The sequence below is a fragment of the Nostoc sp. genome (assembly GCF_036917395.1).
Classification (GTDB): domain Bacteria; phylum Cyanobacteriota; class Cyanobacteriia; order Cyanobacteriales; family Nostocaceae; genus Nostoc.
This window is the reverse complement of record NZ_JBALDI010000067.1, coordinates 57,672-150,950: the sequence shown is the minus strand read 5'-3', so window position 1 is coordinate 150,950 and position 93,279 is coordinate 57,672. Positions and strand designations below refer to the sequence as shown.

Sequence of the window (93,279 nt, the reverse complement as noted above, 5' to 3'; positions counted from 1 at the left end):
CCACACTGAACCCTTCCCGAACTCAGAGGTGAAACGCTGCTGCGGCCACGATAGTTTAGGGGTAGCCCTACGCAAAAATAGCTCGATGCCAGGTTCTATAATTTAAATAAAACCCCTAAGCTCATATCACAGCTTGGGGGTTTTTGTTTATGCTGAATTTAGTATTGGATAAATCAGTATCACTTATGACTCAAGAACTTTGGGATTTAAGAAAGTCTATTCTTGATGGACGTTATGACGACGCTTTGGTAATTGTTGATGAGCTAGAGTTGATGAGTCGAAAGAGTTATATCCGAAATATTAGGAGTTTCCTCATCAGACTCATGATTCATTTAATTAAAAATCAGGTTGAACAGAGATTAAATAATTCATGGGCAGCTTCTATTGAAGGTTCGATTTTAGAAATTCAAGATTTAAATTTACAGGATAATAAGACTTCTCATTATGTGAAGCAAGATGACTGGGAAGATTTGCTGGATACTGCTTTTTATGCAGCAATAAAGCCAGCATCTGCTGAAGTTTTTGATGGTTTGTATACACCTAAGCAACTGGAAGCAATGGTAGAAAAATCACTGATTGTCTCCATAGCAAAAAAATTTTTAAATTTGACTTATACAAATTCACAAAAGTCTTTACCTGGTGCTATTGATGAGATGCTGAGTAATTTACCTGGTGGGCAAGAGTGGGAAGAAGGTAAGTAAAAATAATTATGTGAGGGATTTGTAGTAAATTTATTAGATTACTCATTATCACCCAAGACAGAATATGCTTTGCTTCAGCAGCTAGGTTTAGGCTGCTACTATTTTAACTTAACTCTGCGCCCATCTGTCTCAACTGATAAAGATATGTGATTGCTTTTTCTAAAGATTTATGTAATTCCTTAACATATTCAGTTTCTTGTTCATACTTCGCTTTGGTACTTGGTGGAAGTTCAGGCTCTGAGTCTACACCAGATAGCTCCCACAATCTCTCAAACAGGTCGTTTCTTATTGCTAAAAGTAATGGTTCTATCACAAAATATTTATTTGATGAGTCAGATGAATAGGATAAATCTGCTAACTTATTGCAAATTTCTTTGAGATATACAGAGTATGAAGAATTTCTGTGTTTAAAGGATAATTGATAAATTTTCTCCTCTAGTGATTTATAGATAGGACGGCTGTCATATTTTGTAAGTATTTTATCGGTTTCTTGACTCTGTTCTTTGTCAGACATTGTTAGACATCCCCTTACTGGTTTTACTTAAAAATCTATCTGAGGGATAAGCAGTAGAATTAAATGCTTCAATATTCTCTTCCAATATGAATGAAAAGCATTACTCCACAAGATAAGGTAGTCCTACATCGCGACCTTGGAGGGGATAATCCTGAATCGAGTAATCATTACCAAGCTTACCAACAGTGATCAACCCTTCACTGTATCTATGTAATTTTCCATTTGAATTCAAGAAGTTCAAGACATCATCAGCAACATTGCTAGGCAGCTTTATGGACAATGTTGATTTATCTATAAAGCTTAATTTAGTTGGAGAAACAGCAAAGTCCACTAAGATTATCCCACTGTGTCTCTTCGCCCAAAAGCCTCTTTTGAGAATTGCCGAGTTATCCTCCACATATTGATGCAACATAACCTCTGTAGAAGTTACTTCTGGTACTTCATGCTCAGGATTTGTTCCATATCCCCACTTACGTTGCTCTCTATTTTCAAGGGAGTTAAAGATATCCATATTTTCAATTTAGATTGAGAAAATCATAGTCTATTTGAGATTATACTCAGTGAGTATTCTTGTCAACAATGCTAAAAACACTTATATCGAGATTACGGCAAGATTGAGGATATTCAAAAGTGATATCTTCACACACCTTTGCAATCGCCTACTCTTCCACTACTTCAATCAAATCTTCAATTGATACACCAAAAGCACGGGCTATTTTTTGAACAGCAGTCAGATCAACCATATTTATCCCCGGATGGTCGGGCGTAACTTTTCACTGTGTTGTAGTTTACTTTGGCACGTTCAGCCAACTCTTTGATTGTCCAACTTCTTTCTGCTACAAGTTATCTAATCTTTAGTCTAACTAGCCTTATTTTTATCTTGACAAAGGCGAGATTCAACTTTTTAAATAATTAATGAGGTGGAATTCCACCTATAGTATGAATAACATCAAAAGCGATCGCTCGTCCAGGCTGGGAAACTATTTTGGGAGGCTCCGCCTCGTCTTATCTTGACCAGAGGCAGAGCCTCTTGGAACTCGTTCCCAGTCTTCAGGCTGGGAACAAGGTTACACAAGCCTTTCGGCTTTTCTTAGTGCCATTCGGTTATAGCGTTTGTCCCAGATTGCGAACCGACAGGTCGGCGCTTCGCTATCGCAAGCGTTGCGAATTAATCTTCAGTATTGGTTGACCATTTGCTACCATCCAAAACTTGATTTTTCTCAAACCCTTATGACTACGTTATTTACCAATTTCTCTAACTTCAAAAAAAATGGGCGAACCGGGAGTGAGCAAATGTGATTGATCACTTCACTCAACCTTCTCAATTTAGCCAAGTTCAGTAGAAAGCGATTCAAAAATGACTCTTCATATACATCTGTGATCGCTACCTTCGGTTTTGAAGCCAACTATGGGAGATGACTCCCATACTTAGGTTAAAGGGTTATCACTTTCTCCCTGTTGTCCCGTGCCGCCCTCCCCTCGTGGTGCAGACATGATTTTCTTTTGCTGTTCTTGTAGCCAGGTTTCAAAGAGTTCATTCAGTAGTCGTACCTTCATAAATTCATCCAGTTGTGCGGGGATAAATTTTTCCAGCCGCAAAATCACGAACCAGTCGGCAATGCGGGTAGGGGGCAATATTTGACCTGGTTGACTGCTAGAGAGCATTTGCACCATTACAGGATGTAGTGCATTCAGTTCAATCGGGCCTACTAAGCCTCCTGTTTGGGCTTCTGGCCCGAGTGAATATTCACGCGCCAAGTCAGCAAAAGAGTTTTCTTTTGCCTGAATGCGGAAGTAAAGTTCTTGGGCTATTCCCACATCCTGGGTTCGCAGTAGAGAATAAATTACTTTGTCTAGTTTTGCCTTGGACTGAAAAAAGTAAGATTCCAGTTTATTACCCCAAGTGGCTTGCTTGAATTTTTCAATTTTAAGCTTACGAGTGATAATAACTTCTAGTTGTTCGGGAGTCACACCTTGATGTGCCATCCAAGCCTGGATGTCTTCTTCATTTTTGAATTGTTTTTCGGCGTAAAACTGCTGTTTAGCTTGGGCTACTTCCTCAGGTGTACATATTGCTACGTTCGCGGAGCGTGAGCTTTGATCTATCGCTTCATCAAGGATCAATTCCCGCTGCAACTGTGGCAGCATTTGGTAACTTGCCAGTAAGGAAATCAGTTCACTAGCTGTGATTGTACGATTACCGATTTGGATCGCTTCAGTCATTAGCTTTCAGGCATCTCAAGAATATCTGGTTTGTCAAACAAGCTGTAACATAGCCCATTCACTGGGACTTTTTGTCTTAGTCCCACCGAGTCAGGTATGTTAACCTTACTTTTGCAATAATTAAATAGTGATTTGCTAACACACTTTAAAATATACAGTTTATATAAGTTTTTATCAAAGATTCTACGTATATAGGACCAGATGTGAAGACGTTCAACTTGTATGACAACGCCTGAATGACGGTTTTGTAGATACTCTAAAGAATGCTCAAAGACGATGTCTGGTGACAAGCCACGCTTGTCTTGCATATCTAAAAATTCTCGTCGTCTGTTAACAGTTATCAGAGATAGAAAAAGGCAGCATTGGGTGTGCTGCCTTTTTCCATGAGAAATTTATGTATCCTGTAACCAAAAATTCTAACCTCTACAACAACTTTAAATAGTTCAAAAGATCCGCCATTTCTTGTGCACTAGGCTGGAATTTGGGCATTGGCGGTGTTTCACCACTGATTACTTGGTGAATCAGTCCATATTGAGACTTGTGCTTTGAAACAGCTTGCAAACTGGGGCCTACTCGCCCGTCTGCTTCCAAGCCATGACAACCAGCACAGTTAATTTGAAAAATAGCGTGTCCTTGAACTGGGTTTCCTGTTAGGGACAGAACACTCTTGACGTATGGATCGGAGGCTTGAACCAACTGAACACCAAAAAAGCCCAAAGGGACTGCTAGCAGTATGGCCAGCGTCAATAAAACGATGCGCTGAATCAAAATTTCAGGTTTGGTAATCTGGTTATCCAAAAGGTTTGCGGTGAAAGTTTAGGTGTGCTAAAAAGTTTTCATTTCCTACACATAGCTTAAAAGTTCTTGATTGTGTCTGCAACCACAGAAGATAATTTTCTTGTGGGCAGTCATCCTCCAAAAAGGCTGTAGAGCGCAGGATTCATACCAAATTTGGTAAAATCAAAAATAGGAAACGAATATTTAATAATTACGAAGAGGAGATTTACGGTGGTTGAACCCCTGCTATCAGGTATTGTCCTTGGTCTAGTTTTCGTCAGTCTCGCCGGACTGTTTTACGCTGCCTATAAGCAATACAAGCGACCCAACCGGTTGGGGGGGTGAGAAGTGTTGAGTTATGAGTGTTGAGTTATGAGTGGGGGAGATAAAGGGGACAAGGAGGACAAGATACAATTTTCTCCCCCTGCTTCCCCACTCACCCTCTTCTCTCATTCTAAAATTCTGTAGAAAGTAAGTGATGTGTTGCCATAAACTTTGTTGCGGCAAATTTCCCAAGCGGAAATCTCTGGCGGTGTCCAACCTTGTGAGCCGTGTTCAAGTGCGATTTCGCCGCTAGGATCTAAAAGCTGATAGTGAGCGATCGCTTCTAAAACTGGCTGGTACAATCCACTGGCATAAGGTGGATCAAAGTAGATTCTATCAAATTGCTTGCCTGATAAGGTCTTTAACTGCTGGATAATATCTCCCCACAATACCCGAAATTCTTGCTCGGCATTAGCAACCTGCTGCCAATTTTGTTGAATAGTAGCACAGGCTCGGCTCGATTGTTCAATTCCCACTACTAAGCTGGCTCCTCTACACAAAGCCTCTGCACCCATTGAACCAGTACCGGCGCACAAATCCAGCCAGCGACAACCTACTATTTCTCCCTGCCAAATATTAAAAACTGCTTCTCTGACTCGCGCACTGGTGGGTCTAGTTTCTTTTCCTGGTAAAGTTTTTAACTGGCGATTGCCGTAAATTCTCAAACTCATAATCGATTAGTCGTTAGTCATTGGTCATTAGCCATTTTCATTTATTAACAAATGAAAAAGGACAAATAACAAAAGACAAATGACGAAAATAGTATTAGGCAGGAATTTTTTCGCGGACTTGAGCAACAAAATTAGACAGGATTTGCAATCCAATATTAGAGGATTTTTCGGGGTGAAATTGGACTGCAATCAGGTTTTCGTGGGCGATCGCAGCTGTGACGGTTTGAGTCCCGTGGGTGACAGTTGCTGCACGGATTTGCTCTTCTATGGGGTCAACATAGTAAGAATGGACAAAATATACCCAAGGATCGGATGGTAAATGCTCCCACAAAATACTTTTTGGCTGAGTCACTTCCAGTTGATTCCAACCCATGTGAGGAATAGTGATGTCAGGTTCTGGACGAAACCGCCGCACTTTTCCTTTAATAATTCCTAGTCCTGGTTGGGTACCTTCTGCACTTGATTCAAAGAGAATTTGCAATCCTAAACAAATTCCCAAAAAAGGTTTACCAGATGCGATCGCTTCTTTAATAGGTTGTTCCAAACCACGCGATCGCAAGTGTTGCACTGCTGGATCAAATGCTCCCACTCCCGGTAGGACTATTGCATCTGCCTGCTCTAATTCCTTTGGAGAATAAGTAACATTAGGAGTTCCCCCAGCTTTTTCCAAGCCTTTGCAGACTGAGTGCAAATTTCCCATCTCATAGTCTACGACTGCAATAACTGGCATTTACCTGCTCCTTGTAAATTTATTATGGAGGGTTTTTCTATTCTAAATAATATTTCTATTCTAAATAATATTTGTTATGAATAAAATAATTCTATTAACTTCCTTTGACACTTGCTAAACGATCAACTGTCAAATTCTTCTGATGAATTTATTACTAGAAGTTACAAAAGTTGAGTTGTGATACCTGATGACTTAACTTTTTTGCGCCAGTTACCGGTAGATGTGCAACTTGCCAGTCATCAGGTAATTGAAAAAATCAATGCAATCCAACCTGATTAGATCATCTGTTGTGGCATGGCTGCAAGCCGTACATAATTAAGTGTGCAAGCCGGTGCTAGCTGTAAAGAAATTATTTTGCAGACAGAAGTCGATTTAGAGAAATTAGTGATGGGAGCATTGGCAATTCAGATTAGCTATGATTGCGGTAAATTTGTTTGTAAACACGAGTGCGGATGCACTAGAAGGTGTTTACTATTCAGTATTGGACTACTTAAGTCAATCAATTTTGGATAATGGAATTGACGATAGCGTAGCGTAAAGCCTGCGGCATGGCTTCTCTACAAGAGGCTGCACCAACGCTTAGAGCGAGTCCGCGAGCGTATAATTGGATTTGTTTTGCCCACGGTTGGACGGGGCATGAACCAAAAAATATCTATTATCTAAAATTGGCACGGTCAAAGCCAACTCACGGCGCGTTGTATCTTTGTTCACGTTCCGGTTCTCAATCAAGAAAATTTGATGGAAATTCTTGCAGATTTTTTATTAATTATTAACAAATTGGCACTTTTATAAACTTATTAGTGTCTGTGATACTGAAAAAATATTGAAGTGTATGTTACCATTGCTACTGATTTTGCTAATTGCTCAATCAATTCCTGCTACACCACCACTTGAAGAAGTCCTGCAACCACAAGAAGTGCGTCCTTTACCAGGCAAGTTGGATACAGTGCCAACGTTTAACAGCAATAGTCCAGAATTGGTCTTGAAAGAAGGAATTTTACTCTCCACTTTTCCACCAGATGGCAAAAAAGTGCCAACAGCGCATCTGAATTTTCCCTTTCAGGGACGATTTGATATTTTTGCCCATCATGTTGCTAAGGCTGAACCATCAGAGAATTTGCGTTCGCTGTATCTAGGAATAATTTTGCATAACCCTGGTTCTGAACTAGTGAAGATAAATATTTTGCAGGCGGCGAGTTATTTGAGTCAACCAGATGCACCATTTATTCAGTTACCATCCTTTACCCAAAATCTTTTAGGTACAATTTTTGCCGGACCAGGCGATCGCGTCATGTCTGATGTTTTAAGGGGACGGCGACAAGAGATTTTTCCTGCCCAAATTGAGATTCCACCAGGGCAAAGTCGAATGTTACTCAATCTGCCAATTCCTGTGCAAGGACTGACACCACCCGTGAATGGTCGGTCTACATTGATCCGATTGCAAAGTAATGGCACTGTCTATGCAGCTAGCCTAGCCATGTTTGCACGGGTGAATCCCGATGGCAGTGAGCGATTACCTACTTTAGAAGAGTGGCAGAATTTACTAGATAATGGTGATTTGGCTGGGCCACGGGATAAAACTGCTACTCCCTTAGAGGAAACTGACAAACCAAGAATTTATGGGCGTGTTGCTGGAGTGGCTGGTGGTTCACGATGGAGAGCCTTATTAGTAGATAATCCTAAAGCTAGGTATCTGACTATTCCCCAGCCTAGTCAAGTGTTTTCCTACGCTCTGAGTACCCTGCATGGCGGTACGTTAGGAACTGGTCAAATTCAAAGTGCACCCATGCTGGTGCGTTATCCTGACACCGCATATCGCGCTCATGGCAACTATGGAATTCAATATAATCTAAAGTTGCCGTTATATAATAATACTCAAAGTTCTCAAACTGTTAGTGTGTCGATGCAAACGCCACTAAAAGAGGAACAGTTAGGAAAACCAGGGTTACGCTTTTTGAGTACACCAGCCCGTGAAGTATTCTTCCGAGGCACAGTTCGGGTACGTTACAAAAATGACCTTGGTCAGCTGCAAACGGAGTTTGTACATTTGGTACAAAAGAGAGGTCAACCAGGAGAACCGTTAGTTTTATTAAATATGAAAGCTGGCGATCGCTCCTTAGTAGAAGTAGATTTTCTCTATCCACCGGATGCCACACCACCGCAAGTCTTAACAGTGTCAACTCAAGCTGCACCTCAGTAATGATTCATAAGTAATGGGTAAGAGCTTTTCTTCAATTACCTATTACCAAAAAATATTAGTCAGATCATTCACAAAGTCTTACTGTTTACCAACTTGGCGCGGCTCGAAGGCACAACAAGGCGGTCAATGTTGCTCCATGAATTAACTTCTTCATATTGATAAGGCTTTTCATCCCAAGTTTGTGTATTTAGGGTGAATACTTATTCTGCTCCATGCGTTGCAATATAAATAGCAGACTATAGCAGGCAATAAAAGGACGGCATGGGAACCGATCAAAAAATCAATCAAGAAACTGAGTTAAATTCGCTCCAGCTCCTTATTGGAACCCTGATTTTACTGGTAGAGGATGAGCCAGATATTGCAGATTTGCTCATCTTCATTTTAGAAGCAGCTGGTGCAGAGGTGATGGCTTTAACCGATGCAGAAGAAGCCCTTGCCTTGGTAGAATCGCTTCATCCTGATATTCTGGTGTGCAATGTGAAGTTGCCTGATCATGATGGAAATTGGTTAATTGAGCAAATTCGAGTGCATTCTTGCCTATCCCTAAGACAATTACCTGCGATCGCTATCACTTCTTATACACGGGAAGTCTCAAGTTATAAGGCTTTGAATGCTGGTTTTAATCGATTTCTAGTCAAGCTTGAGAGTCCAGAGTCAATCGTAGGTGAAATTGTTCACCTGCTATCTACCGATCTTTAGATATAAATACTCGGTCTTGATCCATTCCTGAGAGGTTAAGACAAGATTACTTTTGTCAATTAGTAACTCTAAGTAGGTGGGCGTTAAAAAATACAACTAGATTAAGAAATGTAAATTGCTTAAAAGCTTATATTAAAAGCGTTATTGGTGCTTTATATAATTTTACGTAGTTTGGTTTAATTGTGCCTATCTACTTATTTAAAATGTGTTGATAAATGGGATATTAAATTAACGTGAGCTCGACGGGTTGAAGAAGGTACAAAAAGATTTATCAAAATTTAAGTTAGGTTTGTCAACCGAATATTTTCTTCATATAGGCTATCCCATTAAGCATATTTCTTATCAAAATTGGCAGTCACAGCTTAGTAACCAAGCTCGTTCGCAATCAAATCCTTTATATCCTCTTTTGCCTTTTTTTCTCAAAAATTCTCTAGAGCATCAACAAGCTAGAGAACCAAAAATTAGCTGTCAAGCAACGCAGACCGCACTGGCAAAAAGTTCGATTATCTGTCCTCCAGTAGATACTAAATTGCTGAATACCTATTTTGACTACTTTATTAGTAGTGGTTTTTTGGATGTGAAATGATGAACATTACTAAAACACTTCTTTGTGCCTTTGGAATTTATCCTGTTGTGTTTAATGACAACGGCGATAATTGTTGAGTCTTGGCGTTGGACAAAGTGCAGAGTAGCAGAAGGAATTAAGCATTTTGGCGTTCCACTCTTCTAATCTCATCCAAAAACTTTAGCTGCTGGTATATACAGCTAATCTGCGGTAAATCCACACCCCTAGAATGCGCTTTCCGTAATGGGTTCCCAAAAATTGCTTCTACTTCCAAAGACCGTCTTTCGTCGTAGTCAATTTTCATGCTGGTACGATAAGGCTTCATCTTCACGGTGTAATCTAGCATTGTTTGAATGAAGCTATCAGGAATGATGCGTCCGCAACTAAAGGAACCTGCTGCAACTTCATACATCAACTGTTCAACTAATTTGCGGGTGTGGACATAGGACATTAATTCATCTGTTCTAGCGTTGAGAATTACAGACAGTCCATTATAGGGAATATTCCACACCAATTTTTTCCATCGCCCTAGTAATAAGTCTTCAGTTAATTCCATTGAGATACCAGCACTCTTGAAGTCATCGGCAATTTGCCGCATCTTATCTGTAATCCCAGTAGGATCATAGCCAGAAGCATATCCTCCTAGTGTAATTTGTCCATAGTCGAGGTGGCGGATATGTCCTGCTTCGACTTTATTGGAACAGAGAAAACACAACCCACCAATAATGCTGACATTGCCAACTATTTTGGCAACTTCTTCTTCCACCGCCAGTCCATTTTGCAATACCAACACTACCCCATCATCCCTGACGAGTGGCGGTAACATCTGCGGCAATAAATGGTTTTGTGTCGTCTTTAGTGCTACCACCACCACATCGCATTGTGGCATTTTTTCTACATCATTGTAGGCATTGACTTGAGTCAAGGTGAAATCACCATCTTTTGACTCAATAACCAAACCAGATTTACTAACATATTCATAATCACTCTTCAGCAGAAAGTGGACATCTAAACCAGCTTTTTGCAGTTTGGCACCATAAAAGCCACCTAATGCACCAGTTCCTAGAATGGCGTAACTACGCTCGGACATTTTGCTAACAATGAGATTTTTCTATGATGATCATAAGGCGAATACGTCGCACACATACAGCCGAGGGTAATCTGGTCAAAAATTATTTGAAGAATTATATGAACCAGGGTTGCAGTTAGTTACCAAATCAAAAAAGAACATGTTGACTAATAGTTGATGTTCTTAATCTGTCAAGAATGGTCTTAATCTGGTTTTTGATACTGATATTTACCAAATAGGCGCTAGGAGCGCATAGCTAGCTGTACCCTCCTACAAACGACTCTGCTTTGGAAACCATACAACCCTAAGTGATTAGGGTGAGATGTTGGATATATTTGTTAACTTTATTGAAAACCCTTTGTTGGCTTTTTTTGCCCCTTACCCTTGGGCTTAGATTTATTAACTTCTCCTAAAGCTTCTTGAAATAAGTTGTGTAGATGTATAGGAACGCTAGCTATTTCTGGTAACTCTGGCTCAATAGGTTTGTTGAATTCTTGTAAAAGTGCGTCTAAGTCACTTTCAAGGCTAAATGGACGTTGCAGATATTTCTGTAATACCCTTTCTAGCTGAGTTGGATACTGTTGCGCTAACCGATGCCAGATAAAAGCGTTAATACTTTTATCTTCGAGGTAATACCGAATTAATTTTTCAGCCCCTTCAATACTTTCCCAGTCCTCTGCTGATAAAATTGCTTGTACTTTACTATATGTTGGTAAAAATATTTGTCCCCAACGAGGATCAGAAAGAGCCGTTACCTGTTCTGCTTTTTTGAGTTCCGCAGGTAAATCAACCTTGGGCATAACCATTTTGCTATTGCCACTTTTGCTGTTAAACATCTGAGAAACTACGTTTGAGTCAGCACCAAATTCTTGTGCTGCTGCTTTGATTTCCTCATCTGTAATGCCAGCTGCTTCTGCCACTTCAGCCAAGGACTTGGAAGTATCAATTCCTGCTGCTGCAAAGCTTTTTTCAGTGATTAATTCTTGGAATTGGGCTATTTTTTTATTAAGCTGGTATCCCGGCAGTGTGATTTCATCAGTGCCAAAAAAGTCCACAAACTGCTGATGATATTGTGCTACTGACTCCCAAGCCTCTTCTAGCAAGTCTGGAGCATCGCTGTAAAGATTACTTTTATAGTTTTCTTTGAAATTACCAATTGCTACAGCAAGTTTTGGTTTACCCAATTTACCCATCATTGTGTAGGGGCCAGAAAACATCCAGTAGCTGTCCGTAACGGGAGAAATGCGAGTTAGTAAGATTTCTCCTACTTTCAACCGAGATATTGCCTGTAGTGTTTGGGTATTGTTTGGCTTAACGATGTAGCGTTTATCTGTCAACCAGTTCGTTAACTCAAAGCCATCAGGTAGGATATTACTAATGGCAAATAAGCCAATAAAACTATGATGCCAGCTTTTGATCAGGTTGCGATCGCTCCCTTCTAAATCTGGATGGCTTTCGATAAACAACTCTAATGGTGACTTCTCACCGACTTTCCCTACTGTCAAAAAGCTATCAATGATTAAGTCCTGCTGCGTACTATCCCCACTTCCACGACGCAACTGTGCTGCTGCATAGGTTTCGAGTGCTTGTGCCAGTTCGCCTTCTGCATCAAGAACAAAATCAACTAAGGCTTGTTTTAATTGGTGCGATCGTTCTAATATAACATCCACAAGTTCATCTCTCGGTGCAACAGATGTAAATTATAGCTTTTGAGAGAATTGCTTGTTTGATAATTTAGCAACTTCCCTATGGAAACTGCCATATCTCCTCTAAAAGTTTTCAATAAGCACATTTTATTCCAAATTAGATGATCTGACGCTGCTGGCTCCTACCCTGCAAAGTTCCCTTGGGAGATGTTTACTGTGTCAAGTTTAAATTGATCAGTAGACAAGACTTTAGTCCTGAGAAAATAAGGACTAATATCATTTCACTTTGAATAATGATACAAATACGTTGGTAAGGGCATGGCAATGCCATGCCCCTACAAGAAATCTATCTGTATCAGGGTATTTCGTAAATTGGTATAAAGTCCTGACTACAAACCATCAATCAAAACTAGTTTGACAAATCACTACTAGGTAGAAAGCCAAAAACCAGAATCTTGAGGATTTAAAAATGTGTTTTTAGAAAGCAAAATAAAAAGGCAAAAGAAAATCTTCTTTTGCCTTTTTACTTTTTACCTTTTAATAGAGACGCAAAATTTCAAGTCTCTATTCCTCGTCGAAATCATCTTCCTCGTCTTCCTCTTCTTCCTCGAAATCGTCCTCATCTGCTACTTCATCGGCGATTAATTCATCGTCGTCATCTAAAATTGACCTTTCTGCACGTCTGCTACCAAAACCAGATTCCCCAAGAGTAGGAGAATCTAAATTATAGGTGCGAGCAGTACGGTCATCTAAGACCATATCCAGGGGATCATCAACTTCATCCAAGACACCATTGCTAATCTCAGCAGCATAATCATCGATCGCACCGGGTTCATCATAGGTATTGTACCCAGTACCAGCCGGAATCAATCGCCCGATAATCACGTTTTCCTTTAATCCACGTAGCCAGTCAGATTTACCTTCGATGGCTGCTTCGGTGAGTACCCGTGTTGTCTCTTGGAAGGATGCGGCGGAAATAAAGCTGTCGGTGTTCAACGATGCTTTGGTGATACCCAATAAGACTGGGGTATACTGTGCCCTAGCACCGCCTGTAATTGCCATAGCTTCGTTCACCTGCTCAACTTGGCGCAGTTCCACCAATTCGCCAGGAAGCATTGTGGTGTCACCACCATCATCAATCCGGACTTTGTTGGTCATCTGGCGAACAATAACTTCAATATGCTTATCAGAAATATCAATTCCCTGAGATTGATACACCATTTGCACTTCATTCACCAAGAATGTCTGTACCTTCTGCAAAGCATAGCTAGCACAAGCATAAACTCCGTCTTCGGAACCCAGGCTAAAGAAGATTTCCAAAATTTCGTGGGGGTTGGATGGACCATCTGTCAACGGTTGTCCCGCTAACACAGTTGCTCCATCTGGCACAATCAAATTTTGTCCTGGTCCTAGAGGATAATCAGTGACCACGCCATTTGATTCTACGACCTTGATGGCGATCGCTTCATCACCATCGCCGTAAACTACCTTAACTTCACCCGCCCGCCGACATAAAATGCACGCTTCTTTGGGTTTACGAGCTTCAAGCAGTTCCTCAATTCGGGGCAAACCTTGAATGATATCTCCGGTTTTGGCGCGTTCAAACACCAACAACACCAAGTTATCACCCCGTTGTACCAAATCGCCGTCTTCTATCTGCAACACAGCACCAGGGCTGACTCGATAAGGGCGACCGATGCGGGTAGTAATAACGTAGTTTTTAGTACTCAGAGCTGATTCCCCACCAGATGCAGCAGCGGCACTTTTAATATCCACTACTTGCCCTGATTCTGGGGCAAAAGCTCCCGCAGCAACTTCTGTACCTTCTACTAGCAAGTCACCCACTTTTACTTTGGGCTGAGTACTAGTATTGGTTGTAAGCATATCGGTGTGGCGCAACACCAAACAGCGACGCACGTTTTCGGTTCCTTTTTGCACACCCCGCACTATCCCCCCTTCTTTACACAAGATTTGGGTCCGTGCTACCACAGATCCAGGGGCGATGGTAAGCCCATCTTCTACTTCAAGTGTTGTCTCAGTGCTACCTTGGGTGGCATCAGCGGTAATATCTCGACGAATTACCAAGGACTCCAAAATCACCAGTTGTAAGCGCTGAACTTCTGGGTCTTCAGTATCCTGTACCAATTCAATATCTGCTGCTAGGGGCGAAGCATTGTGGTCTTGTTCCCCTTCTTGCTCAATTTCCAGAACTAACTGGGTTCGCAGCAGTTCCACACCTTCAACAGACTTGACGCGTTCCGAATCTTTGTAAGGTAGTCGCTGCACAGCCCGCAACTGAATCGAACGCCCAGTTTTTTGACTTACTGATGTAGTTGATGGCACGTCTGGATTATCCGGTACGGCAAACTCAACTACCGGACGACTTAACAGGGCAGGGCCTTCTGGTGTCTCCACATACTGGATATAGCGTAATTCTGTGGCGACACTGCCTTGAAATTCCTCGCCAGGTTGGATGAAGGTATTATCTCGCCCGATGACTGCTTCTGGATCATCCACCATTAGCAGTTCTCCTGGCTTAACCACCACTTCCCGCAGGATGTCGTTTTTCTGGGTGACTTCTACCACACCGCTGTTTTGGCAGAAAATATCTTTTACTACCTCGGTGCCAGCTTCCACAAATTGACCGTCTTCCACCAACAGCAAGGAGATGTCTTTATTAACTTCGTGACTTTCTTCGGGAATCCACAAAAGGGTACCGCCCTGCACAACTTCATAACCCAGCTTGGCTTTGCCTTTTTTCTGGACTTCTACACCCGCGAATTTCAGGAATCCACCAGTAGTTGTGCGATAGCGGTCATCAATTAACTCAGCTACCACTTGACCATTTTGCACTTTTGTGCCTGGTGTCGCCCGGAGGTTAAATACCTGGTTGTTGCCAGTGGAGACTAAGTAATTATTGCGACCTTGAGAACTTTGGACTGTCACCGTTGCCTGGTCTAAGACTACAGAAGCGGTAATAATTTCAATTTCCCTAGTACTTTTTCCTGGGGTAGCTTCCGGCAAGCGCACCACACCGCCGTGCAAAGTGGTTAACTTGGTTTCTGCTAAAACTCCATTAGAGGCGATCGCATCACCATTTTTCACCACCAATTCTGCACCAGGCGGCAAGTTGTAAACTTCCCCAGACAAAATCCAAATCAAACCACCCCGTGCAGCTGTGGTTGTAGTATTACCTTGACGGTCGGTTTTTTGTTCTGGAACAACTTCGGCAAATTGCACTTCCCCTGCTAAGTCAGAAGCAACATCTTTAACGGCTTTTTCTGTATTAGTCCGAGTTGTGCGTCCACCAAGAGCAACCTCTGCCAACAACTGTCCTTGTTTTACCTTATTTCCATCAAATACATATAGTGTTGAACCTTGGGTAAGATGAACCTCTTGATTCTCTGGGGTAACATCACCTACTTTTGTTGGCTCCAAAAGCAGGATGCCATTAGCCTCAACATACAGGGCATCTTCCCCGTGGCGGGTACGATATGTTCTGGTTTTCAGTTTGCGGGGAAGCTTGACAGTCCCATCGATTTTAGAACGAACTTGTTGCGCCACTTCCCCAGTAAACACACCACCTGTGTGGAATGTCCGCATGGTTAACTGGGTACCAGGTTCGCCGATACTTTGGGCGGCAATAATCCCCACTGCTTCGCCCAAATCCACCATTTTGGCGTGGGCTAAACTCCAACCGTAGCAGTGTTGACACACTGAACGTGCAGCTTCACAAGTTAGGGGACTCCGCACCACAACATCTGCCACCCCAGATTTTTCAATTTTCTTCGCCAAGTCCTCAGAAATTGGGGAATTGCGTGGTGCAATTACTTCTTTTGTCACTGGATGCACCACATCTTCGCCAATTACCCGTCCCATCAAGCGGGTTGCTAGAGGAATTAAGGTTTTGGCACCTTCTGTCATTGGTCCAATGGTAAGACCTCTGGTGGTGCCGCAGTCAAATTCCCGAATAATTACATCCTGGGATACATCCACTAATCGGCGGGTGAGATAACCAGAGTCAGCCGTCCGCAAAGCAGTATCCACCAATCCTTTTCTGGCACCGTAAGACGAAATAATGTATTCCGTCACAGTTAGTCCTTCACGGAAATTGGTTTTGATCGGCAAATCGATAATTTCCCCTTGAGGATCTGCCATCAGTCCCCGCATCCCCACCAATTGCCGGACTTGTGATATATTACCCCGTGCCCCGGAGAATGCCATCATGTATACGGAGTTCAGGGGATTAGTCTTCTTGAAGTGGACGACGACTTCATCTTTCAAGGCTTCACTGGTACCATTCCAGGTATCGATTACCTTTTGGAAGCGTTCTACTTCAGTGATTTCTCCCCGTTGGTAACGGGTTTCAGTGGCGCGAATTTCTTCTTCAGCTGCTTCTAAGAGCAATCGTTTAGTTGGTGGCACCATTAAGTCATCGACACTGATGGAAACCCCTGCTTTGGTAGCGTAGCGAAATCCTAAATCTTTGAGTTTGTCCGCCATCACTGCGGTTCGCGCCGTACCATAATGCGTAAAGGCCCAAGAAATTAATTTTTGCAGTTGACTTTTGTTAACTACGCGATTGCGAAAAATCATTTTTTCAGTCATTGATCATTAGTCCTGAGTCATCAATAATCAATAATTCATAATTCGTAATACTCGCCAGAGGCGAGAAGCAAGCTACGTAATTCGTAATTGAAGAATTAATTACGAATTACGAATTAGAAATTACGAATTAACTTGCTAGTGCTTCCTGAATGGCATTATTGTAAATAACGCGACCAGGAGTTGTGTATATATACTGCGAAAGTACATTGCCTTTAGCGTCTTGCCTGACTCGGCGGAACTTATAGAGTAATGTCCGGCTACCATCATCGTTTTCCGTCACTTTCACGGGTTCTGTATCCGGTTGGTCTGATTCTATTTCACCGTCAAACCGCACATAGATATAGGCGTGCAAGTCAATTTGCTCTTGCTGGAAAGCCATAATCACATCCTCTAGCGAAGAAAAGTACTTTCCTGCACCTTTTATCGCACCGGGATTTTCTGCTGTTAAGTAATACGCTCCCAACACCATATCTTGGCTAGGCGTGATGATGGGTTTACCCGTGGCTGGTGACAAAATATTGTTAGAAGCCAACATCAACAATCGCGCTTCAGCCTGACTTTCTAATGACAGCGGGACGTGTACAGCCATTTGGTCGCCGTCAAAGTCGGCGTTAAATGCTGGACACACCAGAGGATGCAGTTGAATTGCTCTACCTTCTACCAAAATCGGTTCAAAAGACTGAATACCCAAGCGGTGCAATGTTGGTGCCCGATTTAGCATCACCGGGTGGCCTTCAATCACCTCTTCCAGCACATCCCAAACACTGGGGTCATTGCGGGATATCAGTTTTTTCGCAGCTTTGATGTTATTCACCATACCGCTACGAATAAGGCGGTTAATCACAAATGGTTGAAATAGCTCAATTGCCATTTCTCTAGGCAAACCGCACTGGTGAATTTTCAGCTTTGGCCCGACCACAATTACAGAACGTCCAGAGTAGTCAACCCGTTTACCTAACAAGTTTTGTCGGAAACGTCCTTGCTTACCCTCAATAATGTCGGACAAAGATTTTAGAGGTCGGTTATTTGCCCCTACCACAGTGCGTCCCCGACGACCATTGTCAATCAAAGCATCCACTGCTTCTTGCAGCATCCGCTTTTCGTTCCGCACAATAATTTCTGGTGCCAAAATTTCTTGCAAGCGTGCCAAACGATTGTTGCGGTTAATTACCCGCCGATACAAATCATTTAAATCGCTGGTAGCAAACCGTCCACCATCTAGTTGCACCATTGGGCGCAAGTCGGGGGGAATCACGGGAATAACTGCCATTACCATCCATTCTGGTTTGGAACCAGTGGCGATGAAGTTGTCAATCACCCGCAATCGCTTAATTAGCTTGGCCCGCTTTTGTCCCTTAGCGTTGCCAATTTCCTCACGTAGGCTTTCCGCTTCTTGCTCTAAATTAATATCGGCAAGCAAGCGCAACAATGCTTCAGCACCAATACCTACCTCTACGCCTTGCAGCACAGAATCTTCGCTATAAATTTGGTCTTCTATTTCCAACCACTGGTCTTCACTCAGTAGCTGTTTGTAAGTTAAAGTTTCGGCATTACCTGGACTCAGGACAACATAAGAGTTGAAGTAGACAATCTGCTCGACATCCCGCAAGGGCATATCCAACAGGATGGAAATATAGCTAGGAATGCCTTTGAGATACCAGACGTGAGCTACTGGTGCAGCGAGTTTAATATAGCCCATGCGGTGGCGACGCACCCGTGACTCGGTGACTTCTACCCCACAGCGCTCACAGACAATACCTCTGTGACGGACTCTTTTATACTTGCCACAATGGCATTCCCAATCTTTCGCGGGGCCAAAGATGCGCTCACAAAATAAGCCATCCATCTCTGGCTTGAGAGTTCGGTAGTTAATCGTCTCCGGCTTGGTAACTTCACCGACTACCTGACCATTGGGCAATGTTCTTTCGCCCCACTGCCGAATGCGTTCAGGGGAAGCCAAGCCGATTTTTACGTAGTCAAACTGATTAGTTTGGGCAGGTCTCATACTTAAATACTGAGTTCCGAGTTATGAGTTTTGAGTATATTTAGTTTTAAGTTAGAAGTTAGGAATTGTTAACTCCTAACTTTTCACTCCTCACTCTCTATTCGTCATCTTCCAGCGATTCGCGGGAAAGAGATTCATAGGTGGGTCGAGGAGGTGTGCGCCGGGCTGATTGGTCTGCCATCAAATCGACTTCCACATCTAGGGAACTGCCGTCTGCTTGGGTTTCTACTTTGTGTACGGCAATGTCTAACCCCAATGATTGCAACTCGCGCATTAGCACCTTAAAGGATTCTGGGGTTCCAGGTCGAGGAATTGCCTTACCTTTAACGATCGCATTTAACGCTTCATTCCGTCCTTGCATATCGTCAGATTTAACTGTGAGCAATTCCTGTAAGGTGTAAGCTGCACCAAAGGCTTCCAATGCCCACACTTCCATTTCTCCAAACCGCTGACCACCTTGTTGTGCTTTTCCACCCAAGGGTTGCTGAGTTACCAGTGAGTATGGACCTGTGGAACGGGCGTGAATCTTATCGTCTACCAAATGCACTAGCTTCAGCATGTAAGCTACACCGATAGTGATTGGTCGGTCAAAGGGTTCGCCTGTACGACCATCAAACACCATGATTTTGCCTGGATCATCTGGGTTATATACCCAGTCTTTGCCTGTTTCGTCTCGTGCTTCTTGCAATTTGCCATGCACGATTCGGCGAGATGACTCTTCACCGTACATTTCGTCAAAGGGAGTAATCTTAAATCGTACTCCCAAGGTCTGACCAGCCCAACCCAAGAGGCACTCAAATACTTGTCCAACGTTCATCCGACTGGGTACACCCAAGGGGTTAAGTACAATGTCTACTGGTGAACCATCGGGCAAATAAGGCATATCTTCCGCTGGCAATATCCGAGAAATAATCCCTTTATTACCGTGGCGTCCTGCCATTTTGTCACCAACTTGGATTTTCCGCTTTTGGGCGACATATACCCGGACTACCATATTGGCTCCTGGTGGCAGTTCATCGCCCTGTTCACGAGTAAACAAGCGCACATCAACTACGCGACCTTTTTCACCATTTGGTACTCGCAAGGAATTGTCGCGCACATCGCGCGCTTTTTCACCAAAGATGGCCCGCAACAGTTTTTCTTCTGGCGGTTGGTCAGATTCTCCTTTGGGGGTGACTTTTCCTACCAAGATATCTCCAGCTTCTACCCATGCCCCAATGCGAATGATTCCCTGTTCATCCAACTGACGCAAGGCATCTTCCCCGACATTGGGAATTTCTCTGGTGATTTCTTCTGGCCCCAGTTTCGTCTGTCTAGCTTCAATTTCATATTTTTCAATGTGAATTGAGGTGTAGACATCATCCTGCACCAGTCTTTCAGAAATTAAAATTGCGTCTTCGTAGTTGTAGCCTTCCCAAGGCATATAGGCAACTACAATATTTTGTCCTAGCGCCAATTCACCGCCTTCGGTGGAGGAGCCATCAGCCAGCACCTGACCAGCAACAACACGTTCACCAATGCGGACGAGAGGTTTCTGATTTAAACAGGTGTCTTGGTTGGAACGTTGGTACTTGGAAAGGGTGTATTTAATTTCGGGGGTTGCGGCTTTCGGACGCACACGAATTTCTGTAGCATCTACATAGGTGACATCGCCATCGGTGCGCGATACAACCACCATCCCGGAGTCTCTTGCTCCTTGCGCTTCCAAACCTGTACCCACCAGAGGACGCTCTGGCTTGAGCAGAGGTACTGCTTGCCGTTGCATGTTCGACCCCATCAGCGCTCGGTTAGCGTCATCATGCTCCAAGAAAGGAATCATGCTGGTCGCTACCGATACAATCTGTACTGGAGATACTGCTACGTAGTCCACCTGTTCTGGTGTTGTGGTGGAAAATTCTTGACGATAGCGGACTGGCACTTGCGGCCCAATAATATGCCCGGTTTCATCTACAGGAATATCTCCTGGAGCAACCCGCAGATCATCTTCTTCATCGGCTGTCATGTAGGCTGGAGGCTGGTCAAATCTGACTCGCCCATTTTCCACAGGTCTAAATGGCGTTTCTAAGAAGCCGTACAGGTTCACCCGTGCATGGGTTGCCAAGGAGCCAATCAATCCGGCGTTGGGGCCTTCTGGTGTCTCAATCGGGCAAATGCGTCCATAGTGACTAGGATGAATATCCCGTACAGCAAACCCAGCGCGTTCGCGGGTTAAACCACCAGGACCAAGGGCACTCAGACGGCGTTTGTGGGTCAGTTCTGCCAGAGGATTGGTTTGATCCATGAACTGACTTAACTGGCTGGAACCAAAGAATTCTTTAATTGCTGCTACCAATGGTTTGGGGTTCACCAAGGAAGCGGGGGTTAGTACTTCTGCATCGGATACAGTCATCCGTTCCCGAATAATTCTCTCTAGGCGGTTTAAGCCTACCCGCACTTGGTTTTGCAGTAATTCCCCGACGCTTCTCACCCGGCGATTACCTAAATGGTCAATGTCATCGATATTACCAATGTCATATTCTAGGTTGATCAAGTAATCCACGGCTGCCAAGATATCCCCAGCAGTCAACACCCGCATTGTGTCTGGGACAGAAAGGCGCAATTTCTTGTTGAGTTTGTACCGTCCGACGCGACCAAGGTCATAACGTTTCGGGTCAAAGAAACGAGAGTCTAAGAGCTGTTGTCCACCTAAGACTGTGGGTGGTTCACCAGGACGCAGTTTTCGATATAACTCCATCAGGGCTTCTTCTTCAGAGAATTGCCCTTCTTTTTCGATGGTTTTTTGGAAATATTCTGGATGACGTAAGGCGTCAAAGATTTCGTTATCTGATAACCCTAAAGCTTTTAAGAGTACCTGGGCTGAGAGTTTGCGGGTTTTGTCGATGCGTACCCACACCAAATCGTTACGGTCTGTTTCAAATTTCAGCCATGCTCCCCGGTTGGGAATTAAGCTAGCTGAATAAGTCCGTCGCCCGTTTTTATCTATTTCTGATTTGTAATAAACCCCTGGCGATCGCACTATTTGGTTGACAATTACCCGCTCGGCTCCGTTAATAATAAACGTGCCGCGATCAGTCATCAAAGGCAAATCTCCAATAAATACCTCTTGCTCTTTGATTTCCCCTGTTTCTTTGTTAATCAGGCGTGTAGGGACATACATTTGAACGGCATAGGTACTGTCCCGCCGTTTGGCTTCTTCGACGCTGTACTTTGGCTCCTTGAGTTTGTAGTTATGACCCAAAAAGTGCAGTTCTAGTTTGCCCGTATAATCTGTAATAGGACTAAAGGAGTTAAGTTCTTCTATCAGCCCTTCTTCCAAAAACCAGCGAAAGCTTGACCGCTGGATTTCAATCAAGTCGGGCAACAGAAAGGCGGGTTCCATATATGTTTCTTTAGTCATGCCTCTTCCTTTGTCAACCTGGTAAAATTTTCCCTTGGACACTGCTGTTTGACGCTTCCCATTGCTAGCCAGTGTCCTTAGCTAGTTTGGGAACTTCTTACACACTTGCTATTTACAGGTGTGGGCAAACGCAGCGATTAAAGCTGGAATGAGCAATTTGGACAAGGGGCTACCCTAATCGGGTACTCAGACGCAAAAAACTCACTATAGTCTTGATTTAAGAAGAATATACAGTTGAGATATTCCTGAGTTTTATCTACTTTCTTCATTTCCCCTCCAAAAAGCGCGTTAATTTGCTGACGCAGCTCTAGACGGTATGTCTTAAATCACCCCGCTATTTATACTCTCAGTGATATCCTAGATATCCTAAGACTGAGGGAATGATCCGTACCTTGTCGGCTTTGAATCAGAATCACTTCATTTTGCTCAATTGTACTCACAAGGCAATTTTGTTTAACGATTTTGAATATGTTCAATACACACCAAGCTGATGTTGTGCAAAAGTTTAGCTCAACCTGGGTTGGCACGGTTAGTCATGTGTGGAGAGCATCCGCTTGTAGAGATTTGGAGCATGGCCAAGCCGATAACAGCACGGAAAATCCGGAGCAGAAATTTTAGCTTCCTTCCTTTATCATTATGGCGCAAGCAAAATGTTTTTGAGGCAATAATATTATCATATTTTTGTCCCCCTAGAGTTTTATTTTTTTTAGCACAAATCAATAAAAGAGATTAAAGCCCACTTTATATTGACAGACCGAATAATTCACAGGCATTCTGGGTGGTTTGATGGGCGATCGCCTCTACTGTTTCCTGACGCAGTTTAGCTACTTGCTCGGCTACATAAAGCACGTAGGCAGGCTCGTTGCGCCTCTCGCCCCGTTTGGGAACTGGGGCCAGAAATGGGCAGTCTGTTTCAATCAGTAGGCGATCGCTACTCACCATCGCAGCTGAGGATTGGATCGCTTTGGCGTTTTTGAACGTTACCGTTCCGCTAAAGCTGATGTATAAGCCTAAATCTAGAAACCATTGAGTTTCTTCTGGCGTTCCTCCCCAGCAATGCATGACGCCCCGCACTTTTTCTTTCTTAAGTTTCTGCCACTTTTGTAGCACTTCTCTGGTTTGGACCGCAGCGTCACGGCAGTGGATAATCACTGGTAAGTTGAGTTCAGATGCGATCGCTAACTGCGACTCAAATACCATGAGCTGATGCTCATAGTTATCAGCTTTGTAAAAATCCAGTCCCATTTCCCCAATTGCTACCACATTCGAGTCTGAACTCGCTAAAGTTTTGATTTTCTCGCCTGTCTCGCTATTCCATTTATCAGCATCTAAAGGATGTAATCCCACGGCAAAACTGATTTCAGGAAACTCTTGGGCTATGGATTGAATACTGGAAAACTCCTCCGGCTGAACACAGGAATGTACTAAACGCACTACACCTGCTTCTTGCCACCGCGATCGCACTGTTGCTAAATCTGGCTGGAAACTATCAAAGTTAAGATGAACGTGCGTGTCTATCAGTTGCATTCTTTGTCCTTTGTTGTTTGTCCTTGGTCATTTGTAAGAGAAGTTCTGTACCCTTCGGGATGCCAAAGCCATATGCTCGCGGATTCATTGGCGCCGCCTCTGGTAGAGAACAGGCGGCGCTATCCTTGTCAGCCGACGCTCAGACTTGTCTCTTTGTTTTCTGACCAATGACTAAGGACAAATGACCAATGACTACTCAACTATTTGTGTGAGGGGTTTTAGTCTGTGAGCCAATCTTGACTTTTTCCTTGCTCCATTGTTAGGGTGAAGGACACCCCGTTTGATCGCTTTATCGATTTTACCGTAAGCCTCTGATAACCGATCCTGTGCTTCTTGTTTTAATTCTGGGGTAGGATTAGCTGTATAGGCAGCTACAGCATTCAAGTATTTCTTCATCAGTGTCTTTACTGCTGATTTGTAAGCTTTATTACGCAGTCGGTTACGTTCTGCGATTTCGGCACGCTTGAGAGCAGACTTTGTATTCGCCACAGTCAATTCCAAAAATACTATTATTTCTGTACACATACTACTAGACTTACTAATATAGCATCCAAATTGCCAATGTTATAATTTCCTAAAAAAATTATGCTATTGGGCATGGGGCATGGATAAATAATCAATAGTTCTTCCCCTGCTTCCTTATCTCTCCAATCCCCAATTCAGTGTGTCGTCAATTTAGGAAATGCGTTAAAATAAGGTACATAAAATTAAATAGTCACCCTAACTCACCACAACCTAGTTAAGCAATGTGATTGCCAATAAATATAATAATCTGTCCATAAAGCGGATGTATTGTTAGAGGCAAAGAAGTCTAAAAAGCTAAATTCCAGGGATTTCCAAGTATAGAACCGACATATGGTGTCTGTACACATGTTAACTACTAAAAAGTTAGGAAAATAAGTAAAAATTATACTCAGACCCTACCCCCTGTAAATCCGGGGGCTTGGATGTGCAAACACACCACCTGCACCCCGCAAGGAGTGAGGGGAAGGGCATAAAGGTAACGGGAAATGGCACACCTGCTTCCTGCCGCAAGCCTGCCAAGGTTTGTCGGACTGAGCAATTGAATTGCCTTCTCAAGCAAACCAAGTGCTGGCAGCCTTGAGAGTATCAAAAAAATCCAGGTTAAGCTAGAGAAGAGAATTAGAGTCAGCTTGCACACCCCAGTGGGTCAAGAGCAATACTAAATCTCAGGTGGCAATATTATAATTTTGGCATTGTGCTTACTCCATGCTGCGAATTATTACTCAGCAGGCAGACGTCAGAGCAGAACTACAACGGATCTGCGATCGCACCCATGACGAACAGGTGCTTCACAAAGAAGCAACGGTGCGGGAAGTTTTGCAAGCAGTGAAGCGCCAAGGCGACAAAGCTGTATTGCATTACACAGCCGAATTCGACAAACAAACCCTGAAAGCAGAAGAACTCCGAGTTACAGGCTCAGAACTAGATGCAGCCTATCAGCAGGTGTCAAAGGAGTTGCTTGATGCAATTCGGCTAGCTTACCGCCAAATTGAAGCGTTTCATCGTCAGCGAGTACCCAAAAGCTGGGTACACTTCGGCGAGGATGAAATAGTGCTGGGCAAACGCTACACCCCCGTAGACCGAGCCGGGTTGTATGTGCCTGGTGGTCGCGCCGCCTATCCCAGTACAGTACTGATGAATGCAATTCCGGCTCATGTTGCTGCTGTACCCCACGTGGTGATGGTAACACCACCAGGTTTAGGGGGTGCTATTAACCCAGCAGTCTTGGTAGCTGCCCAAGAAGCAGGAGTACAAGAAATTTATCGTATTGGAGGCGCACAAGCGATCGCTGCTTTAGCCTATGGCACAGAAACGATTCCAAAAGTGAATGTAATTACTGGGCCTGGTAACATTTATGTCACCTTAGCGAAAAAACTTGTCTACGGCATTGTCGGCATTGATTCTTTGGCAGGTCCTAGCGAAGTGCTGGTAATTGCCGATGAAACGGCAAATCCGGTGCATGTAGCTGCTGACTTGCTAGCCCAAGCCGAACACGATCCAATGGCGGCAGCAATTTTGCTAACCACAGATGCTGCTTTGGCAAAAAACGTGCAATTAGCCTTGGAAAGACAGCTAGTGGATCACCCACGGCGAATAGACACAGAAAAGGCGATCGCTCATTATGGGTTGATTATTCTTGTGGAATCGCTCCAAGCAGCAGCAGAACTCTCAAATGAATTTGCCCCCGAACATCTAGAATTAGAAGTTAAAGACCCTTGGGCACTATTACCACAGATTCGCCACGCTGGGGCAATCTTTTTAGGTTACTCCACACCAGAAGCTGTAGGAGACTATTTGGCAGGCCCTAACCACACCTTGCCAACTTCTGGCGCTGCCCGCTATGCCTCAGCATTAGGGGTTGAAACTTTCCTGAAACACTCCAGTATTATTCAATACTCCCAAGCTGCGCTGCAAAATGTGGCTAGTGCCATTGATGTGCTAGCAACAGCAGAGGGCTTACCTTCCCATGCTGATTCAGTCCGACGCCGAATTCAGCAAGAAGAGTGATTAGGAATGGTTAATTTTTTCCTAATCCTGTTGGCAAAAGTCACTCGATAGGTTCCAAATAAAAGTTTGGACAGCAATGTCTGACGACAAGCCCTCCGGGTGACGCTCGTTCCTCGCTAACGCTAACGCTACCGCTGCGCTGGCTCACCGCTTGGCGTCTACGCACGCCACTTGCTACCTTGCTTTAAGCCTTTTGGCGGGCGTCTACAAGTTAGGCATTGCCCACCTAATCCAGTGGCTTATTAAGGAAGGAGTTACCTGCATAGTAAGCCAGTGAACAGTTCAGAGGAGAGTTACCATCCCCTTGTTGCTACAATGCACTAACATCAAAGTGGGTTAAACCGACCTATGACGCAGCCTCGAATATATAAACGAAGTAGGCAGATGAGAAATTAATTTAGTGTAGCTGGCAACAAGTTTTGCTAGATACTTATGTAAGGGGTCTACTTTTTAGGAGACGAGAGCGGTGCTAAAGAATATTTTGGTAGCTCTGGACGGTTCGGAAATTGCAGAACGAGTAATTCAGACTTTAGATAATTTGGCGTTGTCAAAAGATGCCAAGGTTATTCTGTGTCATGTGTTTCCCACGCCAGACTCAGAGATGGAACTACCCGCTGATCGTCCTCAGCCAGAGTCCCCAACATTTTCTTATTTTCATATTGAAAAACAATTGCAATCATATCAGGAAAAGTTATCAGTCATTTGTGAGTTAGAACTGGTAACTGGTGATCCTGCCGAAGAGATTATTCGCCTTGCCAATATTCACAAAACTGACTTGATTATAATTGGCAGTCGTGGGTTGATTGGGATGAAGCGAATTGTCCAAGGTTCTGTTAGCAGTCAAGTTGTGGAAGAGGCTAATTGTTCGGTGTTGGTGGTAAAGCCAAGGTAAAAATTGGCTAAAGTTGGATTGGACTTCTAAACAAATGGTTATCGGTGTTCGTTCCCCCGTGCTGGCAGATGGGATACATCGAGAATTCCAGATGTCGTTGTGATTCAATTGCCTTAGTGGCGGGAGTTAAGAAACCGAGAAGCAGTTATTGAACTCAACGAATCACCTCCTTTGTTGCTGGTAGAAGTCGTCAGCGAATCAACAAAAACCGTAGACTATCGAGCCAAGCGAGTTAAGTATAAGATTAAAAATAATTTAAGGGTTGAGAAAATATAAATGGTCACCGGGTTGCGATCGCAAATCTTCCACAGTCCCCTGAATTTGTAACTTGCCTTGATTTAGTACCACGATCCAATCAGCACGGTTGATTACTCTAGGACGGTGGCTAATCAAGATCGTGGTTTTACCTTGGCGCTGCAACAACAAAAGATTTGGTGTTTTAACTAAAATGCACTAATTATTATTTAGACTTAACTGTATACAAACCTTGTATTTACATACTAACTATATCCAAGTAAGGCACTTATCAGTAATAAAAGTAAAAGCCGTTGCTTTCTGCCTCCAGCGGAAAAACGCCAAAATTATGGGAATTTTGCCAAAAAGATGATTGAAACGGAAGAGAGCTTTTATTTTTTGGATATACCTAAATTTTGGTCGTCACGCTAAGGCTAGGTAGATTTTTTTGCTAGATTATTTACACAAGCAAAATGTTTTTTAGCATCTATGTTTATTGACCCCCAACCAGACTTTATCCGCCTAGTCGAAAACGACGAATATCTTCCGCCAATCAGCATATGGACAAGGTTGGGAGGGATATTTTTAATTGGAAGTATTGGCGCTGCCTTCAGCCTTGCTAGTGTCTTTAAATACAACATAATAGTGAAAGCTGACGCTACCGTCCGCCCAACCGGAGAAATACGGGTAGTGCAAGCATCAGCTGAGGGAACAATCAGAAGCATCAAGGTGAAGGAAAATCAGGTTGTAAAAAAGGGAGATGCGATCGCAGTGATCGACAACTCCGAATTAGAAAGTAGAAAAGAGGAAATACTCGGAAATATTCAGCAAAATCAGTTACAGCGATCGCAGATCAATGGACAACTAAAAGCCTTAGAAACTCAAGTCACTGCTGAGTCCAATGCAATGCAACAGGCGGTCACATCTGCAAAAGCAGACTTGAGTCGTAACCAACGGGACTATCGAGACAGGGGAATTACAAGTCAGACAGAAGTGGACGAAGCACAAGCCTTTGTGGCGTCAGCTAAGGATAAACTGGACCGATATAAGGGGCTAGCTAAGACTGAAGCAGTCACTGCTGCCGAAATTTCGGAAAAAGAACAAGATTTTAAAGCTGCACTTGCTAGATTAGAACGTAGCAAAATTGGACTCAATCCCAGTGATGCGACTGTGGCGATCGCCCAAGAACGCATTGCCCAGGAATTGACAAAGGGTAAATCTACATTGGCGGCATTGAACAAAGACAGACAAGAAATCATCAGGCGTCAAATAGAAATCCAAAACCAAACTAGCAACGCTCAACAAGAACTTAAACGAGTCTTCACGGAACTGCAAAAAACTGTAATTCGAACTTCAGAGGGAGGTACTATTCTGAGACTGGAATTAAGAAATACTGGGCAAGTTGTGAAGGCTGGGGATGTGATCGCTCAAATTGCCCCTAATAATGCTCCTCTAGTGATCAAAGCCCGTGTTGCCGCTTCTGATATTACTAAGGTAAAAGTATGTAAAGTTATACAAGTCACAAAATGTACTCAAGGGAAAGTCCAAATGCGGCTTTCTGCCTATCCGTACCCCGATTATGGCATACTCAATGGTGCTGTTAGAGGTATTACTGCCGATGTGATTATACCTCAATCTAACAGTAATATACCTGCTGCACCTTACTACGAGATTACAATCCAGCCGGACAGATTTTATCTGATTAAGGGCAATCAATCTTATGCCATTCAACCTGGTATGGAAGTTACAGCCGACATTATTTCTAAAGAAGAGACTGTTCTAACATTTATTTTGAGAAAAGCAAGGCTGCTGACAGATTTGTAGGCTGATTGAGAATAGGCATGGAGACATAGACAAAGAAGAATCCTCTTTGTCTACACGTTCAATCGATTCAACGTCTTTGAGTTGCCAAAAACTGACACAAGCTTAACAAACTCAGGGTTTGAGCCAAATTCAAGGGCAAAATTGAAATTACTTTTAAGCGGGATTGTACCCAATGAGAAAACTGGGGATTGGGGGCACAAGGACGCAAAGAACAAGCAATGCCCAATACCTCATGCCCAATCCCTTCACGTCCAGTCAATTCAACGCCCTTGAGTTGCCAAAAACTGACGCAAGCTTAACAAACTCAGGGTTTGACCCAAATTCAAGGGCAAAATTGAAATTCCTTCCAAGCGGGATTGTACCCAACCTTCTCCCCAGTACCATTCATGAAACCCGTCAATGCCTCCACTTAGTAGCAAACGGAGACAGTTGGATTTTACAACGTCTACTTGATGATGAATCGAGACTGGCCCAGTCCAGGTAGTAAACTGGAATCCGGGAAGCAGTTGTTCTGGCATTCCTGGCGCAAAGCGTTGCCCTAAGAGCCATTTTTCTAGTTGCACCGGATGCAGCAGACTGTCACGAATTGCATCTGTTGGTGCTTCTATTTCGATCCGCAGTTGGCTTTGTTGAAAATTACCCAGCATTTTTATAGGATTACCTAAAGGTGAGACATCGCTATTTCTAATATTGCAAATACAATCACTAGTTATTATGGTGTCACTTTTCTACCAGCAGAGAACTTAGAATAGAAAAAGTGAACTGTTAAGAAATGTAAGGTTTTTCATGGCGGATCAGTTAATTCGTGCAACAGCAGCCGAAGGTGGGATTCGTGCTGTAGGTGTGGTAACCACACGTTTAACAGAAGAAGCACGGGGGCGGCATAAGCTTTCCTATGTGGCAACGGCAGCACTGGGTCGGACTATGGCGGCTGGCTTGTTGATGGCTTCTAGCATGAAGCGAACTGGGTCGAGGGTCAATGTTCGGGTGAAGGGCGATGGCCCTTTGGGTGGCATATTGGTAGATGCACGTTTAGATGGAACAGTACGCGGGTATGTGGGAAATCCATCTGTGGAATTACCTCCTAATGCCAAAGGTAAGCTAGATGTTGGTGGTGCGGTGGGTGGCGGCTACCTCTACGTTGTGCGGGATATCGGTTATGGTTACCCTTATTCTAGTACTGTAGAACTAGTTTCTGGCGAAATTGGCGATGATGTGGCTCATTATCTGGTGAATTCCGAACAAACACCTTCAGCTTTAGTTTTAGGTGTCTTCGTGGGAGCAAGTGGAGTAACGGCTGCTGGAGGATTACTCCTACAAGTGTTACCCAAAGCCGCCAGAGACGAAGCCTTAGTAAAAACCTTGGAATCACGGGTAGCTAGTCTAGCAGGATTTACACCATTGTTGCAAGCTGGGAAGACTTTGACTGAAATCTTCAACGACTTGCTAGGAGACATGGGGCTGGCAATCTTTCCTGAAAGACAAATGCTGCGCTTCCACTGTGGTTGTTCTTTTGATCGTGTTTTGGGGGCACTGAAAATTTTGGGAGAAGCTGAACTGCAAGATATGATTATTAAAGATAATGGTGCTGAAGCAACTTGCGACTTTTGCGGCAACGTTTACCAGGCAAATAGTGATCAGTTAGCTCAACTAATTGCCGATTTGCAAGCTGAATCTACTGTTTCAGGATAAAGTATAAAACAGCACTAATTTTTCAGGTTGTTAATGGTATTCTGTGGAGAGAGATAATCAAAAAGTAGCTTTTTAATCACGAGAAAGTTACTATGGCAACAATGGAATTATCGACCTAAAACAGAGCGCTATTCAATTATTTTGGTGTGAGAGATGACAGAGCGGGATATTCCAGACAGTTGGTCAACAGGCAAAGCAAGAGAGCCAGATCAAAACACAAGATTATCCCGAACAGAACAATTCGGTGAAACTCAACCATTTGATGTCCCAGCTACTGATTCTAGCTCCAAGTCAGTGAAGCGGGGAAAAACTACCCAAGTCAGTAGAAGTCCTGGGAAATGGCCACGCTGGATGAAAAGCTGGGTGTGGTGGTCAGTACTGCTAATGTTAATTACTGGCGGTGTAGGATTCTTGGCAATGGCAATGCTGCTGAAGTTGCCAGCTGCCCCTAATTGCCCATCGATTTTCTGGCCCCTAGCTAGTGCTTCTGTGCGGATACACTGCGCTCAGTTGGCGGCTTCTAAACAGACAGTGAATGACCTACTGCAAGCGATCGCTCTGGTGAAGCAACTACCACAAAATCACCCGTTGCATGGAGAAATTGATCGTTTCATCCAAGAATGGTCGCGGGATATTTTGAAGCTAGCTGATCAAAGTTTCCAAACAGGGAATTTAGAGGAAGCGATCACTACTGCTGAGAAAATACCCGAAGACGTAGCAGCTTATAAATTAGTCGATGAGCAAATTGGCAAATGGCAATCAATTTGGTCAAAAGCAGAAGCCACATACAACGGTGCGATCGCCGAAGTCCGAGAACGACGCTGGCAATCGGCATTCATGCTGTCCGCCAAAATGCTGCGCGTAGATAATCAATATTGGGCAACTACTAAATACGACCAATTGAATCGCCTAATTGCCACAGCGCGGGAAGATGGCGATAAGTTAGGAAAAGCTGAAAACTTAGCTTCTAGTAAAGTAGTCGATAATTTACTAGAAGCTATCAAGATAGCTGAGTCGATTGGGCAGGAAAGTTACCTTCACCAAAAAGCCCAGGAAGCGATTCCGGCATTTGGACGTAAAATGCTGGAGTTGGCACAGGCAAAACTAGACAAGCGGGACGCGGATGAAGCACTGAATATTGCTAGACAAATTCCAGAGAGTGCGAAACTACAGGGCGAAACAGATGACTTTATTGCCTTGGCTGACGCGAAAAGGAGTGCTTGGATCGGTAATGTTTCTGGTTTAGAGGCTGCGATCGCCCAAGCACAACAAATTGATCCTTCCAGACCAGTGTATAACGAAGCACAGCAACTGATTGCTCGTTGGCAGTTGGAAATTGAAGATGTAGCCCATCTAGACAAAGCGAGAATATTAGCTAGCCAGGGAACAGTCCCTAATTTAACAGCAGCGATCGCCCAAGTGCAGCTGATCCCTGGTAGTAACCCCCGCGCCACAGAAGCTAGGCAAGAAATAGGTCGCTGGAGTGCCCAAATTGAGACAATTGAAGACCAACCTTACTTAGAACGTGCCGACCAGATAGCAATATTCGATGATATCAACTCCTTGCAAGCTGCGATCGCCCAAGCGAGCGAAATTCGTAGAGATCGTGCATTATATCCAGAAGCACAGAAAAAAATTCGTACTTGGGTAGGAAAGATTCAGCGAATTCAAGACCAACCCTATTTGGATCAAGCACAAGAACTGGCTCAGAGTGGAAATCTCACTGCCGCCATTAGCGCCGCTCAACAAATTGCCTCGTCGGGAAGGGCGCTTTCTAGGGAAGCACAAGCTGCGATAAATGACTGGGAAGGGCAAATCCGCACCAGAGAAAATTGGAAAAAAGCCCAGGAAGTGGGGGCTTCTGGCACGCCAGAAGCCTTGGTTGAAGCAATACGGTTGGCAGATCGGGTTTCAAACAATAGCATCTTACGGATGGATGCAAATCTGGCTATTGACCAGTGGAGTCAGCAATTGTTAGAAATAGCACGCTCTCAAGGTCAGTCTGATATTGCTAAAGGCATTGAGATTGCCAAATCGATTCCCCGTGGTAGTGCTGCTTACAGTGCAGCACGAGAGCAAATTAAGACTTGGCAGGAATTTCTCAATCCTCAACCGTCACCTCAGCCTCAGCCTGAATCTCAACCATTTCCTCCATCAACTACTACTAATGGGCAGTAATATCCTTATTAACGATTCAGTTAAAACCTTTTAATTCAGCATTTTCAAAGTACATATCAGGGATGCTGGGGTATAGGGAGAAACTTTCCTCAATGTGTCTCTACAACTTTTTCAAGTATATAAATCACGGGTTAGGGTAACACGGCTAGCTGTGCTACCCTACGAAAATTTATTCCCCCATCGCTTCGCCCCATTCCTTAATTACAGAAAATAGTGATGAGTAATCATCATCAGCAAATGACATTTTCACGGCTGTTTGCAAGATTTGCCGCACACCTTTAATACTGCTAAGATCCAAACTTTGAGATTTCGCTTCAGAGATAAACAATTCTGTATCTTTGAGCAAGTGTTTTGTGGGGAAATTCGGATCAGCATAATTGCCATCCAACATCCGTTGTAGCTTTTTGTCAAAAGTAGGTGCGTAGAGTGAACTGTCGCGCAATATTTGCATAAACACATCCACATCGACACCCTGACGCTGGATAAAAGCTAGACTCAGAGCAAAGCTAGTTGTTAGGGAAGCTATTAGTTGATTTAGTGCCAATTTGAGCGCCGCCGCAGATCCCACAGGGCCTATAAGTAAAGGTTCTGTCCCAAAATTTTGGAGTAACTTTAAATGGCGTTGATATTGTTCTGCCTCTGCCCCTACCATAACACTCAACTTGCCAGCTTTTGCTTCCGGGATACTCCCTAATACGGGTGCTTCTAAATACTCACCACCACCCCCAACAACTGCATCTCTAATTTCCTGGCTTTCTGTGGGAGTAATTGTTCCCATTTGGATGATAGTGCGCCCTTGCAGAGTTTGCCAAGAAGTATCTGAAAGCAGCACATTATAAATGGCCGGGGCATTAGTAAGCATGAGGATTATGCACTCAGCAGCACGAATGGCGTGGCGGGGATTTGTGACAATTTCAGCCCCAGCTGCTTGTAGTGGCGCTAATTTTTCTGGGGTGCGATTGTAGGCAACTAGCTGTATATCTGCGGCTAATAACCTTTGAGCCATTGGCAGTCCCATTAGTCCAGTTCCCAGAAATGCCACCTTCATTTTTCACGTTCCTTTAATACAGCGTCACAGCCCATTGTGGACATTGCCTTTGCATTGTTTGATTCAAATTAGTTGAGAAGTAGTTACTTAAGACTTAAGATACAATCCCAAATATCAGTTTCCTACTCCCCACTTTCTATTCTCTAACTCTGGCAATCAACCACCAGCAGCAAAAGTCACCATAATTATCACTGAAAGTAAAATACCAGGGGTAAGTAGTGTTGCTAGCATTAGCAGGTCATGAGTGGACATAATTATTACTTTGGTAGTGTGTTTAACTTTACAGTAATCACTGTTATGCTAGTCTAAATCAGACTGACAATGCATTCTTAAATAGAGTTTTAACTTATCTTTCTTTAAGTTTATTCAGGCAGCGTCAATCCTTTTAGTGGTTGAGAAATTTCTGTCTTGTCTAGACCTTTGCTCTGAACTAAAACTCCAAAGCCGCCCAGTCCTGTGGGATCTATAAGCTGGTGTAGTGCGTCCCGGCGTTGTAGTAACTGTGAGAGAGGTTGCTGTTGATCACAAAGGGCAGCAATGCGTTCGTCAAAGACGCGGCTTAGCCGTTCGCCTAACCCCAACGCCATTAAAAATAATCCTTGCTGGATAAAACCAACATTCTTTAAATTGCACTTCTTGCCCCAGCGTTCTAAAGCCGTAAAGTTAACATGGGCAGTGATATCTTGTCGCCCAATATTAATATAAGGGTTGTCATGGAAACGGTGATGGTAATAACACTGTAGCGTTCCTTGCGATCGCCTGGGATTATAGTAACGACTGGCGGGGTAGCCATAATCAATTGTTAACACATAGCCGCGCTGCAAGCGGTCTGCTACTATACTCAACCAGTCTAGAGCAGCTAAATTAATTTCACTACGGTAATCATCTGGGTATGCACTTTGGCTAAAGTCGATTTCCACTAAGTCTAAATATTCAGCCAGTTGGGGCGTTGAAAGTTCTCCTGTTACTTCCACAAATGATGGGTATGGGGCATTGGTTTCTTTCTCATTCTTGTCTGTTGTCACATAAATTTCTCGGAGTTCTCCCGTTTCTAGGATGAATTGATGGACGGGGAACGCATCTACTAACTCATTAGAAAAAAAGCAGCCTGCGATCGCATTAGATGGTATATCCTCTAGATTGCACCAACGCACGGGCAAATCTTGCAAGCGTTGCTGCTGTTCTTGTCTTAAAGTTGGGGACTTTTCAACAATGAGGTACTCCAGTGCAGTAAAAAAATCTGGGTAGCGTAGCTGATGATATTTGAGGATATGCAATGCTAGCAGTCCTTGCCCTGCTCCCATTTCTATCAGAGAAAAGGGTACAGGTTTTCCTAAAATCTCCCACATCTGCAAAAATTGTTCTGCTAGTAACTCGCCAAAGTCAGCACAGAGGTTAGCAGACGTGAAAAAATCACCACCCTGAAAGCCAATTTTGACTGCATCACTGGAATAGTAGCCATGTTCAGGATGGTATAATACCATCTCCATGAATTGGGCAAAAGTAATTCGTTGCTGGGGACTAGTGGTAATGTGATGAGCGATCGCTGCACACAGCAAAGGATTTGAATCCATAAAATTTGAGGTTTGAGATTGGGGAGTAGAGAAAATAAATGCTTGCCAGCAGCACAATCAATTTAACTGAAGTGTAAAAATTCAAATCAGTGGTTTAGTGCAGCTATTTGTTAATGCAGAAGTTTACTTGGTGTTGATTTTCGCCCAAGCGATCGCGATGTCTACGACGGGCTACGCCAACGTCAGCCTACTTACTCACCTCCAATCGTTAACGCAAAGGCAAGAACCGGACTTGTCCTTCCCATTCCCCTTCTAGGCTACATTCATCTAGCAACAAAATTTCCTTGATCGCTAAACCAACTGAAACACGACGACTGATCTCAAATAACCCAGGCATTGCCAAGCCTGCTTATAATCGTTCATATGCAAAATTTGTCATAGTCGCGACATCATGAGTTAGCACCACACGCCTGTTTTGCGCTGCCCATTCCAAGACGGTTGGATCGTCTGCTTGAGTCAATCCAACATCCTGAACACGGACAATATCAACATTACTGTTACGACGCAAAACACCACGGACAATCTGATTGTTAAAGTTCTCGTCAGCCAAGAAACGCAGCATCGCAATTTACCCTTGTGGGTTGCGTCTTGCTAAAAGGCGATCGCGCACCCCAATGGGGTTAAAACGCTTTTCAGCTTCCTGTTGAACCTCCGTGGCAAGTCTTTGACGCTCTAGAAGGTACGTATCAACCTCAGCTTGGTGTCGTAAGTAATAACCAATCACCAAATAGACATCCCAAAGATGAAGCGATGGGTACTGTTCTGTGATCTCTTCTGCTGTAGCCCCTTCAAGGAAAGCTGTAACGACAGTATCTAAAGTGACGCGAGTTTTATTAATCCTAACAACGCCATTTGCATCAGTTACAAGGGGAATCGGGGTAACAGTAGGAATAAGTAGCATTTTAATATTTGGGCAGCGTTGTTTTCCTATCCTCAGGATAAGTCAAAGTAAGAAAATTAGGCGTTGATTTTCCATTGTCGTGTTAGCCTGCTGCTCGTAGTAAGCGGATAAACCCTTCCTGCTCAAAGTGCCGATCAGTAGACAATGCCTCTGTAATCCCGCGCTGGCGCATTAGCACAAAGCTCAGTGCATCACATAGATCGCTATTAGCCACTCACTAACGACACCAGCACGCCATTAGGATCGCGGACACGAGCAATAGTGTGTCCCCCAGGCTGAGTTTTAGGGGCATCTAGTGTTTTTGCACCTGCCCCGATTGCTCTCATATAAGCGCTGCCAACATCAGGTGTGATAAATGATATCTGGATTAATGTCGGTGGTTGTGTGGCGTCGTTGGAATGGAAGCCGCCAGGAAATAATTTATGTGCCTCGTTACTAGAGGAGAAAGCTAGTGTGGTGTTTCCGGTTTCGATTTCAGCCCAGATAGATTGCCCCTTATCCAGGAGAGTGCGACGAACTAGACCAAAGGCTTTTTCGTAAAACTCAACCGTCTTAACTACATCGTCTACCCAGATGAGCGTGTAACCAAATTTCACAGTTATTTCTCCTTCTTAGAAAAATCAGTGCTGGCGAGGATCTTTGCTACTTCACTGTATGCGATTTGAATACACAGTAGCTTAATCCAGAATGTTACGATCTGTTGCTATTTGTGCCCCTGTTTGCATCATTTCCATATCTGATGGCGACCTAATAATCAGGCAATTAACAGTGATATGCTACTAGCAATCCCCATAGTCCTCTAAATATCAAAATTGGTACAACCAAGTTGATGCGAATCTGCAAATTGCGGAGAAAATCTTGATGATAAGGCTCGATTGACTTTAATTCAATATCAGCCTTTACCCGTTCTACCAATCAGCTAATATGGTTAAAAACCTTCATGCTTGCGCCATGAGTATTCAAAAAGGCAGCAATGGTTTTGACGATTTCATGTTCCATTGCTTTATCTTATTTGTTTTACTGCAAATTTCAAGGTGCAGTAGATATCAATTTGAGTTTATCATCACCTTACTAAATTAATGCTAATTTTTCTGATTTTCCAAACATTGGGGCAAAGGTACGGTAAGCTTCTAATGCTGCTTCTTTAACGATCGCATTCACAATCGGAAATGTAGTGAGGATGTAGCTAAATTCATCTTCGGTTAAGCCGTAAAGGTGTGCTACCATTCCATCGAGTTCGGCGCGGAGTTTAGCGCGTTCTGTTTCGTCGGTAACGCCTTGTTGATGGGAACCTAGACCGACTTCTTGCGCGAGTTCGTCAAATTCTGGTGTGGTGCAGATGAGTTTGGCAGCGCGTTGTACAATATCGTTGAAGTTGCGATCGTTTTTTGTTAAACGTGGGACGGGTAATTGGTAGATGTAAAACATATTAATGTTTGCAGATACCTGTTGACGTAATGCAAAATCTACACAAAAACTATTTAGCACAGCACCAATAAATACTGTAGATTTATTCTCTTGAGTTGGTGATGCAATATTAAGAGAATTACCAGAAAAAACATTTTGGGGTAGGACTGTTCCAATCAAAGTTCTAGCATCTGTACTCCTTCCTATTGCACGGTATGAAAACCGATAGGATTGATAGTCTAATAATTGACCATTGTCGTTTTTCTTTTTTCCTAATAAAGCTTTTCTCGCTTCCTGTTCATCCACCCAATATCTCGGTTCAGCATATAAGTGGGTAAACTGATGAATCATTTTACCTTCATAGAGCGCTAATGTACCTTTCTCTGGCTTTTTCTTGAAAAGAAAAGCATCATCAGTCATATTAAATTCACGATGTAGTTCCAAGTTCCATTTATCTTCAAATTTTTCACCCAGCAATGGGAACTTGGTCATTTTATCAGCAATGTGAAAATCAAGCTCATTTTTAAACTCCATTACTGAGAGAGAATCAGGTGATAGCTTTCGCACCAAGTCAATATTAATTGTTAAACCATCATTTTTTGGGAACTTTTGCAATTCTTGGACATCATGGCGCATAAAAGCAGCAGGAAAATTTTCTGTTTTGCCTTCTTTTTCAAAAGTAAGAACAACAAATTTAAAACGGCTATCAACACCTTCAAAAATTGTTTTGCGATTTTCAAAGCAGAATAAACCAGTGATTTGAGTATCATTAAATAGCATTTCTCGAAGCTTTTTAGATCCTAAGTCGGTATAAACACCACTAGGTATAACGATGCCACATCCACCACCATGATGTAAGAGATTAAAACATTGTTCTAAAAACAGTTTGTAAAGATTAACATCTTTACCGTGACGTTTACCGTTAATTATAGGAACCTGGTTTTTATACTGTTCAGCAAACCTAAAATACTCTCTTTGATGGTTGTAATCGCTTTGATAATTTAACCATAGTTTTTGTATTTTTGTGTCTATCAATAAACGTTTTAGTTCAACCTCAAAATCTTTGATGTCCATCTTTTTCTTAGACACGACATCACTGTATTCAGAGCAAAATTCCTTAGCATCAGGCTGAAAAGTTTCCCACGGTGGATTAGTGATAATTGCATCAAAACCACCGCGTTCTAAAACCTTGTCAAAGTGATAACCCCAGTGAAACGGCTTCAAAGCTGCAATATCCTCAACCTTCAAAACACGCTTCTGTGATTTTCCAGTTAACTGAACCTCTTCATATTTGATACCCAAACGCTTACTAAACTCATCCAACAGCAAAACATTTAACTTTTCTTGCGATTTTTTGTTGAGTTGTTCAATATTTTTGCGGAGGTGTATCAATCGAGTATCTTGAGGTGTATCTGTATCGGGTAATGCTTTAGGTAAAAAAGCGTGTTTTTTGTACAAATCAACAGATTTATTTTTTTCTTCAAGAATTTTCTTATAATTATCTGCGGCTAAAGACTGTAATAGATTTCCTTGTAGAGAATTTCCGACTGCATCAAACGCTGTTTCATCTACCCGAATTAAGCCAATTAACGAATTACCAGCCATAATATTAAAATCAATATTAGGTAATGGCTCTAACTCTTCAACATCGTGAGCAGAAGAAACTAAAGCTAAAAAAAGGCGTAATTTAGCAATTTCTGTTGCTTCCTCCATGATGTCTATACCATAAAGGTTATCAGAAACAATACGCTTCTTGATAAAATAAGGTAGTGATGGATGGGAATTTTCTATATCTTCAAGCTTCTTTTTGAGAGGAGAATCTCCCATCAATTTAATTGTCCCAATTACCGCACTATAAACTTGGATTAGCGTCTTCATCGCCGCCACGAGAAAAGCACCAGAACCGCAAGCTGGGTCAAGAATTGATAAATTAGGAAGAATATCTTCCATTAATGAACGACAAACATTTGTATCCAGCTTGATCAGAAGTTCATTGATATCTTCAAATCGCTTATACTTATCAGACAGCACATCATTTACACGGTCTACAATTAACTTGTGGATAGTTCTATCACAGAGATATTCTGTAATCTGCGGTCTAGTATAATACGCCCCAAAAGCCTTTTGATTAATATATTTCTCAAAAATATACCCCAAGACATCAGGATTTATTTCATCGTCTTTACCTTCCGGCGTATCATCCAGATTCCAAGAATAACGCCCAAATAAATCTAGAACTTGCTCAAACGCCTCATCAACTATAGAAATATCATATTTATCTTCAATCTGATGCTTGAGAAATAGCCCACCATTCAGGTATTTAACCTTTCCTACCAATTCTTGTACAGATAAATCGCGTTCAAACTCAGGTTTTGCAAAGCTTTCAAAAAACAAAGCCTTGAGAAATTCCGCATAAAAATAATTTTCACCTTTTTGCTGGCTTTGTTCTAGCTTATTTTGCAGATAATTTAAATCTTCGTTATCAATAAAACCCTTACGCTGGAGAAAATAAACAAACATCAGGCGATTGAGAATTACCGATGTGTACCAACGTCTATCTGTCTCATTATCAATTCCTTTAACAAATAGCAAAAACTTCTGGTGTTGCTCTTGAAATTCTTTGTAAAACTTCTTAGTTACTGGCTCAACATCAAACCCGCGTTGTAGTTTATAGGCAATTTCAACAACAGTCGGTTCCCCATGTTCTAATTCAGTAATATCAATAACTAAAGAACCAAGCTTGCTTAAAAATAAGTCTCCTGGTTGACCTTTCACATATAAATGGTCACGAACGTAGCTTTTACTTCCTTCTCGTTTAACCCAATACCAAAGACTACGTGTGCGTTCTTCGGTAATAAAAATTAGGAGATTTTCAGCTATTAGTTTAGTAATTTCTTGATGAATAGCAACTCTAACTTTTGCCTCTGGTATTTTTCCATCGGTTGCAGTGATTTCAAAGATTGCAACTCCTGAAAGTTCAGCAATTCTCTGATATTGATACGTCTTATTCTCAATCTTTAAGGTTACAGGTTTTTGTCTTGTAGGTTTAGACCAACCTAATTCTTCTATAAATAAAATACTAAATTGGAAGTTATAAAGTAAATCGCGTGTTCGTTGAAAATTAAGCGACATAATTTACCATACTTAAAGAATAAAAAAAGAGCATAGTAAATTTGCCACTCAGAAAATAAATCTGTGACTCTAAAAATTAAGTCTGCGCTGACAGACTTGAAAAAAGCCTCTTTATACGAGTTAAATTTTAACCATGCTTTTTATACTTTATAAATCCTTTATATCAAAGTAGGTTCAGGGATATTACCTGAGTTATCTAAACGCCGACTTAGTTCTGTGCATCTGTGACTTTCAATTGTCAGGTATTTTTGCTGATTTCTTTATGAAAATGCCTAATTTCTTTATCAAAATGCCTGATTGCTTTCTCAAAATACTGAAATGCTTTTTCAAAACAAGCTTTTGCTTCTTCAAAACAAGCTTTTACTTTCTAATTTTGGTGTTTTCCACAAGCAAAACAAGCTTTTGCTTCTTCAAAACAAGCTTTTACTTTCTAATTTTGGTGTTTTCCACAAGCAAAACAAGCTTTTGCTTTCTCATTTTGGTGTTTTCCGCAAGCAAAACAAGCTTTTGCTTATTCAAACCCCAGTTTGCTTTCTCATTTCAGTATTTTACGCAAGGCGTAGGTTGGGTTGAGGAACGAAACCCAACAATATCAAAGCTTTATTGGGTTTTGCTAATTTAATGTTAAGTATTTTAGGGTGTAGGGTGCGTTACACTACGCCATAACACACCTGACACATACCGCTACTCCTCGAATAAACCCAAAGAACAAATAATCTCAGGTTCTCGCTTCTCCAGTTCTTCTGTCACAATACACAAACGGTCATCCATCCGTAGCGCCACTACTAACTCAGCCAACTGCTGATTATTAATGCCGCTTCTCAGTTGGCGGTTGAGAGTATCAATGGCTGATTGTCGCAAAGGATAACGGTAAATCTCATCAATTGCTTTTAAAAGTTCTTCGCTGACAAATAGTGTTCCTTTCATCTGTTGAACATAACCCTTAAGTCGTTCATAAGTGCGAAACCTTGCACCTGATGGTCGTCCCAATTGACCGCCTGCATTTTTCTCTTCTTCAGCAATCAATTCAGCACCCTTTTTAACTAACTCATGATGCTGTTTATCTCTGGGTATCGCTGGGGTGGATTCTTCACACGCCGCCACTCGAAGAACCGCTAATTGTGATTGAGTAACGCTATTTCCATCACGGTCAACATAAATCAAAGAATCATTTCCCTCAGTGGTTTTCATATAAAGCAATACTCCTTGCGGTTGCACAGGTTGCGGAGTATGGGCGCGGGTAGAATAAACTACATTTTGCATTTCCTCAATCGTTTTTTTCAAACCCGGATTACCATCAGTGGCTTTTTTCCAAATTTGAAACGCTTCTGAGGTCAAGTCAACTTCTGTATCTTCTTCCCCATCTAAAACTCCAGATTTTTCATTGTAGAGGTCGAGAATTACTCGTGCATCATCATCTTCAAAAAATGCTTCATCAGTTCCTACCACTTCAGCATTTTCTTGTAGTCGTTTGCGGAGTCGTCCCCGCAAATTAATAATCCGTTCTACTCCCTCGGCTGGTAAAAAAGAATAACAGAGAATTTGGTCAGCATTTTGTCCAATGCGGTCTACTCGTCCGGCGCGTTGAATTAAGCGAATAATTGCCCAAGGTAAATCCCAATTGACGATAATTGCACAGTCTTGCAAATTATGACCTTCACTCAAAACATCAGTGGCTATTAAAATACGCAACTCATCTGATGATGAAATTTGCTCCCGTTTGCCATTACTCACAGGACTAAATCTTCCCGTCATTACTGTAGGGTCTTTAGATTGACCTGTCACTCCTGCCACATTAGTAATATGACTCGACTGCAAATTGTCTGCAAGGTAGCGGACTGTATCGGCAAACTGGGTGAAAATTAGTACTTTATCTTGGGGGTGAGTTATTGTTAACAGTTTGATTAAAGCAGCAAGTTTTTCATCTTTTTGAGGATTCCACTCGCCACACTGTTGCAGGACATTAATAAGTGCTTTGGCATCTTCTAATAAATCCCGTTTCAGTTTTTTAATGTCAAAAAGTGTAGAACGCAACCACTTAAATCGTCGTTGATATCGAGTTGTATATTCTTGGTAAATTGACTCTGCTCTTTGACGAAAGACTTTTTCTGTTTTAGATACCTTCTCTTCTTCATTAGAAAAAGGAGTTACTTCTCTCTCTACTTGCAGTGAAGCAGTAGAATCGTCTTCTTCTGTTTCTGTATCAAACAAAGCTGCTGCTACAGAATCGGCATCTTCATCATTATTACTTGTATCTAATAACTCAGCCTCCTGAGTTCCAATCGGAATATCAAGCCCTTGCTCTAGGGCATATAAATAAATGAAGTTCCGTAAAATGTGGCGTTCAATTGATTGGATAAAAGTAACACCACTACTTTCTAAACGTTTAAACAAATTAGTGCGAGAAAAACCCATTAACCTCCTACCGCCACGAAATAAACTATTAATAAAGCGTTGTTCGGTGTCTGTAGGCGGTTGTTTGTGTTTAGCAATAACGTAATTTCCTAGCCCATAACGAGGTAAATTAAGTTGATTAATTACTTCTACTACTAATTCAGAGTAAAGGCGAGAATAAAAGTCAGTGTTATAATCTTCTAGAGGAAACTTGATACTACGAGGTATACGCTGGGGAAAATAAGAACGCCTCTTATCATAAAATTCTAAATATTTACGCCCTGTTTCATCTGTGTGGGCATAATTATCTTTAATAAAAGAGCGAGTGCGTCGCACCATGTAGCGCTTCATTAATTCTCGCCAGTCATCAGGGTGTTCACTCTTCTCAAAGGCAGCTAAAGAACGTACAGAACATTGATGCTTTCTAATAAACTCTAATTCTCCTACCGAACTGCCACCAAGTTCATTAATTAAAGCTTCTGGTCTTAATCCCAAATCTTCGTCTTCTGGCACAAATAGCCGCAGTTGGGCAGAAAGGTCAAGATAACTTTTATTGTAAGGAGTAGCAGATAATAAAATACATTTACTTTCGTTGGCTGCAATATATTCTGTAATTGCTCGATAACGTTTCCCTTCGCGGTTACGTAAGTTATGACTTTCATCAATTAACACAACTCGGTAACGCCGGAGTTTTGGTAATTTATTTTGTACTTGACTAATTGGCATAACTTCGGCAAGTAGCCGATAGTTATTTACATATTCTTGCCACATTGGCACCAAGTTTTTTGGGCAAATAATCAGTGTTTCTAAAAAACAATCTTCTTGTAATATCTTCGCAAGGGCGGTTCCAACTAAGGTTTTACCCAAACCAACCACATCGCCTACTAACACGCCACCACGCCTAGTTACATGACGTGCTGCTAGCTGCACGGCGGCTTTTTGGAAATCAAACAAATTGTTAAATTCGCGGGGTATACGAAATTCTGAAAGTCCAGCGATCGCTTCATGGGATAAGTGGTAAGCTATCTTCAGATAGATGTAGTAAGGTGGGATTAACTCATCTCTTGCCCAACTCTGATCAATAATTTCTGCCAGTTCTTGGGAAATATCTACACAACCGTAATCTTGCCAGCGATCGCTAAACCACTTTTGCAGCTTATTGCAAGCATCGTGATCTAAAATATCAACATTCAACTCCCCTTGTTTCGCCAATCCGGGAAGGGTTAAATTACTACTACCCAAGAATCCCACTGTGGGAGTGTTAGGGTCATGGCGATGCACAAGATATAACTTGGCGTGGAGAGGATGGCGCAAAAACAGTTTAATAATTAGTTTCTGTGTTTTTAGCTGATGACTTAACCGCCGCAACCCCGCTTCATCCTGATTAGTCGGCGCACCGATAGTCAACTGCTTGCGAAATTCTGATGCCATGCGTTTTTTAAACCGCACGATGGTACTGTTGTCAATCCGTCCATCATTACTACTAAGGGAAAATGCCGCATGAACTTCATCACTCGGCAAACTTTGCATCCCAATTAGCAAACGGCAACAAGCTTTTTCACTACCAACATACTGTTCAATTAAATCATCAATTCTTCGCCAACCTCTGAGGTTGAAGTAGCCAACGCAAAAATCTGCCCGATAAGAGACTTTGAGAGTTTCTCGCAAAATCGGTAGCAGTTGTAAGTCGATGTTGTCAAAAATCCGGGGCATTACTCAAAACTCTATAAATATTTCGTACCTATGTTATATGAGTAAAAAATTTTTCCAGCCAGATTAGTAAAGAGTGCAAGACAAGAGACGCGATAAATCGCCGTCTGTACAATAATCAGTCCTTTGTAGAGACGGCGATTTATCGCGTCTTCAAAAATTACGATTTATCGCGTCTTCAAAAATTACGATTTATCGCGTCTTCAAAAATTACGATTTATCGCGTCTTCAAAAATGGCGATTTATCGCGTCTTCAAAAATTACGATTTATCGCGTCTTCAAAAATTACGATTTATCGCATCTTCAAAAATGGCGATTTATCGCGTCTTCAAAAATGGCGATTTATCGCGTCTTCAAAAATGGCGATTTATCGCGTCTTCAAAAATGGCGATTTATCGCGTCTTCAAAAATTATAAAAAAAAGAGCAGTTGTATTATGCAACTGCTCTAAAAAACTACTTAGATAGATATTTTCTACCTATCCACAGATCCCATGATTACGTCAACACTGCCGAGAATCACCACGATATCTGCAACCTTCATGCCGCGCAGTAAATGAGGGACAATCTGGAGATTGTTGAAATCCGCTGCGCGAATTTTCCACCGTGCAGGGAAGACATTATCCTCGCCAACCAAATAAATTCCCAATTCACCTTTGCCACTTTCTACACGGGCATAGATTTCACCCTTAGGAATCTTGAAAGTGGGGGAAACTTTTTTGCCGATGAATTGGTAATCAAATGCGTCCCACTCTGATTTTTTACCTGCGGCTAAACGCTTGGCTTCCAGATTTTCGTAAGGGCCGCCAGGAAGTCCTTTAATTGCTTGGCGAATAATCTTCACAGATTCGCGCATTTCCCGCATCCGTACCACGTAACGGGCAAAGCAATCACCGGCAGTTTCCCACTGCACATCCCAGTCAAAATCGTCGTAGCATTCGTAATGGTCAACTTTCCGCAGATCCCATTGCACGCCAGATGCGCGTAACATTGGGCCAGAAAGTCCCCAGTTAATTGCTTCTTCACGGGTGATAGTGCCAAGACCCTCAACACGTCGCCGGAAGATGGGGTTATCGGTTACTAAGCGTTCGTACTCGTCAACTTTGGGTATTAAGTGGTCGCAGAATTCCAGGCACTTATCTACCCAACCATAGGGCAAATCGGCTGCTACTCCACCAACGCGGAAGTAGTTATTATTCACCATCCGATAACCTGTGGCGGCTTCCCACAAATCATAAATCATCTCCCGTTCCCGAAACTGGTAGAAGAAGGGAGTTTGAGCGCCCACGTCAGCTAGGAAGGGGCCAAACCACAGCAAGTGGTTAGCGATACGGTTCAACTCCAGCATAATGACGCGGATGTAGCTGGCGCGTTTGGGGACAGCGACACCTGCAAGTTTTTCTGGGGCGTTGACGGTAACGGCTTCGTTGAACATTCCCGCAGCGTAGTCCCACCGACTAACGTAGGGAACGTACATGACATTAGTGCGGTTCTCAGCAATTTTTTCCATTCCCCGGTGTAAATAGCCGATAACTGGTTCACAGTCAACGACATCCTCGCCATCCAGAGTCATGATTAACCGCAGAACCCCATGCATTGAGGGGTGGTGTGGCCCCATATTTAGCACCATCGGTTCAGTGCGGGTTTCTAGTCTAGTCATAGATTTCGTGTTCTCCTGTTGTGTTCGTGTAGCGTGCTGAAGGCAAAATTTTGAATTGAACCGCCAAAATGCCAACCAGGCCTGATTTATCTAGTCTGCCAAGCCAAAATTAAGCTTGCAGGAGCAATACTTTTAGGAAAACTACCTTTAGGGCGTCTAGATGTATTGCCCATACAGGGGTATGTTGGAAAGGGAGTGACAGAGGAGGGATTTTACTTGATGTTTCATTTTGTTGCACTTCTTCAATTATTATATGGAAGCTCGATATCAGGGACTTGAGGTGCAAGATTTTTCTCACATTCCCGTTTTGGGTCGGGAGGTAATTGAAGGTTTGGCGGTGCGTCCGGGTGGGCATTATTTAGATGTGACGGTAGGCGGTGGTGGTCACAGTCGCCTGATTTTAGAAGCTGGGGCGGATGTGCGGGTAACGGCAATTGACCAGGATGAGGATGCTTTAGCAGCAGCGAGGAAAGAATTGGCAGAGTTTGGCGTTAGCGAAGCTCCTCCGTTCGCGCAGCGTCTCCGACAGGAGAAGGAGGCTCGCGTACAATTTATTTATAGCAATTTTGCCAACTACGAGTTTACCCCTAACACTTTCGATGGTATTTTAGCCGATTTAGGGGTGAGTTCTTACCATTTAGATCAGCCGGAACGGGGTTTCAGCTTTCGCCAAGCTGCAAATCTGGATATGCGAATGGATCGAGGGCGATCGCTAACTGCTGCTGATGTGATCAATAATTGGGATGAAGCGGATTTAGCAGATATTTTCTTTAAGTACGGTGAGGAAAGATTATCGCGGCGCATTGCGAGACGCATTGTCGAACGCCGGCCGTTGCACACGACTGTTGAATTGGCTGAAGCGATCGCTTCTTCAGTTCCCCCGAAATACCGTTATGGAAGAATTCACCCCGCTACCCGTGTTTTTCAAGCTTTGCGAATTGTCGTCAACGATGAGTTAAAATCTTTAGAAACCTTTTTGGATAAAGCACCAAATGCCCTTGTCCCTGGTGGCAGAATTGCGATTATCAGTTTTCACAGTCTGGAAGACCGTCCGGTGAAGCATGGTTTAAGAAATTCACCTTTGTTAAAGGTCTTGACAAAAAAGCCGATTATTGCATCAGAAGAGGAAATTCAGAGGAATATGCGATCGCGATCGGCCAAACTGAGGATAGCCCAAAAGCTGCTGTAACTGCAATGCAACCTTAAACTGCTTCATCTCGTGGCTCAGAACTGCTGCGAATACGCTCAATGAACTGAGGATAATTTTCTAAATCCTGTTTTGACTCTAACGGTGGCATTTCAATCCAATGACCTTCGACATGCAGCTTATCTACATAAGTAGAAGGCTTCTTGATCTTCTCGATGAGCAAGAACGTAATCATGTAACTCTTTCTGAATCATTGCATGAAAATTAGGCTTGCTCATCCTATGTATCTCTATTTACCGTTAGGGTATATCTCATAAAAGGGAAATGGTGTTGTGGTACATTACTCTACGCCATCATTGAGGATGAAGCGAAACTGGGTAATGTAAATTAGTAATCGGTAATTGGGATTAGTTCACTACTTGTTACCGATTTTGCTCTATAATTTTCGACTCTAATAGTGTTCTAAAATAACGAATAGCTTTTTTCGCTAAAGTTTTTGAAGGAGTACTCTATGACTATTTGGGTAAATGAGCAAATTGATCCGTCTGGGATGATTCATGCCTGTATTGCCACTTGTAATGAATCTCAAGCCAAAGATTGTCATGATTCCTTTAAGAATAATTTGACCGAGACGCAAAAGGCAGCAGGTTGGGTAGCGCAATTGCGGACAGTCGATTGTTGGGATGAAGTGCCGGTGAATTCTTTAAAACTCAATTAAGGGATTTCCAAGAAATAAATTATCCAAATAAACGAACCACGGAGGCGCAGAGAACCCAGAGAGAAGAGAAATATAGAAGATTTGTGTGTTAGTTTTGGGATATTTTTTTACTTGGAAGTCCCTAATTGGCTGCTATGGAAAGTAGGCTAAAAGTTTAACTTTTTCTAAGCAGATAAGATTACCTTTGTCTTTTGAGCGAAACTTCGACGCGCTTTGCTTTACCAGATGCCTGCTTAATCCAGCTTTGTTGACAGTTAGATATTATGGTTTTGACTGCGAATCGTCTGAGATAGAAGTCATTTTTGAGGTTTTGCTCGAACATATTTTAAGAGTGTAGGCGTAGCCCGTTGTAGGCATCGCTTGTCTACGACACGCTGCATCTATGCCAATACCTACAGCGATCGCAGCAAATCCCATTAGAAGAGGTTAATGAAGGATAAAATTCGGATTAAAATTCTCAAATTATTAACAACTGCTTCCAAAAAAAGTAATATATTAAAGAAAATTGATGATTTTTTGGAACTTTTAAGAGTTATCATCTATACCGTAGATTAAATTAAAAAATTTGCCAAAACCGAACCAATTTAGTGAACTATCCCAGAGTTTACACTTCGGAGCAAGCCTGTCCCATTAATTTAGTTGACGAAAGGGGACAAGCGGTTCAAATTTCAATTCATGCTCCCAGTCAATATATCTGTGCCAACTGCGAACGGATATTACCAGATTGGAAACGACAGCCATTTTTACGAGTAGTGATTGTCTTACAGCAATCGCGTTATCAACTAGTAGAAAGGACGGCAGAAGTAGAGACAGAGAAAGAACGCCTGCGAGAAAAGTTTATGAGATTTGGCTGCGATTTAGCATTTAATCTGCGCGATCGTGGCTATTTAACAGACCTGATCGACCCTCGTACAGGCTATCCTTTACTGTCTCATCCTGGAGCAATTCCCCACGATGACACAGCAGTTGTCAAAGCTTTGCTCAACTATCCAGTGATTAAAAATCAATGCCGTGTGCTAGTGCATCCCGACTGGGGTGCAGCAGTTTATCCTAGCATTTTGATATCAGAAGCTCCCCCAATTGCGATCGAATGGGTTACAAAAGGTATAGCAGGTATGCATGGGTGGAAAGAAATTAGTCAATAGATAACACCCTGAAATTCCACAGCCAACTTACCAAAGAAACCCTCTATTTAGATGCATTGCAATTACAGCAAGTTGAGGGTAGTTCAGTTGTTCCAGCTTACGCCTCTACTCTTGATGCACTTGCAACGCAGGTACAAGAAGACCTGACAATTATCTGCCGTTCTGCTGATGGTAAAAACTGGCTGAGTGCAGTTCATCTCTGCTATCCTAACCACTGGTTAGCTGAGGAAAAAATTGGTAAAGAACTTTACTACGATACATGCACCTGTGGCAGGTATGGAAAAAATTAATCGGCGAGGGGATGCGATCGCTAATACAATGATTACCCACAAACCAATGGTGCGCTTTGCTTGGGGTTTGAGTACCGACACCCGCCTTAACCACCATCCAGAATCGCCGCCTGGTGTGTCAGTTAGCCAATGGCAAGGTAGAAACTTTGATCCGCAGTGTCCCCAGCTTTATCTGCGAATTGAGCGCCAAGTAATTTGGGGACTACCAGAGTATGAAGCAGCGCTTTTTAGTGTTCGTACTTATTTTAGAGATTGTGGTGTAGTTAGAAAAGACCCAGTGTTACGGTCTAAGCTTTATGCTGCGATTCAGTCTATGACACCCAAATCTCTAGTTTATAAGGGCTATTTATGCTAAAAAGCTTAAGTTAATTGAGAACTAAAAACGAAAAATCAAGATTTTCAGGCACATTTTACTGCAAGAATTGGGAATTTTTAGAATAGTGGGATAGGTTCAAGCGAGCAACAAGACATCTTAACTGGGTTATTGCCTCGGTCAACGATTCCTACAGGGTTAGCAAAACGTGCTCGTGCTGTTCCAGTCATCGATGCAGCAACATATCATCAAGAGTGCATTAGTGATCGCCAGATGTCCAAGCCTTCAATGCTCCTACAACTGCCATTTATAGGCAATCTTTTGCCTAAAATTATTGGATTTGGCCTGTTTCCAGTTCATGTGAAGAATTAGGCTTGAACAGTAATTCAATTTGTGCCAGAGTTCCACTCACTTAGCTGAAGACGATTTAGGGGAGCTCGGCAATTGATTAGAAATTGCTATCAACTCCTTGAGCGCTTTTACCGTTTTGTCGCCTAACTTCCAGTTACTAGTTTCACCATTACTAAATACCAACGTTACTTGCAATGTTTTAAGTGGTAATTGGGCGATCGCAGTTGTAAGTTGAGAGATGTTAAATCGGCTAGTGCCTACACTGCAGCTAATGGGAGGGACATAGACTGGTGTAGAGAAACCAAGGCCATCAGGATCTCCCCCCCAAGAAAGATCCAAGTCTTGGTATAAAAAGCCATCATCCCATAAATCATCGTCTATCCCCTCAGCGTAGGAGTAGTAGCCAGGGCGAAGTACTCTTAGGGTGGTTGGAGTGGTTTTGACCCGCTGATTAATCGTCACCAAGGGTTGGTTATTATTTCCAAGAACCATCTGGGTAAGTTGAGCACCTGCTTGAGCAACTGAATCTTGCGGCAAACAATACCGCACGTTAAGTTGCAAACTATTTTCGCTTGGTTTTTTGAACCAGACGGTTGAGAATCCCATCGAAGGATTGTCAGACTTAAAGTCATGGTCTTTCACGGCATAGACGGTTCCAGTGAAAAACACTTTGCTATAGGGAGCCTTTCTAATTGGAGTTACGGTGGTGGAAACTCCTGTAGTTTGGGCTGAAGCGGGCTCAAACGTGGCTGTTGTACAGACAATTGCAAAGAAGCTACACGCTGCAATGCCTCTTTGAAGCGGCTTTACTGATGCCCAGAGTCGCTGTCTCAACATAGGTTCTGATCCATTTTCAAATATTATCTTTTGGTTTGTTAATACCAATCAAAATTGCAAATCATGTCACAACTTACATGCTGTTTGTTGCTGACTATATGCTGCTTTTGCAGCATTTCATCGTGTAATCAGTATCTCATAATAGGCTTAATTTTGCGGGTTGTGTTGCAAAAACTTTGGCAGGAGAAAAAGCCCTGTTATAGAAATAGGATTATGCAGCTACTTCAAAAATTTCAGCTATGAATTTAACACGGTTAGTACCGCACCGCACGTTCAAATCTATGAACAGAGTCAAGGTAAGCGATCAGCTTGCAATTTCTAATTATGGGAATCCCCATATGCCGTTTGGCATCGTATAATCCTTCGATTCCTTCCAACACTTAGCATTGCTAAAGCTTGACTGCGCCCCCACACAGATTATTCCTGTTCATTTTTTTGCCAATCCTACTTTAATATTTTCTCTTCCCCAGCCAAACACTGTTTTTGCCAGCCTGGTTCTGCCTTGACAATATTTCAATGCCATATCTGCCTGAAAACACCGACGCTCTGCTTTGCCCATCTTCGATGCTGCTAGTCGTAGGTCTTCGATTTGCGATGATGTTAATAATTTACTTGGTGAGTCTAGTCGGTTCCCTAAGACTGATCTACCCAAATACTTACTCCTATGTTCTTAGGAATGCAGATTATATTTTACCTCTATCAGTAAACTTTTTCTTAGAAATCACCTAAGTACTTATCAGTTATTATTTTTAGGTTTACGCAATTTTTGAGAACCAATTGGGCCGAGAATTTGGTTAAGGTCACGCAACTGTTCGGCTGTACCCATCCCAATTAGCCGATCTCCTGACATTAAAACTGTATCACCAGTAGGACCACCGATTAAAGTCCCATCAAGGCGGCGAATTGCTAGAACTAATGCCCCAGTTTGTGATCGCAATCTCGCTTTTTGTAAAGTTTGACCGACAAAAGGACAAAAAACCGGGTCGAGTAAAAATTCTTCCATATACAATTGGCGGTCTGCACCTGTCAAAATCCCGTCTACAAAGTCCAATACTTGGGGTCTGAGAGCCGCAGCAGCCATGCGCTTCCCACCAGTAATATAGGGGGATATCACTTCATCTGCACCACCGCGTTGTAACTTCTGCAAAGCTTCTTCTGTACTTGCGCGGGCGATCGCTCGAATTCCTGTATTCAGTGTTTTTGCTGATAAAACAATATATAAATTTTCGGCATCTGAAGGAAGTGCTGCAACGATACAAGTCGCTCTTTCAATACCAACTTTCAAAAGTGTGTCATCTAGGGTAGCGTCACCTTGGTATGCCGTGTAACCTTCCATCTGCGCCCTTTGTATAGATTCCATCTCCGAATCAATTACCACAAAAAGTACGCCTTCTGCCCGAAATTCCTTGGCAATTTGACGACCAGTCCGACTAAATCCACAGATGATGTAATGTTCTGACAGGGATTCCATTAACCGCCTCTGTTGCTGTAGCCGAATTCCTTCTTGAAAGTAGCCTTGAATGATCGCTTCTGTAAATCTGTTGACAATGTAACCGATATTCATTACACCCAACAAAATCAGGGCAATTGTAAACAATCGTCCTCGGCTACCCATTGGGTGGATCTCTCCATATCCCACAGTCGCTAAAGTGATGACTGTCATGTAAGCCGCGTCTTCCCATGACCAGCCCTCCACTAACCAATACCACAAAGTGCCAATGACGAAAACACCGCCGAGAGCGATCGCCCCAGCCATTAACTCCTTTTGGATACGTTGATATTTTTGCTCTAGTGTTGAGAATGACGTAACAATAGTACTTTTAGCCTACTTTTTTTAGTTTTCTACTAAACTTTATACCATTCGTCATTTTTAGTACATTTAAACTACAAGTTATCCAAACTAATAGTCCAAACTCAATACCTGGAGTTTAGACTAGTCAGGAGTGCGAAACTCAGAAGGCTCATTCTATAAAGCCTAAAAACCTTGGTTTTAGTTCCTGGAAACATCTTAAATCCGTATCCTTATTTTTTGGAAATTTAGTTTTGCACTCCTGACTAGACTAACCCATGACAAAATGACTCAGCAGTAAGTGTTGAAGTACAAAGTTTTTTTTCACCACCGCCAAGCGTTTGAGGTTATATAAGCGTTAGCCTAAAAGGAAGTACAAGTTGTACTAAATAAAAAGTATTTTTTAGGGATTTCTAGGAAACTAGTAAATAACTATATAATGAAAAACTTTCAGGAGGAGCGGTAGTGAGCCTACAAACTCTCGTTGACCAAGCCACCATCCCCCCAGATTCAGGGTCAGCATCCAGTCCCTTTGATGCAGATAGCTTTAATGAAGCTGTCATGTCTACCTACGCCCGGTTTCCTTTAGCCCTAGAACGGGGTGCTGGATGCCGGGTTTGGGATACACAGGGGCGAGAATATCTGGACTTTGTAGCTGGAATTGCCACTTGTACTTTGGGACACGCCCACCCAGCTATGATAGAAGCGGTGACACGCCAAATCCAAAAGCTGCACCATGTCTCTAATTTGTACTACATTCCTGAGCAAGGTGAATTGGCAAAATGGATCGTTGATCATTCCTGTGCCGATCGCGTATTTTTCTGCAACTCTGGAGCTGAGGCTAACGAAGCTGCAATTAAACTGGCGCGGAAATATGCCCACACAGTATTAGACATTGAAAAACCGATTATTTTAACCGCCAATGCCAGTTTCCACGGACGGACTTTGGCGACGATTACTGCCACTGCACAACCGAAGTATCAAAAGTATTTTGATCCTTTGGTTCCTGGTTTCCACTACGTAAATTACAACGATATTAACGCTGTGGAAGTGGCAATTAGCGAGTTAGATGAGGGCGATTATCGGGTAGCGGCAATTCTAATTGAGCCATTGCAGGGAGAAGGCGGTGTGCGTCCAGGAGATGTTGCCTATTTCAAAAAGCTGCGGCAGATTTGTGACGAAACTGGCATTTTATTGATTTTCGATGAAGTGCAAGTTGGTATGGGACGCAGTGGGAAATTATGGGCTTACGAACATCTCGGCGTTGAACCGGATATTTTCACCAGTGCCAAAGGCTTAGGTGGTGGTATTCCCATCGGCGCAATGATGAGCAAGAAATTCTGCGATGTTTTTCAACCAGGGGAACACGCCAGTACTTTTGGCGGAAATCCTTTTGTGTGTGGTGTAGCACTCAGTGTTTGCCAGACATTGGAGCGGGAAAATATTTTGCAGAATGTGCAAGAACGGGGTGAACAATTGCGATCTGGATTGAGGGCGATCGCAGCAAAATATCCTCAGCAGGTTGGGGAAGTTCGGGGATGGGGTTTAATCAACGGTTTGGAGTTGCGATCTGACATTGGGCTAACCGCAGCCGATGTCGTCAATGCTGCCATCAACGAGGGTGTATTGCTCGTACCAGCTGGGCCAAAAGTAGTCCGGTTTGTGCCACCGCTGATTGTCACAGAGGCGGAAGTAAACACTGCCTTGGAAGCTGTAGAAAAGGCGATCGCGATCGCCACAAAATAAAATATCAACCTCTCGTTCCTTGGCTCTGCCAAGGAATGGGTTTAGGGAGGCTATGCCTCTAGTACTTTGGCGGCAGAGCCTCTAGATAGGCATTCCCATACAGAGCATGGGAACGAGTTTAAACGAGTTTAATCTTTGCGTCCTTATATCCTCTTCATTCTGGGGAAATTTCCCGATAAGCTTGCCGACACTGTTCATAATTGTCTGGCAAAATTTCGGCATTACCAAAACATAATTGCTCATGAGTGGTAATTAAAGTTTCATAAGGCTGTATGGGAGTCACAGACGATCGCAGCAATTGCAGATATTCTCCATCTGTACGGCTGAGTTTGTGGGGTGCGATCGCTTTTTGCTCCAACTGCTGCAACATCGCTAAATAGACACAACGGCAAGCTTCACGGTAATTACCCTGACGGTAAAATTCTTGCGATCGCTCCAACAAAAGGGCTATGGATGACTCACTAGAGCGATTTTTTCCGCGAAAATCAGTCATATTGCCACTTCTATTCAGCCAAGAATATACATAAGGACTGAATTCTCGCCATAATCGCCAACTCACCCAAGCTATAGATAAGCCTATTACCAGCCAAAATAGGAATTTCAACAACTCACTTAGCCAAGGGCTAATCGACCATCCAGTAGGCAATTCGGGCATTGCCTGTTGAAAGCGGTAAAACTGGTATTCACACCATTCTCCCACTTGGTGTTGGAATTGAGAAAGCTGCCAACTCCAGCTAGTTTTTTCAAAAGTATCTGTAGGCATAGGTAGGGAGTGGGGAGTGGGGAGTGGGGAGTGGGGAGTGGGGAGTGGGGAGTGGAGAGCAGGGGAAGCAGGGGAAGCAGGGGAAGCAGGGGAGCAGAGGGAGCAGAATTAATAACCAATGCCTATGCCCCATGCCCCCATGCCCCCATGCCCAATGACTAATGACTATTGACTACTGACTCTTTTTTTATCACTATCGAGCCGATAATAATAAGTAGCGCACCGAATGCAAGAAATCCTAGATCCCAAACTAACTGATTTGGGCCTGGTTTGACATGATGGATACCGAGAATTTGGTGGTCAATTAAACCTTCAACAAAGTCAAATAACCCAGTTCCAATCACTATTGACCCAATAAAGGTTTGTGATGACCAAGGAACATCATCACGCCCTCCTGCACGCCATAGCAACACTAGTCCTACCACGGTGAATACCCAATCCAAGGCATGAAATAACCCATCCCATACCATGTTCAAATCTATATTCGCCGTGTTTGTCAGAGGTCGAATGCTACTGAGCATATGATGCCACTGGAGGAGCTGATGCAGTAAAATTCCATCAAGAAATCCTCCAAGACCCACACCAAGACAAATTCCAGCACTAATTAGCGGTGCGCGTCGGTAGAAGGTTTCACTTTTTGCCTCCATTGTCAACCTCATAGATAGGCTTTCTTACCAAAATACAACATCTTTTGGGAGAAAAATCTTCTATCTTGAGGTATATACGATCATTCAACTTAAATTAATCAATTTTAAAATTTAATCTGCATACCCGCTTTCACTGGGTCGAAATCTTGAGGAAAATGGGTGTTGCGTTGGCGTAGCCTACCGTAGGTAATCGTAGTCTGCTTTTTCCAGGTTCGCTCCTTTGAGGTCAGCTTGGCACAGATTCGCTGACATCAACAATGTTCCCCTAAGATTCAGTATCCTTCAGATTAGCTTGATTTAGATCGGCAAAGCTCAGGTCAGTTCCCCTCAAATTAGCGCCACTCAGGTTAGCTTCACTCAAGTCAGCATAACTGAGATCAGATCCTTTCAAGTTAATGCTTTGCAAATCAGCATCACCCAGTTCTGCTTTACTAAAATCTCGTTTTCCGGCTGCATAACTCTCTACAAGAGTAGCGGCACTATTTATCGGCTGTTGAGAATTGACTTCAGGCATATAACAGCCTCACGGGTTATCTCGTTATTACTTTGATATTAAGGATGAAAATTCTCCCACTTCATCCTTCCTAAATGTAATACATGAGTTCCTTCTGCTTGCGGATTGATCTCCGCTCACAAAGGTCTTGAAGTGTATATTTTTCCAAAACGGAGTTAGCAGCCTGACGTGCTTCCTGCCAGACTTCCTGAATTAGCTCACCTTCTACCGTGTTGGGAGTCGGCTCACAATCAGAGACAACAATATCTGACCCTTCCATGCAGCTAAAAGCATCGAACACTGTAATCTTACCAGGTTCTCGTGCCAGAACATAGCCACCTTTGGCTCCGCGTATACTCTTAATTAAACCTCCACGCCTTAATGTTGCTAGGAGTTGTTCCAAATAGCGGTTCGGTATGTCTTGCAATACCGCTATCTCTCGAATTTGCAGGGCTTCACCGTTAGGGTAGCAGGTTGCCAACTCTAACAGGGCTAGAAGTGCGTATTCTGATTTGTTAGAGATTACCACAGGCGTAATATTTTAAAGTCACACTTAAATATACAAAGTCTTTGAGTTCGTTTCCCTAACCTACTGTTAAGAAAAACTTTACAATAAACTTATTGTTGACGGGCTAACTCTACTTTAAAGACCTTTAAGGATAGAAGCAACTATTTTTTGCTTTTAATTCGATAAATAAAAGTGATTGATTATTGTAGTGTCTTTTTGAATTTAAGAGTTTAACTAGTCTTTAATACTCATTAATGAGGCTTAGAACTCCGTTAACGAGTTCTTTGATACTCAAAGGACGCAGATCATAAGTGGTTACGCAAAATTATTTCAGGACTTACGCACAGCTAACGGAAAATCGAACCACAGAGGCGCAGAGGTCACGGAGAAATGAGAGAGAGCGTCTCCTTTAGAAGAAGGGCGTAGAGCGAACATTTCGTTTTGCTTTGGCAATGACAAATGTATATTTAATTTTGCACTACTACTTAACTCCACTCCTCTGCCTCTTTGGGGACTTGTTTATGGACTTTCAACAAATTTTATTTGGAAGTCCCTAAATCCTTTTGTCTGGCAATGTTGCTTAATTTGGCTCTTAAATCTGCCCATTTGACTCCTGCTAGGCTGGGCAAAACAACATGAGCGGCTCCAACTCGTTCAGCAGGGCCGAGTCCTACTGCCCACATACCAGCGGCTAGAGCCGCTTCTACGCCTGCTGCGGCATCTTCTACAACTACAGATTGCTCTGGTTCGAGTCCTAGTTGCTTGGCTGCATACAGAAACAGGTCGGGTGCTGGCTTGGGTTCCTGTACACTATAACCGTCAGCGATCGCATCTATTTTATCAGCAATGCCCAGTCGCTCGATCACTGTGCGGGCATTTTTACTACCTGAACCAATACCGATTTTAATCCCAGCTTGCCGCAGTTCATCCAAGAAGGCGATCGCACCTGGTAACAAATCTTGGGGCGTCATATTTTGCATCAATTCCACATAATAGCGATTCTTACGCTCCATCATCTCCTCGATTTGTGCTTCTGAATACGGTCTATCCTTAAGAATCAGCATCAGGGAAGCACGACGGGATACACCCCGCAACGCTTCGTTAGCCTCCCGATTAAACGGTATACCCTCTTCATCTGCTAGCTTTTGCCAACCTAAATAATGAAGTTCTGCTGTATCTGTTAGCACACCATCTAGGTCGAAGATGAATCCTTGGATGTTGAAGTTATGGGTTGCTTCGCTCTGGGATTGGGGATTGGCGACTGGGGGGGATGAGGCAGGGGGAGTAGGAGAGGCAGGGGAGGCAGGGGAGGCAGGGGAATCAACCTGGTGTTCAGAAGCTTCTGAGCGGAGATTTGGGGGATTTCCAGAAGGGGAAACTTGGAGATATTTTAATTGATTAGTTATATCCTGGGCAACTTCTCCCGGACGGAGATCGAACTCGTGCCATTTCCCGCGCCAGTGCAGTTTAAACTTCAGGCGTGTCCACCCAGGGGGCAGGTGGGGATTGGCTACGGGGCCGTTTTCGGTTAGTTGGATGCCACCGAATCCAAAAATTACAGCTTGCCAAACACCACCAGCAGTAGCGCCATGAACTCCATCTTTGGTGTTACCTCGGTTATCTTCAAGATCCACCATTGACGCGTGCATAAACCGTTCGTAAGCTTCCGTTGATTTGCCCAAATCGGAAGCTAAGATGGCGTGAACTGCTGGCCCAAGGGACGAACCATAGGTAATGTCAGTGCGGGGTGCGTAGTAATCCCAGTTTGTCTGCAATGCTTTTTTGTTGTAGGGAAAATCTGCTGATTCCCGCATTAAATAAAGCAGCATCAATACATCCGGCTGCTTGAGTACTTGATATTTATTGGTTTTCTCAATACCCAAGATGGCTTGCATGGAGCGATCGCGTGGTTCATGTTCTGCTAAGTTAATATCTTCCAATTGGAAAAATCCCTCGATCTGCTCAATTAGTTCTGTTGATGGGTCATAGAAAAACAATATTTTGGCGATGATATCTTGCCAGTGCGCTCGTTCTTCTGGGGTGAGTTTTAGTTTCTCTTCTAATTCGGTGGCTCGTTCGGGGAATTTGTCAACCAACCAATCATAGACTGCGATCGCTTTCTCTAAATGCCATTGCGCCATCCGGTTTGTAAAGGCGTTGTTGTGGACTAATTCATGGTATTCATCCGCTCCGATCACTCCCCGGATTTCATACTTTTCCTGCTCAGGATTGAATTCCACGCGGCTACCCCAAAAAATGGCGGCATCCAAGATCACCTCTGCGCCGCACTTTTGCATCCACTCATCGTCACCAGTGGCTTGCCAGTAGTTCCAGATGCCGTAGGGGATATCTGCATTGATATGAATTTCGCGATCGCGGCACCAAATCCGCACATCTTCGCCATAAAAATCACTTTCGAGTGCCCAACGTGGTGTGACTTCATCTCCGGTATCTGCACTTTCCCAGGCATACATTGCCCCTTTATACCCGTAATGGGCTGCCTTGCGTTGCGCTCCTGGTAAGGTGTGCCAGCGGTAACTGAGTAAGTTGTGGGCGATCGCTGGTTGGGTAAACAGAAATAGGGGCAGCATAAAAATTTCTGTATCCCAAAAGATATGACCGCGATAACCAAACCCCGAAAGGGTTTTAGCAGGAATACTCACCCGATCATCATGCTGTGGGCCAGCAATCAGCAGTTGAAACAGATTGTAGCGAACTGCAAAAGTAGCTGTGCTATCCCCTTCAATCATGATGTCACTTTGCTGCCAAACCTCATCCCATGCCTGTTCATTGGCTCTTTGTAATGTTGCATAGTCTGGCAGGTGTGCAAGTTTTTCTTGAGCTGCTGGAACTGGTGTTTCAATCTCCCGCGAGGTAAAAACTGTGACGATTTTTTCTACTGTTACGGTCTGTTGGGCTTTCGCCTCGTAGGTCGTACTCAAGGTAGGATAACCAGGTGCGGTACTGACTTGCAAAGATGCTTCAGTGCCTAATATTGTTACCTTAGCTGCCATACCGAGTTCAATTCGGGAGTTGCGGGTGCGGCGTTGCAACCAGATTCCTTGGTTTGTCTTGCCCTGATCGAGTCCTTCCCAGTGATTGAAACCCTGATTTTCTGGATAGCCGTTAATGCTAGCTTGAACTTCAATTACCCCATCAAAATCTACTGGCGTTATATTGCAGCGTAGCGCCAACACGTGCGGATCTGCAAGACTAGCAAAGCGTTCAAAATGGATATCTATGGTGTTCCCACTCGGAGAACGCCAGCGCAAGGCACGGATGAGTAGTCCTTGACGCAGATCAAGTTGGCGATCATAGTTTAATATCTCACCTTGATCGAGACGGAAGCGATCGCCATTCACAATCACTACTAAGGGTAGCCAATCCGGGCAATTTACCAGTTCAGTGTACACCACCGGCACATCGTCATAGACTCCGTTGATGAAAGTAGCTGGCAATGCATGAGGATGCCCTTCCTCAAAACTGCCCCTTGTTCCCAAGTATCCATTGCCGATTGTAAAGACGGTTTCTTTGGATTGCAATTGCTCAGGGTCAAACTGGGTTTCGATTAATATCCAGTCTGTGTAGATAAAATGGCGAGAATGACCTTTTGTTTGCATAAAGTAGGGAGTGGGGATTTTGAGTCTTTGAGGGAGATGAACGGAGTTCCGAGGTGGATGAACGAGTCTTTGAGAGAGATGAACGAAGTTCCGAGGTGGATGAACGAGTATCAAAGGTGGATGAACGGAGTTCCGAGGTGGATGAACGAGTATCAAAGGTGGATGAACGGAGTTCCGAGGTGGATGAACGAGTCTTTAAGAGAGATGAACGGAGTTCCGAGGTGGATCAACCAGTCTCTAATTCCCCTTGTCTCCTTGTCCCCTTGTTCCCTTGTCCTCTTATCCCCTACTCCCCATTCCCTAAGCACCGTGCCCCATGTGCTTTTCCAAAATCTTTTCGGCTCTAGGTTTATAAATGAGATGAAATAAGGCTTCCATATAGCGATCTCTGGCTTCGTTATTTTCTGGAGCTACAAAGTTCCAGAAACTAAACATTTTAGCTAACAATAGTAATTGATTGCTGTGTAAATGCCAATTATATCTATTATGAATTCGCTGACTCATCCGTTCTGAGACTTCGTGCCAATGTTCAGGATGAGTATCGCATTGCTCAACGAAGTCTAAAATTTTCTTTGCTGTTCCTTCTAAGTCTGTAGGATTAACATTAAATCCATTCTCTTGGTTCTCGATTATTTCTAAAGAGCCACCAAATTGAGTGGCGAAAGTTGGCAAGCCGGAAATCATCGCTTCCAAAATACTCCGCCCGAAGGATTCAAAGAGAGCAAAATGGACATAAATTCCCTGAGAGTCTGCAACTACCCGGTAAGCTTCGCCGAGGTCGCGGGTCGGGATACGCATCCCTATCCAGCGAATATTACCATAGAGATGATATTGATCAATGATGTCGTGAAGTTTTTGGATTTCTTCTGCTTCTTCTGGGTTGGTAGCTTCATGCGGATGCAGTTTACCACTTAAGAGGATCAGGTTACAATGCTTTTGCAACGCCTGACTTTGACCAAAGCATTCAACTAACCCAGTGAGATTTTTGATTGAAGTGACCGAAGCCGCAGCAAAAATTGGTCGCTTATTAGAGTTCTCTAAGTGACCTAATATTTGGGGATCTTCGCGGATAAAGAGTAAGTCGTGAATTTGGGTGCCAAGGTTAATATCTCGGTCTTCTTTTTGGCTATAGGGAAAGAAAATATTCTCATTTACTCCCGGCGGCACCAAGTTGAATTTAGGACTAAACAAATCAATCCCATCAACTACATGATACAACTGTGGCATCGTAAACCACTTGTACGACTCGTATTGACCTATGGTGTCGGGTGTGCCGACAATTTCTTGGTAGGACGATGTGATGATGAAGTCAGCTGCATTCATGCTGATTAAATCGGCGGTAAATTGGGCCGAGAAGTGATATTGGTCTTCTAAATCTTGCCAATACAAATTACTAAATAGATATTTAGGTTTGTCCAAAGAATGGGCAATGTTGCACTGGGTAACTTTCATCCGGCGAGATAAAAGAAAGGCGACTAAGTTCCCATCGCTGTAGTTGCCAACAATCAGATTAGGTTTGCCTTTGAATTGAGTTAATAATTCTTTTTCTGCATCTAGAGCAAATGTTTCTAAATAGGGCCAAATCTCAAATTTAGAAATCCAATTGTTAGTAACTTCTGGATTGAATTCACCAAAAGGAACGCGCAAGATCCAAGCATTTTCAGTATTTTGGACTTTTTCTAAACGCAGGTTGCAAAATGTCTCTTCACAGTTAGGGATTAGCCGGGTAAGAATAATCACATGTGGCTTAATGCCCAGCAGATCCAGTCCAGCGAGTTTGATTTCTTCACGCAGTTTGTTTTCTAAGCTGCGAGCTTGTTCGAGGACGTAGATAACTTGACCGAGCGTTTCATCTCTTCCTAAAACATCTTCCTGTCCAACCCAGCCGTGGATGGAAATGAGGACGACGCGAAAGACGGCGGGGACACGGGCGACAAATGTTTCTAAGATGCCAGGTTCTGGAGAGAAAATGAGTCGGTCGAGAAGTTCTAGGGTTTGGGAGACTCGTACCGCAGTGTTACCCCAACCAGGCTCAAAGCCGAGTTCTTGGAGGTCAAAGCGGAATTTTTCATAGGGTTCATTAGGCTCAAGCTGACTCAGGAATTTGAGCGCTTGCTTAATTTGTTTAGCTAACTGAATACTGGAGGGAATGCGATCGTTCAACAATAGGCGAATACCATCGTATTCCAGCCGATGTAATGCTTGAAATAATATTTCTAACCAATATTCCGGGTCAGTCAACAATTGACTGCACAGGTAACGGTTCAGAAAGGCTAAACCTTGACCAATATTTCTGGGGTCGTCAATTCTTGGGGAACCCTCATAAAAGGGGTGGAGGTCAATTTCGAGAATGTGGCGTTGGTAGCGGTTGACTAAGCGATCTCTTACATCTAGCAGGGCTTGGGGTGTCATCTGCTCGAAACTATCAAAATTGGCTGTCAGTTGCCAAACTTGTTGATTAGCAATCTTAGGTCGAACCACGAACCAGGTACTTTCCTCTTCGAGAATTATTTCGTGGGTATACTGTATCAGTTTGCCAACAGAAGAAGAGTAGTAAAAATAGGCTGGCTTTTGGGATTGATGACAGTAATCAGTAAAGAGGAGCAAAATCTCATTTCTTAGGAAGTAATGCTTACCTGAAGTATTCAACGCATAAATAAACTGATGTAGAGCAGTTTTTTCATCACTGTTGAAGACAGCTTGAACTAGTTCATGCATGATGACGAATTCCAGAACTTTAGCTCGGTCACGACCTCATTTTTGTCTCCAGTCTTGTGAGGCACATTTCCGTCCGTAATAATATATAACCGTGAAAAACCCTTGCATCTAACTATGGGATGAAATGCTGCGAAGAGTTTAAATCTATAGTATTAGGGAGTGGGGAAGTAGGAGGTCTATTACACTAAACCTCTTGCATAAATCAAAAATAGGAACCCCACCCCGCCAAAGCTACGCTTTGTCTCCCCTCCCCGATGCTTTGGAGAGGGGTAAGGGGTGGGGTGTTAGGGACTTTTGCAAGAGGTCTAATATAGATGTTCTCTGGGCGACTCGCCAAAAGGTAGGCTAGGGTAAAGAACATTCTCTAAAAAACTTATAGTATGCTCCTGAATCTTGATAAAGTTCGCCAATATTTTCCCGCCCTAGCTGGTGAATGGACTTTTTTTGATAATGCTGGCGGGTCACAAACCCTAAAAAAAGTAGTAGATAGAATTAGCGAATATCTCTTGAGTTCTGATGTCCAGTTGGGAGCTTCTTATGCGGTTTCTGAACTTGCAGGAGAACGATTAGCTCTAGCAACGAAGGGAATCGCTACTTTGATTAACGCCAATTCTTTTAAAGAAGTGGTCATGGGTCCATCTACTACAATGATGTTGAAAGTTCTCTCAATTTCTCTGGGTCAAACTTTCACGCCTGGTGATGAAATTATTGTTACTAATTGTGACCATGAGTCCAATATTGGTGCTTGGGTTGCTCTTGAAAAACAAGGAATGAAGGTTAAAGTGTGGCAAATTCGCCCAGACACCTTAGAACTTCATTTAGCAGACTTAGAACTCTTGATGAGTGAGCGCACCAAACTGGTAACCTTGACTCATGCTTCTAATGTTCTGGGAACCATCAACCCGATCAAAGAAATTGCTGAATTTGTCCACGATCGCAACGTGATGATTTGTGTAGATGGTGTAGCTTATGCACCCCATAGATTAATTGATGTGCAAGATTTAGATGTTGATTTCTATACTTTGAGTTTTTATAAAGTCTATGGCCCACATCATGCCTTACTTTATGGTAAAGAAGAACATTTATTAAGATTGCCTAATCTTAACCATTATTTTATTGAACAGACAGATATACCTTATAAATTTCAGTTAGGGAATGTCAATTTTGAATTAAGTTATGGAATGTTAGGGTTATGTGATTATTTAAGCGAGTTAGCACAACTGCACTACGGCAATCAAACTGCACCTGATTTGAGAAATCAAATGGTGCAAGCGTTTGATTTAATTAGCATCCATGAAGAAAAGATTAGCGATCGCCTCCTAAACTACCTCAACAGTAAGTCTAATGTGCGAGTGATTGGTCAATCAAAGGCTGATCGCCGATTCCGTGTACCAACTATATCTTTTGTAGTAGATGGAATGAATAGCTCAATCATTCCGGCAAAAATTGACCAACATTACATTGGGATTCGCTACGGGGACTTTTATGCTAAACGGCTGATTGAATACCTGGGGTTAGCATCGCAAGGTGGAATAATCCGGGTAAGTATGGTACATTACAACACCCTTGAGGAAGTTAACAGCTTGATTGAGGCTTTTGAGCAGATATTTTAACTACAGCAGATTTAATAGGACTTACGCAAAAAACCTCTCAAATCATTCCTCCGTGTCGCGCCAGTTGCTTCTCCCTTGGCGTTAGCCTCTCCCTTTGGGAGAAGGGGAGACGCTGCGCGAACAAGTCGGGGAACCCGCCCAACGCACTGGCTTCTCTGTGTCTCTGTGGTTCGTTCTTTCATGACCCGTGCGTAAGTCCTGTTTAAACTTGGTGAAGTACAAAAATACCCCTCCCCAACCCTCCCCTTGGCAAGGAGAGGGTTGGGGAGGGGTATAATTTACTTGCAAATTGCTGTATTATTTTGAGCTACTTAGCCGTTAACAAGCTGCAAAACTTGTACCTCTTCTTGTGGAGAAATTAATGTTTTACCCACCGGCACAACAGCCAAAGCATTGGTTTGAGCTAAATTAATTAAATTGCCGGAACTGTGACTACCACCAGCTTTGTGAAATTCGTAAACTCCATCAATTAAATGCAATTTACCCCAAAGGTAAGTTTCACGCTTGCCATCCGATCGCAACTCATCATGCGATCGCACTTTCAAAAATACTGGTTCCCAACCTTCAGTAATTCCCGAAATTTTCTTGATTACTGGTAGCACAAACCGCCAAAATGTCACCAACACAGCCCCAGGATTTCCTGGTAAACCAAAATAGAGGGCTGAGTTTGTAGAGACGCGATTAATCACATCTCTACTGGGGAAAGTGGCAACAGTAAGAGGTTTCCCTGGCCTCATCTCCACAGCTTGAATGTGGATTTTTGCTTCTAGTGAGTCTAGAATTTTGTCCACATAATCATAATCTCCCACTGAGACACCACCAGAAGAGAGAACTATATCAGCGATCGCAATGGCGTGGGCAATGACTTTTTCAAGGGCAACTGGATCATCCTTCACAATACCTAAAATTAACGGTTCTCCCCCACTCTCTTTTACCAAAGCTGCCAGCGTATACTGATTAGAATCCACAATTTGCCCTGGTTGCAGCGGTTTCTCAACTGTCATCAGCTCATCACCAGTCGAAAAAATTGCCACACGCGGACGGCGGTAAACACTTAATTGCGGACATTGTGCTGCTGCCAATACGGCAATTTCTGGGGCACTTAACTTAATTCCTGCTGGTAGTAGTTGTGTTCCAGCTTGATAAAAAGATGCTTTGTATCTGACAAATTCTTGCGGTTTTGGTGCAGCCAGGATAAATATGCGGTTTTCTTCCCGACGTGTATTCTCTTGCATGACTACAGTATCCGCACCTGCTGGGATCACCGCACCTGTGAAAATCCGCGCGGCTTGCCCTAGTTGAATCGTAGACTTGGGCTGATACCCAGCCGGAATATCTTCAACAATTTCTAAAACGGCTGGTTGTTCGGCGTTAGAGTGCTGTACATCTTGATAGCGAACTGCGTAGCCATCCATTGCCGAATTATCCCAATGGGGAAAATCTAGCGGACTGGTGACAGGTGTTGCCAAAATCCGACTATCGGCTGCCAATAAATCGACAATTTCCGTATCCCGTTGATCATCCAACGGTTGGACTAAATTTAAAATAATTGCTTGTGCATCGCTGACTGATAACATAGCGATCGCCTCCGACTTTTTACCTTAATCTGTGTAAAGTAACATTAACGACTCAATCAAGAGAGCATATCATGTTGGAAATTATTCTCATACTAATTGCTATTGGCGATCGCTCCGTCCCACTCTAGAAAAACTCTGTAAAATGCGAATCAAACACTGATTTCTGACTTAAGCTCTAAGCTCCTTCCAATTCTCTCCAAGACTTAGAGAGGACTGATCCTGCTGACTTCGCAAAAATAAACGTGAGCATAAGTCCCACCAACAAATCTGGCAAAGATGATCTTGTCAAAAATACCAATCCAGCCGCCACAAGTACAGATGTGTTGGCGATAATGTCGTTACGAGAACAAAGCCAGACAGAAGACATATTGAGGTTATCGTTCTTATGTCTTGTCAAAAGATAAAGACAGAACAAGTTTGCACAAAAGGCAATCAATCCCACTGTACTCATGATTTCCAGGTCAGGACTTGTGTTAAAAAACACCTGATGAGTAGCCCTGGCAAATACCACTACAGCAGACAAAAACATAATAGCTCCTTTGAGCATGGCAGATTTTGCCTGTGATTTTGCTCCTTTATTGATTACGTAAAGACTGCTTGCATAAGCGATCGCATCTCCCAGCATATCAAGGGAGTCCCCCGTAAGAGAAAGGGATTTGGACTGAATGCCAGACAGGAGTTCTACAACGAACATCACAGCGTTTATGCCCAGAACAATCCACAAAACCTTGCTCTGGCGCTTGGTCATTTTTTCTAGTTCAGACGATTTGTTTTGACAGCAGTGGTCAGACATTATCCATTTCCTTTGATCACTTGGCTATTCATTCCAACATTCAAAAGAATATCATAATGATTAAATAAAAAAAATAGTACAGACTACTGAACAATCTTTTGCAACACTAGATCCAAAATCTGGCTTACGAATTGATCTCGCAGCGAGTAATAGACGAGTTTCCCATCATTCCTATATTTGAGTACCTTAAGATCACGTAGTTTTCGCAAATGGTGTGATGCCACAGATACCTGCACACCAAGAACCTCTGCAATATCACAGACACATAATTCCTGGCTATCTTTCAAGGCATGGAGTATCTTCAGCCGAGATTTGTCAGCAAGAGCCGTAAAGAGTGTTTTAGCTTCTTCAAGGGTTTCATCTATCGGCATTGCATCGCGGACGTGAACTACCAACTCGTCATTGAAACAGCGCACTTGACAAATGTCATCTGGTTTCAGTTTCGGCACAAGAACTTCCTACGAATCATTTAAAAGCCAGTCTAGCAGTGATTTAAGGTGGTTGCAGAGTCGAAACTTTGATTACGAATTACAAACTACAAATTAGTGATTATTTGTTGATCCAAATACATTTCTACTTCTGTCTCGTTCAAAAGAACTAACTTTTTTCTGCTTGAGGGCAAATCCCAAACTACACACTGCTAGTAAACCTATAATTATGCTTCCTTCGGGGACTTTAGATACCTGGACTGAATTGTTACTTAAATCTAGTATTTGCTCTGTGCCTGCTGCATCTCTCTTGATAAAATGAAATTCTTTAGCTAGAACCTGATTACTAAAGTTTTCATCTATGAGTGCGAGATTATTATTAAGCCATGTGTCACCAGGAAGACTATTATCCTTGCCAACATCAAAGAGGCCAATTTGCTGGGTAGTGTTATCAAACTTGAATCTCAAATACCTGTAGTTAGATACACCACTAACCACTGGAGTGAAACTATTTATGAGAGTATTCAATGGATCAAAGAAGGAAATTGAAAGAGACTGCAAGTTCTTCGTAGCCCCTAAACCTGCTTCAGAGATGACGCTTGGAGCAGTTGTTGTATCGTAGTTAAATGAACCTTTAGCTGAATAACCGGTGTCTCCTTTCCAGTTAAAGTTGAACTCAGCAGCATCAGCTAGGTCGTTAGTGGTTATGGCGATCGCTAATACTAAACTAGTAGTCGTCACTATCCTAAAAGCTGTTTTAGTAAACAGATGTTTCATGGATACAACTTCCAAATTAATTAAAATTAAGTTTCTACAACAATACAAGATTTACCGAAAACAGAATTAAAGCTTAAGTCATTCTGGGATTAGCAGTACGCCCCTACTGGATCTTGCATCCATAACGCGTAGCGGCTATTCTACGAGAACGCCAAAGGCGAACCGGCAGGGCATGAAAACCCCTATAGCTGCTTAATCCTATTCTTGAGTCGTGCAGTTGGCAGTTTCATAAATTTGTGCTGGCTGGTTTTTGTTCGTTTACAGCCCAGCAAGTAGCCAAGTCATCATCTTAATATAAAAAACAGGAGCAATCATTATTCCCCAACCCCTAAATAAAAATACCTATTTTGTATGACAATCGAACGAGTTTCCCAAAAACACTATCCCAAGGCTGATATTGGGCGACGAGGTATGGCATTAGGACTTGATTTCCTTGGTATCTGGTTAGTCAGTTCCCTACTGGGAGGCAGCGATATCGGTATTCAATTTGTTGAAATCTTAGTTTTCGTAATACTTTGGCTAGTTTTGCGGGTGGTGCTGGTATACAACAATCAAGGGCAAAGTTTAGGGCGTTGGGCGTTCGATTTAAAGGTGTTGTCAGTCGAAAATGGGCAAGTGATGGGCAGAATTCCAGATTTGCCCTCACTGCTGAAGCGAGAGGCAATCATCGGCTTAGGTGCCCTTTTAGTGTCAATTGCCCTGAGCAATATTAGAGCCAATCCCACTGCTATACTGCTAATACTTCCCTTAGCAATTGATTGTGGGACTGCCTTCTATGATGCCAAGATGCAGCAGGCTTTGCATGATCGCTACTGCGGAACTTTCATAGTTTCGTCGCGTCGTGGCTACTCGCTTGATATAAAAGTCAAAAGATTAGTTGAAAATATGCGGCGGAATGTGAGAAGATAGTAATTTGTGTTAATTCTCTTCAGGCTTCACTGTTTGTAAGATTATGGCTAAGAGTAAAGGTGCCCGCATTATTATCACACTAGAGTGTACTGAGTGCCGGACAAATTTAGATAAGCGTTCTGCTGGTGTTTCACGTTATACCAGTACTAAGAATCGCCGCAACACTACAAATCGGCTAGAACTGAAAAAGTTCTGCACCCACTGCAACAAACATACCGTTCACAAGGAAATTAAATAGAGATGAGTTATTTCCGTCGTCGTCTTTCTCCGATCAAGCCAGGAGAACCAATCGATTATAAAGATGTTGATTTATTGCGTAAGTTTGTCACAGAGCGGGGTAAAATACTGCCACGTCGGATTACTGGGCTGACGTCTCAGCAACAGCGAGAGTTGACATTAGCAATTAAACGTTCGCGGATTGTGGCTTTGTTGCCATTTATCAATGCGGAAGGCTAGAGCAATTTTGGATTTTGGATTTTAGATTTTGGATTATAAAGAGAAGCTGTATTTAAATAAACATTTGGCTTTATCTTTACTAAGACCAAAATCTCAAATCTGAAAAAGAGAGTGTAAAATGAATTGCTGGATCAAAAATGGTTGGATTTAAGGATTTAATACCAGTTATGAAATCCCTTCGGGTTCAGCAGTCGCTCATGGGGGAAACCCCCAAGACCGCGCTGCTTCACCAAAATCCAAGTTGCGCTTCCAGCGCACCAAAGGTGCGACTAAAATCTAAAATTATTAGAGTGCGAGAGTTGTGGAGAAGGGGACGCTAGTTGAATTTAGGGTTCAAGGCGATCGCCGTCTGGGCATCGTAGAACGTCCAGACGGAAAAACCCGCTGGTTTGTGGTAGACGAACGTGGTCAATCCTACAGCCTCGCGCCTAAACAAATAACCTATACAGTTACCGGACAAACTTACAAGCCCTCTGAGATTGCCAGCTTTTTGGAACAGATCAAGCCTTATTTAGATCCATCTAGCTTAGAAGTGGCTTGGGAATTACTGGTTGAAGATGGGGAAACAGTCACCCCAGACCAAATGGCGAATCTGCTATTTTCAGAATCAGCCGCGCCTCATTGTTACGCTGCCTATTGCTTGTTATCAGACGACAAACTTTATTTCAAGCAAAAAGGAGACGCTTACGAACCGCGAACTGCTGCTCAGGTGGCAGAACGCAAGCACCAGCTAGAAGTAGAGGCACTAAAAGCTAAGGGACAGCAGGAATTTTTAACTCGTATAGAGCAGGCGCTCAAAGGTGAAGTGGTAGAGTGGGGCCGCCATGATCGCCAACGCTTAGAAGGACTAGAAAAATACGCAGCGCTGATAGCTGACACCGTGCGGACAGGGGTTAATTATGACTCCTTGGCTCGTGCTTATCCGCCCAGCGCTCCAGTATTAGAAACTATGACCATGCTGGGACGACCCACAACACCCCAAGGAGCCTTTCAACTGTTAGTGGATTTGGGTTGCTGGAGTCCTTATGAAAACTTGTTCCTGCGTCGTTCTTCAATTCCAATTCAATTTCCTCATAAGGTATTAGAAGTGGCGCAACAGCGTTTGGATTTCCCGCCGATTGACTCAGATACAAACCGCCTGGATCTGACTCACTTGAAGGTCTACACCATTGATGACGAAACTACTACAGAGATCGACGATGGTCTAAGTTGGGAAGTACTCGCTGATGGACGGGAACGCCTATGGGTGCATATCGCCGATCCTACTAGATGGTTAGTGCCGGAAGATGAATTAGATTTGGAAGCCAGAAAGCGGGGTAGTACAGTCTATTTACCTACGGGGATGATTCCCATGTTCCCAGAGGTATTGGCAACTGGGCCAATGAGTCTGATCCAGGGAAGGGTTTGTTGCGCCCTCAGTTTCGGGATTGTTTTAGGTACAACTGGAGTAGTAGAAGATTACAGCATTCATACCAGTTCGATTAAGCCGACTTATCGCCTCACCTACGAAGATGTAGATGAAATGCTGCAATTAAGGGTACAAGCAGAACCGGAAATTGCCGCGATCGCTACTTGGGCACAGCGGCGCAAAGCTTGGCGTTACGCCCAAGGGGCAATTAGCATCACTATGCCGGAAGCAACGATCAAAGTCAAAGGTGACGAGATCAACATTGAGATTTTGGACGATTCCCCGTCGCGGCAACTGGTAGCAGAAATGATGATTCTTGCCGGTGAAGTTGCGGCTCGCTATGGTAAAGCTCATAACATACCTTTGCCCTTTCGCGGTCAACCGCAACCGGAATTACCTCCAGATGAGGAATTGCTCCTACTTCCGGCTGGATTCGTTCGTGCCTGTGCCATGCGTCGTTGTATGCCCAAGAGTGAAATGAGCATCACGCCTTTGCGTCATGCTGGTTTAGGTTTGGATACCTACACCCAAGCAACCTCTCCCATCCGCCGCTATAGTGACTTGCTCACCCACTTTCAATTGAAAGCTCATTTGCGTGGTGAAGTTTTGCCATTTTCCGCAGAACAACTAAAAGAAGTAATGATGACTGTCAGCACGATCACCCAAGAGGTGACGATGGTGGAACGGCAAACTAATAGATATTATGCTCTAGAGTATTTACGCCGTCATCCAGAGGAAACTTGGGATGTGACAGTGTTGATGTGGCTGCGCGAAGACAGCAACTTGGCATTAATTTTGTTAGAAGATTTAGGCTTGCAGTTGCCAATGACTTTCAAACGTTCTGTGAACTTGGGCGAACAGATATTAGTGAAAGTTAGCCACGCCGATCCGCAAAAAGATATGATCCAGTTTCAAGAAATAATTTATCAAGAAGCCTAAACAGCAGCGAATTATTTTAACCTTGCTCCAACCTTTGTCGGTTAGCATATAGAGTAAATCGAATCAGGTAATAGTTGTGAATATATCTTTGACCCCATAACTGGAGCAGTTGGTTAAGGATAATATTCCTTAAAATTATATTTGATGTAAGCGATCGCTTTTTCTAACGAATATGTCAACAAATAATAACAAAGTAATTATTTTTGACACCACCATGCGTGATGGAGAATTGACGCCTGGTGTCAAAATGAATTTGCAACAAAAAATCATCATCTCCCAATTACTCGAAGAAATGGGAGTAGATATTATTGAAGTTGCTTATCCAGGAAGTTCCCAAAAAGATTTTGATGAAGTATTTCATATTTCTAAAATAATTAAAAAATCTACTATTTGTGGGCTAGCAAGTTCCAATTTTAATGAAATAATCACTCTTGCCGAAGCAATTAAAGCAGCTATAAAAGGTAGAATTCACACTTATACTCCGGTAAATATTAAAAATAAATCTAAACTCAGCAAAGAAGAAGTATTAGTAACAATTAAAGAAAGTGTTTCTCTGGCACGCAATTACTGTGATGATGTTGAATGGAGTGCTTTTGACGCTCCCAGAAGTGAGCCAGATTTTTTGTGCAAATCTATTGAAACTGCAATCAAGAGTGGTGCTAACACTGTTAGTATTCCTGATAGCTTAGGTTTGGCATCGCCAGAAGAGTTTTCGCAACTTATGCAAATGATTTTTAATCGAGTACCAAATATTAATCAAGCTGTCGTTTCAGTACACTGTCATGATGATTTGGGCATGGCGGTAGATAATTCACTCATTGCTTTAAGTTGTGGCGTGAGGCAAATTGAATGTGCAATTAATGGTTTGGGTGCGAGGAAAGGTAATGCAGATTTTAGTAAAGTTGTGACGGAGGTTTTAAAACAGGGTAATTATCAAATTGAGATTGACACTTCATTAATGAGTAAAGCAGCAGAGTTAATTTTTGAAATAACTGGAATTTTCAAGGAAAAATAGTTAATATAATTACTCTTTTTTGCCCATCTTTTCACACCGTGCTTTTGACATCACAGCCTGGATATAGTCATTTTTACCATTGGTATAAGCCTCGCGATCGCTCCGAAAAGTTGCCGCCAAACTGCGTTTTAAAGCTTCGTAACGTTTCGCCTCTTCAGAATGCCTCCTCAGATAGTCGCAAAATAGCTTGCGTTCCCAAAATTCGCTGTTAATCTCGACTATATGAACATGATGAGTCCGTTGCTTTCCGTATGGTGGCATTCCTTTCACAAAAAACATCCGTCTAGGACGCGGATCTTCACGCCAATAAACGTATCCCAAAGATTCTAATATCGAAACAGCAGATTTTGCATCTACTAAGGAATGGACTCCTACCATAATGTCAATAACTGGTTTTGCTGCCATTCCTGGTACTGCGGTACTACCAATATGTTCAATTTCCGCAACTAAGTTATTGCCTAGTGCCTGCCAAATACGCTCGGCTTCTTGTGCAAATAAGGTCTGCCAACATGGGTCATATTCGACTATATTTACTTCATCCATCGGTGAAATTAATTTTATCTACAGCGATCGCGGCTGGTTAAATCGTTTACTTAATTTGCATTCAAGCAATTTTATTAGTATATAATTATGGATCGTGTCGAATTAAAGCTAGACCATGCCTAAACTCAAGACTCGTAAAGCAGCAGCGAAGCGATTCCGTGCCACCGGCACCGGCAAAATTGTCCGTCGTAAAGCTGGCAAAAACCACCTTTTAGAGCACAAATCTTCCGACAAAAAGCGTAGTATGTCCAAGAGCGGACTTGTACATGAACGCGATGAACTCAACGTGCGCTTGATGCTCCCATATTTGTAAATATTTCAGGAAATAAGTTATGACACGGGTAAAACGCGGTAATGTAGCTCGGAAGCGCCGCAATAAAATTCTCAAACTAGCTAAAGGTTTTCGCGGTTCCCACTCAACTCTGTTTAGAACTGCCAACCAACAAGTGATGAAGGCACTAAGGAGTGCCTACCGCGATCGCAAAAAGAAAAAGCGCGATTTTCGTCGCCTCTGGATCACCCGCATCAACGCTGCTTCAAGGCAACACGGCTTGAGCTACAGCCAGTTGATTGGTAACCTGAAAAAAGCTGATATCCAACTAAATCGCAAGATGTTGGCGCAATTGGCAGTCCTCGATCCGGCTAGCTTCGGCAAAGTTGCTGAACTAGCAAATCAAGCTAAAGGATAAAGGTGGCAACGGATGTACAACGGATGTAACAGATGGCAAGTAATTACTCGGTTACATCTGGTATTATCCGCCACTATTTTTTTGATATCTTGCTTTTCCATACTGGGGACAGGATTAACTGCATCTGCCGCCGAAATGCCAGAAATTCAGCAGCGGGGCTATTTAACTGTTGCAGTTAAAGATAACTTGCGTCCCTTGGGATTTAAAGATACCAGTGGCAATTTGCAAGGCTTAGAAATCGACTTGGCACAGCGCTTGGCAACTGATTTAGTTGGGACAAAGGCTGTAAAATTGAAACCTGTAGCGAATCGCGATCGCCTGTCTGTAGTCTTAGACAAGAAAGTTGATTTTGCGATCGCTAGGGTAACAGCAACTGAATCTCGCAGCCGCATAGTTAGTTTCAGTGTTCCCTACTATTTGGATGGCACTGTATTAGTTACAAAAGATGCCTCTGTTCAGCAATTGAGTGATTTGGCAAAACAAAAAATTGCCGTACTGAATAACTCCAGCACCATTGCTAAAGTGCGGTACTATGTGCCAAATGCCGAGTTAGTAGGAGTGAATTCCTATAACGAAGCACGAGAGGAAATAGAAAGTAATGCCGCCATAGCTTTTGCCGCAGATGCTAGCGTTCTGAGCGGTTGGGTGCAACAATATCCCCAATATCGGCTACTGCCAACCAAGCTATCAACTGAACCCTTGTCTGTAGTCATGCCCAAGGGATTGCAGTACGATGAGTTAAGACGAAATGTGAATCAAGCGATCGCTCGTTACTTAGAAGAAGGTTGGCTCCAGCAACGCTCTCAATATTGGGGTTTACCGTAACAGACGCGATTTATCGCGTCTGTTAAAATCATTATCCTCATCTGCCTCATCTCCCTCATGCCCAATAGGCTGATAATAGATTACAGAAGCAACTTTTAATATTTGTATTTGCAGCAATGGATAACAGTCTAGCCGTTGTTTATCTCTCAATTTTGGTGGTTCTACTCACAATTGCGGCCGTGGGTGTTTTTCGCCAGATTTTCAAAACTCGCAAGATTGAAGGCTCCTTTGGAAAATTGCGAAAGAAGTTAGAGAAAGAAAAGGGTACGACTCAAGAATATTATGAGTTAGCCAGTATTTATTCAGAAAAAAAAATGTATTCCCAAGCGATCAGCCTCTTTCAAAAAGCTCTGAAAGCTGCCCCAGAAGAGGGAGAAGAAAATATTGCCCCCATTTACAACGGGCTGGGTTATGTTTATTTTATCCAAGAGCAATATGACTTAGCAATTCGTCAGTATAAAGAAGCCCTTAAATCTAAACCAGACTACGTAACAGGGTTGAATAATCTCGGTCATGCTTACGAGAAGAAAAAGTTAAATAGTCAGGCGTTACAAACTTACGAAGAAGCACTAAAATTTGCTCCAAATAACTCTATTGCTAAACGCCGTGCTGAATCTTTACGCCGTTTGGTTTCTGCGTAAATTAAGACCTAACAAGAACAGCCCTTTTCTTACTAGCGTTGGGGAATAAGATTCAAAGGACAGAGAGGAATGGAAGTGAAGTCAGTGTGTATTGTATACAAACGAAAAGCACTATAGTCTCCAGTCCCCCCAACTATTAGCAAATTAATTTAGCTTTAGCTTCTTAATTTATCGGGTTTCAAGCTTCGGCTTAGAAATAGATAACTATACGTCTTTTGTAAGAATGTAAAAGATGATTAAGCGGCTAAAGCGTTTTTTGTGGCTAGCTATTCCCATCATTGTCGTCATTTCTCTCTCACTTGGATTAATGGGGAAATTAATGGCTCAACAGCCTTCAATTTCTCATCCACTTACTTCGCTAACAGAGGTAGAAATTAGCACAGCTGTTTCGATCATCAAAAGAGAAAAAACTTTGAGCGAAATGGCAGCTTTTCCACTGATCGCTTTACAAGAACCAGATAAAGAAGAAGTTCTTAAATTTACACCCGGTAAAGCTTTTGGGCGAAAAGCTTTTTTAGTAATCTATGAGCGAGCGCAAAACAAAACCTTTGAGGGAATTGTTGATCTGACAAGCAAAAGCTTAAGTTCTTGGAAAGAAATACCGTCTGTCCAACCTGCGATCGTCAATTCAGAATATGAACTAGCAACTCAGGTAGTCAAAGCCGATCCCCGATGGCAAAAAGCGATGCGAAGGCGGGGAATTACTGATTTCGATCAAGTCAAAATCAGTTCATGGGCCCCAGGAATCCTGAGTCAACAGGAAGAAGCAACAGGTAATCGTCTTTGTCGGAGCTTATCTTACTACAAGGGTAAAGGCTGGAACTATTACGGTAGTCCGATTGAAGGAGTCGTAGCAACAGTCAATTTGAACACAGGTAAAATCGCCAGTTTTGTTGACAGAGGAAATGTACCTTTCTCTAAGGAAAACTGGAACTACGATGTAAAGTCCTTGGGCAAATTACTTTCACCACTTAAAGCATTAAAGATTCTGCAACCAAATGGTGCAAGTTTCCAGATCAAAGACAATGAAATTAGCTGGCAAGGTTGGAAGTTTCGCTATTTAATGCATCCTCGGAATGGATTAATGCTGTACCAAGTGACGCACAAAGACGGGGAAAATATCCGACCAGTTTTATACCGCGCTAGCCTATCGGAGATGGTAGTACCTTATGGCGATCCTGAGCCTACTTGGTCATTTAGAAATGCCTTTGATGTTGGAGAATACAATCTTGGTTTGCTAGCAAATACGATGGAGTTAAATAAGGAAATTCCCGAAAACGGCCTGTTGTTAAATGCTGTATTTGCTAATGAGCAGGGAGAACCTTATGTAATGCCAGGGGTTATCGGTATCTACGAGCGCGATCGCGGAATGCTGTGGAAACACTATGAGTACAATACTCAGCGTAATGATGTTCGTCGCAGTCGAGAATTAGTGATATCGATGACTGCGGCCGTTGACAACTATGATTACAGCTTTAATTGGATTTTTCACCAGGATGGGACTTTGGAAGTCCAAAATGAATTAACGGGTATCGTCCTGGCGCAGGGAACGGCTGCCCAAAAGCAATCTGAAGGTAATTCCGATGGTCGGCTAATCGCTAAGAATATCTTCGGAGTAAATCACCAGCACTTTTTCAACTACCGCTTAGATTTCGATGTCGATGGTCAAGCTAATTCTGTGATGGAAATGAACGTGAAAGCTTTGCCGATGGATGAGAAAAATCTTTTAGGAAATGCGATCGCACTTGCAGAAACCCCACTAACAAAAGAAACAGCTGCTGTGCGCGATTTGGATATGAAAAGCAGTCGGGAATGGATGATTGTTAGTGCAGATAAGAAAAATCCGCTAGGCGCTGTACCTGGATATATGCTAATGCCTGGTGGAAACTCCATGTTTTTCCCAGTAGAAGGCTCAAAAATTCGTCAACGGGGAGAATTTGCGACTCACCACGTCTGGGTAACAAAATATAAACCTGCTGAACTTTATGCTGGCGGTGATTATCCTAACCAGACTCAACCAGGACAGGGTTTGCCAAAATATATTGCAGACGATGAGTCCTTGATGGGTGAAGATATCGTGCTGTGGTACACAATGGGCATAACTCATATTCCGCGATCGGAAGATTGGCCTGTGATGCCTGTTCACCAAATTGGCTTTAAGCTAGTCCCTAGAGGATTCTTTAGCCGTAATCCAGCGATTAATTTACCAGAGTAAAATATTAGTTTTCTAAAGTTCCCTTCGTTTACTTTTTTCGCAATCTGTAAACCTGTAACTTGAATGCTGATAAGCTTATCGTAGGTCAAAAACTGGCAGTTTTCATTCATAGGATACCTCATGAATTTTCCAGAAATTAATATTCCCGGTGATGGCGCACTACACGCTCGTTTAATTACTTCCTTGGGTCAAATTATAGTTCGTTTGGAGGAAGACAAAACCCCCAACACAGTCAAAAATTTTGTAGGTTTAGCAACCGGGACAATCGACTGGAAAGACCCTAAGACAAGTCAATCTCAGAAGGGGACTCCTGCCTACGATGGAATTCGCTTTCACCGAGTCATCCCTGATTTTATGATTCAATGTGGCGATCCCCTGGCTCGTTATCCAGATATGGCCAACCGTTGGGGTACTGGTGGCCCAGGATATCAATTTGAAGATGAGTTTCATCCTGAATTGAAACACTCTAGTGCCGGTATCCTCTCAATGGCAAATGCAGGACGCGGTACTAATGGTTCACAATGGTTCATTACAGAAGGGCCAACGCCTCATCTTGACCGCAAACACAGTGTTTTTGGTAAAGTTGTCGAAGGTATGGATATAGTCAACCGCATCGCCAATGTGGCTACGACTAGAGATCGTCCGAATCAAGATGTAGTATTAGAAAAAGTAGAAATTTTTCGGCAGTAATTAACGCCTCTCTAAGTTAATTTATACTCCCTCGAATGAAGAAACTACGCTAATATTATTCCCCTCTTTTTTAAGGGGGGTTAACATCCCGCCCCAAATTGAAAACAAATTTGCCGAAAAATTAAGATTTATTTAAATAAAACAACAGCCATGTTGTTAAAATCATCAGCTAGATCCCAATCAGTAAGCAGATTTGAGGGATGCCTACGCCTATGCACTCCAGATAAAACCCTTACAACTCTTCACTTATTCAGGGCTACAAGTTTTGAGACAATCAGAAACGATTTAATAATAATCAAGCACTTATAGTCCACTCTTATCGGACTCCATGTTATTTCTGTTGAAAAGGGAGAACACAAACATGAAATTGGCTTACTGGATGTATGCAGGCCCAGCCCACATCGGCACTCTGCGAATCGCTAGCTCTTTTAAAAATGTCCATGCGATCATGCACGCCCCCATTGGCGATGACTACTTTAACGTCATGCGCTCCATGCTATCGCGGGAGAGGGATTTTACTCCGGTGACAACCAGTGTCGTTGACCGCAACGTTTTGGCACGCGGTTCTCAAGAGAAGGTGGTAGATAACATCACCCGCAAGGATGCCGAGGAACACCCGGATCTGATTGTGTTAACTCCCACCTGTACTTCCAGCATTTTGCAAGAAGACTTGCACAACTTTGTCGAACGGGCACAGTTGGAAGCGAAAGGAGACGTAATGCTGGCGGATGTGAACCACTACCGCTACAACGAACTGCAAGCAGCCGATCGCACTCTCGATCAAATTGTCCAATACTACATTGAAAAAGCTCGGAGGCGGGGCGAATTGGCAGAGGGCAAAACTGCAAAGCCCTCGGTTAACATTATCGGTACTACTACCCTTGGTTTCCACAATAATCACGACTGCACCGAACTGAAACGGTTGATGGCTGACTTGGGGATTGAGGTAAATACCTTAATTCCCGAAGGTGCTTCGGTGAAGGATTTGAAGAAGATGTCCAAAGCCTGGTTTAACCTGGTGCCTTACCGTGAACTTGGTTTAACCACAGCTCGTTACCTGGAAGAACAATTCGGCACACCTTATATAGACATTACTCCAATGGGTGTAGTGGAAACTGCCCGTTGTATTCGCAAGATTCAGCAGGTAATTAACGCTCAAGGTGCAGAAGTTGACTACGAAGACTTCATCAATGAGCAAACCCTCTATGTATCTCAGGCTGCTTGGTTCTCCCGTTCGATTGACTGTCAAAACTTGACTGGCAAAAAAGCTGTGGTCTTTGGTGACAACACCCACGCCGCCGCCATCACCAAGATTCTGGCGCGAGAAATGGGGATTCATGTTGTTTGGGCTGGAACCTACTGCAAATATGATGCAGACTGGTTCCGGGAACAGGTTAGCGAGTATTGCGATGAAGTGCTAATCTCCGAAGATCATGGTGCAATTGGGGATGCGATCGCTCGTGTCGAACCCTCTGCCATTTTCGGTACCCAAATGGAACGCCACGTTGGTAAGCGCTTGGATATTCCCTGTGGCGTAATTGCTGCACCAATCCACGTCCAAAACTTCCCCATTGGTTATAAACCATTTATGGGTTACGAAGGCACGAATCAGATTACAGATTTAATCTACAATTCCTTCACTTTAGGAATGGAAGATCACCTATTAGAAATCTTTGGTGGTCATGATACCAAAGAAGTAATTACTAGGGGAATTTCTGCTGATTCTGATTTGAATTGGACAAAAGATGGTCAAGCAGAATTGAATAAGATTCCTGGATTTGTTCGCGGGAAAGTGAAGCGTAATACTGAGAAATTTGCCCGCGATCGCGGTTTCAAAGAAATCAACGCTGAGGTATTGTACGCCGCGAAGGAGGCTGTCGGGGCTTAGATTAGCGATTAATCGAGAATATTAAGGGGTGAGGAGTTATGTATACTCTTTACCCCCATTTTTTTTGCTTTAGTGATAAAAATTAAATTATGAGATATCATAGATTTAATATTAATTTTTATATATTTCTCTCAATAACTATTTAAAATAACTAAATTAAATATAATGAAAATACCATCAGGTTTAGTAATTCAAGATGAAAAAATAACTAAATACCTACTTGTTTATCAACCTAAAAATGATAAATAAAGATATCTAGCTTTAGCAGGATATAATCTTGATAACTGGGAACTTCTTAAGAACGATATAATAAATGCTGTAGAAGGTTCTGAAATTGCAAAAGTTACCCCTAATGATTGGGGGACTCAGTTTAAGGTTAAAAGTGAGTGGACTGGGCCTAATGGTCAATTAATTAAGATAATTACTATCTGGCAACAAGATGAAGAAACAGAATTTGTTAAATTTATAACACTATATCCTGATAAATCATAGGAGAATTAAACGATGACAACAGCTAGTTTATTTCAGTGGGTAGAACTGAAGCAGAATGTTCCTAATAGTCCTGTAAAAGCTGGCAATAGAGGGGTTGTGTTGGATCATTTGCGTCCTACTAAAACTCAGCAAGAGCCAGGATATATTTTAGAAATCTTTAAAGACAGTGAAACTCTAGATGTTGTTTCTGTGCCTATTTCCTGGGTCAATCCTCTACCTGAAACCTGGGGAAGTATTGAACATGATACAAGGCAGACAGTTTAAAGCAGAAAAAATCAAACTCATGGCTGACTATGGATGCTATCCGCTATGGTGGGTAAGTCCTGAGAAAGTTGGTAACATTGACCCAGAAACATTGCCATTAATTCCAGAAACTATTAAACGCCTGAATAAATGGGAAGAAATTTATAATGCAAAGTTGAACTGGCAAGATCCTGCTAACTCATCAGGTTTCCTAAGTGAAGAAGCTGAAGCGGCTTTTGAGGAAGAAGGAATCAGCCTGTGGAAGCAATTGCAAACAGAACTTGCACCTAATTATCAAGTTGTTTATTTCAGTGAGCTATTAAGCAAGGTTTTAATTCATCCTAGTGAATTAGAAGTTTTACCTGCTATTCAGCAATGATTTCACCTAACATAATATAAATTTAATACAACACCAATAAATTTAATTGCGATCGCAGTTTCAAAGAAATCAACGCTGAGGTGTTGTACGCTGCCAAGGAAGCTGTAGAGGTGTAGTTTACGAGTTAGCGATTAAAAAATTTAGGGGTATTCCTTGCCAATTCCTTTAGTTATGTTTATGATTGAGAGGTATTTAATAATACTAGCTATTTAAGTAATTTTATGCCTTCAAAAGAAGATTTGTTAGAACAATACGGTTCAGTCAGAACAAGCCATGTCTTAGAACAGCTTTATAACTTTGCATTTGTTACTCCAACTGCCATCGATAACCTAAACAGGCAAGCCCTAGATGAGGACTGGGGAAGGGAACTGAATGTTTTAAAAAAATACATAGCAATAACTCTGTATTGGAGCATAGAACAAGGTAGATTTATAGAAGTTACAGGTGGCTTTATTGTGACTGCGGGCTTACTGAGAAATAGGTATAGCGTACCAATCTATCTGAAGTTTGAACAAAACACTCGTTCGTCAAATCAACCGTGGGCATTGACCTTTGCAGGTTTAGGACACGATATTGATGGTGTATCTGAATTTCCAGCAGCTCCAGAGGTTCCTAGATCACCAGAAATTCCTATTGGTAATGAGATAGTTGTCAGGGACGAGCATATATTAGGAGAGCGTTCTGAGAGAGTACCTTTTCTTCAAGGTATAGGAAATGTAGCTCAAATTTGTGCTTTAACTGGTGCTATCCAATGGTCAATTTATAGAGGGCTTCAACAACCGTGCTGGTACTTTGGAAAAGTACAATATTACGTTCCTATTTACCTTCAAAATCAAGAAAATATTACAGCTACTCCTGATTTAGTAGTACCTATTGAAATTGGTCAAGATAACCTACCTATATTTGTTCGTACTGCATTAAACCCTGAAAGTCAGACTAACTACTACAGCAATATACGACCAGTTGTAGCAAGAGCTGATCAGCTTAAACCTTGGGTAGTTAGTAGCTGGGTTACAAAAGTAGTATCAAGCGATGAGGTCGAGTAATGGAAATCTTAGAGTGTTGGGTTAAAAATACTTATAAAGTATGAAGCAAAAGTAAAGAAGCGATCGCCCTATTCTAAAATCGTTAATATTAGTTACTTTTATTACATTGCTGAAAGAGCGATCACGCCTGTAAACAGTCAAGCTATTATGTACTGTAAAGCCTACAGCATTAAGAAATATCCCACCATGTCCAACCAGACAAACTTGACTGATGCTCGTAACAACCTAGCCGAACTCTGCAATCAAGTAGTTGCAGATAGAGAAGTGGTAATTATTACTCGACAAGAAGGCGAAAACGTCGCCCTAATTGCTGTTGATGAACTAGATAGTTTATTAGAAACATCTCATTTACTTCGTTCACCTAAAAATGCAGTCCGTCTGTTAACTGCTTTGGAAAGAGCAAAAGTTAGAACTTTAAAACCTCAAAATATTAACGAACTACGTCAGGAATTGGGTGTTGACGAAGAAGAAGGATGAAACCCAACCCCAAGAAAATAAAGTTCGAGATGCTGTATTTCATCCAGAATTTCGGGAAGACCTCACTTATTGGGTAGAGACAAACCGCAAAACTGCGCTTCGCGCTTTTGACTTAATTGAATCAATTATGCGAGATCCTTTTACAGGGATTGGGAAACCTGAACCATTGAAATACTTAGATTCAGATGCTTGGTCGCGGCGACTTACTCAAGAACATCGGATTGTTTATCTAGTAAGTGATGACCGAATTGATTTTCTTCAAGCTAGATATCACTACTGAAATAGCACATAGCTACAAGCCACTGGGCATCTACTATTCCTGACAAAGCTTATCTTACAAGATGTTACCATATAGCGATCGCTGCTGCAACCCCTCAAGCGATCGCATTCCTTAACGCAGAAATTTACTGATAAATAAAAATTAATTGCGAACAAATATCACAATACAAAATTATTACTTCGAGGATCTAATAGGCAGAATAACCCACTAGAGCCTTAACCGATGTGTCTCAGATAACGAAGTAAAAAAAGCATCGTAAAAGCCTCGCAATCTCTCTTAGAGAAAAAAAGTAGATGCATGTTAATGTTTTAATCTCATTGACTTTCCCTTCACACCTTTTCCTATGCATCTGCACTATTTACACCCTCAACACCTTGAAGAACTAGTCAAGAGTAGTGGTATAGACTTACACTTAGTGCAACTAAATTTTAGGTCACTCCAAGACGTAACTGCTTATGAGTACCTATTGATTTCTGAGCTACTCCCCCGCACTAATACCGGAATGGTGAAGAGTGGATGGTTGCAGCGTTATGCTCATATCACTGAAGGTGGTTGGTGGTGTTCGGGGTTAGACCCTTTGAATAATTGGCAAATGATGGAATGGGGATGCTTTAAGCCAAACCAACCCCGACAGAATCACAATGGTAAGTCCATCAAATACGAACATCCTCCCAGCACTCCAACGCGGGTGTTTTGTTTGCGGGTAACGCTGCAAGTATGGCAGCAAGTCGCTGGGCGTTACAATTTGGTCATGCCTGATAATATCACCATTACTGCTGATGGTGAAGTTGAAGGCTTTTGGCAATGGGTGATGCAACAGAACATTCCCCTCCTTATCTGCGAGGGTGTGAAGAAAGCAGCTACACTGTTGACGCAAGGATATGCAGCTATTGCCATTCCCGGAATTACCAGTGGTTATCGGGTTATCAAAGATGAATTTGGTAAAGTTACCCGTCGTCAGCTTATTCCCGACTTAGCAGCATTTGCAATTACAAAGCGTAGCTTTTATATTTGCTTTGATTTTGAAACTCAACCTAAAAAAATTGCTGCTGTAAATAATGCTATTTCCCAACTCGGTTGTTTATTCCAGCAAAAAAATTGCCCTGTTAAAGTCATTGAACTTCCAGGAATGGAAAAAGGAGTTGATGAGTTTATCGTTGCTAAAGGTGCAAGTAGTTTCGATAAACTTTACCGTCAAAGTATTTATTTAGAAATTTATCTTGCTCAAACCAAACCCCACACCGAGTTAAGCATTCCTGCTGCACTCACCTTCAATCGCCCTTATATAAGTGAAATACCTTTCCCAACTTCTGGATTAGTAGGAGTTAAATCAGCAAAAGGAACAGGTAAAACTACAGCACTGCAAGCCGTTGTTCAGCAAGCAAAAAGCATAAATCGACCTGTTTTGTTAATTACTCACAGAATTCTACTAGGAAGATTTTTGTGTGAAAAAATTGGTATTCAATGGGGAATAGAGAAAAATTCAAAATTCAAAATTCCTAACTCCTGTATAGACGCGATTAATTGCGTCTCTCCTCTGAAATCTCTTGGATTGTGCGTTGATTCTATTTGGAAACTTAACCCTGAAAATTGGCGGGGAGCAATAGTAATTCTGGATGAAGTAGAGCAATCTTTGTGGCATCTATTAAATAGTAATACTTGTAAACACAAGCGTGTAAAAATATTAAAATTATTCCAGCAATTAATTTCCACAGTTTTAACAACTGGAGGGTTAGTAATTGCCCAAGATGCTGATTTATCAGATGTTTCACTTGAATATTTACAGGGATTGGCAGGAATTAAATTAACACCTTGGGTAGTTCTCAACCAGTGGAAACCTCAGCATGGTTGGGACGTAACTTTTTATGATTCGCCGAACCCAACACCGCTAATTCACCAACTGGAATTGGATTTACTTGCTGGACGTAAATGTTACGTTACTACCGATAGTCGCGCTGGACGTTACAGTTGTGAAACAATTGAGCGTTATCTGAAAGAGCGGTTACAAAAATTACGACGGCAATTTCCTAAAACTCTAGTAGTTAGTAGCCACACTACAAACACACCTGGCCACGCAGCGGTTGATTTTATCGCAGCTATCAATCAAAAAATCTCTGAATATGACGGCGTTTTTGTTACTCCTAGTCTTGGTACAGGAATTAGTATTGATGTCCAACATTTCGACCGAGTTTATGGCATTTTTCAAGGAGTAATTCCTGATTCGGAAGCAAGACAAGCATTAGCGAGAGTGCGGGATGATGTTCCACGTATTGTCTGGTGCGCTAAACGAGGTATTGGCTTAATTGGTAGTGGTAGTACAAATTATCGCTTGTTATCTGATTGGTATCAAGAAAATCAAAAAGAAAATTTAGCTTTGCTTAGTCCATTACATAAAATAGATGTGGATTTACCTTTAATTCATGACCCGATTCATTTGCGAACTTGGGCCAAGTTATCTACACGTGTAAATGCTTCTATTCGCCTCTACCGACAATCGATGCAAGATGGTTTGATTGCTGATGGGCATCAAATTCAGATGCGGAGTAATGCTGTTCATAATAATATTATTCGAGATTTACGCCTGGCCTTTTTGGCAACTGATGCTGATGATTTAGCTACCCGCAGAAGATTAATTTTAGAAATTGTCAAAGTTCAAAAAGATTGGACGCAAAGCCGTCAAAAAGCTAAAGAAATTAAACGCAAAATTCAAGATATTAAGCAGCAAAATCAACTCTCGTTAGCAACTGCTATAGCTAATGCTCAAGATATCGATTATATAGAATATGAGCAGCTATTAGTGAAGCATTCCCTAACTGATGGAGAACGCAACCAAATCAATAAATATGTTCTTAGACAAAGATATGGTGTAGAAATTACTCCTTGGCTGAAGTTGCAGGATGACCACGGATATTATCCTCAACTATTAATTCACTATTATTTAACTCACGAAAGCGAGTATTTTCATGTTAGAGATGAGCAAGAATGGCATCAGCAATTATCTTGGGGTGAAGGTAAAGTTTTCCTACCAGATTTGAAAACTTATACGCTTAAAGTTGAGGCAATGAGAGCCTTAGGAATGCTTCAGTTTCTCGAAGCAGAACGAGAATTTACCGAGAGTAATCCAGATTTGATATTGCTTAAAAATGTTGTTTTTCAGCATAGTAAGCATATTAAAAGAGCGCTTGGTATTAACTTAGTTGGGGAGAAAGAGCAGGTTTCAGCAATAAAAATACTCAGGCGATTGTTAAATTTGTTAGGTTTGAAACTAAAGCAGGTAAATGAGGTTTATCAAATCGACTTGGAAAGGCTTTATGATGGCAGAGAGAAAATATTTGCAGTTTGGCATCAACGGGATGAGTTGATGTTGGCTCATGTTAAGAGGGTTGGCTATGAGTTGCCTGATTATTCTTCAGACTGGAAGCTTGAAATTATCCAAACCAAGCCTTATGCCGCAGTGGTCAACAAATAATTAAAAATTGTGAATATCCTGTAGCTTAATATCTAATGGTGATGCTGTCATGCTTCTAAAATGTAGCATTTAAATCATTTCAAAAATACAGCACTTACGATGCCTGCGGCGGGCTACGCCTACGCACCCAATACGGTTCGGTTAAGGCAAGAGACGCGATAAATCGCCGTCTCTACAAAGGACTGATTATTGTAAAGACGGCGATTTATCGCGTCTTTGCGATCTAGGGCGTGTCATCAAAAAACCTTATCCGAACCGTATTGCCTACGCACCTGCAAAATGTGGGATTTACAGCAGTTTTCATTTCTTTGAAGCACATAGATTGTAGGCACAGCATTGCTCATGCGTGTCAACTTAAGCTGAAAGCCAGTAAGCGAAAAAGCTTTTAGAGATTGTCTCGTTCCCAGTTTCTGACTGGGAATGCCTAATATGAGGCTCCGCCTCAAGACTAGCGGCACCGCAATGAAAGAGCATTTCCAGCCTCTGGCTGGAAACGAGGTTTTAAAAGAGTTTAGCTTAAGTTGACACCAAGGAGCATTGCTGTGCCCCTACACCGTGGTCTATTTACCTGAAAATAGCTGTAAGTACGATTGCTTTAAAAAATCAAGATTGTCAGACCATATTACAACCTGAACTAATGGAAGCGATCGCTATATTTTACTTAAGTAGAACGGCGTAAATAATTAAAAGTTTGTAGTATACCCCTTTGGATATCTTGCTACACGAACAAAAAAGGGCTTGAGTCGCTTACCACAAACTCAATTACAATAACTTTACATTGCAAAACACATAGTTTGATTTATTCCCGCCGACTTACTTACCTATCCCAATTTCTACTTTGCCTTCACCCGCGCCTGCTTCACCATCGCAATTAAAGTTTGATGGGCATCTTCCGCATCTGCTAAAACATGATCAAACTGAATGCGGACTGGCACAGCTTCCCCATTCACTTGCGCTGTTAAATCCATACCTTGTGCATCAATTGACAGCATTTGTGCTGCAATCGCATCTGTTATACCGCCAAAAGACTTAGCATAAATAACTATGGCATCAGCATGATCATCATTCATATGCTTGCAGATGCGCGAACTAATATCAGCAGAGAAATCCTTAGACATTGTTGAGATAAAAATTTAGCAATACAGCAACAGCTTACATTTTAAAATTTTAAGCTAACGCGGGTGAAATTTGCTGATTTTCTTTCTTAGCAGTAAAAACTGTGCATCTTACCCTATCTTCATCATCAATATATTTTATTTCTAGGTGAATAATTAAATTAAAATAAAACTTATTCAGTATTTTTACCTTCCATTACGGAAACCAGACAGCTTAAACTGTAGCAGAAGTATTAGCCAAACTATTGAAGCTAAGAGACAATGAGCGAAATTAGCCCCAGACGAATTGTAATTGGGGATGTGCATGGTCACTATGAAGGTTTGATGACATTGTTGGAGGCGATCGCCCCCACCTCAGATGATCAAGTCTATTTTTTGGGAGACTTAATTGATCGCGGTCCTCACAGCGCACAAGTAGTTAATTTTGTCAAGCGACATAACTACCCATGTTTGCTGGGAAATCATGAGCAGATGTTATTAAACATTCTGACCAATGAAAGAACCTCCTCGCCGACGATGCAAGCATGGTTGTATAGTGGGGGGCAAGCTACCGTAGCCAGTTACCACGAGGCTACAATTCCTGATGACCATCTAGATTGGTTGAAGACTTTGCCTACATATCTCGACTTGGGGGATATTTGGTTAACTCATGCTGGTGTTGACCCTTGCAAGTTGGTGACAGAACAAACTGCCGATCAACTGTGCTGGATACGAGAGGAATTTCATAGTATTGAAAAACCCTACTTTCCAGATAAGCTAATTATCATTGGTCACACCATTACCTTTACTCTGCCGGGTGTTTCTCCTGGTAAACTGGCACAAGGACAGGGATGGCTAGACATAGATACTGGCGCTTATCATCCCCGGAGTGGCTGGTTGACTGGACTGGATGTTACGAATAATTTAGTTTATCAAGTTAACATTTTTAAAGACTATTTTCGTGCCCTGCCCTTAAAAGATGTAGTGATCAGCGTTGATCCAGCCAAAATCAAAGTCGATCGCCGCAACAAGAATTGAGCATCATTCGAGATGGGAAGATGAGGGAGATAGGCGAAATCAGGGAGATGGGGCAGAAATGACCCCTGACTCTTGACTTTAAGACCGTACTAATGGTCGAATATTAGTTTTATAACTAGCTTTATCCAAGCCATAATTTCCATTACTGGGTTGAGAGTTAATTGCACTTCTGAGGGCATCAATGCGATCGCTGGTTCCGGGGTGCGTACTCAAAAATGTTGGAGCAGAACCACCTTTTTTCAGCAGCTTTTGCATAAAGGAAACCATTGCAGACTGGGCGTAACCAGTTCGTGTCAAAGTTCGTAGTCCTCTTTGATCAGCCTCAAATTCATTTTTACGACTGCGTGGCAAGTCTCGCGCTAACTGGACACCAATTTGCACCGCCGTATTCCGGTCTAAGCCAGCAGCTGTTAATAAGCCACCTTCGAGCGCTTTTTGCTGCATCTGTTTGACTACGTGTTTCCCACCAATGTGACCAATTTCATGGGCGAGTACACTTGCTAGTTCCGCTTCATTGTCTGCGATTTTCAGCAAACCCGTGTGGACATATACATAGCCGCCCAAGGTAGCAAAAGCATTAATACTGTCATCTTGAACTACTTGGAAGGTATAGGGTAGATCGGGGCGATCGCTATTAGCCGATAAACGCCTACCAACTTGTTCCACATAACGATTAACTTCGGGATTGCGGTAAAGCCGGACTTGACTACCGACTAATTCTTGATTAATCTGCTTACCAAGATCAACTTCTTGGTTAGGGGATATATTAGAAAGCTGAAATGCCTGAACTCCTTGAAGTAGAAGAGGCAAGAAGTCTAAAGTTCTTCCAGGCAAGGGTGTACTTAGGCACAGACTCAGGGCAACTACCACTGAAATTAAAGGGTAAAACCAGCGACGCCGCCACACACGGGAATTTGCAACAAAACTTTTCCAGTTGAACATAATACACTCTGAAGATTATTTTGGGAGAACATAAAATGATGGGACAAATTATCAGACGGATTTAGAGTATTCTAAGTTGCATTCTTAACTCAAGACCAAAGGAGTTGTTATACAGCTAATGTATAGGCAAAGCTACGGAATTGCGGGGGTTGGCGATTCCCTGTAGAGATAGGCTTAAACACGAGATATTAATTTCTGGGTGCGTCAGTCTTAACAGGCAAAAGTTTGAGGGTTATGCCACCCCTGTAGAACTTCCGAACTCGTGATAAACTGTCGCATAACCGCAATCCCCAGCCCCTTTGAGTTATTACCAAATAGGGAAAATTGCCGTTCCCATCGAAAGCCTTCTTGCTACAATCAATTACTTCGCTATTACCTCGGAAAAGTTTTTATGGCTATTTTAGATTCAAAAGGTCGCTTGTTCGGCAAAATCAATCTTCTAGATTTAGGTGCTGCGCTGGTAATTCTGCTAGTTATATTTGGCATCTTTATCTTCCCTGGTACTTCTGGTTCTGTTGCCCAAGTTGGTGCGAAAACAGTACCCATAGAAGTAGATTTAGTAGTCCGTGGTTTGAATGTCCGTGACCCGGAACAATTATTCAATAACGGATTAAAAAAAGGCGGAAAAACTAATGTGATTATCCGCAATCAACCCCACGGAGAGATTGAGATTAAATCCATTCAACAGCTACCTAGAACAATCAATATTCCCCAACCTGATGGTACTGTTAAAGAATTGCCAGATCCAAAAACCAATAATTTTAGTACAGATTTGATTTTGACTTTAGATGGCAAAGCCCAACTCACTGAAAATGGGCCAGTTCTGGGTAACAGTAAAGTTAAAATTGGTATGCCATTTGAATTGGAAGGCTTTAACTACAACTTCAATGCAACTGTTATTGATCTCAGATTAAAAGACAAATAGCAATCCCATTTTCATCTTAAAAAAAGAAGCTGATAAACCGAATTTTCTGTAATCTAAAAAAACTCGGTTTATCAGATTACTCAATTGAGGTTATAACTACTGAGCAGCTTTTGCTTGAAACATTAAATACGTCCCTTCTAATCCCTCTACAATTGTGCGTGTATTGGCAATCATCATTTTCTGATAAGTGTCTGCCTCACTTCCTGGTTCACCAAGTCCCTGAGCATACAACTTCCTCTCAGAAATTTTCACTTGAGCAACTCTTGCTACAGATTGAAGTAAATTAGGGTTAATTGCCGTCTCAGCAAAAATTGTTGACACTTTCGCCTGTTTAATATTTGTAACCAAATTTTTCACTCTTGCAGCTGTTAGGTTTTTGTCAGTACTAATGCCTTGTAATCCCCCTACTAATGAAATACCGTATGCTTTGGTGTAATAACTCAGTGCATCAGAGTTTGTAACTAACTTCCGTTCTTTAGTAGGAATACTCGCAATTCTTGACTTAATCCAGCTATCTAGTTGAGTGAGTTCATTTGTGACTTTTCTGGTATTGCTAGTATAAGTCGCGGCATCACTAGATTCTAATTTTCCCAGGTTGCTATTAATTACTTCCACCATCCTGACCGCATTCTTAGTATTGTGCCAAAGATAAGGATCGTTTACTTTCTTATCGCCTCGCTGAAATTTTTGTGGCTTAGGCACTGCAAGTTGACCGACGGCTATTTTCGGTGCAGAGTTTTTAGTCGCTTTAATTAATTTGATCAGATTTGGTTCTAAATTATAGCCACTATAAAGAATAAGATTAGCTTGCTCAATGGCTTTACGATCCTCCGGTTTTGGTTTATAAAATTGAGGGTTGGCAGTAGGAGAAATCAAGCAGGTAAGGTTAACAGTATTTCCGGCAACCTGTCTGGTTAAGTCGCATAGTACACTTGTAGTTGCTACGACTTGGGGAAGATTCTCATTTACCTGCGTGGTAGTTTGAGTAAATGTAGTTCTTGCAGTTTGATTTCCGCATCCAACAAATCCAATCGTCAAAGCAACAAGAATAGCTCGTAAGGAATTATTTGATGGTGGTTTTTTTGACATCCTAAACTCCTACTGGATGTATAAAAAAAGATAATCATTATTATTAAACAAGTCAGAATTTTGAATTCTGAATTCAGCTTAGGTAATTAGCGATCGCTGTGCTAACACCAAAGGCGAACTGAACCTTTGAAGGGAATAGAGAAAAAAGACCCAGCAATTTTTGGTAAGTGAACTACAAATGAGGTTTTTGCAGGCAAAAACTTCGCTTCACGCGACAGGCTGCAAAACTGCTAGGGATAAAAGCACAATCAGCAAAGCGATGCTAGGGTGTCTTTGGTAAGAAGTGTAGTGCAGTTCTCTCACCATCTGCTGAAGCGGCTATACCATTGTGCTTATGTGCCGCCAAAGTCGCAAATTGACTAGAATTATCCGCTTAAGGAGAGAAACATAGTGATGATGGGGCCTATTGATCATACGGGTTGATTTCGCAAACCAAGTCGTGAATCTAAGGCAATTGTAACTGCGGTTTTGTGAGGTGTGGG

79 protein-coding genes, 1 rRNA gene and 4 pseudogenes are annotated in these 93,279 nt (G+C 42.5%); 40 read left to right on the top strand and 44 right to left on the bottom strand.

Going from position 1 to position 93,279, the window contains the following annotated elements; genetic code table 11:
- Nucleotides 1-94 (top strand): 5S ribosomal RNA (gene rrf / locus V7K46_RS32175); the annotation flags it as partial.
- Nucleotides 95-185: 91 nt separating this feature from the next.
- Nucleotides 186-701, top strand: a complete 516-nt coding sequence (locus tag V7K46_RS23095) for a DUF29 family protein (protein WP_335117182.1) — start codon at nt 186-188, stop codon at nt 699-701.
- 103 nt (nt 702-804) lie between these two features.
- Here V7K46_RS23095 and V7K46_RS23090 read toward each other — a convergent pair whose 3' ends face one another.
- From V7K46_RS23090 to V7K46_RS23075, 4 genes are all read right to left on the bottom strand, one after another.
- Nucleotides 805-1,215, bottom strand: coding sequence for a hypothetical protein (locus tag V7K46_RS23090; RefSeq protein ID WP_335117176.1), 411 nt, complete (start codon nt 1,213-1,215; stop codon nt 805-807).
- Between the two features lie 100 nt (nt 1,216-1,315).
- Nucleotides 1,316-1,726 carry a hypothetical protein gene (locus V7K46_RS23085; protein ID WP_335117174.1) on the bottom strand — a complete coding sequence of 137 codons (411 nt, stop codon included), beginning with the start codon at nt 1,724-1,726 and terminating at the stop codon, nt 1,316-1,318.
- A 917-nt stretch (nt 1,727-2,643) separates the two neighbouring features.
- Nucleotides 2,644-3,438, bottom strand: a complete 795-nt coding sequence (locus V7K46_RS23080; protein ID WP_335117172.1) for a peptidylprolyl isomerase — start codon at nt 3,436-3,438, stop codon at nt 2,644-2,646.
- 423 nt (nt 3,439-3,861) lie between these two features.
- Nucleotides 3,862-4,236, bottom strand: a complete 375-nt coding sequence (locus V7K46_RS23075) for a c-type cytochrome (protein ID WP_273762279.1) — start codon at nt 4,234-4,236, stop codon at nt 3,862-3,864.
- Between the two features lie 210 nt (nt 4,237-4,446).
- Here V7K46_RS23075 and petG point away from each other — a divergent pair, with 210 nt between their 5' ends.
- A complete protein-coding gene (gene petG, locus V7K46_RS23070; protein ID WP_335117170.1) occupies nt 4,447-4,560 on the top strand; it encodes a cytochrome b6-f complex subunit V in 114 nt (37 codons plus the stop codon).
- Between the two features lie 104 nt (nt 4,561-4,664).
- Here the strand turns inward: petG and rsmD are convergent, their stop codons facing one another.
- Nucleotides 4,665-5,210 (bottom strand): 16S rRNA (guanine(966)-N(2))-methyltransferase RsmD, encoded by a 546-nt coding sequence (gene rsmD / locus V7K46_RS23065; protein ID WP_335117168.1) that lies wholly within the window; start codon nt 5,208-5,210, stop codon nt 4,665-4,667.
- A 94-nt stretch (nt 5,211-5,304) separates the two neighbouring features.
- On the bottom strand, nt 5,305-5,940 hold the full coding sequence (gene hisH, locus V7K46_RS23060; RefSeq protein WP_335117166.1) for an imidazole glycerol phosphate synthase subunit HisH: 636 nt from the start codon (nt 5,938-5,940) through the stop codon (nt 5,305-5,307).
- Between the two features lie 76 nt (nt 5,941-6,016).
- On the opposite strand from hisH, the pseudogene V7K46_RS32170 reads away from it, so the two are divergent.
- The 4 genes and pseudogenes from V7K46_RS32170 to V7K46_RS23045 form a co-directional block, all read left to right on the top strand.
- Nucleotides 6,017-6,448, top strand: a pseudogene (locus tag V7K46_RS32170) (peptidase C15); the annotation flags it as partial.
- 324 nt (nt 6,449-6,772) lie between these two features.
- Nucleotides 6,773-8,140, top strand: a complete 1,368-nt coding sequence (locus tag V7K46_RS23055) for a DUF3370 domain-containing protein (protein ID WP_335117164.1) — start codon at nt 6,773-6,775, stop codon at nt 8,138-8,140.
- Nucleotides 8,141-8,401: 261 nt separating this feature from the next.
- Nucleotides 8,402-8,839: a response regulator gene (locus V7K46_RS23050; RefSeq protein ID WP_335117162.1), complete on the top strand. Its 438-nt coding sequence runs from the start codon at nt 8,402-8,404 to the stop codon at nt 8,837-8,839.
- A gap of 247 nt (nt 8,840-9,086) precedes the next feature.
- Entirely contained in the window at nt 9,087-9,425 is a 339-nt protein-coding gene (locus tag V7K46_RS23045) for a hypothetical protein (protein WP_335117161.1), read from the top strand.
- A 115-nt stretch (nt 9,426-9,540) separates the two neighbouring features.
- Here the strand turns inward: V7K46_RS23045 and V7K46_RS23040 are convergent, their stop codons facing one another.
- The 7 genes from V7K46_RS23040 to rpsT all read right to left on the bottom strand — a co-directional run bounded on the left by V7K46_RS23040 (nt 9,541) and on the right by rpsT (nt 24,145).
- Nucleotides 9,541-10,494 (bottom strand): putative 2-dehydropantoate 2-reductase, encoded by a 954-nt coding sequence (locus V7K46_RS23040; RefSeq protein ID WP_335117159.1) that lies wholly within the window; start codon nt 10,492-10,494, stop codon nt 9,541-9,543.
- Nucleotides 10,495-10,817: 323 nt separating this feature from the next.
- Nucleotides 10,818-12,143, bottom strand: a complete 1,326-nt coding sequence (locus tag V7K46_RS23035) for a hypothetical protein (RefSeq protein ID WP_335117157.1) — start codon at nt 12,141-12,143, stop codon at nt 10,818-10,820.
- A 540-nt stretch (nt 12,144-12,683) separates the two neighbouring features.
- Complete coding sequence (locus V7K46_RS23030) at nt 12,684-16,727, bottom strand: DNA-directed RNA polymerase subunit beta'' (protein WP_335117155.1); 4,044 nt, start codon at nt 16,725-16,727, stop codon at nt 12,684-12,686.
- Nucleotides 16,728-16,854: 127 nt separating this feature from the next.
- Nucleotides 16,855-18,732: a DNA-directed RNA polymerase subunit gamma gene (locus V7K46_RS23025; RefSeq protein WP_335117152.1), complete on the bottom strand. Its 1,878-nt coding sequence runs from the start codon at nt 18,730-18,732 to the stop codon at nt 16,855-16,857.
- A gap of 97 nt (nt 18,733-18,829) precedes the next feature.
- Nucleotides 18,830-22,129: a DNA-directed RNA polymerase subunit beta gene (rpoB, locus tag V7K46_RS23020; RefSeq protein WP_335117150.1), complete on the bottom strand. Its 3,300-nt coding sequence runs from the start codon at nt 22,127-22,129 to the stop codon at nt 18,830-18,832.
- 741 nt (nt 22,130-22,870) lie between these two features.
- Nucleotides 22,871-23,656 (bottom strand): TatD family hydrolase, encoded by a 786-nt coding sequence (locus tag V7K46_RS23015; protein WP_335117148.1) that lies wholly within the window; start codon nt 23,654-23,656, stop codon nt 22,871-22,873.
- A 192-nt stretch (nt 23,657-23,848) separates the two neighbouring features.
- Nucleotides 23,849-24,145, bottom strand: coding sequence for a 30S ribosomal protein S20 (gene rpsT, locus V7K46_RS23010; RefSeq protein ID WP_273762258.1), 297 nt, complete (start codon nt 24,143-24,145; stop codon nt 23,849-23,851).
- 741 nt (nt 24,146-24,886) lie between these two features.
- On the opposite strand from rpsT, the gene hisD reads away from it, so the two are divergent.
- Nucleotides 24,887-26,188 (top strand): histidinol dehydrogenase, encoded by a 1,302-nt coding sequence (gene hisD / locus V7K46_RS23005; RefSeq protein ID WP_335117145.1) that lies wholly within the window; start codon nt 24,887-24,889, stop codon nt 26,186-26,188.
- 466 nt (nt 26,189-26,654) lie between these two features.
- A complete protein-coding gene (locus tag V7K46_RS23000) occupies nt 26,655-27,080 on the top strand; it encodes a universal stress protein (RefSeq protein ID WP_335117143.1) in 426 nt (141 codons plus the stop codon).
- Between the two features lie 255 nt (nt 27,081-27,335).
- Here V7K46_RS23000 and V7K46_RS22995 read toward each other — a convergent pair whose 3' ends face one another.
- Nucleotides 27,336-27,503 carry a hypothetical protein gene (locus tag V7K46_RS22995; protein ID WP_335117186.1) on the bottom strand — a complete coding sequence of 56 codons (168 nt, stop codon included), beginning with the start codon at nt 27,501-27,503 and terminating at the stop codon, nt 27,336-27,338.
- Between the two features lie 300 nt (nt 27,504-27,803).
- Between V7K46_RS22995 and V7K46_RS22990 the strand changes: the two genes are divergently transcribed.
- Complete coding sequence (locus tag V7K46_RS22990) at nt 27,804-29,138, top strand: HlyD family secretion protein (RefSeq protein WP_335117141.1); 1,335 nt, start codon at nt 27,804-27,806, stop codon at nt 29,136-29,138.
- 67 nt (nt 29,139-29,205) lie between these two features.
- Here the strand turns inward: V7K46_RS22990 and V7K46_RS22985 are convergent, their stop codons facing one another.
- Both V7K46_RS22985 and V7K46_RS22980 read right to left on the bottom strand, forming a co-directional pair.
- A complete protein-coding gene (locus tag V7K46_RS22985; RefSeq protein ID WP_335117184.1) occupies nt 29,206-29,397 on the bottom strand; it encodes a hypothetical protein in 192 nt (63 codons plus the stop codon).
- Between the two features lies 1 nt (nt 29,398).
- On the bottom strand, nt 29,399-29,785 hold the full coding sequence (locus V7K46_RS22980; RefSeq protein WP_335117139.1) for a hypothetical protein: 387 nt from the start codon (nt 29,783-29,785) through the stop codon (nt 29,399-29,401).
- A gap of 139 nt (nt 29,786-29,924) precedes the next feature.
- Here V7K46_RS22980 and hslO point away from each other — a divergent pair, with 139 nt between their 5' ends.
- Both hslO and V7K46_RS22970 read left to right on the top strand, forming a co-directional pair.
- Nucleotides 29,925-30,830, top strand: coding sequence for an Hsp33 family molecular chaperone HslO (gene hslO, locus V7K46_RS22975; RefSeq protein ID WP_335117137.1), 906 nt, complete (start codon nt 29,925-29,927; stop codon nt 30,828-30,830).
- Between the two features lie 153 nt (nt 30,831-30,983).
- On the top strand, nt 30,984-33,008 hold the full coding sequence (locus V7K46_RS22970) for a chromosome segregation ATPase (RefSeq protein WP_335117135.1): 2,025 nt from the start codon (nt 30,984-30,986) through the stop codon (nt 33,006-33,008).
- A gap of 169 nt (nt 33,009-33,177) precedes the next feature.
- Here the strand turns inward: V7K46_RS22970 and V7K46_RS22965 are convergent, their stop codons facing one another.
- The 10 genes from V7K46_RS22965 to V7K46_RS22920 form a co-directional block, all read right to left on the bottom strand.
- Nucleotides 33,178-34,056 carry an NAD(P)-dependent oxidoreductase gene (locus V7K46_RS22965; RefSeq protein WP_335117133.1) on the bottom strand — a complete coding sequence of 293 codons (879 nt, stop codon included), beginning with the start codon at nt 34,054-34,056 and terminating at the stop codon, nt 33,178-33,180.
- A 362-nt stretch (nt 34,057-34,418) separates the two neighbouring features.
- Nucleotides 34,419-35,630: a class I SAM-dependent methyltransferase gene (locus tag V7K46_RS22960; protein ID WP_335117131.1), complete on the bottom strand. Its 1,212-nt coding sequence runs from the start codon at nt 35,628-35,630 to the stop codon at nt 34,419-34,421.
- Nucleotides 35,631-35,838: 208 nt separating this feature from the next.
- A complete protein-coding gene (locus V7K46_RS22955) occupies nt 35,839-35,967 on the bottom strand; it encodes a hypothetical protein (RefSeq protein WP_335117129.1) in 129 nt (42 codons plus the stop codon).
- Between the two features lie 12 nt (nt 35,968-35,979).
- The gene (locus V7K46_RS22950) at nt 35,980-36,192 is read right to left on the bottom strand and encodes a DUF5615 family PIN-like protein (RefSeq protein WP_335117127.1); all 213 of its coding nucleotides are present in this window, start codon (nt 36,190-36,192) and stop codon (nt 35,980-35,982) included.
- A gap of 6 nt (nt 36,193-36,198) precedes the next feature.
- Nucleotides 36,199-36,531, bottom strand: coding sequence for a DUF433 domain-containing protein (locus V7K46_RS22945; RefSeq protein WP_335117125.1), 333 nt, complete (start codon nt 36,529-36,531; stop codon nt 36,199-36,201).
- Nucleotides 36,532-36,613: 82 nt separating this feature from the next.
- Nucleotides 36,614-36,745, bottom strand: coding sequence for a hypothetical protein (locus V7K46_RS22940; protein WP_335117124.1), 132 nt, complete (start codon nt 36,743-36,745; stop codon nt 36,614-36,616).
- Complete coding sequence (locus V7K46_RS22935; protein ID WP_335117122.1) at nt 36,738-37,127, bottom strand: VOC family protein; 390 nt, start codon at nt 37,125-37,127, stop codon at nt 36,738-36,740. The genes V7K46_RS22940 and V7K46_RS22935 overlap by 8 nt, the downstream gene beginning before the upstream one ends.
- 475 nt (nt 37,128-37,602) lie before the next feature.
- Nucleotides 37,603-41,070, bottom strand: coding sequence for an Eco57I restriction-modification methylase domain-containing protein (locus V7K46_RS22930; RefSeq protein WP_335117120.1), 3,468 nt, complete (start codon nt 41,068-41,070; stop codon nt 37,603-37,605).
- Between the two features lie 684 nt (nt 41,071-41,754).
- The gene (locus V7K46_RS22925; protein ID WP_335117118.1) at nt 41,755-45,177 is read right to left on the bottom strand and encodes a helicase-related protein; all 3,423 of its coding nucleotides are present in this window, start codon (nt 45,175-45,177) and stop codon (nt 41,755-41,757) included.
- Nucleotides 45,178-45,647: 470 nt separating this feature from the next.
- Nucleotides 45,648-46,832, bottom strand: a complete 1,185-nt coding sequence (locus V7K46_RS22920) for an NAD(P)H-quinone oxidoreductase subunit H (RefSeq protein ID WP_335117116.1) — start codon at nt 46,830-46,832, stop codon at nt 45,648-45,650.
- Between the two features lie 253 nt (nt 46,833-47,085).
- On the opposite strand from V7K46_RS22920, the gene rsmH reads away from it, so the two are divergent.
- Nucleotides 47,086-48,021 (top strand): 16S rRNA (cytosine(1402)-N(4))-methyltransferase RsmH, encoded by a 936-nt coding sequence (gene rsmH, locus V7K46_RS22915; RefSeq protein WP_335117113.1) that lies wholly within the window; start codon nt 47,086-47,088, stop codon nt 48,019-48,021.
- A 137-nt stretch (nt 48,022-48,158) separates the two neighbouring features.
- Here the strand turns inward: rsmH and V7K46_RS32165 are convergent, their stop codons facing one another.
- On the bottom strand, nt 48,159-48,233 hold the full coding sequence (locus tag V7K46_RS32165; RefSeq protein WP_442939867.1) for a DUF6887 family protein: 75 nt from the start codon (nt 48,231-48,233) through the stop codon (nt 48,159-48,161).
- A 257-nt stretch (nt 48,234-48,490) separates the two neighbouring features.
- Between V7K46_RS32165 and V7K46_RS22905 the strand changes: the two genes are divergently transcribed.
- From V7K46_RS22905 to V7K46_RS22895, 3 genes and pseudogenes are all read left to right on the top strand, one after another.
- Nucleotides 48,491-48,697 (top strand): glycogen debranching protein, encoded by a 207-nt coding sequence (locus V7K46_RS22905; protein ID WP_335117111.1) that lies wholly within the window; start codon nt 48,491-48,493, stop codon nt 48,695-48,697.
- Nucleotides 48,698-49,284: 587 nt separating this feature from the next.
- Nucleotides 49,285-49,842 carry a methylmalonic aciduria and homocystinuria type D protein gene (locus V7K46_RS22900; protein WP_335117109.1) on the top strand — a complete coding sequence of 186 codons (558 nt, stop codon included), beginning with the start codon at nt 49,285-49,287 and terminating at the stop codon, nt 49,840-49,842.
- 8 nt (nt 49,843-49,850) lie between these two features.
- A pseudogene (locus V7K46_RS22895) lies at nt 49,851-50,487 on the top strand (heme-dependent oxidative N-demethylase family protein); the annotation flags it as partial.
- A 366-nt stretch (nt 50,488-50,853) separates the two neighbouring features.
- Here V7K46_RS22895 and V7K46_RS22890 read toward each other — a convergent pair.
- From V7K46_RS22890 to V7K46_RS22880, 3 genes are all read right to left on the bottom strand, one after another.
- Nucleotides 50,854-51,633, bottom strand: a complete 780-nt coding sequence (locus V7K46_RS22890) for a hypothetical protein (protein WP_335117107.1) — start codon at nt 51,631-51,633, stop codon at nt 50,854-50,856.
- Nucleotides 51,634-52,060: 427 nt separating this feature from the next.
- Nucleotides 52,061-52,285 carry a hypothetical protein gene (locus V7K46_RS22885; protein ID WP_335117105.1) on the bottom strand — a complete coding sequence of 75 codons (225 nt, stop codon included), beginning with the start codon at nt 52,283-52,285 and terminating at the stop codon, nt 52,061-52,063.
- A gap of 84 nt (nt 52,286-52,369) precedes the next feature.
- Nucleotides 52,370-53,389, bottom strand: a complete 1,020-nt coding sequence (locus V7K46_RS22880; protein WP_335117103.1) for a potassium channel family protein — start codon at nt 53,387-53,389, stop codon at nt 52,370-52,372.
- Nucleotides 53,390-53,887: 498 nt separating this feature from the next.
- On the opposite strand from V7K46_RS22880, the gene V7K46_RS22875 reads away from it, so the two are divergent.
- Nucleotides 53,888-55,168: an aspartate aminotransferase family protein gene (locus tag V7K46_RS22875; RefSeq protein ID WP_335117101.1), complete on the top strand. Its 1,281-nt coding sequence runs from the start codon at nt 53,888-53,890 to the stop codon at nt 55,166-55,168.
- A 154-nt stretch (nt 55,169-55,322) separates the two neighbouring features.
- Here V7K46_RS22875 and V7K46_RS22870 read toward each other — a convergent pair whose 3' ends face one another.
- The 5 genes and pseudogenes from V7K46_RS22870 to pgmB all read right to left on the bottom strand — a co-directional run bounded on the left by V7K46_RS22870 (nt 55,323) and on the right by pgmB (nt 61,199).
- Complete coding sequence (locus V7K46_RS22870) at nt 55,323-55,931, bottom strand: DUF4129 domain-containing protein (protein WP_335117099.1); 609 nt, start codon at nt 55,929-55,931, stop codon at nt 55,323-55,325.
- Nucleotides 55,932-56,089: 158 nt separating this feature from the next.
- Nucleotides 56,090-56,578, bottom strand: a complete 489-nt coding sequence (locus V7K46_RS22865; RefSeq protein WP_335117180.1) for a DUF2243 domain-containing protein — start codon at nt 56,576-56,578, stop codon at nt 56,090-56,092.
- 104 nt (nt 56,579-56,682) lie between these two features.
- Nucleotides 56,683-57,092, bottom strand: a pseudogene (locus V7K46_RS22860) (pentapeptide repeat-containing protein).
- A gap of 70 nt (nt 57,093-57,162) precedes the next feature.
- The gene (locus tag V7K46_RS22855) at nt 57,163-57,600 is read right to left on the bottom strand and encodes an RrF2 family transcriptional regulator (protein ID WP_273762216.1); all 438 of its coding nucleotides are present in this window, start codon (nt 57,598-57,600) and stop codon (nt 57,163-57,165) included.
- Between the two features lie 518 nt (nt 57,601-58,118).
- Entirely contained in the window at nt 58,119-61,199 is a 3,081-nt protein-coding gene (pgmB, locus tag V7K46_RS22850) for a beta-phosphoglucomutase (protein ID WP_335117097.1), read from the bottom strand.
- Between the two features lie 53 nt (nt 61,200-61,252).
- On the opposite strand from pgmB, the gene V7K46_RS22845 reads away from it, so the two are divergent.
- The gene (locus V7K46_RS22845) at nt 61,253-61,546 is read left to right on the top strand and encodes a hypothetical protein (RefSeq protein WP_335117095.1); all 294 of its coding nucleotides are present in this window, start codon (nt 61,253-61,255) and stop codon (nt 61,544-61,546) included.
- Here V7K46_RS22845 and V7K46_RS22840 read toward each other — a convergent pair.
- Nucleotides 61,500-63,917, bottom strand: a complete 2,418-nt coding sequence (locus V7K46_RS22840) for a sucrose synthase (RefSeq protein ID WP_335117093.1) — start codon at nt 63,915-63,917, stop codon at nt 61,500-61,502. The genes V7K46_RS22845 and V7K46_RS22840 overlap by 47 nt on opposite strands.
- A 380-nt stretch (nt 63,918-64,297) precedes the next feature.
- Here V7K46_RS22840 and V7K46_RS22835 point away from each other — a divergent pair, with 380 nt between their 5' ends.
- On the top strand, nt 64,298-65,530 hold the full coding sequence (locus V7K46_RS22835) for a cysteine desulfurase-like protein (protein ID WP_335117091.1): 1,233 nt from the start codon (nt 64,298-64,300) through the stop codon (nt 65,528-65,530).
- Nucleotides 65,531-65,841: 311 nt separating this feature from the next.
- Here V7K46_RS22835 and V7K46_RS22830 read toward each other — a convergent pair whose 3' ends face one another.
- From V7K46_RS22830 to V7K46_RS22815, 4 genes are all read right to left on the bottom strand, one after another.
- Nucleotides 65,842-67,107 carry a molybdopterin molybdotransferase MoeA gene (locus V7K46_RS22830; protein ID WP_335117089.1) on the bottom strand — a complete coding sequence of 422 codons (1,266 nt, stop codon included), beginning with the start codon at nt 67,105-67,107 and terminating at the stop codon, nt 65,842-65,844.
- Between the two features lie 175 nt (nt 67,108-67,282).
- Nucleotides 67,283-67,855: a cation transporter gene (locus V7K46_RS22825; RefSeq protein WP_335117087.1), complete on the bottom strand. Its 573-nt coding sequence runs from the start codon at nt 67,853-67,855 to the stop codon at nt 67,283-67,285.
- Between the two features lie 128 nt (nt 67,856-67,983).
- A complete protein-coding gene (locus tag V7K46_RS22820; protein WP_335117085.1) occupies nt 67,984-68,349 on the bottom strand; it encodes an ArsR/SmtB family transcription factor in 366 nt (121 codons plus the stop codon).
- Nucleotides 68,350-68,442: 93 nt separating this feature from the next.
- A complete protein-coding gene (locus tag V7K46_RS22815; RefSeq protein WP_335117083.1) occupies nt 68,443-69,105 on the bottom strand; it encodes a PEP-CTERM sorting domain-containing protein in 663 nt (220 codons plus the stop codon).
- Nucleotides 69,106-69,456: 351 nt separating this feature from the next.
- Between V7K46_RS22815 and V7K46_RS22810 the strand changes: the two genes are divergently transcribed.
- From V7K46_RS22810 to V7K46_RS22790, 5 genes are all read left to right on the top strand, one after another.
- A complete protein-coding gene (locus V7K46_RS22810; RefSeq protein WP_335117081.1) occupies nt 69,457-70,014 on the top strand; it encodes an RDD family protein in 558 nt (185 codons plus the stop codon).
- A 43-nt stretch (nt 70,015-70,057) separates the two neighbouring features.
- Nucleotides 70,058-70,252 (top strand): 50S ribosomal protein L33, encoded by a 195-nt coding sequence (gene rpmG, locus V7K46_RS22805; RefSeq protein WP_298918780.1) that lies wholly within the window; start codon nt 70,058-70,060, stop codon nt 70,250-70,252.
- 2 nt (nt 70,253-70,254) lie between these two features.
- Nucleotides 70,255-70,470: a 30S ribosomal protein S18 gene (gene rpsR, locus V7K46_RS22800; protein WP_012411240.1), complete on the top strand. Its 216-nt coding sequence runs from the start codon at nt 70,255-70,257 to the stop codon at nt 70,468-70,470.
- A gap of 301 nt (nt 70,471-70,771) precedes the next feature.
- A complete protein-coding gene (locus V7K46_RS22795; protein WP_335117079.1) occupies nt 70,772-72,817 on the top strand; it encodes a ribonuclease catalytic domain-containing protein in 2,046 nt (681 codons plus the stop codon).
- Between the two features lie 172 nt (nt 72,818-72,989).
- On the top strand, nt 72,990-73,832 hold the full coding sequence (locus V7K46_RS22790; protein ID WP_335117077.1) for a 2-isopropylmalate synthase: 843 nt from the start codon (nt 72,990-72,992) through the stop codon (nt 73,830-73,832).
- A gap of 9 nt (nt 73,833-73,841) precedes the next feature.
- Here V7K46_RS22790 and V7K46_RS22785 read toward each other — a convergent pair whose 3' ends face one another.
- Entirely contained in the window at nt 73,842-74,375 is a 534-nt protein-coding gene (locus tag V7K46_RS22785; protein WP_335117075.1) for a GrpB family protein, read from the bottom strand.
- A 115-nt stretch (nt 74,376-74,490) separates the two neighbouring features.
- Between V7K46_RS22785 and rpmI the strand changes: the two genes are divergently transcribed.
- From rpmI to V7K46_RS22720, 14 genes and pseudogenes are all read left to right on the top strand, one after another.
- Nucleotides 74,491-74,688, top strand: a complete 198-nt coding sequence (rpmI, locus tag V7K46_RS22780; protein ID WP_335083311.1) for a 50S ribosomal protein L35 — start codon at nt 74,491-74,493, stop codon at nt 74,686-74,688.
- Between the two features lie 19 nt (nt 74,689-74,707).
- Nucleotides 74,708-75,064 (top strand): 50S ribosomal protein L20, encoded by a 357-nt coding sequence (gene rplT, locus V7K46_RS22775; RefSeq protein WP_069069781.1) that lies wholly within the window; start codon nt 74,708-74,710, stop codon nt 75,062-75,064.
- Nucleotides 75,065-75,076: 12 nt separating this feature from the next.
- Nucleotides 75,077-75,889: a transporter substrate-binding domain-containing protein gene (locus V7K46_RS22770; RefSeq protein WP_335117072.1), complete on the top strand. Its 813-nt coding sequence runs from the start codon at nt 75,077-75,079 to the stop codon at nt 75,887-75,889.
- A gap of 116 nt (nt 75,890-76,005) precedes the next feature.
- Nucleotides 76,006-76,530, top strand: coding sequence for a tetratricopeptide repeat protein (locus tag V7K46_RS22765; protein WP_335117070.1), 525 nt, complete (start codon nt 76,006-76,008; stop codon nt 76,528-76,530).
- A gap of 232 nt (nt 76,531-76,762) precedes the next feature.
- Entirely contained in the window at nt 76,763-78,745 is a 1,983-nt protein-coding gene (locus V7K46_RS22760) for a primary-amine oxidase (protein ID WP_335117068.1), read from the top strand.
- A 120-nt stretch (nt 78,746-78,865) separates the two neighbouring features.
- Complete coding sequence (locus V7K46_RS22755; RefSeq protein WP_335117066.1) at nt 78,866-79,435, top strand: peptidylprolyl isomerase; 570 nt, start codon at nt 78,866-78,868, stop codon at nt 79,433-79,435.
- 361 nt (nt 79,436-79,796) lie between these two features.
- Nucleotides 79,797-81,323: a ferredoxin:protochlorophyllide reductase (ATP-dependent) subunit B gene (bchB, locus tag V7K46_RS22750; RefSeq protein ID WP_335117064.1), complete on the top strand. Its 1,527-nt coding sequence runs from the start codon at nt 79,797-79,799 to the stop codon at nt 81,321-81,323.
- A 273-nt stretch (nt 81,324-81,596) separates the two neighbouring features.
- Nucleotides 81,597-81,815, top strand: a pseudogene (locus V7K46_RS32160) (DUF6883 domain-containing protein); the annotation flags it as partial.
- Between the two features lie 12 nt (nt 81,816-81,827).
- Complete coding sequence (locus tag V7K46_RS22745; protein ID WP_335117062.1) at nt 81,828-82,079, top strand: hypothetical protein; 252 nt, start codon at nt 81,828-81,830, stop codon at nt 82,077-82,079.
- On the top strand, nt 82,057-82,437 hold the full coding sequence (locus V7K46_RS22740) for a hypothetical protein (protein ID WP_335117060.1): 381 nt from the start codon (nt 82,057-82,059) through the stop codon (nt 82,435-82,437). The genes V7K46_RS22745 and V7K46_RS22740 overlap by 23 nt, the downstream gene beginning before the upstream one ends.
- A gap of 221 nt (nt 82,438-82,658) precedes the next feature.
- On the top strand, nt 82,659-83,483 hold the full coding sequence (locus V7K46_RS22735; protein ID WP_335117058.1) for a DUF3825 domain-containing protein: 825 nt from the start codon (nt 82,659-82,661) through the stop codon (nt 83,481-83,483).
- A gap of 186 nt (nt 83,484-83,669) precedes the next feature.
- The gene (locus V7K46_RS22730) at nt 83,670-83,960 is read left to right on the top strand and encodes a type II toxin-antitoxin system Phd/YefM family antitoxin (RefSeq protein WP_335117056.1); all 291 of its coding nucleotides are present in this window, start codon (nt 83,670-83,672) and stop codon (nt 83,958-83,960) included.
- On the top strand, nt 83,941-84,240 hold the full coding sequence (locus V7K46_RS22725) for a Txe/YoeB family addiction module toxin (protein WP_335117054.1): 300 nt from the start codon (nt 83,941-83,943) through the stop codon (nt 84,238-84,240). The genes V7K46_RS22730 and V7K46_RS22725 overlap by 20 nt, the downstream gene beginning before the upstream one ends.
- A gap of 343 nt (nt 84,241-84,583) precedes the next feature.
- Nucleotides 84,584-87,709 (top strand): plasmid replication protein, CyRepA1 family, encoded by a 3,126-nt coding sequence (locus V7K46_RS22720; protein WP_335117052.1) that lies wholly within the window; start codon nt 84,584-84,586, stop codon nt 87,707-87,709.
- An 833-nt stretch (nt 87,710-88,542) separates the two neighbouring features.
- On the opposite strand, the gene V7K46_RS22715 is transcribed toward V7K46_RS22720, so the two are convergent.
- Entirely contained in the window at nt 88,543-88,827 is a 285-nt protein-coding gene (locus V7K46_RS22715; RefSeq protein ID WP_335022487.1) for a DUF2470 domain-containing protein, read from the bottom strand.
- A gap of 258 nt (nt 88,828-89,085) precedes the next feature.
- Between V7K46_RS22715 and V7K46_RS22710 the strand changes: the two genes are divergently transcribed.
- Nucleotides 89,086-89,841, top strand: a complete 756-nt coding sequence (locus tag V7K46_RS22710; RefSeq protein WP_335117050.1) for a metallophosphoesterase family protein — start codon at nt 89,086-89,088, stop codon at nt 89,839-89,841.
- Nucleotides 89,842-89,919: 78 nt separating this feature from the next.
- Here the strand turns inward: V7K46_RS22710 and V7K46_RS22705 are convergent, their stop codons facing one another.
- Nucleotides 89,920-90,783: a M48 family metallopeptidase gene (locus V7K46_RS22705; RefSeq protein ID WP_335117048.1), complete on the bottom strand. Its 864-nt coding sequence runs from the start codon at nt 90,781-90,783 to the stop codon at nt 89,920-89,922.
- A gap of 391 nt (nt 90,784-91,174) precedes the next feature.
- On the opposite strand from V7K46_RS22705, the gene V7K46_RS22700 reads away from it, so the two are divergent.
- Nucleotides 91,175-91,708 (top strand): DUF4330 domain-containing protein, encoded by a 534-nt coding sequence (locus V7K46_RS22700; protein WP_273762176.1) that lies wholly within the window; start codon nt 91,175-91,177, stop codon nt 91,706-91,708.
- A 96-nt stretch (nt 91,709-91,804) separates the two neighbouring features.
- Here the strand turns inward: V7K46_RS22700 and V7K46_RS22695 are convergent, their stop codons facing one another.
- Complete coding sequence (locus tag V7K46_RS22695; RefSeq protein ID WP_335117045.1) at nt 91,805-92,797, bottom strand: metal ABC transporter solute-binding protein, Zn/Mn family; 993 nt, start codon at nt 92,795-92,797, stop codon at nt 91,805-91,807.
- Nucleotides 92,798-93,279 lie beyond the last annotated feature (482 nt).

Bases quoted from the DNA above. Each gene is read 5' to 3' on its own strand.
- V7K46_RS23095 (WP_335117182.1), top strand. From the start codon at position 186: ATGACTCAAGAACTTTGGGATTTAAGAAAGTCTATTCTTGATGGACGT.
- V7K46_RS23090 (WP_335117176.1), bottom strand. From the start codon at position 1,215: ATGTCTGACAAAGAACAGAGTCAAGAAACCGATAAAATACTTACAAAA.
- V7K46_RS23085 (WP_335117174.1), bottom strand. From the start codon at position 1,726: ATGGATATCTTTAACTCCCTTGAAAATAGAGAGCAACGTAAGTGGGGA.
- V7K46_RS23080 (WP_335117172.1), bottom strand. From the start codon at position 3,438: ATGACTGAAGCGATCCAAATCGGTAATCGTACAATCACAGCTAGTGAA.
- rsmD (WP_335117168.1), bottom strand. From the start codon at position 5,210: ATGAGTTTGAGAATTTACGGCAATCGCCAGTTAAAAACTTTACCAGGA.
- hisH (WP_335117166.1), bottom strand. From the start codon at position 5,940: ATGCCAGTTATTGCAGTCGTAGACTATGAGATGGGAAATTTGCACTCA.
- V7K46_RS23055 (WP_335117164.1), top strand. From the start codon at position 6,773: ATGTTACCATTGCTACTGATTTTGCTAATTGCTCAATCAATTCCTGCT.
- V7K46_RS23050 (WP_335117162.1), top strand. From the start codon at position 8,402: ATGGGAACCGATCAAAAAATCAATCAAGAAACTGAGTTAAATTCGCTC.
- V7K46_RS23040 (WP_335117159.1), bottom strand. From the start codon at position 10,494: ATGTCCGAGCGTAGTTACGCCATTCTAGGAACTGGTGCATTAGGTGGC.
- V7K46_RS23030 (WP_335117155.1), bottom strand. From the start codon at position 16,727: ATGACTGAAAAAATGATTTTTCGCAATCGCGTAGTTAACAAAAGTCAA.
- V7K46_RS23025 (WP_335117152.1), bottom strand. From the start codon at position 18,732: ATGAGACCTGCCCAAACTAATCAGTTTGACTACGTAAAAATCGGCTTG.
- rpoB (WP_335117150.1), bottom strand. From the start codon at position 22,129: ATGACTAAAGAAACATATATGGAACCCGCCTTTCTGTTGCCCGACTTG.
- V7K46_RS23015 (WP_335117148.1), bottom strand. From the start codon at position 23,656: ATGCAACTGATAGACACGCACGTTCATCTTAACTTTGATAGTTTCCAG.
- hisD (WP_335117145.1), top strand. From the start codon at position 24,887: ATGCTGCGAATTATTACTCAGCAGGCAGACGTCAGAGCAGAACTACAA.
- V7K46_RS22990 (WP_335117141.1), top strand. From the start codon at position 27,804: ATGTTTATTGACCCCCAACCAGACTTTATCCGCCTAGTCGAAAACGAC.
- V7K46_RS22980 (WP_335117139.1), bottom strand. From the start codon at position 29,785: ATGCTGGGTAATTTTCAACAAAGCCAACTGCGGATCGAAATAGAAGCA.
- hslO (WP_335117137.1), top strand. From the start codon at position 29,925: ATGGCGGATCAGTTAATTCGTGCAACAGCAGCCGAAGGTGGGATTCGT.
- V7K46_RS22970 (WP_335117135.1), top strand. From the start codon at position 30,984: ATGACAGAGCGGGATATTCCAGACAGTTGGTCAACAGGCAAAGCAAGA.
- V7K46_RS22965 (WP_335117133.1), bottom strand. From the start codon at position 34,056: ATGAAGGTGGCATTTCTGGGAACTGGACTAATGGGACTGCCAATGGCT.
- V7K46_RS22960 (WP_335117131.1), bottom strand. From the start codon at position 35,630: ATGGATTCAAATCCTTTGCTGTGTGCAGCGATCGCTCATCACATTACC.
- V7K46_RS22955 (WP_335117129.1), bottom strand. From the start codon at position 35,967: ATGCCTGGGTTATTTGAGATCAGTCGTCGTGTTTCAGTTGGTTTAGCG.
- V7K46_RS22950 (WP_335117127.1), bottom strand. From the start codon at position 36,192: ATGCTGCGTTTCTTGGCTGACGAGAACTTTAACAATCAGATTGTCCGT.
- V7K46_RS22945 (WP_335117125.1), bottom strand. From the start codon at position 36,531: ATGCTACTTATTCCTACTGTTACCCCGATTCCCCTTGTAACTGATGCA.
- V7K46_RS22930 (WP_335117120.1), bottom strand. From the start codon at position 41,070: ATGTCGCTTAATTTTCAACGAACACGCGATTTACTTTATAACTTCCAA.
- V7K46_RS22925 (WP_335117118.1), bottom strand. From the start codon at position 45,177: ATGCCCCGGATTTTTGACAACATCGACTTACAACTGCTACCGATTTTG.
- V7K46_RS22920 (WP_335117116.1), bottom strand. From the start codon at position 46,832: ATGACTAGACTAGAAACCCGCACTGAACCGATGGTGCTAAATATGGGG.
- rsmH (WP_335117113.1), top strand. From the start codon at position 47,086: ATGGAAGCTCGATATCAGGGACTTGAGGTGCAAGATTTTTCTCACATT.
- V7K46_RS22905 (WP_335117111.1), top strand. From the start codon at position 48,491: ATGACTATTTGGGTAAATGAGCAAATTGATCCGTCTGGGATGATTCAT.
- V7K46_RS22890 (WP_335117107.1), bottom strand. From the start codon at position 51,633: ATGTTGAGACAGCGACTCTGGGCATCAGTAAAGCCGCTTCAAAGAGGC.
- V7K46_RS22880 (WP_335117103.1), bottom strand. From the start codon at position 53,389: ATGGCTGGGGCGATCGCTCTCGGCGGTGTTTTCGTCATTGGCACTTTG.
- V7K46_RS22870 (WP_335117099.1), bottom strand. From the start codon at position 55,931: ATGCCTACAGATACTTTTGAAAAAACTAGCTGGAGTTGGCAGCTTTCT.
- V7K46_RS22865 (WP_335117180.1), bottom strand. From the start codon at position 56,578: ATGGAGGCAAAAAGTGAAACCTTCTACCGACGCGCACCGCTAATTAGT.
- pgmB (WP_335117097.1), bottom strand. From the start codon at position 61,199: ATGCAAACAAAAGGTCATTCTCGCCATTTTATCTACACAGACTGGATA.
- V7K46_RS22840 (WP_335117093.1), bottom strand. From the start codon at position 63,917: ATGCATGAACTAGTTCAAGCTGTCTTCAACAGTGATGAAAAAACTGCT.
- V7K46_RS22835 (WP_335117091.1), top strand. From the start codon at position 64,298: ATGCTCCTGAATCTTGATAAAGTTCGCCAATATTTTCCCGCCCTAGCT.
- V7K46_RS22830 (WP_335117089.1), bottom strand. From the start codon at position 67,107: ATGTTATCAGTCAGCGATGCACAAGCAATTATTTTAAATTTAGTCCAA.
- V7K46_RS22825 (WP_335117087.1), bottom strand. From the start codon at position 67,855: ATGACCAAGCGCCAGAGCAAGGTTTTGTGGATTGTTCTGGGCATAAAC.
- V7K46_RS22815 (WP_335117083.1), bottom strand. From the start codon at position 69,105: ATGAAACATCTGTTTACTAAAACAGCTTTTAGGATAGTGACGACTACT.
- V7K46_RS22810 (WP_335117081.1), top strand. From the start codon at position 69,457: ATGACAATCGAACGAGTTTCCCAAAAACACTATCCCAAGGCTGATATT.
- rpmG (WP_298918780.1), top strand. From the start codon at position 70,058: ATGGCTAAGAGTAAAGGTGCCCGCATTATTATCACACTAGAGTGTACT.
- rpsR (WP_012411240.1), top strand. From the start codon at position 70,255: ATGAGTTATTTCCGTCGTCGTCTTTCTCCGATCAAGCCAGGAGAACCA.
- V7K46_RS22790 (WP_335117077.1), top strand. From the start codon at position 72,990: ATGTCAACAAATAATAACAAAGTAATTATTTTTGACACCACCATGCGT.
- V7K46_RS22785 (WP_335117075.1), bottom strand. From the start codon at position 74,375: ATGGATGAAGTAAATATAGTCGAATATGACCCATGTTGGCAGACCTTA.
- rpmI (WP_335083311.1), top strand. From the start codon at position 74,491: ATGCCTAAACTCAAGACTCGTAAAGCAGCAGCGAAGCGATTCCGTGCC.
- rplT (WP_069069781.1), top strand. From the start codon at position 74,708: ATGACACGGGTAAAACGCGGTAATGTAGCTCGGAAGCGCCGCAATAAA.
- V7K46_RS22770 (WP_335117072.1), top strand. From the start codon at position 75,077: ATGTACAACGGATGTAACAGATGGCAAGTAATTACTCGGTTACATCTG.
- V7K46_RS22765 (WP_335117070.1), top strand. From the start codon at position 76,006: ATGGATAACAGTCTAGCCGTTGTTTATCTCTCAATTTTGGTGGTTCTA.
- V7K46_RS22760 (WP_335117068.1), top strand. From the start codon at position 76,763: ATGATTAAGCGGCTAAAGCGTTTTTTGTGGCTAGCTATTCCCATCATT.
- V7K46_RS22755 (WP_335117066.1), top strand. From the start codon at position 78,866: ATGAATTTTCCAGAAATTAATATTCCCGGTGATGGCGCACTACACGCT.
- bchB (WP_335117064.1), top strand. From the start codon at position 79,797: ATGAAATTGGCTTACTGGATGTATGCAGGCCCAGCCCACATCGGCACT.
- V7K46_RS22745 (WP_335117062.1), top strand. From the start codon at position 81,828: ATGACAACAGCTAGTTTATTTCAGTGGGTAGAACTGAAGCAGAATGTT.
- V7K46_RS22740 (WP_335117060.1), top strand. From the start codon at position 82,057: ATGATACAAGGCAGACAGTTTAAAGCAGAAAAAATCAAACTCATGGCT.
- V7K46_RS22735 (WP_335117058.1), top strand. From the start codon at position 82,659: ATGCCTTCAAAAGAAGATTTGTTAGAACAATACGGTTCAGTCAGAACA.
- V7K46_RS22730 (WP_335117056.1), top strand. From the start codon at position 83,670: ATGTCCAACCAGACAAACTTGACTGATGCTCGTAACAACCTAGCCGAA.
- V7K46_RS22720 (WP_335117052.1), top strand. From the start codon at position 84,584: ATGCATCTGCACTATTTACACCCTCAACACCTTGAAGAACTAGTCAAG.
- V7K46_RS22715 (WP_335022487.1), bottom strand. From the start codon at position 88,827: ATGTCTAAGGATTTCTCTGCTGATATTAGTTCGCGCATCTGCAAGCAT.
- V7K46_RS22710 (WP_335117050.1), top strand. From the start codon at position 89,086: ATGAGCGAAATTAGCCCCAGACGAATTGTAATTGGGGATGTGCATGGT.
- V7K46_RS22705 (WP_335117048.1), bottom strand. From the start codon at position 90,783: ATGTTCAACTGGAAAAGTTTTGTTGCAAATTCCCGTGTGTGGCGGCGT.
- V7K46_RS22700 (WP_273762176.1), top strand. From the start codon at position 91,175: ATGGCTATTTTAGATTCAAAAGGTCGCTTGTTCGGCAAAATCAATCTT.
- V7K46_RS22695 (WP_335117045.1), bottom strand. From the start codon at position 92,797: ATGTCAAAAAAACCACCATCAAATAATTCCTTACGAGCTATTCTTGTT.